The following is a 113,846-nucleotide window of genomic DNA, read 5'->3' as shown; positions in this document are numbered from 1 at the left end:
GTGACCCTCGACGCCCTCAATGCGATGGGTGAAGGCAATATGGTCGGCCTGCTGGATATTCGCTTTGAGCATATCGGCGACGATACGCTTGAAGCGTCAATGCCCGTCGACGGACGCACGAAGCAGCCGTTCGGTCTGCTGCACGGCGGCGCTTCTGTCGTGCTGGCAGAAAGCATCGGCTCGGTTGCCGGTTATCTGTGCACCCAGGGCGAGCAGAAAGTGGTGGGGCTGGAAGTTAACGCTAACCATGTTCGCTCTGCGCGGGAAGGGCGCGTGAAGGGGATCTGTAAGGCGATTCATACCGGCGCCCGTCATCAGGTCTGGCAGATTGACATCTATGATGAGCAGCAGCGACTGTGCTGTACTTCGCGGCTGACCACGGCAGTTGTGTGACGTTGTCACCAAAAAAGTGTGATCAGTATTGCTTTTGGTCATAATCTGCACAGCGAAAGGTGATATACTGTGCAGGTTTTGACCATAAGCGAGGATGATATGACTAGCCAACTAGACCCGGCCCAACTGGCAATTGAGTTTTTACGTCGTGATAAAACAGAGCTTTCTCCAGCCCAGTATCTCAAAAGACTGAAACAACTTGAGCTGGAATTTGCCGATTTACTGACGCTCTCTTCCACTGAATTAAAAGAAGAGATCTACTTTGCCTGGCGCCTTGGCGTTCATTGATTCAGCGATCGTTAACGTAAAAAGAACCCGACATGCGCGTCGGGTTTTTTTGTTCCTCACTGGCGGTATTACCACGCCATCTCGCCCGAATTCACTTTCGCGCTCAATTCCAGCGAACTTTCCTCTGCCAGTCCCGGCCACGCCGCTTTCATCGTTTTAATGACCCAGGGCGAACCTTGCTTCGCCGCCAGCGCCTGTTCGAACGATTGCAGATAATCCTGCGTGAAGCGGATGGCCCGATCGCCTTCAGGGCGCTCACCAAGGTAATGACCCGGAATAACCTGTGCAGGCTTTAGACTATCCATTTCAGTCAGAACATGACGCCATGATGCGCGTTGCGCTGGTGTCTGGGTGTCAGCGGTCCAGACGTGAATGCCTGACGCCACGCCCGTGCCGCCGAGAATGGTCCGGTTCGCTGGCACCCAAACATAGGCCGCGTAATCACTGGGATGACGCAGTTCCAGCGTTTCACCATCGATGCGAAAACGCGTTTCTGTGGTTGCCTGCGGGACGGTCAGCGCCGTTGGCGCACCCTCTTTCATCTGGGGTCCCCAGTACTGCAACTTAGCCTCTTTGGTGGCTTGAATATGCTCAACGACCCGCGGCGTGGCCAGTACCTTCGCGTCAGGAAAGGCTTTCACAATCGGCTGCAGGCCGAAATAGAAATCCGGATCGCCGGAGGTAATCACGATGGCTTTCAGCGTCTTGCCACGGGATTTAATCATCTCCACCAGCTTTTCACCGTCTTTAGTGCTGAACTGCGCATCAAACAATATCGCTTCCGTCGGACCGGATACTAACGTTGAGGAGACAGGGAAAATGGCGTTCTCCTGCGGGTTATAGACGTCAAGTTGCAGCGGCGCGGCAAACAGGGGGGAGGCGACAGCAGGCAACAGCAGGGCCAGCAGTTTACTTTTCATGAGGAATAGCCTTATGCAGATGAAATGGTCTTGTGTGTGGTCTGTATTTTAAGGGAATTGAGATCTGTTAGAATTCCCGTATCAGAACATGCTGAGTTTCATAAAACGATCGGATGGGTGGCGATGGACAGAGTGATGGCGGCGACGGTATTCAATCATATCTGCGATTTAGGCAGTCTGAGTGCGGCGGCGCGGGCACTGGGTCTCTCCAGGCCGATGGTGAGCCGCTATCTTGATGAGATGGAGAAATGGGCCGGGGCGCGGCTGATTCATCGCACCTCGCGCAGGCTGACAATTACCCCCGCCGGGGAGGAGGCGCTGGTGAAGACGCGAACGCTGGCGCAGCTCTCACAAGCGATTGGCGCGGCGTCGGCGGCAGACATTCCCAGCGGAACGCTACGCGTCGCCTGCGCGCACTTTACGGCAATGCATATTCTCGCCCCGATGCTGCCGGGATTTTTAGCGCGTTATCCCGAACTGCGCATTGAAGTTGAGATAAACAATCAGCCAGTCAGTCTGGTCGGTGAACGTATTGATGTCGCCATTCGCATTACCGATAACCCGGAGCCTGGCGCGATTGCCCGCCGGCTTGGCGATTGCGAATCGGTTCTCTGCGCATCAGAGGCGTATTTGCGTCAGCACGGCACCCCACAGACGCTGGAGGATCTCACTCAGCATAACTGTCTGTATTACAGTGGGTTTGCAGGAAAATCGTGGCACTTTCTCAACGAGCAGGGCGAGGCGGTCTCGGTGGCGATCAAGGGGAATTTGAGTGCCGGGATCTCGTCTTTACTTTGTGAATCCGCGCTGGCAGGCATGGGGATAGCGCTGGTGCCGGAAAAGGAAGCGCGTGACGGACTGGCTCAGGGACGACTGGTTCGCCTGCTACCAACCTTGCAACCCCGACGCCTTGCCGTGTACGGCCTGTATCTTTCCCGTGAACATCAGCCCGCCGGGCTTCGGTTGTTTCTGGAGGCGATCCAGACCGCCATGCCGTAAAATCCATGAATTGATCTGACGTATAAAACAGCAGATAGCAATTTGTGTTAAAAATGACCTTTGCCGATATGAGACTATTCTTATCGCCCCTTCAAGAGCTAAGCCATCATGAGTGCCGGAGATAAGCGCCGGATGGGGCCGGAACCCTTAGGGCTGTTACTGACAACCTTAAGGGTTTTGTTTTTCTGTGCTTTCACGCTTCTCACGTCATTCCTATCCCTGAAATAGTCATTTTCTATACATCTTTACTGTTTTGACCAGTCAGGTCGATGACAGACGATAAAGTCATTATTAATCAGTATCTTGAACAAATTCATCCATTCCTTTTAACCCACGTAGCAGGGTCTATGCTTAATAAAAGCGGTCAAAACAGGTGAAACACCGTAATGCCCCTGCTGTTGAGGGGTTGAAGTGAGAATCGTTATCACTAACATGGTGTTATAGCCTGATGGCTCACTATGCGAGGTAACCCTATGGAATTGCATTCAGGAACATTTAATCCGGACGATTTTGCCTGGCGCGGATTGACGCTAACCCCGGCGGCAGCGGCCCATATTCGCGAACTGGTCGCAAAGCAGCCGGGCATGCTGGGCGTGCGCCTGGGCGTTAAACAGACGGGATGCGCGGGTTTTGGCTATGTGCTGGATACCGTCAGCGATCCGGAAAAAGACGATCTGCTGTTTGAGGTTGAAGGCGCGAAGCTCTATGTCCCGTTACAGGCGATGCCGTTTATCGACGGCACGGAAGTGGATTACGTCCGTGAAGGATTAAACCAGTTATTCAAATTTCATAACCCGAAAGCCCAGAACGAATGCGGTTGTGGCGAAAGCTTTGGGGTATAGGCGGTACTATGTCTCGTAATACTGAAGCAACTGACGATGTCAAAACCTGGACCGGCGGCCCCCTGAATTATAAAGAGGGTTTCTTTACCCAACTGCAAACAGACGAGCTGGCGAAAGGGATCAACGAAGAAGTGGTGCGCGCCATTTCGGCCAAACGTAATGAACCGGAGTGGATGCTGGAGTTTCGCCTGAATGCGTACAGAGCGTGGGTCGACATGCCGGAGCCGCACTGGCTGAAGGCGCACTACGAGAAACTGAATTATCAGGATTACAGCTACTATTCCGCGCCGTCGTGCGGGAATTGCGATGAGACCTGCGCCTCTGAGCCGGGGGCGGTCCAGCAAACCGGGGCAAACGCCTTTCTCAGCAAAGAAGTTGAGGCCGCGTTTGAACAACTTGGCGTACCGGTACGCGAAGGCCGTGAAGTCGCGGTGGATGCCATTTTTGACTCCGTCTCTGTTGCCACCACTTATCGTGAAAAACTGGCGGAGCAGGGGATCATTTTCTGCTCCTTTGGTGAGGCGATACACGATCATCCCGAACTGGTGAAACAGTATCTTGGCACCGTCGTGCCCGGCAACGATAACTTCTTCGCCGCGTTGAATGCCGCAGTCGCCTCTGATGGCACTTTTATCTATGTGCCGAAAGGCGTGCGCTGCCCGATGGAGCTTTCAACCTATTTTCGCATTAACGCCGAAAAGACCGGGCAGTTTGAACGCACGATCCTGGTAGCGGATGAAGGCAGCTATGTAAGCTATATCGAAGGCTGTTCTGCACCAGTGCGCGACAGCTATCAGCTGCACGCGGCGGTCGTGGAAGTCATCATCCATAAAGACGCCGAGGTGAAATACTCCACCGTCCAGAACTGGTTCCCTGGCGATAACAACACCGGCGGCATTCTGAACTTCGTCACCAAACGCGCGTTGTGTGAGGGCGAGAACAGCAAAATGTCCTGGACCCAGTCGGAAACGGGGTCAGCCATCACCTGGAAATACCCCAGCTGTATTCTGCGCGGCGACAACTCGATCGGCGAATTTTATTCGGTGGCGTTAACCAGCGGTCATCAGCAGGCGGACACCGGTACCAAGATGATCCACATCGGCAAGAACACCCGCTCGACCATTATTTCGAAGGGGATTTCCGCCGGACACAGCCAGAACAGCTACCGCGGACTGGTCAAAATTATGCCGACCGCCACCAATGCCCGTAACTTTACCCAGTGCGACTCGATGCTGATTGGCGCCGACTGCGGAGCGCATACCTTCCCGTATGTTGAATGCCGCAACAACAGCGCGCAGCTGGAGCACGAAGCGACCACCTCACGGATTGGTGAAGATCAGCTGTTCTATTGTCTGCAGCGCGGTATCAGCGAAGAAGATGCGATCTCAATGATCGTCAACGGGTTCTGTAAAGACGTGTTCTCCGAGTTGCCGCTGGAGTTTGCCGTCGAAGCACAAAAACTTTTAGCCATTAGCCTTGAACACAGCGTCGGTTAAGGAAGAAACATGTTAACGATTAAAGATTTACAGGTCAGTGTGGAAGAAAAAGCCATCCTGCGTGGGTTGAACCTTGAGGTTCGTCCGGGGGAAGTGCATGCCATTATGGGACCGAACGGCTCCGGGAAAAGTACGCTTTCTGCGACGCTGGCAGGGCGTGAAGATTACGAGGTCACCGGCGGGTCGGTGATGTTTAAAGGGAAAGACCTGTTGGACCTGGCGCCGGAAGAAAGAGCAGGCGAAGGTATCTTTATGGCCTTCCAGTATCCGGTGGAAATCCCCGGCGTCAGCAATCAGTTTTTCCTGCAAACAGCGCTCAATGCGGTGCGTACGTATCGCGGCCAGGAATCGCTTGATCGTTTCGATTTTCAGGATCTGATGGAAGAGAAAATCGCGCTGCTGAAGATGCCGGAAGATCTGCTAACCCGCTCGGTAAACGTCGGTTTTTCCGGCGGCGAGAAGAAGCGGAATGACATTCTGCAAATGGCGGTGCTTGAGCCGGAACTGTGCATTCTCGATGAATCGGACTCCGGGCTGGATATTGATGCCCTGAAAGTGGTTGCCGATGGGGTCAACTCACTGCGTGACGGTAAGCGCTCGTTCATTATTGTCACCCACTATCAGCGCATCCTTGACTATATCAAGCCGGATTTTGTCCACGTCCTGTATCAGGGACGGATTGTGAAGTCTGGCGATTTCACGCTGGTCAAACAACTGGAGGAGCAGGGATATGGCTGGCTTACCGAACAGCAGTAATGCGCTGCAACAATGGCATCACCTGTTTGAAGCACAGGGTGAGACGCGTTCTGAACAGGCACAACAGCATCTCCAGCAGGTTCTGCGTCTGGGGCTGCCAACGCGCAAACATGAGAACTGGAAATACACACCGCTGGAAGGACTCAGCAACAGCTTGTTCGTCAGTCGTTATGCCGATGTTTCCCCGGCACAGCGCGATGCGTTAGCGCTTAACGTGGAGGCATTGCGACTGGTGTTTGTCGACGGGCAGTTCAACCCGACGCTCAGCGACAGTTGGGAGAACAGCGGTTTTGAGGTGGCGATCAACGACGAGCGCCAGACCCTGCCGGTCGCGGTACAACCGGAAGTGTTTTTGCATCTCACCGAAAGCCTGGCGCGTAGCGTGACCCATATTCGCGTTAAGCGTAACCAGCGCCCGGCAAAACCGCTGCTGTTGATGCACATCACCCAGGGCGTATCCGCAGAAGAGGTGAACACGGCGCACTATCGTCACCATCTTGAGCTGGCGGAAGGGGCGGAGGCGACGATTATCGAGCATTACGTCAGTCTGAATGATGCCCGACATTTCACCGGCGCGCGCCTGACCATGAACGTGGCGGCAAACGCGCACCTGCATCACATAAAGCTGGTATTTGAAAACCCGCTTAGCCATCACTTCGCCCATAACGACATCTTGCTGGCGGCAGACGCGTCGGCGCACAGCCACAGCTTTCTGCTCGGCGATGCGGTGTTGCGTCACAACACCAGCACACAACTGAACGGCGAGAATACGACCCTCAGGATCAACAGCCTGGCGATGCCGGTGAAAAATGAGGTCTGCGATACCCGCACATGGCTTGAGCACAACAAAGGCTATTGCAACAGTCGTCAGTTGCATAAAACCATCGTCAGCGATAAGGGGCGGGCGGTATTTAACGGGCTGATTAACGTTGCCCAACACGCAATCAAAACGGACGGGCAGATGACGAACAATAATCTGCTGCTCGGCAAGCTTGCAGAAGTGGATACCAAACCGCAACTGGAAATTTACGCCGATGACGTGAAGTGTAGTCACGGGGCGACGGTAGGGCGTATTGACGATGAGCAGATGTTCTACCTGCGCTCGCGCGGGATTGCTCAACGGGATGCGCAACAGATGATTCTTTATGCCTTTGCCGCAGAACTGACGGAAGCGCTGAGCGACGAGGCATTGAAACAACAGGTGCTGGCGCGGATCGGCCAACGTCTGCCGGGAGGCGTAGCATGACATTTCCCATCGACACAATACGTGCGGATTTTCCAGTCCTCACGCGCGAAGTGAATGGTCTGCCGCTGGCGTATCTCGACAGCGCCGCCAGCGCGCAAAAACCGGCGCAGGTGATTGACGCGGAAGCTGAGTTTTATCGTCACGGTTATGCGGCGGTGCATCGGGGGATCCACACCCTCAGCGCTCAGGCCACCGAAAAAATGGAGAATGTGCGCAAGCTGGCATCGCTGTTTATTAACGCACGCTCTGCGGAAGAGCTGGTGTTTGTGCGCGGTACAACGGAAGGCATTAACCTGGTCGCCAACAGTTGGGGGCCAGAGAACGTCCACGCGGGCGATAACATCATCATCAGTGAGATGGAGCACCATGCCAACATCGTGCCCTGGCAGATGCTGTGCGCGCGGGTGGGCGCTGAGCTGCGGGTGATCCCGCTGAACGCCGACGGCACATTGCAACAGGAGATCCTACCTACCCTGTTTGATGAGAAAACCCGGCTGCTGGCGATAACGCACGTCTCTAATGTACTGGGTACGGAAAACCCTGTCGCCGAAATGATCGCGCTGGCGCATCAGCATGGCGCAAAGGTGCTGGTGGACGGTGCGCAGGCGGTAATGCACCACCCGGTAGACGTTCAGGCGCTGGACTGCGATTTTTACGTCTTCTCGGGTCACAAGCTGTATGGCCCGACCGGTATTGGTGTGCTCTATGTCAAAGAGGCGCTGTTGCAACAGATGCCGCCCTGGGAAGGGGGCGGGTCGATGATCGCCACCGTCAGCCTGACGCAGGGGACGACCTGGACGAAAGCGCCGTGGCGCTTCGAAGCGGGGACGCCGAATACCGGCGGGATTATCGGCTTTGGCGCCGCGCTGGAGTATGTTTCAGCGCTGGGACTGGAGGCGATTAACGAATACGAACAGAACCTGATGCACTATGCGCTGGAGCAACTGAAGGCGGTGCCGGATCTCACGCTGTACGGCCCCACTGACCGTCTGGGCGTGATTGCCTTTAATCTCGGCAAACATCACGCCTATGACGTCGGCAGTTTTCTCGATAATTACGGGATCGCCGTGCGGACCGGACACCATTGCGCGATGCCGCTGATGGCTTTTTATCAGGTGCCGGCGATGTGCCGGGCGTCGCTGGCAATGTATAACACCCATGAAGAAGTGGATCGCCTGGTGACAGGCTTGCAACGAATTCATCGCTTACTGGGGTAACAGGGAGGCACTATGGCTGCGCTGCCGGATAGAGAAAAATTGTTGCGTAATTTTCAGCGTTGCGCTAATTGGGAAGAGAAGTATCTGTACATCATTGAGCTGGGACAGCGATTGCCGGAAATATCCGCAGCGGACCGTTGTCCTGAAAATACGATTCAGGGATGTCAGAGTCAGGTCTGGATAGTGATGCGCCAGAATGCGCAAGGCGTTATTGAGCTGCAGGGCGACAGTGATGCTGCCATTGTGAAAGGACTGATTGCGGTCGTCTTCATTCTGTATCACCAGATGACGGCTCAGGATATCGTGAATTTTGATGTGCGGCCGTGGTTTGAACAGATGGCGCTCGCGCAGCATCTCACACCGTCTCGGTCGCAGGGTCTGGAAGCGATGATTCGCGCGATCCGTACCAAAGCAGCAACGCTTAGCTAAACTCAATAGACAGCTTTCATCCTGTCAGGTAAGGCAGCCGGCTGTCTTACAGGATTATCAGCATTCTGGCCATGCCAGTGAATACAGGAGGTTGGGTATGAAACGCGCGTCTCTTATTACTCTAATGCTTATCGGCGCTTACAGCGCCATACAGGCTGCCTGGGCGGTGGATTACCCCTTACCGCCAGCAGGCAGTCGTCTTGTTGGGCAGAATCAAACGTATACGGTGCAGGAAGGCGATAAAAACCTGCAGGCCATTGCCCGTCGTTTTGATACTGCCGCGATGCTTATTCTGGAGGCAAATAATACCATTGCGCCTGTGCCAAAGCCGGGCACCCTGGTAACGATCCCGTCACAGCTATTGCTGCCCGATGCGCCCCGAGAAGGCATCATCGTTAATCTGGCTGAACTGCGGCTGTACTACTATCCGCCGGGCGAAAATATCGTCCAGGTCTATCCGATCGGTATTGGTTTACAGGGACTGGAAACGCCGGTGATGGAAACCCGCGTTGGGCAGAAAATCCCGAATCCGACCTGGACGCCAACGGCAGGCATCCGTAAGCGCTCTCTGGAGCGAGGCATTACGTTGCCGCCGGTGGTCCCCGCCGGGCCGAATAACCCGCTGGGGCTCTTTGCACTTCGTCTGGCGCACGGTAATGGCGAGTATCTCATTCATGGCACCAGTCAACCAGACAGCGTGGGTCTGCGCGTCAGTTCCGGCTGTATCCGGATGAATGCCCCGGACATCAAAGCGCTGTTCTCCCAGGTTCGCACGGGAACGCCGGTGAGAGTGATTAATGAACCGGTGAAATATTCTGTGGAGCCGAGCGGACTGCGCTACGTTGAGGTCCACCGACCACTGTCGAAGGAAGAAGAACAAAACGTACAGACGATGCCGTATGTGCTGCCTGCCGGGTTCAGCCAGTTTAAGGCGATGAAAGAGGTGGATGACGGACTGGTGGATAAAGCGTTGTATCGTCGCGCGGGTTATCCGGTGGCGGTCTCTGCCGGGCAAACGCCAACGGTTGAAGCTACACCTGCTGTTCAGTCAGCGCAAAATGGATCAGTACAGGAAGAGACGCAGACGCAGTAGTGAGAGTAGCGGGAAGGAAGAACGCGAGACAAAAAAATGGCGCACAATGTGCGCCATTTCTATTACACAGGTACTATTACTTACGGTATTTAGTAGCCTGGTTGTCCAGACGCTGGTTAGCGCGAGCTGCGTCGTCTTTAGCAGCCTGAACGTCGGAACGCATTGCGTTCACGTCGTTGCTCAGCTGGTCAACTTTAGCGTTCAGAGTCTGAACGTCAGAAGACAGCTGATCGATTTTAGCGTTGCTGGAGCAACCAGCCAGCAGAGTAGAACCCAGGATTACCGCGCCCAGTACCAGTTTAGTACGATTCATTATTAATACCCTCTAGATTGAGTTAATCTCCATGTAGCGTTACAAGTATTACACAAACTTTTTTATGTTGAGAATATTTTTTTGATGAGAAGACGCTTATTTTTGATCGTTCGCTCAAAGAAGCATCGAAATGCGCAAAAACGGCTAAAAAACCGTGTGAAAACAGGCTGCTTCCATCGGATTCGTCTTAGATAATCTGTAATTAGATAGCTCAATCCGATTTGCTTTTTTATTAATAGTGGCTATTGGAAAAATAAAAAAAGCGCCGTGAGGGCGCTTTTTAATCGAATTAATTCACTCGAGAATTATTACAGTACGTGAACAGATGCCGTGTTAGTCGTGCCGCTCGGTACCAGAGCACCAGAAACCATCACCACAACGTCACCTTTCTGAGCCAGACCGCTCTGCTGTGCAACCTCTTTACCCAGACGGTAGAAATCATCAGTAGACGCGATTTCTTTCACCAGATGCGCCACAACGCCTTTGCTCAGCACCAGCTGACGGGCTGTGACTTCGTTGGTGGTCAGCGCCAGAATGGTGGCGTCCGGGAAGTATTTACGCACTGCGCGAGCGGATTTACCGCCCTGAGTGGCCACCACGATCAGCGGTGCTTCCAGTTTTTCCGCGGTTTCCACCGCGCCACGGCAGACGGCTTCAGTGATGCGCAATTTGCGGCTGTCATTGTTGAAGTCCAGACGGCTGGTCATCACACGGTCGGTACGCTCACAGATGGTCGCCATGATGGTGACCGCTTCCAGCGGGTATTTACCTTTTGCGGATTCGCCTGACAGCATCACCGCATCGGTGCCGTCGAGGATGGCGTTCGCCACGTCGCCTGCTTCAGCGCGAGTCGGACGCGGGTTTTTGATCATGGAATCCAGCATCTGGGTCGCAGTGATAACCACTTTACGCGCACGGATACATTTTTCGATCATCATCTTCTGCGCGAAGATCACTTCTTCAACCGGGATTTCAACGCCCAGATCGCCACGGGCAACCATGATACCGTCAGACGCTTCGAGGATTTCGTCGAAGTTGTTCAGGCCTTCCTGGTTTTCAATTTTGGAGATGATCTGGATCTTCTCGCCGCCGTGCGCTTTCAGGTGCTCACGGATTTCAACCACGTCAGAACGCTTACGGATAAAAGAGGCCGCAACAAAGTCAACGCCTTGTTCGCAACCAAAGATCAGGTCCTGTTTGTCTTTTTCTGCCAGCGCCGGCAGGGCGATAGAAACGCCTGGCAGGTTAACGCCTTTGTTTTCGCCGAGGTCGCCGTTGTTCAGCACTTTACAGATGACTTTGTCGCCTTCGATCGCGGTGACTTCCATACCGATCAGACCATCGTCGACCAGTACGGTATTACCCACGGACAGATCGGAGGTGAAACCTTCGTAGGTCACGGCAACGATTTCGTTATTCCCCACCACGGATTTATCGGTGGTGAAGGTAAAGGTCTGGCCCGCTTTCAGGGAAACGTCGTTACCGCCTTCCAGCTTGATGGTACGGATTTCCGGACCTTTCGTGTCGAGCAGGATGGCCGCTTTCTTGCCGGTTTTGCTCATCACGTTGCGCAGGTTCTGGATACGCTGACCGTGTTCTGCATAGTCACCGTGAGAGAAGTTCAGACGCATGACGTTCATGCCCGCGTCCAGCATTTTGGTTAACATCTCTTCAGATTCGGTTTTCGGACCGATGGTGCAAACAATTTTCGTCTTTTTCATGACAGTCTTAGTCTTTAAGTTGAGAAGGATATGGAAAGCCGGCTTCCGGAACGCACTGACTGGAAGCTAAACCTGTATTACGAAAGTTGTGATGCCTCGCACTAAGGATAGGTGACATCGATAGAGCGTGCAGAGGAATGTGTGCTCGTCGTTCAGCCCGACAAAAAGCGACGTTTTGTAGTCTCTGAGTATGACAGGTCAATGTGCTGAAACCATTCAAGTGACAATTGTCACGCATTATACGCTGAAACAGACACAAAAGGAAAATGGAAACGGTGTTTCAGAATACATCCAGGCAGTTACACAACAAATTGTTATTAAACAAGTCGTGTCTGCCAATTGCGCAAACGCAAAAACCAGGCTGTGTTGCGCAACTCGACATATTCCTTCGAGTTATAACAAATGACTTTTAAATCATTTCAAATCTAAATTACCCTGATTACACTCGTTTGGACATCCATACTGCTAAATAGCCGAAAGCGCTGGCAGGATAACAATAAGCAGCCGCGGATACCCAAACGACATGATTGTCCTGAAAAATATTTCGAAAGTGTTCACGCCAGGCCGGCTATCCATTACTGCGGTTGATAATGTCAATTTGACCGTGGAGCAGGGACAGATTTACGGAATTATTGGCTACAGCGGTGCCGGGAAAAGCACCCTGATTCGTCTGCTCAACGGGCTGGAAAAACCAACCGCGGGCAGCGTGACCATCAACGGTCATGATATTACTGCCGCTCGCGGCGAATCGCTGCGCCAGGCGCGCCTGAAAATCAGCATGGTCTTCCAGCATTTTAATCTGCTGTGGTCGCGCACCGTGCGCGACAACATCGCCTTTTCAATGCAAATCGCCGGTGCGCCAAAAGCAAAAATTCAGGCTCGCGTGGCGGAACTGATTGAACTGGTAGGGTTGACGGGGCGCGAAAATGCCTTTCCGTCACAGCTGAGCGGCGGGCAAAAGCAGCGCGTGGGGATTGCACGCGCGCTGGCCAACAGCCCGGATGTATTGCTGTGCGATGAAGCCACGTCGGCGCTGGACCCGCAAACAACCGATCAAATTCTTGATCTGCTACTTGATATCAACCGCCGCTTCCAACTGACGATTGTGTTGATCACCCATGAAATGCACGTGGTGCGCAAAATCTGCGATCGTGTGGCAGTGATGGAGAACGGTCAGGTGGTGGAAGAAGGCGACGTCTTGAGCGTCTTCACGCATCCGCAACAGCCGATTACTCGTCAGTTTGTCCGCCAGGTGGGACAGTATGCTGATGAAGAAGCCTTTAACCCGCAACTGGCGAGCGAACTGGGCGGCACGGTAATTAAATTAACCTTTACCGGGCACAACACGCATCAGCCGATCGTTGGCGAACTGACCCTGCGCTACGGTCTGCCATTCAATATCCTGCACGGCAAAATGACCCAGACGGCGCATGGCGTGTTCGGCCAGCTGTGGCTGCACGTGGTGGCGTCGGAAGAGCAACTCAATAACATTCTGGACGACCTGCAAAAAAGCGGCATTGACGGTGAGGTGATTCAACATGGCTGAGAATCTGTTTCCCCATCTGAAATGGGATCAATTGTTTGCCGCTACTCAGGAGACGCTGTACATGACCGCGCTCTCCGGGATTGCGACCTTTGTTCTCGGTATCGTCCTCGGACTGGCGCTGTTTCTTACCGCACGCGGCGGGCTGTTCCAGAACCGTGCGCTGTACAGCGGCATTTCGCTGGTGGTGAATATTTTCCGCTCGATCCCGTTCATTATTTTGATCGTCTTACTGATCCCGTTTACCAAAGCGATTGTCGGCACCATTCTTGGCGCGAATGCCGCCTTACCGGCGCTGATTGTCGGTGCCGCGCCATTCTACGCGCGCCTGGTTGAGATCGCCCTGCGCGAAGTGGATAAGGGCGTCATTGAAGCCACACGTTCAATGGGCGCTCGTCTCAGCACCTTAATTTTTCGGGTTTTGTTACCTGAATCGTCACCCGCTCTGGTGTCCGGTATCACCGTGACGCTGATTGCGCTGGTCAGTTACAGCGCGATGGCTGGGGTGATCGGGGCAGGTGGTTTAGGGAATCTGGCTTATCTGGAAGGATTCCAGCGCAACCACAACGACGTCACGCTGGTGGCGACAGTGACCATTCTGGTTATCGTCTTCATTATCCAGTTCTGCGGCGATGTGATCACTTCTCTGTTAGATAAACGCTAATAAAATACGGAAACCATTATCATGAAAAAATCACTGACACTTCTCGCCGCAGCCACCTTAAGTGCCCTGAGCTTCGCCTCCTGGGCGGACACGCTGACCGTGGGCGCGTCTAACGTACCGCATGCCGAAATCCTCGAACAGGCCAAACCGATTCTGGCGAAACAGGGGATCGATCTGGAGATTAAACCGTTCCAGGACTACATCCTGCCGAACACCGCGCTGGCGGGCCGTGAGATTGATGCCAACTACTTCCAGCATATTCCCTATCTGAACAGTGTGCTGAAAGACCATGCCGGGGATAAGACCTACGATTTTGTCAGTGCGGGCGCCATCCACATTGAGCCTATCGGCATCTATTCGAAAAAAGTTAAGTCACTGAAGGATCTGCCGGAAGGCGGCAAAATCATCATGCGTGATGCGGTGTCGGAAGAGGGGCGTATTCTGTCTATCTTCGAGAAAGAGGGCGTAATCAAACTGAAGCCGGGCGTGGACAAAGTGACCGCACGCATCAGCGACATCGTGGATAACCCGAAGAAGCTGAAGTTCCTGCCTAACGTGGAAGCCGCGCTGTTGCCGCAAATGTACAACAACGATGAAGGTGATGCGGTGGTGATTAACGCCAACTACGCTATCGACGCTGGTCTGGATCCGGTACACGACCCGATCGCGGTGGAAAGCGGTGAGAACAACCCGTATGCCAACATCATTACTGTACATCGTGGCGACGAGAAGAAAAAGGATATCGTCGCACTGGTTAACGTCCTGCACTCAAAAGAGATTCAGGAGTGGATCCGCGCCAAATACAAAGGCGCGGTCATTCCGGTGAGTAACTGATCCGTTTTTGCCGGGAGACGGCTTCGCCTTACCCGGCCTACGTTGTCCTGTAGGCCGGGTAAAACGCGCGAGCATTGCCATCCGTGCAAGTGTCAGACCCGCTCAATTCTTGCTGGCAGCCCCTGACGGACCGCGGCGCCGGACACCCAGTCCAGCCAGGTGTTACTGATTTTTCGCGTCGGATCGGCAAATCCCAGGTCGTTCAGGTTAATCCCCGATTTCACTTTCGCATCAAACGGCAGCGGTTCACCGTCCAGCGTGTGTTGCGCGCCGCCCATCTCCCGATGCCCATAGCCGTGCTCGATCGCGATGACTCCAGGCATTACGCCGTGCAGCAAACTAATTTTCGCCTCAACCTGTCCACCCGGTGTGGTGATCCGCACCGTGTCGCCATGGGAAAGCCCGAAACGCTGACCGTCCTGCGGGTTCAACGCCACCAGATTGACCGGCTTAACGTGGTGCAAACGTGGGATTACCGCAGACGCACTGGCCATGGTATTGGACTTAAACGAGATAAGTTTGAGCGGCCACTGTGCCAGCGGGAACAGGTCGTCCACCGAACGTCCGTCAGAGAGTCTTGCCGGATACCACGCCGGACAGCCGCTGTAGCGCTCGCCAGTGATAGCATGACGATGAGCGGCAACCTCGGCGTTCCAGATTTGCAGCGGTTTTTCCCACGCGTTGCCGACCCGGTTTTCTGCCCGTCCGCTCTTGTCCGGTGCGAAACGCCCGCCGCGTGAGTAGATAAACGCCACCCGACGCACTTCTTCTGCCTTTAGCGTCTGCTCAATGACGGGCATAATGCGGCGGACGCCTGTGAGTTCAATATCTTCCGTTACCGCTTCGGCGACCGGGGCCTTCCCCATAAACGCGATATTGGCGGCAACGCGCAGATAGTAGTCTTCGGCACGATTGAGCGGATAATGGTTCCCTGCGCTGTCGGATATCGCATTGTCGCCAAACCCCGGCAGATGCAGTTGCTTTGCCACCGCGATGCAGAATGCCTCCATCGAAACCGGCTGACCGTCGGCGGTTGTGGCGGTGGCAGCGGTAACAATCGGCCAGCGAGCGGTGGTGGCTTTACTGGCGACGCCAGCCCACGGCGCGCTGAATCCCCAGCTTTCGAAATTATGCGTGTCCGGTACGATGTAATCCGCAAGGGCTGTTGTTTCGTTCATATACGCGTCGATGGCAATAAACAGCGGCAACCGTGCCGGATCTTTCAGCTTTTCTTCGGCCACCGCGCGCAAACCGGGTATGCCATACAAGAGATTGGTCATGTTGGAGATCCACGCTTTCAGCGGGTACGGATACCCCTCCAGCGCGGAACTCAGCAACTCAGTCAGTTGACCGGCGACAAACGGATACCACGGTGCTTTAGCCGGGAAGGGGGAACGCCCGGCGGCGACCTTGTCACGGTACTCTTCAGAAGATTCATACGCCGTTTTGCTTCGCGCGATGCTCAGCCCTTTAGGCTTCACCTTTCCTTGAAAACTCGCCATGTTGTAGCGTGGGCCGTCCGTTGCGCCGTTGAATTTTCCGCCGCCGACAAAGACGCCGCCTTGCAGACTGAGGTTGCCGATCAGCGCGTTCAGCATCATCACCGCCCACGCATTATAGAAACCATTTCCTGCCATCATGCCGCCGTGGGTGACGACCGCCGCTTTACGTCCGTGACGGGTAAAGGCATCCGCCAGCGCGATGATGTTGTCCTCAGCCACACCGCACTGTTGGCTGTACTGCGTGAGCGTCATTTTTTCCGCCGATTCTTTCAGACACTGGAAGCTGCTCTTCACCGTCACGCTACGTCCGTCGGCGAGCGTGACCTGGCGCGTGGCAAACAGCGTGGCGTGCAGACAATCACTGGCGGGGGCCAGCTCGTTGTGTTCATTAACAACCAGTGGATCATTGGCCGCGGAAGGGTCCAGATGGCGACGCGTTAAGTGCTGTCCCGCCAGTCCGGGAAGATCGTCGGCGATCACCAGATGCGTGGCGTTGGTCCAGCTCTTCTCGTCAGCGTGTTGCATGGCCTTTGCGCCGGGCAGCGCCAGATAATCGGCGTTGTAGCGTTGGTTTTCGATAATCCAGCGGATCATTGCCATCGCCAGCGCAGAGTCGCTGCCGGGGATCACGGGTAACCAGTGACCGTGATCGTCAGCTAACACGGTGGTTAACGGCAGCGCCGGGGCGACGACCACATAGCTGAAATCACCGCGCAGGCGTGCGCTGGAAAGCTGTCTGGCCTGGCGTTTAAACGGGTTGCCCGACTGTGCGGGCGAGGTGCCCATAAACAGCGCGAACTCGACGTTATCCCAGTCGGGCTTTACGTGGGTGTTTTTATCGAGATCGCCCATCAGCGCGCCGGAACCTGCGCGATAGGCCAGTCCACAATAGGAGCCATGCGCGCCAAAGTTCTTGCTACCGAAACTGTTGAGAGCAAAGCGGCGTAGAAATGTATCTCGCCCATCGTCGCTGGTATTGGTGACCAGAAGCTGGTTGGATTTAGGACCAAACCCCGGATGTTGCGGATCAATGGGGGTCGACGGGGCATAAATGGCGCGCAGGCCGTCAACGTGACCCTCGCCAAACAGGTCGCCGCCTTCCACCACTTCATTGATCAATTGTTCAAAGCTGATGCGCTGCCATTTACCTTCGCCGCGTTTACCGACGCGTTTCATCGGCTCAAGAATACGCAACGGGCTGTACAGACCTTCCAGTTGCGTCGCGCCCCTGGCGCAGGCCGTCGAGCGAGCATCAAGACCGTTCTCGCCTGCCAGTTGCGCCATCGCCGTGCTGAATGGCACTGACGCGTCAATATGATGCTCATGAGAAAGCGGATGATACGGGTTGCCGGCAATACGTAGCACCCGGTTGGTTTGTTGATCAACGCGTACCCTGACGCCGCACTGTGTCCAGCAACCGAAACATTGGGTCATGGCGATGGTTTGCTGCGTATTCTGCTGCCAGCGCGGGTGCGCGTTGGCTTCCGGGATCAGCGCGTTACCGATGATGTGGTCGCGGGTGATTTTACCCGAGGTGCCGTTGATCAAGCCGTCAATGGCGCGCTTCGCGACGTCACGATAGCTGAGGGCGAATGTCGCCATACCGCCGACGGCCAGGCCGACTTTGAGCCACTGACGACGGGTTAAATTAGCCATGTTGCAGTCTCCTTGCGAGTCCGTTCACGCTTTCGCGAATAATAATAAGCAGCGCTATCCACAGGCCGAAGGTGCCGAGGATGGCAAGCCAACCGTCGGTTCCGGCGGGCAGGGCGTATGGGTTGAACTGGGCGTTGAATTTCGGCAGCGTCTGCCCCTGAATCAGCAGCGTCCAGCGCATGAGCCAGCATAGCGCCATCGCGCTCAACGCCAGCAGGCTACGCAGAGGCAATGACAGCGGACGACGCAGGGCGATAACGCTAAACAGCAATGAGATCAGCCAGAATGCCAGCCAGCCTGAGGCGTAATGGCGTGCCGATGCGGAGATTGCCAGCCACTGGCGGATGGCCATACCGGAAAGCGTATCGCCGCAGACCCAGAAAATAATGACGGCTGCAAGGGCGAGCAGTGTCAGCAGTTGTCCGAGCGCGAGGCGCTTTTGCGTTGGAAAATCATCGCGCAGCCCGACGATTAACAACGCTAAAAAGGTTTGTAGCGCACTCAGGAACATCACCAGCACAAAGGCATAACTGAACCAGACGGGGCGAGCCTGCACCACAGAGACTTCCCGCCCGGTATAGAGCAACAATCCTATCGCGGTCAGCGCGCTGGCACACGCGAACCATTTTGTGACAGCGTAACTTTTACCAGTGAGTTGCCTGTAAACCTGCGCCAGAAACCAGAGTCCGAGGAACGCGGTAAACAGCGGCAAAAACAGGGCGCCCCACGGCATCCATGACCACGGCGTAGGGTACGCATAGAAATGCCAGACACGGGCTGTCTGGTGGAGATCGGCGGTTAGCGCCAGCGGTGCGGTGATTGCGCAGGTTAGCGTAATCAGCAGCGTCAGGTTTTCCAGGGCGGGATTATCCTTTTTCCGCCAGTGCAGGACGGCACCAGACAGCGCCCCGCAGGCGGCAATACCGATGAAAAAGAAATACTGTACTGCCCAGGGAAGCCAACTCACCGCCTGTGGACGGGTCAGCACCTCTTCAATGATTAAGGGTGACATTATCAGACCTCCTGCCAGAGTGCGGGTTGTGCGCGGCCCATCAACGGGGAGACAAACGCCTCATCCAGTCCCAGATAGAAGACATGGGGCACGGTGTTGTTTTCCGGTTTCAACACCTTGATGGTGTCATGATGGGTGCGGATTAATTGCGAAATACGGCTTTGCGGATCGCGGATATCGCCGATGATGCGCGCGCCGCCAACACAGGACTCCACGCAGGCGGGGAGAAGTCCGGCCTCTAAACGATGGACGCAAAACGTGCATTTATCGGCGGTCTGCGTTTCATGATTGATAAAACGGGCGTCATAAGGACACGCCTGCACACAGTAGGCACAACCGACGCAGCGGGTGTTATCGACCACGACGATACCGTCTTTGCGTTGAAAGGTGGCCTGCACCGGACAAACCGGTACGCAGGGCGGATTGTCGCAGTGGTTGCACAGACGCGGTAACAGCACATTGGTCACCTCATCCGCCACCTGGACCTGATACTGATTCACATGGGTACGGAACTCGCCCTGCGGCGTCTGGTTTTCAATCGCGCAACTGACGGTGCAGGCCTGACAGCCGATGCAGCGGCGCAGATCGACAAGCATCGCGTAACGCTGCTGTGTGGAACCGCCGTGGCGTTCAGGTGAAAAAGAAAATTTCGCCTGCGCCAGTGGAACCAGCGACGCGCCTGCGGTCAGGGCGCCCAGTTGCTGGAGAAACTGCCGTTTACTGCTGTCCATTTTTTCTCCCGTCTCAAGGCAACAACGAAACATTTGTCACGCCGTTGGGTTGCGTGTGATGAATAAAGAATGTCGATGATTTACAGTGTAAAAATCGTGGCGGGGGCAGCTCTATTGTGGTTAACCACATACCCGGCGGGTTGTTGATCTAAAACAACATAATCAACGGGGATAAGGGTGTGAGAGGTAAAAAGGTGATGAGGCTGACGCTGCTGGCGTCGGCCTTAATGTTCAGCGGCGCTTCGCTGGCGGGCGCATGGAATATCGGGATTCTGGCGATGCGGGGTGAGGTCTCCACCCGTAATCACTGGCAGGCGCTGGAAACGCAGCTTAATCAGCAGATTCCCGGAGAACGGTTCCACATTCTGCCGCTGGATCTGCACCAGATGCAGGCGGCGGTCAACAACGCAAGCGTACAATTTGTGGTGACCAACCCGGCACAGTTTGTGCAACTGAACAGCCATTCACCGCTGCGCTGGCTGGCGTCTCTGCGTTCTGCGCGCGGCACGGGGAACGTCATTGGCAGTGCGATCCTTGCCCGGCGCGACAGCGGTATCACCAGCGTGCACGATCTGATCGGTAAAACAGTGGGGGCCATTGATCCTCAGGCGTTCGGCGGCTACCTGCTGGGATACAAAGCGTTGAGCGACGCCGGCCTGCGCCCGGAGCGCGACCTCAACCTGCGTTTTACTGGTTTTCCAGCCGATGCGCTTCTTTATTTACTCCGTGAAAACGCGGTGCAGGCGGTGATTGTTCCGGTCTGCCTGCTGGAAAAAATGGACGAAGAGGGACTGGTTGATAAAACCGATTTTGTCGCGGTGCTCAACCGTCCCGGAAATATTGCCTGTTTAGCCAGTACGCCGCTCTATCCTGACTGGTCGTTTGCCGCGTTGCCTGCGGTCAGTGATGCGCTGGCCGATCGCGTCACCCGCGCGCTGCTGGCTGCACCTGACACCTCCGCGTTCCATTGGGGAGCGCCGGCGTCGACCAGCCAGGTGGAGGCGTTACTGCGCGACGTACAGCAGCATCCACAGCAGCGACGCTTATGGCTGGATGTGAAAAGCTGGCTGATACAACATCAGTGGCTGATGGGCGGGACTGCGCTGATCCTGCTTTTGCTGACCCTGAACTACATCTGGGTGATGCTGCTGGTTCGTCGCCGTGGTAAACAACTTGAACGCAACAGCGTCCAGTTGCGCCAGCAGGAGCAGGCGCTGGAAACGGCCAGGCAGATGAGCGTTCTCGGCGAAATGACCTCCGGATTCGCGCACGAACTGAATCAACCGCTGTCGGCTATTCGCCATTACGCGCAGGGCAGCCTGATTCGCCTGCAGTCTCAGGATCCGGCGCACGCGTTACTGCCTGCGCTCGAGCATATCGATCGGCAGGCGCAGCGCGGGGCCGAGACGCTGCGAAATTTGCGACGCTGGGTGAGTCAGGCTCAGGGAAGCCCGATCCGCACGGAAGAGTGGGAGAACATCAGCATTCGCGAGGCGGTTCAACATGTCTGGCAACTGTTACGCATGGCACAACAGTTTCCGATGTTAATTTTACACAGCAATATCGATCGCGCGTTGACGATGTTGCTGCCGCCGGTTTTGCTGGAGCAGGTGCTGGCTAATCTGATCCTCAACGCGGCGCAGGCGGGTGCCACCGCGTTGTGGATTGACGCCTCAGCGTCGACACAGGGCGTGCACATGACGTTGCAGGATAATGGCGGCGGTATCAACGATGCCTTATTGCAGCAAGCCTTTCAGCCCTTCAAAACCAGTCGGAAAGAGGGGATGGGACTGGGGCTGGTGATTTGTCAGCGGCTGGTACGTTACGGTCAGGGAGAGATTAACCTGCGAAATCAGACCGCGCCTGACGGGCTGCCTGGCGTGGCGGTTGTACTGGATTTTACTCAACAGGAGGACAGAAGCGGCAATGGCGATAATTCATTTACTGGATGATGATGTGGCGGTCACCGATGCCTGCGCCTTTCTTCTGGAGAGCCTGGGCTATCCGGTCACGTGCTGGGAAGAAGGGGCTGTTTTTCTTGCGCAGGCCGATTTGTATCAGACGGGCGTACTGTTGCTGGATATGCGGATGCCGGTCATGGACGGTAAGCATGTCCATGCGGTGTTGCGCCAGCGCGAAAGTACGCTGGCAGTGGTGTTTCTGACCGGACATGGCGACGTGCCGATGGCCGTCGAGCAGATGAAGCAGGGGGCGGTAGACTTTTTGCAAAAACCGGTCAGCGCCAAACCGCTGCAAACGGCGCTGGAGCGTGCGCTGGTGGTATCGGAACAGGCCGTAGCCCGACAACAGATCATCACCTGTTATCGCGCACTTACGGCAAAAGAACGTGAGTTAGCAGGTTTCGTCGTTAATGGACTGATGAACCGCGAGATTGCGCAGGTGATGAACATCGCGGTCCGCACGGTAGAAGTACATCGCGCCAGGGTGATGGAAAAAATGCAGGCGGCAAATCTGGCGGCACTGGTCAACAAATGGCAACAATTGAAAGAAACGCATATCGTTGAATAGTACCGTGAGTTATTTATTTGATTTTCTTTGTTTTTTGTCATCCCCTCCAGTCTGATATATGCTGTTTAACTGGACCAGCAATGAGAGACAATAATGGGAAACCTGACAAAAGACGATGAACTGTACCGTGAGATGTGCAGAGTGGTTGGCAAAGTGGTGCTGGAAATGCGCGATCTGGGACAGGAACCCAAACATATCGTGATTGCCGGGGTACTGAGAACCGCACTGGCGAACCAGCGTATTCAGCGTAGCGACCTCGAAAAACAGGCAATGGAAACGGTAATCAAAGCGCTGGCCAGCTAACCGCATTAGGGGATGAACGCATCCCTTATTTCCTGAAACGCGAATTATTCAGGGACAATATTATCGTTATTGGCTAATTCGTTATATTTGTTAATATATCACGACCGCTTTTTAATTTATAGTTGGGAACAATTTCACATTTATTTGTAATCTTGTGGAACAGTGTTTCACTGTCTTTATGATAATAAATATCACTACGCATTTAATATTTCCCTTCCCATTTTTAATTGATAATGATCAAAGTTATACCTACCAATAACTCCCATTATTTATTTCGCCTAACCCTAAAGGATTAGTTTATTTGCGTTAAGTTGCGTTATTTATGCAATCCGGTTATGGCAGAACTTCAGCTGTGGGAGGCAACATCAGAGGCTCTGTTTCAGCATAATTAGCATCAGCCTGGGACGTGTTGTCGGCACTGCGTTTGCGAAGAGGATGCAAAATAAATGAACCAGGTTGATCGTCCATTATTAGATACTGGCTTAACGCGGCTGGAATTCCTGCGTATATCAGGAAAAGGCCTGGCAGGGTTAACCATCGCGCCCGCGTTACTGTCACTTTTTGGCTGTAAGCAAGAAGATATCGATAGCGGCACCGTGGGGTTGATCTCCACGCCGAAAGGGGTGCTGGTAACCCAACGCGCCCGCTGTACCGGTTGCCATCGCTGTGAAATTTCTTGTACCAATTACAATGATGGTGCCGTCGGCACCTTCTTTTCCCGCATTAAAATTCACCGTCATTATTTCTTTGGCGACAAGGGACCAGGCTCCGGCGGCGGCCTGTATGGCGATCTGAACTACACCCCGGACACCTGTCGTCAGTGCAAAGATCCGCAGTGCATGAAGGTGTGCCCCATTGGGGCGATTACCTGGAGCCAGGAAGACGGTTGCATTGCCGTTGACCACCGACGTTGTATCGGTTGCAGCGCCTGTACTACCGCGTGTCCCTGGATGATGGCCACCGTCAATACCGAAACGAAGAAATCATCAAAATGTGTGTTATGCGGTGAGTGCGCCAGTGCCTGCCCGACCGGGGCATTAAAAATCATCGAGTGGAAAGATATTACTGTTTGAATCTTGCAAAGGAAAACATTATGGCTAACGGTTGGACAGGTAATATTTTACGGGTCAATCTTACAACAGGCGATATTACCCTTGAAGATTCCAGTAAATTTAAAAAATTTGTCGGCGGTATGGGGTTCGGCTACAAAATTATGTACGACGAAGTTCCCGCTGGCACTAAACCCTTTGATGAAGGCAATAAATTAGTTTTTGCGACGGGACCGCTTACCGGATCCGGCGCTCCATGCAGTTCTCGCGTTAATATCACGTCGCTCTCTACATTCACAAAAGGCAATCTGGTTGTCGATGCACATATGGGCGGTTTTTTTGCCGCACAAATGAAATTTGCCGGCTATGACGCCATCATCATTGAAGGCAAGGCGGCATCCCCCGTCTGGCTCAATATTAAAGACGACAAGGTCACGATTGAAAAAGCCGATTTTCTGTGGGGGAAAGGCACCCGTGCAACCACGGAAGAAATTTGCCGGATGACGTCACCAGAAACCTGCGTGGCGGCGATTGGTCAGGCGGGTGAAAACCTCGTGCCGCTCTCTTGTATGCTCAATAGCCGCAACCACAGCGGTGGCGCAGGGACCGGCGCGGTGATGGGATCGAAAAATCTGAAAGCCATCGCCGTGGAAGGGACCAAAGGCGTCAACATTGCCGATCGCAAAGAGATGAAGCGGTTGAATGATTACATGATGACGGAGCTGATTGGCGCGAATAATAACCATGTTGTGCCCAGCACACCGCAGGCATGGGCGGAATATTCCTCGCCCGCGTCACGCTGGACCGCACGCAAAGGGTTGTTCTGGGGCGCGGCGGAAGGTGGGCCGATCGAGACCGGCGAGATCCCGCCGGGTAATCAGAACACCGTCGGCTTCAGGACCTACAAATCGGTCTTCGATTTAGGTCCGGCAGCGGAAAAGTACACGGTGAAAATGAGCGGCTGCCATTCCTGTCCGATTCGCTGCATGACGCAGATGAACATTCCTCGCGTGAAGGACTTTGGCGTGCCGAGCACCGGCGGGAATACCTGCGTGGCGAACTTCGTCCATACCACCATTTTCCCGAACGGTCCGAAGGACTTTGAAGACAAAGGCGATGGCCGGGTCATCGGCAACCTGGTGGGTCTGAATCTGTTTGATGACTACGGCATCTGGTGTAACTACGGCCAGTTGCACCGCGACTTTACGTATTGCTACAGCAAAGGGGTGTTTAAACGCGTGCTGCCGGCGGAAGAATATGCCCAGATCCGCTGGGATCAACTGGAAGCGGGCGATCCGAATTTCATCAAGGATTTCTATTATCGTCTGGCGCATCGCGTGGGTGAACTTAGCCATCTGGCGGATGGGTCGTATGCCATTGCCGAGCGCTGGCAACTGGGTGATGAATACTGGGCGTATGAAAAAAATAAACTGTGGTCACCGTTTGGTTTTCCGGTTCACCACGCCAACGAAGCCTCGGCGCAGGTGGGGGCCATCACCAACTGCATGTTCAACCGCGATTGTATGACCCACACCCACATCAATTTCATCGGCTCGGGTTTGCCTTTAACACTCCAGCGGGAAGTCGCCGCGGAACTGTTTGGTTCACCAGACGCCTACGATGAAACGAAAAATTACACGCCCATCAACGCGGCAAAAATTAAATATGCCAAATGGACGTTGCTGAAAGTGTGCCTGCATAACGCCGTCACGCTGTGTAACTGGGTCTGGCCGATGACCGTGTCGCCGCTGAAAAGTCGCAACTATCGCGGGGATCTCGATCTGGAAGCCAAATTCTTTCAGGCCGTAACCGGTGATGAAACCACTCAGGCCAGTCTCGATTTAGCCGCAGAACGTATCTTCACTCTACATCGCGCCTACACGGTGAAACTGATGCAGACCAACGATATGCGCAATGCGCACGATCTGATCTGCTCGTGGGTGTTTGATAAGGATCCGAAGATTCCGGTCTTTAGCGAAGGCACCGACAAGATGGACCGCGACGATATGCGTGAATCCCTGACGCTGTTTTATAAAGAGATGGGCTGGCACCCTGAATTGGGCTGCCCGACGCGTGAGACGTTGAATCGACTCGGCCTGGAAGATGTCGCCGATGACCTGGCCGCGCAGAATCTGTTGCCGGCGTAAGGAAAAAACATGAGCCAACCAGAGGAAGTGAGCCAACTTATCGCGCCGGATGTCGATCTCGAAAAGCGGCAGTGGTTGCAGGGGCGACATGAGCCGATAGCCTGCGCGGATGAACAGGCGGTAGCAGAAAGCCCTGCTGAGATTATGGCGGATTTTATCCGCCAGCATTCGGCGAACGGCCAGCTTGTCGCGCGCGAGCTGTTCTTGCAGCCGCCGTACTCCGTAGAAGAGGCGGCGCTCACACCGCTACTGGACACGCTCAAAGAGGGGCTCGCCGGCGAGGATATCGCCTGTGTGCAGGGCTCTCAGGATGAATATTACTACTCAACCCAGACCATGACCGCCAACTATGCCGGCATGTGTGTTCAGGTGGTGGAAAAGGATATCTGTCGGGCAATCGCACTGGCGGTGCGCTTTGACTGTCAGACCTATCCGCGTCCGTACAAAATCGCCATGCTGGAACAATCGCCTTACGGTTTCGCGCCTGAGCAGATAGAAGCCGCGCTGGCCGCGATTGAAACGCACCCCGACTATGCCGATATTCGCCCGGTCTCGTCGTCGAACGACGTGCCGTATTTATTCAGCGAACGCTTTATGAGTTACGGCAAAGCATACGGCTTGTGCGAATGGCTGGAAGTTGAGCAGTTTCAGAATCCCTGAATTCATGGAAAGCGTGGACGAGCGCGACCACAGCATTAGAGGATAACAAGATGTCCTTCACTCGACGAAAATTTGTGCTTGGCATGGGAACGGTCATTTTCTTCAGCGGACCCGGCCAGACGCTGCTGGCGAAGACAACAGCCAGCGGCCCCGTTCGTTACGTCATGATCCATGATGAATCGCGATGTAATGGCTGTAACATCTGTACCCGCGCCTGTCGCAAAACGAATCATGTTCCCGCGCAGGGAAGTCGCCTGTCGATTGCGCATATTCCCGTTTCAGATAATGACAACGAGACGCTGTATCACTACTTCCGTCAGTCCTGCCAGCACTGCGATGATGCGCCCTGCATTGAGGTTTGCCCGACCGGTGCGTCGTGGCGCGATGAGAACGGGATCGTTCGTGTCGACAGTTCGCGCTGCATTGGCTGTAGTTACTGCATCGGCGCGTGCCCCTATCAGGTGCGTTACCTGAATCCGCAAACCAAAGTAGCGGACAAATGCGATTTTTGCGCCGAGTCGCGACTGGCAAAAGGCTTTCCGCCCATTTGCGTGACCGCCTGCCCGGAACATGCGCTGCTGTTTGGACGCGAAGACAGCCCGGACATCCAGCGTTGGCTACAGGAAAATAACTATTACCAGTATCAACTTCCGGGCGCGGGCAAACCCCATCTGTATCGTCGGTTCGGTCAACATTTGATTAAAAAGGATAATGTATGAACGCGTCGCAGAATGCTGAACAGTTCCAGGCCCAACTGGCAAATTATGTGCCGGTATTTTCTCCCGAGTATTGGCCCGTCTGGCTGGTGATCGCCGGACTTCTGCTGGTGGCGATGTGGCTGGTGCTGGGGTTACACGCCTGGCTTCGCTTTCGCGCGGCCAACAAGGCAGCCGCCGGGCATGGTGAGAAGGTTTACCTGTATTCTCGCGCGGTACGCTTGTGGCACTGGTCGAATGCCTTGCTGTTTTTACTCCTGCTCGGTAGCGGGCTAATCAACCATTTCTCTCTGGTCAGCGCGGCGGTAATGAAAAGCTTGCTGACGGTGCACGAAGTCTGCGGATTTTTGCTGCTGGCGTGCTGGGTCGGTTTCGTGCTGATCAATGCGTTGGGCGGGAACGGTCATCATTACATTATCCGTCCCCAGGGTTGGGTGGCGCGAGCGATGAAACAGACCCGTTTCTATCTGTTCGGCATTATGCAGGGGGAAGCGCATCCGTTCCCGGCAACACCGCGTTCGAAGTTTAATCCGTTACAGCAGGCGGCCTATGTCGGGGTGATGTACGGATTGTTGCCATTGTTGCTGCTGAGCGGATTGTTGGCGCTCTATCCGCAGGTCGTGGGCGACCTGTTCCCCGGCGTACGCTACTGGTTGTTGCAGGCGCATTTCGCGCTGGCAATCATCAGCCTGTTCTTTATTTTTGGTCACCTCTACCTGTGCACTACGGGCCGCACGCCTGGCGAAACGTTCCGCTGCATGGTCGATGGCTATCACCGGCATTAACGTATGCTGATCACGCGAGAAGATATACGCAACTGGCGGGTTGGCGCGGTGATGTACCGCTGGTTTCTGCGCCGTTTTCCTGAAGGCGGCAACTACGCTGATGTGCATCGGGCGTTGAGTCGCGAAGGTTATCTCGACTGGGCGAACAGCCTGGTGGAATACGCCTGGTCGCGCTGGCTGGATGAAGAAAATTTTGCCCGCCAGGATATCTCCGCCATGTCGCGACTGGCGCGGCCAGATATCTCAATGGGCGATCAGCAGGTGGCGAACGCGGGTGATAACGCGAATCTGGGCTGTGCGGGTGATAACATGAAGATCGCCAGCGCAGGCTATGCGTCACAAATTGCCAGTGCGGGATACTGCGTGCGCATTGGCAGCGTTGGCTACAACAGCCATATCAGCAGTTCCGGGGATCGCGCGCGGCTGGCCGCCGCAGGAAACTCCACGCGAATCAGCAGCGCCGGTAACGGAACGCGGATCGCCAGCAGCGGGATGCGTGTGCGGGTGAGTTCGCTCGGTGAAAGAAATCATGTCGCCAGTAACGGTGACCTGAGCCAGATAGTGAGCTTTGGCGCCAATGCGAAAATCGCTAACAGTGGCGATAATGTGCATATCATCTGTAACGGCGATAACGCGATCGTTGCCAGTAGCGGGGTGGTGGATTCCGTCGTGCTGGGACCGGGCGGCTGCGCGGCGCTGGCGTATCATGACGGCAAACGCATGCGTTTCGCCGTCGCGGTTGAAGGTGAAGCCGGGATCCGCGTCGGTGTGAAATACCGACTCGACGACGCGCACCAGTTTGTTGAGTGCTGATCGTTCAACGAAGCGCAAACCCTCGCCGGGTCGCTTTCTCCAGCCCGTAGCAAAGCAGATAGTAGACCAGGCCCGTAAAGATGAAGATAGCCGCCGGGTAAATCTGTTCCCGGCTGTTAACCTGTCCCGCCACCGTCGTCAGTTCCGGCACGTTGACGATAAACGCCAGCGATGTGTCCTTCAGCAGACCAATGCATATCCCGGTCAGGGAGGGAAGGATATGGCGTAACACCTGCGGTAGCAGAACCCTTCTTAATGCCTGAACAGGGCTAAAACCCTGCGCCATTGCCGCATCATATTGTCCGGCGGGTAGTGCGTTGAGTCCCGCGTACACAGAATGCATCACCGACGCAGCGGTAAACCAGGCCAGCGCCAGCGTCACCGTTGCCGCACCGGGCAGATCGCTGCCGGTAAGCATAGGGAGCAGATACCACATCCAGAAAATAACGAAGATCAGTGGTATCCCGCGTATGAGCTCTGCCCAGATGAACAATCCCTTACGGATGACGCCCGGAAAACGCCAGGCGAGAGCGGCAAGGGCAATACCGGCAGGTAAGGCCAGCACCGCCGCACCCAGCGCCATCATCAGGGTCAACAATACACCGCCAGGTTGACCGTCGGCCAGTCGTCCCCACAGGAGATAATCCAGATTGTCGGTTATCACCGCAATATTAGCGATCATGCTGGGGACTCCTGAACCGGAACCGGCGGAGTTGCGGCTTTTTTTCCAGTCGGGGGGCGGGCCCCAGATGGGTCAACAGCAGACCGAACGTCACGCCGGTGAACAGATAAAGCGCAGTGCCCACGGCAAAGGCCTCCAGCGCATGGGCGTTGTAGCTTTCAATCTGGCGAACCTGGTAGGTCAGTTCCGCAAAGCCAATCCCGCTGGCTAATGACGATAGTTTCATCAGGTTGAGATATTGCCCCACCACCGGTTGCCAGGCATTGGTTAGTCCCTGCGGCAGCAGGATATGGCGGAAGGTCTGCCATGAGGAAAATCCCTGTGAGATCGCGGCTTCGCGTTGTCCGGCGGAGACCGCCTGCAATCCGGAGGCGACTTCTTCGACCAGGAATGCCGAGGTAAAGACGCCGAGTCCCCACGCTGAGCAAAGAAACTCGGGGGTCAGCCACCAGACGTTGCCGGGCAGGATTGACCAGCCATGCTCTGCGTTGACAAAAGCAATAAAACTGCGCGGCAGCAGGTTCCAGCCGGCGAAGTACCAGAACAGCAACTGGACCAGCAGCGGGGTGTTACGAAACAGCGATACCCAACCAGCCACCAGGCGACGGCCCATGCGATGGCCGGAAAGACGAAGGGCTAACAGCAAGATGGCCAACAGCGTGGCGAGGAAAATGCCTGCGGCGCTGACCCACAGCGTGGTGAGAAATCCGGAGAGGATCCATTGCAGGGGCAGGCCGGTGAGCACTCCCTGCCAGTCCATTGACGGCATTATCGTGATAACTCCTGATGCAACGGATCCAGCACTTTTTGCAGAAAACGCTGGGTGCGCGGGTGCTGCGGCCGGGTAAAAAAGGCCTCCGGGGAGGCGATTTCGAGAATATCGCCGCCGTCGATAAACACCACCCGGTCGGCGATTTCACGGGCAAAATGCATCTCGTGGGTGACCACAATCATTGTAATACCGCTGTGCGCCAGACGTTTCATGACCTGTAACACCTCACCGATCATTTCCGGATCGAGAGCAGAGGTGGGCTCATCAAACAGGAGAATTTGCGGCGAAGAGGCCAGCGCGCGGGCAATCGCCACCCGCTGCTGTTGACCGCCGGAAAGCTGTGCCGGATAAGCACTCGCTTTCTCTTCCAGCCCGACCTGTTCCAGCAGGGCATAGGCGCGTTGTGTGGCGTCGGTTTTATTCCAGCCGTGGACGTACTCCAGCGCGAGGGTGATATTCTGCTGCGCCGTCAGATGGGCATACAGATTGAACTGCTGGAATACAAAACCAATGCGGCTACGCAGCTGTCGCAGCGCGGCCCCCTTAAGTTGACCGACCGGTTTGTCATCAATAAAGATATCGCCGCCACTCAATGATTCCAGTTGGTTAATCAGGCGGATCAGGGTCGATTTCCCCGATCCCGAGGGGCCAAGAATAGTCACAACTTCACCGGGTTCGACGGTGAGACTGACACCGTTGAGTACCCGGTGATCGCCGTACGCTTTCACCACGTCGCGTAACTCAACTCGCGCCTGGCGCAATGTGTGGAAATCCGCAGCTCCGGCTGCGGACGGGGTGAATAAACCAGCCAGCATCTTATCTGGCCTCAATTTTAAAGGCGCGCGGCTGCGGATTTTTCGTTTCCGGGCCAAACCAGACATCATAAATTTTGCCTGCCTGCCCACTGGATTCGAGTCGCAATAATTCATCGTTAACCGCTTTCAACAACGCCGGTTCGCCTTTCTTCACGCCCACGCCGATTTCCTCTTTGCTGAGTAAATCCGGCAGGATTTTAAACTGCGCTTTGTCCGGTGCGCCACTGAGCAAACCCGCCAGGATAGTGGAGTCCTGAGTGATAGCCTGCACGTTGCCGTTGCGCAGGGCAGTTAACGCCAGCGGGATATCATCATAGGCCAGCACACGGGATTGCGGGAACCGCTGATGTAGCGCCTGCTCACCGGTGGTTCCTTTCACTGCGCCAATGCGTGCGCGGCTGTACTCATCCAGCTTATCGGGTGACGAGGCAGGCACCAGGAATTGCTGACCGGTGACAAAGTAGGGCACAGAGAAGTCGATGACCTGGGCGCGCTCGGGGGTGATCGTAATATCAGCAACGATCAGATCGGCTTTCCCCGATTGCAGCAGCGGAATACGGTTAGCGGGATTGGTGGCGACCAGTTCCAGTTTCACACCCAGCGATGCTGCCAGCGCCTGAGCGAAATCAACATCGTAACCCACGATCTGATGGGTTTTCGCATCGACGGAGCCAAACGGCGGGTTAGCGTCAAACGTCGCAACCTTGACCACGCCTGCGGCCTTGATATCAGCGAGTTGATCGGCCTGCGCCTGAATGCTCAAAAAACTCGTGGCGAGCATGACGCCGAGGGCGAGAATCGTTTTTTTCGTACGTTGTGTTTTCGTTGCCATCATTTTCTTTGATATCCCTGAAATTATTGGTTTGTCCTTTTACGCTCCCACAACCCGAACCCGCAGCAAAAGAAGAAAAAAGTCTTATTTATATGCAAAAAGTTATTAGTGAACAGTGTGTTAACGAAGGGTTACTAACGAACAAAAACAGATAACGGTGCGCAGAATTCGCATTTCATTTTTTGTGCGGTTTGCGCTGCAATGAAAAGCACCTGACAAAACAGAGGAGCCGGAGATGGAGAAGGTAAACATGCAGATGGCGCGTCGTTGGATGCGAGTTGCCATCACGCCAAAGCGGACCCGACAGCCCGGTGCAGAGGTCAATCTGCAGCGCGTTGTGGAGTCCATTCTTCCTGTCGCCAGCCTGTATGGCGTGGACATTGCTAACATTGACCCGGAGTGGTTTCGTGATCAAACAACACGCTGAACACCGTCGGATGCGCGAGGTGTACTGGAATGAAATCTGCACTCACCACGGAGATGCAAAGGAAATAAAAGACGTTGAAGGAACTACCGCGCAGAACTGCGCGGTAGGCTGAAACAAATCAGATTTTGCAGGCGTCGCCGCAGTCATCATCGGCAATCACCGATTCTGCTTTTTTGTCCGCATCGTCCAGACGTTCAGCGTTACGTTCCTGCGCCTCTTCCAGTCCGTTAAAGACCAGATTATCGAGATCAATTTCCATTATTCACCTTTCTTCGCTCGTTTTTGACTTCCGACAAGTATAGAGCAAATAGGAATCTGGATGCATCCACAATGCGTGCGGCGTTAGCGATCGTAAATCGATAAACGTCTGCGCAGGCGGGAAGCCGGTTTTGATACTGCCCTGGCCATCGCGTTGCCAATTTCCTGGCAGGCGACGAGTCCCTGGATAAAGGGCCGATCGTGCATTAAATAGGGCAAGGCACCAAAGGCAATTCGTCCGCGAACGTTCTCTGGTGCCTGAAGCGTGTAATCATCGCCAACGTCCGGAATTGCATCTCCACACGACAGTAATTGCTGGCGTAATCGCGGGAACGGTAAGTCTTTGGTCTTCAGGGGTTTTTGGCCACGTGCATCGATGAATACGTCAAAGGACAGGCGATCGTTGTGCGTCGTAATCTCAGTGCGATCCGCTTTTATCTCCTTCCTGTAATCCTGTCCCAGCGTGAGAATGCGCAGAATACCGGCTGCGTGCAACGCCAGCATTCGGCGAACTGACTCTGAGGGGATCGCCGCATAATTATCAATAAATACGCGAGCGAGACCGATGTTAAATCGTTCACTATCCTGTTCATTCAGGTGCGTAACGATCTCCTGAACCTTTTCATGTAAACGCAGCAAGGTATAGCGCCAGGCAACGGTGTGTTTGTTACGCTTATTCTCGTCGACCTCTTTCAGATTTGCGGCCGCCCATTCGAACGGATCGCTGCGCGCTCTGTCGGCAAACACCGCGACGGGAAAGCTATCCGCATCCAGTGAGGAGAGCGACATTTGCCTGGCCCATTTGGGATCGGCTAAGGCGAGTTCTTGCTGCATCAGTCTAAAAACGCGATCGAGGAGTTCTGTTGAACCGGCAGCGATTTCGCGCTGAATAGCCTCATCGGTAACGTACTCCAGCGGTTCATAGGGTATAGGACAATAGAAGTCGGCTTCCGGCAAAATGCCGGAACGGGACATCAGCGTAATCTCCAGCGCTTCACTGCCTTTATTCAGTGTGAAATTGACCTGATGTTCCTCTGTTTCGTGAAAGGTTCCATGCTGTACCGCAACCGCCATTGCGGCATCCAGAGCGCTCAATGAGGTTCCAAGAATGCCCACTTTGGCGGCGGGCACGTCCGCGTCCATCAAGCCGGACCAGGGGCTGGGATAAAATGCGTGCGTGGATTCGTCATCGTCCGGCCAGACGTGTCCCGTGGCAATCACTGCTAAGTCGACATGCAGCGGCTCCGTGTGTTGATCGGTCCAGAGTTGTACGCCAGTGGACACAGCTGAGACATCCGTGACTTCACAGGATTCGTACAATCTCACCTTACATCCTCGATTTTCTGCGTGGTGGACGGCCTGCAAAAACTGCGCGCGAAAATAGTCGCCGAGCAGAATGCGTGGCAGAAACTGACGCTGGTGCAGCGTTTCTTTCTTAACGGCAAACTGTGCAAGGTACTGCGCTTCCTGGGTTTGCAACCACTCAAGCCAGGTGTCAAAAAGAGGTGGGACCTCAATACTGGCAATATTTGCCAACATCATTGGACTATTATCAGAATGGGTGTAAGGCATACCAATTCCTGCCCGGTTTCCGCGTTCAAAAACGACGATCTCCAGTGGCTGCTCCTCTTTTAGTAATGAGAAAAAGGTATAGACGCCTGTGGGGCCAGCTCCGATAATCGCGATTTTTTTCATACTCCTGTCCGTCCTGTTATTTTTATTTTGCCGCTGGGATTGCGGTTACATCATGTCAGTGTAGTTGAGGAAGGCCCGGATGTTTCGGTCTGGAATCGCTTACGTGCCTGACGAGCGGTGTCCTCTGCCATACTTAACGGTGTTTATTGTGAGGAAAGGAGTGACGATGATAACGCTGTGTAAAGCCTGTGGCACCTCATACGATAACCACCACGGCAACGTTAAACGTTGTAAAATCTGCGACGATGAGCGGCAATATATCCCTGTATCCGGGCAGGCCTGGATGGACTTTGATGAGCTCATCGCCAGCCATACCAATAAGTGGCAGCAGCATACGCCGCAACTTTTCAGTCTGAAAACGGTTCCTTCCTTTGCCATAAACCAGCGGGCGTTTCTGCTCAGGACGCCGGTGGGAAATATCCTTTGGGATTGCGTTGCGAATCTGGATCCGGCAACCCGAACGCTCATCCGCGCTATGGGGGGATTGAGCGCCATCGCGATTTCGCATCCTCATTACTACACCACCATGCAGGACTGGGCGGAGGCGTTTGACGCTCCCGTCTGGCTCCACGCGGCTGACAGGGACTGGATCATGCGCGACAGCCCCTGGATTCGGCTATGGGAAGGGGAAGAACACAACGTGCTTCCTGGCGTCAGCTTATTGCGTCTGGGCGGCCATTTTGCGGGGGGAACGGTTCTGTATCTGGAGGAGGGGGAAGGGACGATCCTCGCCGGAGATATCTTGCAGGTCACTCCCGGTGCTGACGCGGTGTCGTTTATGTGGAGCTATCCGAACATGTTGCCGCTGTCATCGAAAACCGTCGGTGGGATCATCCAGCGGTTAAACACGGTGACGTTTTCCAGTCTGTACGGGGCATTTGAAGGGCAGAATATTACCCACAATGCCAGTCAAATCGTGCAACGCTCGGGGGAAAAATATCTCTCCAGCCTGGCGTCACGTTAAATCCGCAGAGGGGGAAAATCCCCCTCTGCGGCATTATTAACCCACTCTGGCGTTGTTGATTTTGCTCAACGGAATATTCACGTCAAACACTTTCGCGATGACTTCGTCAACGCCAAGGTTTTTTAAACGCGCGGTATGTTTATCCAGATAAGCCAGCGCGGTCTCCTCGCTTTCGAAAAGATAGATCCCTCCCGCTTCCTTGTTTTGCTCACTCTCCGTCCACACCTTCCAGATAAATCCCGGCTCCTGGTTAATCGACTCCGCCAGACCACGCAGTTGCTCAGCCATTTCTGCGCCAAATGGGCCAGTAAAAGCGAAGTGAAGTTGTAACAATTTCGGCATATCCATTCTCCATTCAACGACGTAATGATCATTCACAGTGACAATGAACTGAACTCTTCTCCCTGACACTATGTCGGGGAGTGTACCAGAATCAGGGCGCGCAAACCCCATTCATGCTGCAGTGGAGGTCATGGCAAGCGAGGAGTGAAAGTAGTTAATAAGCTGCATCAATACAACACGGTTAATGGGAAGGTAAGCGAAGACTTCCCCCACACCCGCAAGTCAGGAATATGAATCAATGAATGGGTAATTTATTGATTTTTATTACGCGAAACTGAGTGATGAGAAATAATACCAGAGAAAAATAGGAGAGCAGGGAAAGAGAACAGGCACCCTATCACCAGGCGGTGAAATGGTGCGTCCGAGTGGACTCGAACCACCGACCCCCACCATGTCAAGGTGGTGCTCTAACCAACTGAGCTACGGACGCAAAATGGTGCGTTCAATTGGACTCGAACCAACGACCCCCACCATGTCAAGGTGGTGCTCTAACCAACTGAGCTATGAACGCAACGTTGTGTGTGACAACGGGGACGAATATTAGCGGCAGAGCCGGGAGGTGGCAAGAGGGAAATGGTAATTTTCTTCCGGATTTCACTCGATTGCGGAGGAAGTGCGCAAAATGTCGAGAGAATAGCCGCCAGCTGGCGGCTATCGTCGTTTTATCGCGCAGCGCGCTGCAGAATCACCGTAGAAGGCAGACGTTGCAGGAAGCGCATTCGCAGCATCATCATAACCGCCGCCGACGTCAGGCCGATGATAAAGCCCATCCAGAATCCAGCCGGCCCCATCCTGTCCACCACCAGGTCGGTCAGGGCAAGAATATAACCGCTCGGTAATCCCAACACCCAGTAGGCGGTAAAGGTGATAAAGAAAATCGAACGCGTATCTTTGTAACCACGCAGGATCCCGCTGCCGATGACCTGGATGGAGTCCGAAATCTGATAAACCGCCGCCAGCAGCATCAGTTGCGCCGCCAGCGTCACCACTTCAGGATTGTCGTTATAGAGCAGGGCGATGTGCTCACGCAGCGTCACGGTAAAGATAGCCGTCAGACACGCCATGCAGACGCCAACGCCTAAACCAGTACGCGCGGCGGTTTGCGCATCCAGCGTTGAACCTTGTCCGAGACGATAGCCCACGCGAATAGTGACCGCCGCCGCCAGTGACATCGGCAAAACAAACATCAGCGAACTGAAGTTCAGGGCGATCTGGTGACCAGCGACATCGACAATGCCCAGCGGCGAAACCAGGAGCGCCACCACGGCGAACAATGTGACTTCAAAGAACAGTGCCAGCGCAATCGGCAGACCCAGTTGCACCAGACGCTTCATCACTACGTTATCCGGCTTGCTGAAACGCTGTTCATTGCGGATATCGCGCATTGAACGCGCATGTTTCACGTACCAGAGCATGGCGCTAAACATCACCCAATAGACCGCCGCAGTCGCCACACCGCAGCCGACACCGCCGAGTTCCGGCATGCCGAAGTGACCATAGATAAAGATATAGTTCACCGGGATGTTGACCAGCAGGCCAAGAAAACCCATCACCATGCCGGGTTTGGTTTTCGCCAGACCTTCGCACTGGTTACGCGCAACCTGGAAGAACAGATAGCCCGGTGCGCCCCATAACAATGCACGAAGGTAACCGACGGCTTTATCCGCCAGGGCCGGATCGATGTTATGCATAGAGCGGATGATATAACCGGCGTTCCACAGCACAATCATAATCAGCAGTGAGACGAAACCCGCTAGCCAGAAGCCCTGACGCACCTGATGCGCAATGCGATCGCGGCGTCCGGAACCATTGAGCTGAGCAATCACCGGAGTCAGCGCCAGCAGCAACCCGTGGCCGAACAGAATGGCGGGCAGCCAGATGGAGGTGCCAATGGCGACGGCCGCCATGTCGGTGGCGCTGTAACCACCCGCCATCACGGTATCGACGAACCCCATTGCGGTTTGGGCGATTTGCGCAAGAATCACCGGTATTGCCAGAGCCAATAACTGACGCGCTTCACTGATATACTTCTGCACGTGTACACCTATCATTTTGTTTTTATTTGAGAGACTAAAAAAGCCGCCACGGGTGGCAGCAAGAAGAAGATGTAAGGGGAAATTTCAGTCTATTGTAGCGATGAATGCTAATTTCACCAGTGAAAAAAACAGGCCAAGGGGCACTTCACTGGCAACCTGATTTTCCAACTGCTATTGTGGCAGGCAGAAATGGCTTAACTGAATTCAGGAGTTGCAGGTATGTTTACAGGTATTGTGCAGGGCACCGCAAAACTGGTGTCGATCGATGAAAAACCCAATTTTCGCACCCATGTAGTGGAATTACCTGAATACATGCTGGACGCGCTGGAAACGGGCGCATCGGTGGCGCATAACGGCTGTTGCCTGACCGTCACAGAAATTAACGGCAATCGCATTAGTTTTGATTTGATGAAAGAAACGCTGCGGATCACCAATCTGGGCGATCTGAAGGTGGGCGACCTGCTTAACGTCGAGCGTGCGGCAAAATTCAGCGATGAGATTGGCGGGCATCTGATGTCCGGTCACATCATGACCACCGCGGAAGTGTCAAAGATTTTAACCTCCGAAAACAACCGTCAGATCTGGTTCAAAGTCCAGGATCCGACGCTAATGAAATACATCTTGTACAAAGGTTTTATCGGGATTGATGGGATCAGCCTGACCGTCGGAGAAGTCACCGCGACGCGTTTTTGCGTGCATCTTATTCCGGAAACCCTGGAACGCACGACGCTGGGTAAGAAAAAACTGGGCGCGCGCGTCAATATCGAAATCGATCCGCAAACGCAGGCGGTGGTGGATACGGTAGAACGCGTGTTGGCTGCGCGTGAAGCGGCGGTAACGAAAACCGCCAGCGAAGCGTAAAACCCTCCAGCCCCCGCAAGACGGCGGGGGCATAAGAAAGTTTAGCGGGCTACGCGCAGGCCGTCTTCAACGCCGCGCGAGAATACCACCTGCCAGAGCTGAATATCGCGGGCGCGAAACGCGCCGGCACAGGCGTTGAGGTAGTAGCTGAACATCCGTTTAAAACGCTCGGAATAGTTCTCGGCAATTTCAGGCCAGGCAGCGAGAAAACGCTCGTACCATGCCATCAGCGTCTTGTCGTAATCCGCGCCGAAGTTATGCCAGTCTTCCATCACAAAGTGCGATTCACTGGCGTTGGCTATCTGACGTACTGACGGGAGGCAACCATTCGGGAAGATATACTTGTTGATCCACGGGTCGACATTATTGTCGGTTTTCTTCGAACCGATGGTATGTAATAAGAACAGCCCTTCAGGTTTCAGATTGCGATCAACCACGTCAAAATAGGTCGCGTAATTTTTAGGGCCGACGTGCTCAAACATGCCTACCGAGACAATGCGGTCAAACTGATCGTGCAAATCACGATAATCCTGCAACAGAATCGACACATCCAGCCCGGCACAGCGGGCCTGAGCCATTGTCTGCTGCTCGGCTGAAATCGTCACGCCAACCACACTGACGCCGTAATGCGTCGCCATATAGTGCGATAACCCCCCCCAGCCGCAGCCAATATCCAGCACACGCATACCGGGTTGCAGTTGCAATTTCTCGCAGATTAACCGCAGTTTGGCCTGCTGCGCCGCCTCCAGAGTATCCGCGTCTTTCCAGTACGCGCAGGAATACTGCATAAAAGGGTCGAGCATACGGCTGAACAGATCGTTGCCGAGATCGTAATGTTCTCTACCGACGATCCACGCTCGTTTTTTACTTTGCAGATTGAACAGGCGAGCGGCCGCAATGCGGAGGGTATCTTTGAAATGGTGGGGAAGTTGGTTTTCCAGTCCTGCTCGCAGAACTTTGCTAAAAAACTGGTCCAGCCGATCGCATTCCCACCAGCCATCCATGTAACTCTCACCCAGACCGAGCGACCCCTCTTGTAAAACGCGTTTGAAAAAATCGGGGTTTTTAACGCGTATATCTGCTGGTGAAGAGCCGTTGATGGCAATGCCCGCGCGGCTTAATAATTCGTTAGTGATACGGTACCAGTCGTCATCCGGTACGCTGACTTCTTCTATACACGATGAACTCATAGTTTCTCCATCACTGGTCGGTGATCAGAACCTTAAAACAGCGTAGACGCTTTTTGGGCTTAGTGAGAAATCTCACGGAAACATTCCGCGAGTCTATTATCCGACGTAGAACAGAGGAAGGGAGGACCCCTTGCCGAAAAGGCCATCCATGGGGAACCGGGAACGCTCCGGTTCCCGTTAACACATAATAATTATCGTAATTTTTAACAACCGAAATTTAGTATAGGCCTCAAAAAACGATGATACAACCAAAAATTGTTAGCCGACTAATTAACGGTGATTATGAGTGATATCAATGGGATTCGCTGTGGGCAATCCCGCAATTATCATGCTGCGCACAGTCGTTAGAAGGCTGCAGTTGCATCTTATAGCCCAGTCCAGCCAGTACCACCGTAGACAACATCACGCTGGTCGTGGTCAACAGCGGTGTGCTGATAAGCCAGGAAACGACCAGGCTTGCCAGGAAGCACAGACCCAACTGCAGGGTATTTTGCAGGGCTGCGGCACGACCCGTCGCCTGCGGGAATGGACGCAGCGCCTGGGCAACCACAATCGGGTAAATAGCCCCGTTGGCAATCGCCATTATGCAGAAGGGGATCAGGATCTCTGCAAGCGTGATGTGATGGATAAAACTTGCCGCCCAGGTTGCCACCACGCTCAGCGCATAGATAACCAGCAGCCAGGGCAGGAGCTGTTGTCCCTGCCATTTTTGCAACGCGGCGCGACAGCCATAGCCGCCAATCAGAAAAGCAATGGTCTGCGGTACGTAGCTCAGCCCAATCACCGCCGGGCTGTAGCCCATTTCACTCAAAATAAACGGGGAACCGGTCAACCACGCAAAGAAGCTGGCAGAACAGGCGGCGTAAATCAGGACGTTGCCGCGGTACGCTTTCGCACGCAGCAGGGTGGTGAACGTCAGTTTGTCCTTGCTGTCATCGCGAGCCCGGGTGGTGGGCTTTAAAAACAGGGCGGGCAGCATCAGCAGCAGCGTGATGAAAAACAGCGTGGCAAAGATCGCCTGCCAGGAAAGATGGGTCAGAATCCAACTGCCTAATAACGGAGCCAGTGCAGGAGACAGCCCGACCAGCGGCATGATGGTCGCGAAAATGCGGTTAATTTTATGCGAAGGATAGTAATCGGTAACCAGCGCCTGCCAGATGACGGTCGCCGCGCAGACTCCCACGGCCTGAATAAAACGCAGTACTAACAGGCCCGTTGCGCTCTCCACCCACAGCATACCCAGGCTACCGAGGGCGAAGACAGACAGACCCAGCAGCAGGATCGGTTTACGGCCATAACGGTCAGAGAGGGGTCCCCACAGCAGTTGGGCGACGGCAAAGCCTGCTAAAAACAGACTCAGGCTGGCGCTGACGGCAGAGGCCGGTGTTTGCAGGTCAGATTGAATGGCGGCAAAAGCGGGCAAATACATGTCGGTTGCCAGAAAACCCAACACGCTGAGCCCTGCCAGCCAGACTAAAAACCCTTTTCCTGGTTGCATAGTTGTTCTCTAATTTTGATTAATCACACTGGCGCAGAGTGTAGGGAGTGAATTTGGGCTTGTGAAACGGTAATATTTGTTTATTGCATTCAAAAATTTTGTAGGCAGATTATGTGGTCAGAATATGCGCTGGAAGTGGTCGATGCCGTGGCACGCAATGGGAGCTTCAGTTCCGCGGCCCAGGAGTTGCACCGGGTGCCTTCAGCGGTCAGCTATACGGTTCGCCAACTGGAAGAGTGGCTGGCCGTCCCGCTTTTTGAACGTCGCCATCGTGATGTGGTGTTAACCCCGGCGGGCGCCTGGTTTTTGAAAGAAGGCCGCTCTGTCATCAAAAAAATGCAGATCACGCGTCAACAGTGTCAGCAGATCGCTAACGGCTGGCGTGGGCAACTCCCCATTGCGGTGGACAATATCGTGCGCCCGGAACGCACGCGGCAATTGATCGTCGATTTCTACCGCCACTTTGATGACGTGGAATTACTGGTCTTCCAGGAGGTGTTTAATGGCGTCTGGGACGCGTTGTCAGATGGTCGGGTCGAACTCGCCATCGGGGCAACCCAGGCGATCCCGGTTGGCGGACGATACACTTTCCGCGATATGGGTAAGCTGAGCTGGTGTTGTGTCGTTGCCAGTACGCATCCGCTGGCCGCCATGAGCGGGCCGTTAAGCGATGACACGTTGCGCAACTGGCCGTCGCTGGTGCTGGAAGATACCTCCCGCACGCTGCCGAAACGCGTGACCTGGCTGCTGGACAATCAGAAGCGGGTGGTGGTGCCGGACTGGGATTCTTCCGCGACTTGTATCAGCGCCGGACTCTGTGTCGGCATGGTCCCGACACATTTCGCCAAGCCGTATCTCAACAAGGGGCAGTGGGTCGCGTTAAATCTGGAGAATCCTTTCCCGGATGCGGCCTGTTGCCTGACCTGGCAGCAGAATGATATGTCACCTGCGCTGATCTGGCTGCTGGATTATCTGGGAGACAGTGAAACGCTGAACAAAGAGTGGCTGCGGGAGCCCGATGAGACTCCCGCAGAAGAGGCTTAACGACGGTAGTCGCGGAACGGGCCATCCGCCACGGAGCGGCGCTCCACCAGGCGCGGGTGGACTTCAATAGACTGCGACTCTTCGCGTTTATTGACGATACGGTCCAGTAACATATTAAAGGCCGTCTCACCCAGTGAATCTTTCGGCTGGTGGATGGTGGTCAACGCTGGTGTAAAGAAGCGGGCGTTGCGCACGTTGTCGTAGCCTATCAGCGACACGTCCTGCGGGACGCGCAGACCCATCTCATCAGCGGCGCAAAGGGCGCCCATCGCCATGACATCGCCGCCACAGAAGACCGCCGTTGGGCGATGCGCCTGCGACAGAATTTGCTGCATGGCGCGGTAGCCGGATTCCGGCTCGAAGTCGCCTTGAACAATCCAGTTTTCAGGCACTTTAATCAGCGCTTCATCCATCGCTTTCATAAATCCGGCCAAACGGCCTGCGCCGGTGTTACGCTCCATCAGTCCTGGGATCACGCCAATTTCGCGATGTCCACGCTCGACGAGGTAACGGCCTGCCATGTAGCCGCCCTCGAAGGCGTTATCAATCACCGTATCAGTGAAGTCGGCTTTGGCTTCGCCCCAGTCCATCACCACCATTGGGATATGACGATATTCTTCCAGCATCGAGAGCAGGGGATCGGGGTATTCGGAACACATTACCAACAGGCCATCAACGCGTTTTTGCGCCATCATCGACAGATAGGCACGCTGCTTTTCCAGGTTGTTCCAGACGTTGCCGAGGATCAGGGTATAGCCCTTCTGGAAGCAGTTCTTCTCAACCGCTTCAATAATTTCAGCAAAATAGGGGGCTTCGCTGCTCGTCGCCAGCAAACCGATAGATTTGGTATGGTTAACTTTCAGGCTACGGGCAACCGCGCTGGGGGAATAGTGCAATTCTTTGATTGCCGCCCACACTGCATTGCGTGTTTCTTCAGCGACGAAACGCGTTTTGTTAATTACGTGTGACACGGTTGTAGTGGAAACGTTTGCGCGCTTCGCTACATCTTTAATTGTTGCCATTAAATCTCACTCCAGACCCAACCTGAACATTAAATTACGCCAAGTAAACGTTTGCCTTTACTCATCCTGTGCCCAACGTCAGGGCTGCGGCACGCCGGGAAACGACACGGAACGTCAGGAAGGGGTCAATGGCCGGTACGCTAATCAAGTAAGCGTCGAATTTTGTCTGATCTTTACGAAAAGGGGAAGTATTAAAAGCACATATCACTCTAAATCGTGGGAGATTTTTACACTCAAGTGTGTAAAAATGCGCTATATCACTTTTTGTGTGGGTATAAAAAGGAGAAAAGTTGATGAGCACCGATTTGAAATTTTCATTAGTGACCACGTTTATTGTCCTGGCTTTAATCGTTGCGGGCGGCCTGACGGCGGCACTGCACTGATCCCCTCGGGGGAGTTCCTGCTCCCTCGAACCTCCCGCCATATTGTTATTGAATCTGCAAAAGTCTTTTGTATTTTTGTTAACTTCTCTTTTTTTGTGATTGATGTCATGCTTTTGACTCTTTGTTAAGCATCGCGCCCTGTCGCGAAGAGCCGGAGTCATCACTGCATGAAAATCAATTATCCGTTACTGGCGCTGGCCATTGGTGCGTTTGGCATCGGTACCACCGAATTCTCGCCAATGGGTCTGCTGCCCGTCATCGCGCGTGGCGTTGATGTGTCTATTCCCGCGGCAGGTATGCTGATTAGTGCCTATGCGGTTGGCGTGATGGTCGGCGCGCCGTTGATGACGCTGTTGCTGTCACATCGCGGACGCCGTAATGCGCTCATTTTTCTGATGGCTATCTTTACGCTCGGTAACGTGCTCTCGGCGATTTCACCGGATTACACCACGCTGATGTTGTCACGTATTTTAACCAGCCTTAACCACGGCGCATTCTTCGGCATGGGCTCGGTGGTGGCGGCAAGCGTGGTGCCGAAGCACAAACAGGCGAGCGCCGTTGCGACCATGTTTATGGGGCTGACCATCGCCAATATCGGCGGTGTGCCGGCGGCGACCTGGCTGGGTGAAACCATCGGCTGGCGAATGTCGTTTATGGCGACAGCGGGGCTGGGGGTTATCTCGATGTTGAGTCTCTTCTTATCATTGCCAAAAGGCGGTGCCGGGGCGCGCCCGGAAGTGAAAAAAGAGCTGGCGGTGCTGATGCGTCCTCAGGTGCTCTCCGCGCTACTGACTACCGTACTAGGAGCGGGCGCCATGTTCACGCTCTATACCTATATTTCGCCTGTTCTGCAAAGCATCACCCATGCGACACCGGCCTTTGTGACCGGGATGCTGGTTCTGATCGGTGTGGGCTTCTCCATTGGCAACTACCTAGGAGGGAAACTGGCCGATCGCTCGGTTAACGGCACGCTGAAGGGCTTTTTGCTGCTGCTGATGGTAATTATGCTGGCGATCCCTTTCCTGGCGCAGAATGAACTGGGCGCGGCGGTCAGCATGGTGGTCTGGGGGGCGGCAACCTTTGCGGTCGTCCCTCCGTTACAAATGCGCGTCATGCGTGTGGCTCATGAAGCGCCGGGTCTCTCATCTTCCGTGAACATTGGCGCGTTTAACCTTGGAAATGCGCTGGGCGCTGCGGCTGGCGGGGCCGTCATTTCAGGCGGATTAGGCTACAGCTTTGTTCCTGTGATGGGGGCGATTGTGGCGGGTATGGCGCTGTTGCTGGTGTTTGTCTCGGCGAGAAAACAACCTGAACAGGTGTGCGTCGCCAGTTAACGGCAGGACAAAAACGCAGAAGGGATTCCCTTCTGCGTTATCTTTTTTACGCGGCGAAGTTCTTCGCTACAAACTCCCAGTTTACCAGCGCCCAGAAGTGTTCAAGGTAGCCAGGACGCGCATTGCGGTAGTCAATGTAGTACGCATGTTCCCATACGTCGACGGTCATCAACGGCGTGGCGTCGGTGGTCAACGGCGTGCCAGCGTTGGAGGTGGAAACGATAGCCAGCTTGCCCTCTTTTCCTTTAACCAGCCAGGTCCAGCCAGAGCCGAAGTTTTTGATCGCCGCGTCGGTAAATTGCGCTTTGAACTCGGCAAAGCTGCCGAAAGAGGCGGTAATCGCGTCAGCCAGTTCGCCGGTTGGCTCGCCACCAGCATTCGGTGCCAGGCAGTTCCAGTAGAACGTGTGGTTCCAGACCTGAGCAGCGTTATTGAACACGCCGCCTTCCGAACTGCGTACGATCTCTTCCAGTGATTTCCCTTCAAAGGCGGTGCCTTTGATCAGGTTGTTCAGGTTGGTGACATAGGTCTGATGGTGTTTGCCATAGTGATATTCCAGCGTCTCGGCGGAAATGTGCGGCGCAAGCGCATCTTTGGCATACGGTAGTGCAGGTAATTCGAACGACATTGCTTCTCTCCTTATTATTAATAGTATTTCGCGCAATAACCTTATTGTGCGTAAGGATAGGGTAGCAAATTGAAAGGTGAGACAAAAGATGAACTTACCCTGTTGCGTTAACAACAGGGTAAAGTTTTAACGAATGGTTTTGGGTGTCATGACCCGGCGAGCGCCGACATAGTGGCGTTGCCAGTAATCTTCGCTGAGCGATGTGATCTGGATTTCCTGACCGCTGCGCGGTGACTGAATAAATTTGCCGTTGCCGACATAAACGCCGACGTGATCGGCAGTACCACGTCCCTGAGTGCGGAAGAACACCAGATCGCCATTTTTCAATTCCCCACGATCAATCGGTGCGGCATCACGCAGGTGATACATTTCATTTGCTGTGCGCGGAATACGGAATTTAACCAGATCTTTATAAGCGTAATAAACCAGACCGCTGCAATCGAAACCGGTGCGCGGAGACGTACCACCCCAGCGGTACGGCTTGCCAATCTGACTCATTAATTTGTTCATCGCCGTGCTGGTCGCTTTTTGCACTTTCACTTTATGGGCATCCGCAATCTTTCCTGACGCCGTGTTCTTCACTTTCACACACGTCGGCTTGTGTCCTTTACGCGGGGTGCACTTTTCACTCCAGCTGACAGCGGCTGTCTTTTTCGCTGCGACGGTTTTACTTTTGCGACTGGCTGTTTTGCTGGTTTTGGCAGAGGCGGTGATTTTTTTCTTAGAAGAAGAGGCGGTTTTCGTGCTGGTTTTGCTGGTCGTTTTCCTGGCGGTTTTTTGATTGGTTTTATTCGTTTTTTTTGCTGTTGCCGTACTTTTCTTTTTGTTGCTGGTTTTCTTACTATCCGTAAGACCAGCCGTATCCCTGGCTTGCTTGGACGCATGTGCCATCGGCATAAAGGGAATCGTTGTAAATAGCAAAGCACAGAGCGTGAGGGAAAGTCGGTTTATCCGCGCCACTGAGCATTCCTCTGTTAAGGCAGGTCGCAATCATACCTGCGTGTGATTTACAAAACCTGATGATTCTAATCTATAGAAACGAATAAAGTTAATAGCTTTTATTGTTAAAAATACGGTTTCGCTATTGAGTGCAAAAAAAAACAGCAGCCAAAGCTAAATCTGCTTATTTAGCGCACACTTTCGACACAGGCACTGAGGAAACTATTATTGGGAATGCAACTTATGCGTTCAGACGATAAAATAGTAAAGCGTAATGAAAATGTTATTTTCCGATGTCGCTCTGAAACGCTACAATGTCAGTCGACTGCCGTAAAAGAAGTTAAGGAAGCAAGACAATGAGCACCACTATCGAAAAAATCCAGCGCCAGATCGCTGAAAACCCGATTCTCCTGTATATGAAAGGTTCTCCAAAACTGCCAAGCTGCGGCTTCTCCGCCCAGGCTGTGCAGGCACTTTCCGCCTGTGGTGAGCGTTTTGCCTATGTGGATATTCTGCAAAACCCGGATATTCGCGCAGAACTGCCAAAATATGCAAACTGGCCGACCTTCCCACAGCTGTGGGTTGACGGTGAACTGGTTGGCGGCTGCGACATTTTGATCGAAATGTACCAGCGCGGCGAACTGCAGCAGTTGATCAAAGAGACCGCTGCAAAATACAAATCTGAAGAATCAGACGCTGAGTAATCAGTAGACGGTTAAAGGGGAGCTTTTCCTGACTCAGGTTAAGCTCCTTTTCATTTCTGCGCTTCCTATCCCCAGTCCAGCCCCTGCGGCGAACTGGAAAACCCGACTTCCCGTAGCAGGGTAAAGAGAGGGGTTTGCCGTACCGGTTTATCGTTAACTTCCGACAGTGTGAAACGCAGTCGCGGTTCACGGCGTAAGGCTCTCGCCAGCGCCCTGAAAATCTCCGGCGAAGGCATTTCCTCATTTTCTGTCCAGATCATCATCTTTTTTCCTCCCTGAGCAAGGTACAGCCGCAACTGTCCAGCGGAAATCACGACAAACGCGCCGTTACGCCGGCCGGGGACCAGAGATGACGGATGCGTCGGCCACGGTAGTAGCGTTCCCCAGGGATTAGCGGGATCGTTCGCAGATAGCGCCACCGCCGTAAACGCCTGTTGTTCAGACGTCGACGACGTCAGATCGCGAAGACGATCGACAGTGTCCCGCTCGGCAAACTGCGCGCCGCCCATTCCCTCCACGAACCGCCCACGCAGAATTCGCCCAGAATCTTCCATGCTTCGGCACAGCGTCTGCATGGCGGGAAAGCCGCCAGGCACATTCTCGGCAATCACGGCCTGGCGACCAATTACGCCGTAGCGATCGAGCATATTCTCGGCACAGGCCAGCATCCTTTCAGTATCATTCAACGTCTCTCGCGGCAGCAGCGACCAGCGACCGGCCAGCGCAGGCGTGGTGTAAGAAACCGGTACAGCGATGGACGAGAGGCGCGGCGCGGCATAAGCCGGGCGTCCACGACGCATACGCGGCGAACGTCGTGACGGCTGGCGCGATGCGGCGACAGTACGCGTCAGGCCACGCAGCGGAGCCCAGATATCGGTCGTGATATACCCTTGCCAGACCAGACCCCAAAGTGCCTCATGCAGCGTGGCTGGCGTTAACCATTCGTCACCGCCAGCGTCTGCCGCACGCGTCTGAATCAACGCGCTAAGTTGCTGCGCAAACCATGCGCCACCACCAGAAAGAACGTCCAAAATTGCGCGCTGTAAGTCTGAAAGCGCCTCGCTGTCACCGGATGGCGGGGAAAGCGTTTCTGCCAGGTAATCCCGTAAATGCAGTACCACCCGTCCATCATCGTCGCCCAGTTTCTTTTGTCCTGACCAGATGACTTCACCTGTCGCCAGCAACTCATCGAGCATATCCGGTGAATAATCACGGACACGAGCAGGGAAAATCTGGCTTTCCCACAACGAGGCAGGCAGGCCGACTCCGGCCAGTTGTTCAATAACACGCGTGACGCCGTCACTTCCTTCCAGCGTACCCGTGGAGGAGGGCGGTAGGCGCGCAGGGCTGCCGTCGGCGGATGAAATAAGTCCCTGACGCTCCAGCAACAGTCGGGTGTAGCTCGTTGCCGGAACCGGACGGGTTGCCTCTCTTGCCGCATGCAGCGAGCGGATGCGAAGACGATGAAATACGTCCTCATTCACCCACGTTGACGCTTCGTCAGGCGTGGAAGAAGTACTGGCACGCAACGGAATGAGGACACCCTCATCGCGCAATTGACGCAGTTGATCGCCGGCGACGGCTACCCCCAACCCGAACGTCTGCGCAATCTGGGTGCGAGTAAACAACGTGTGGGTACGGCTGAAGCGCAGGAAAAGATCGCGCAGCGGCGCGTTCACCGGATGCAGCCACGCCGGTGAAATCGTCGCAGGCAGGCGAATACCCAGCGCGTCACGAAGTCTGGCTGCATCGTCCGTGCAGGCCATCTGCGCCGTGTCCGCGATAACGACCGGGAAAATACGTTTTTCAGCGGACAACTCATCAAGCCATGTCCTGATGTCAGCGAGCGTTCCTTCGTGTCTGGCGGCAATTTCGTCGACGCTCATTGGTCCCAGTTCGCGCAGTAAATCGTAAACGCCTTCCATCCCCTGGGCTTTCCTGCCCGCCGCCCGCCGCTGAAGTTCATCTTCAACCTGGCGGATAATTTCCGGGTCAAGCAACTCCAGTGGATCGCCCTGGCCTAACAGGTTGCCCAGCAGCTCGCTGTCCAGCGCCAGTACCGAAGCCCGACGTTCCGCCAGCGGCGCGTCGGTGGCGTACATAAATTCCGCGACGTAGCCGAAGAGTAGATCGGTGGCGAAGGGTGAGGGGGTTGGCGTGGTCACTTCAGAAATCTGGATCTCGCCGGTGTTCAACCGGCGTATGACCTGCTCAAGTGCGTCGAGATCGTAAACGTCCTGCAGGCACTCACGAGCCGTTTCCAGAATAATGGGGAAATCAGGATAGCCCGCCGCGATTTCCAGAAGCTGACTGGCGCGCAGGCGTTGCTGCCAGAGCGGCGAACGACGCCCTGGCGTGCGGCCCGGCATCAGCAGGGCGCGGGCGGCGCATTCTCTGAAGCGGGCAGCAAACAGTGCCGTACTGCTGACGGCCTCCCGGACAATGCGCAGCAGTTTTTCCGGTTCAAACAGGAAAATAGCGGCATCGGGCAGTTTCCCGTCGCTGTCCGGTATGCGCGCGACAATCCCATCATCACTGGCAACAATCGACGCGTCAGCCCCCCACTGCGCATGGAGGCGTCCGGCAATCGCCAGCGCCCAGGGCGCGTGTACCCGACGACCATAAGGGGAATGCAGAATAACCCGCCAGTCACCCATTTCATCGCGACAGCGCTCAAGCACCAGATGACGACTCCAGGGGAGCACGCCCGTAGCATTTTTTTGATCGTCAATTAACCCTTTGATATTCGACAGAACATTGTCATCGCGCAGTCGGGGTGAGAGCCGGCGTTCTGCGTTGTCATCGGACATCGTATGGATAAAATCACCAATGCGTTCTCCCAGTTCCGCCGGGCGCCCGACGCCTTCGCCGCGCCAGAACGGCAGTCTGGCCGAGCGTCCGGGCGCGGGGACAACGATAACCTGATCGCGGGTGATTTGTTGAATTCGCCACGAGGTAGCACCCAGCGTGATGATGTCGTTGACGCGTGATTCGTACACCATTTCTTCATCCAGTTCGCCTACGCGACGCGATCCGGCTTGTTCATCCCCTTCGGGAAGCAGCACGCTGAACATGCCGCGGTCCGGAATGGTACCGCCGCTGGTTACCGCCAGAAGCTGCGCGCCAGGACGGGCCGTTAATAACCCGGTTTCGCGGTTCCAGATTATGCGCGGTCGGAAGACGGCAAAATCGCCGGAGGGATAGCGCCCTGCCAGCATATCCAGCGTGGCGTCAAATGCGCTTCTCGGCAAATCCTGCCACGGTGAAGCCCGGCGGACGAGGGCATACCAGTCATCAACATTGAGTGGATCCATTGATACGGCAGCAACGGTTTGCTGCGCCAGAATATCTAGCGGGTTGCGTGGCGGCGTCAGCGTTTCCAGTTGTCCGGCGTACATACACTCGACGATGACGGCAGAGTCAATCAGATCCCGACGGGTTCTGGGGTAGAACAGCCCCTTTGATACCCCACCGACCTGGTGACTGGCGCGCCCGATGCGCTGCAGGCCGCTGGCGACAGAAAGGGGCGTCGCCACCTGAATCACCAGATCAACCGCCCCCATGTCGATCCCCAGTTCCAGACTGGAGGTCGCCACCACGCAGCGAAGTTCGCCGGATTTCAGCGCATGTTCGGTGACGGCACGCTGTTCTTTGGACACCGAACCATGATGCGAACGGGCAATGTATTCTGCGGCGTCCTGCGCCCGGTTACTGGTGGACCCGGTTAGCGAGTCAAAGTGCACCGGCTCTGCCTGCGGTTGGGGCAACGCTTGTTGTCGCGAAAGATACAGTTCATTCAGGCGGGCCGTCAGCTTTTCCGCCAGCCCACGCGAGTTGGTGAAAACAATGGTGGAACGATGGCTAAGGATTTGATCGAGAATACCGGCTTCAATGCGCGGCCAGATGGAACCTTCTCGCCCCTTGTGAATGGCCTCGCCGCTGTCGCTATTGTCCGCTAAGACATCATCAAGATTGGCGGCTGGAGCGACGATGTGGATATCCGGGTGACGGGTAGAAGGCGGATTGATAACGGTAACCGGACGATCGCCGCCCAGAAAAGCGGCAACGGCTGTAACCGAACGCACGGTCGCCGACAAACCAATGCGCTGCGCCGACGTTGCCAGAAGCGTATCCAGACGTTCGAGACTCAGCGCAAGATGCGCGCCGCGTTTTGTGCCAGCTACCGCATGTACTTCATCGACGATCACCGTTTCAACGCCGCGCAGCGTCTCTCTGGCGCGGGAGGTGAGCATCAGATAAAGCGACTCCGGCGTGGTGATCAGAATATCGGGCGGATGACGACTCAGCTTCGCACGCTCCTGAGGCGACGTATCGCCGGTGCGGATCCCAACCCGAATAGCCACCTCTGGCGCGCCGGATTTCTTCCGTTCTTCGCTAATCCCCAGCAGGGGAATTTGCAGGTTGCGCTGGACATCCGTACCCAGGGCTTTTATCGGGGAAATATAGAGGATTCGGGTGACTTTCTTTTCTTTGTCAGAGGAGGTGGTGGCGTGCGCTGCCTCGCCTTCACGAAACAGGCTATCCAGGGCATAGAGAAACGCGGCAAGGGTTTTCCCCGAACCGGTCGGGGCGATCACCAGCGCGTGCTGATTTGCGGCGGTCACGGCCCACGTTTGCGACTGCACCGGCGTGGGATGCTGAAATGCCGAGGTAAACCAGTCGCGGGTTGCCGGTGAGAAAATATCCGGCAGCGGAGGCGGCGCATTTTTTGCTGACATGTTCCCTGTCCCTTTAGCGATGTTGGCGAATCAAGACCTTTTAACAGAATAGCGGGAAATGCGCAGGGTGTATTGATACTGGTCAAATATACAGTATAGGTGGAAGGGGGAGCGGCCTGATAAACAGCGTTATCAGGCCCTTTGAATCAGGCTTCTTCAGGTAGCGGTAACGGCCAACCGCCCAGACGCTTCCAACGGTTGACTATCTCGCAAAACAGCACGGCGGTGCGCTCGGTATCGTACAGCGCTGAGTGCGCCTGGGTACCGTCAAACTCCATGCCAGCCGCCAGACACGCTTTGGAGAGCACCGTTTGTCCCAGAGCCAGTCCGCTCAGGGCGGCAGTATCAAACGTCACGAACGGATGGAACGGGTTGCGTTTGAGCGACGCACGCTCAGCGGCAGCCATCATAAAGCTATGATCGAACGTTGCATTATGGGCGACCATAATGGCGCGACTGCAACCGCTGTCTTTAATTCCTTTGCGGACCATTTTGAAAATGGCGTGCAGGGCGTCATATTCACTCACCGCGCCACGCAGCGGGTTGGATGGATCGATACCGTTAAACGCCAGTGCTTCAGGCTGCAAATTTGCGCCTTCAAACGGTTCTACGTGGAATTGCAGCGTGCTGTCCGGCATCAGCCAGCCTTGTTCATCCATTTTCAGCGTGATGGCAGCTATTTCAAGCAGCGCATCGGTTCTGGCGTTAAATCCGGCCGTTTCAACATCAATGACGACAGGATAGAAACCACGAAAACGGTCGCACAGACCGGTAAGTTGAGCGTTATCGGACATCAGGGTCTCTTAGTACGGAAAAAATTGCAGCGCGCATTATGCCAAAAAAAGCGGAGTGATGCAGTAAAACAACGGGCGCAGAAAGCCACTGCGCCCGGCAGGAATCAGTTACCGAGACCTTTCCCGGCGTCCTTCTCTTCGATCAGCTCGATTTTGTAACCGTCCGGATCTTCAACAAAAGCGATCACGGTCGTGCCGCCTTTAACCGGACCAGCTTCACGAGTGACGTTACCGCCATTCTGACGAATGCGCTCACAGGCTTCAGCCGCGTTATCGACGCTCAGGGCGATATGACCATAAGCCGTACCCAGCTCGTATTTGTCAACGCCCCAGTTATAGGTCAGTTCAATCACCGCTTCGTCACTTTCTTCGCCGTAACCGACAAATGCCAGTGAGTATTTGTATTCAGTGTTTTCACTGGTGCGCAGCAGCTTCATGCCCAGAACTTTAGTGTAAAAATCAATAGAACGTTGCAGATCGCCAACGCGCAGCATCGTATGAAGTAAACGCATGTTTTGTCCCCTTAAAAAATGGTCAATACATTCAAAATGTTGTTTTAGTATAGCGGCGTTTTTACGCCGCTATCAATGAAGGAATGCGATGGAGGGAATCAGAGCGTCGGGTAATCGGTGTAGCCTTCCGCACCGCCGCCGTAGAAACTTTCACTGCGTTGCGGGTTGAGTTCAGCTTTACGTTGCAGACGCGCCACCAGATCCGGGTTAGCGATGTAATCACGACCAAACGCGACAGCATCGATCAGACCCTTCTCAATTAAGGTCTCTGCTTTTTCACGCGTATAGGCGCCGGCACCGATAATCGGACCGTGGAAACGAGCGCGTACTTTTTCGCGGAACGCGTCGGTATACGGCTTGCCGCCAGCCCAGTCTGGTTCAGACATGTGCAGATAGGCGATGCCGCGTTTACCGAGTTCTTCAATCAGATACAGCGCATCGGCTTCTTCGTTCGGACCATTGTCGACATTCTGGAAGGTGCCAACAGGCGAAACGCGAATCCCGATACGGTCCGCACCCCATTCTTTAATGCCCGCATCGACTACTTCCAGCACCAGGCGCGCGCGATTCTCCACGCTACCGCCGTACTGATCGGTACGATGGTTAGAAGAAGGGGAAAGGAACTGATGCAGCAGATAACCGTGCGCAGAGTGCAGTTCAACCAGATCGAAACCGGCTTCACGCGCATTGGCGATAGCCTGGCGGAAATCATTGACGATTCCCGGGATTTCATCGGTTTCCAGCGCGCGTGGCATAGAGGTATCCACTCGGATAGCCTGACCATTTTCATCACGCAGGGAAGTACGGGTCCCGGCGCTGATAGCGGATGCGGATACCGGCGGCTGTCCACCCGGTTGCAGGCTGGCGTGAGAAATACGGCCTGTGTGCCATAACTGAACGGCGATGTGGCCGTTTTCAGCATGAACACCGGCGGTGATTTTCTTCCATGCGGCGATCTGCTCATCACTGTGCAGGCCCGGCGCGCCGGCATAACCCTTCGCCTGTGCGGAAATCTGCGTCGCTTCGCTGATGATCAGACCCGCGCTGGCGCGTTGGCGATAATACTCGGCCATTAACGGAGTCGGGATGTCGCCTGGCTCAATGCTACGCAGACGCGTCAGCGGGGCCATGAAAATACGGTTTGGTGCGGTGATCGCGCCCACTTTCAGTGGGGTAAACAGTTTATCTGATGACATAATGTTTTCCGTTATGAATAGACCGGTCGTCTAGTAAGCAGTTAAATAAAACGCCTGTTAAGCACCAGGCGTTGCGATAATATTTTTCACGTGTGCCAGCGCGTTTTCCAGCGGGGTGGCACTGCGAGAAATTTTGGCCTGCAGATTCGCTCCCAGCCACAGCGCATAAAGGATTTGCGCCTGCTGCAGTGGTTCTCCTGCAAACGTCAAACAATGACTATCACGTCCTTTTTCCAGCGCCTGAGCCAGGATGACCATAATTTTCCCGGCCCCCTGGTCCATTGCGGTGCGCATATCTTCCGACAGGTCGCACACTTCGGCGGAGAGTTTAACCGTCAGGCAGCCGCTGATGATTCCTTGCTGGCAAAACTGATTCAGGGTTTCCTGATAATAAGCCAGAATGCGATCGCGGTAATTGCCTGGACCCGTGTCAAAATGCACCGTCAGCCGCTGATGATAACCGGCAAAATGCCGTTCCAGCATTGCGACGCCAAAGGCTTCTTTAGAGCGAAAGTAGTGATAAAACGATCCTTTCGGCACCCCGGCGGTTTTGAGCAACTCGCTCAGTCCCATACCGGTAAAGCCTCGCTGCATGCAAAGATGCTCACCGGTAGCCAGTAAGTGTTCGCGGGTATCGTACTCAGTTTGCTTGTTCATGGCAGGGAGTGTAATAGACCAGTCGGTCTAATGCAAGACAGGTTGCCAGAAATCGTGTTTACGTCTTCAATAGAGTGAAGACCTAATGAAGAGGAAAGGGCGTGGCAGAGCAGTTAGAGTTTTTTCCCGTTCAGAGCCCATGTCGGGGAATTTGCCAGTCAGATGAACGCGGTTTTTGCCGGGGGTGCCTGCGCAGTCGGGATGAGCGGTTCAACTGGCAAAAAATGAGCGACGCACAAAAACAAGATGTGCTGCGGTTATGCCGCCAGCGTCTGCTGCGTAAATTACGCGCAAATAAACCCGCCGCGCCAGAAGAACCTCAACAGCCTTCACTCTTTTAAGCCACTAATTGTATATACTCGCTGTAATTTACTTCACGAGGAAGCAGTTATGGTTCAGCGTATTACTCTTGCGCCACAAGGCCCGGAATTCTCCCGCTTTGTCATGGGATACTGGCGACTGATGGACTGGAATATGTCCCCCCGGGAGCTGGTGAGCTTTATTGAAGAGCACCTGGATTTAGGTGTCACGACCGTGGACCATGCGGATATTTACGGGGGTTATCTGTGCGAGGCCGCCTTTGGCGAAGCGCTGAAACTGGCTCCTCATTTGCGTGAGCGGATGCAGATCGTCACCAAATGCGGGATCGCCACCACCGCCCGTGCGGAAAACGCGCTCGGCCACTACATCACCGACCGCGATCATATTGTGAAAAGTGCGGAACAGTCGTTGATCAATCTGGCGACCGACCATCTGGATCTGCTGCTGATCCACCGCCCGGACCCGCTGATGGATGCCGATGAGGTCGCCGAAGCCTTCAAACATCTGCATCAGAGTGGAAAAGTGCGTCACTTCGGCGTCTCCAACTTCACCCCGGCGCAGTTTACGCTGCTGCAATCGCGCCTTCCGTTCACGCTGGCGACCAACCAGGTGGAGATCTCTCCGGTTCACCAACCGCTGCTGTTAGACGGCACCCTCGATCAGCTTCAGCAACTGCGTATTCGCCCAATGGCCTGGTCCTGCCTTGGTGGCGGACGTCTCTTTAATGACGATGCGTTCCAGCCGCTGCGTAACGAACTGGCGGTCATTGCGCAAGAACTGAATGCCTCTTCTATTGAGCAGGTGGTTTACGCCTGGATACTGCGTCTGCCGTCGCAGCCGCTGCCGATCATAGGCTCCGGAAAAATCGAGCGTGTACGTGCGGCAGTGAAAGCCGAGTCTCTGAAAATGAGTCGTCAGCAGTGGTTCCGTATCCGTAAAGCTGCACTGGGTTACGACGTCCCGTAAACGTAAAATCGAGGATCTCCGTTCAAAATCGCGTCACTGGTTTACACTTAACCGACATACATACAGAACGGAGGTCCTATGAAGCGATTGAGTCTGGCTGTGTTAACCCTGTTAGCCTGTGCGGGGGCGCAAGCCGCCAGTGAAACAGTGGAGATGAATCTGGTTACCCCGCAAGGTGTCGGGCAGTCCATCGGGGAAGTCACCATTGCGGAAACCGAGAACGGACTGGAGTTTACACCGGATCTGAAAGCGTTGCCGCCGGGAGAACATGGTTTTCATATCCATGCCAACGGCAGCTGTCAGCCTGCCATTAAAGACGGTAAAGCGTCTGCTGCTGAGTCTGCGGGGGGACATTTTGACCCGCACAAAACCGGTAAACACGCCGGACCGGATGGCGAAGGGCACCTGGGCGATTTGCCCGTGCTGGTGGTGAATGACGAAGGTAAAGCCATTGTTCCTGTCACGGCAACGCGCCTGAAATCTCTTAACGACATCAAAGACAAAGCGCTGATGATCCACGTCGGTGGCGATAATATGTCCGATCAGCCCAAACCCCTGGGCGGTGGTGGGGCGCGTTTCGCTTGTGGCGTGATCAAATAATCAGGACGTCAGCGACCCTTCTGGCGGCGCTTGTTCCAGTTGGGAAAGCGAACAATACAGTCGCCAGACGATCGCCGCCAGTTCTTGCGCGGCGGGTTGATGATGGTGAGAAAGCGTCTGGCAAATCCGCAGGAGTTCAGCCAGCGTCGCGGCAAGCGGTCGTTGCTGGACGCCGCGTTCGCTCATCACATCATGCAGTAAAGCAATACAGATGTCCCTGACCTGCGACAGCGGGTCAGAACGCGATTCCCAGCTGCGCAGTTGCCAGACGACGTGCGAACAGTTGAGCAACACCACGCCCCAGCGTAGCAGCCAACGCCGTGCCAGCGCATCCTGACTGTTGCTTAACTGACTGATATGGTGATAGGTCAGCGACTCGTACTCATTTTCACTGTACGTCGGATAACGGCTCAACTGATCGACAAAGCTCCGGCGCAGCGCCCGAATATGACGCCGGCTTTTGCGTGCATCCGAACCGGGACGCAAAATCGCGAACGCCAGCCATGACAACGCCACGCCGACAATCTTCGCCGTATTGTCATTCAGAAAATCGGCAAAGTCATAGACCGGCGGGTTGGTCACGGCGATAAACGAACCCATAAAGACAATCAGTTGCCCCCAAAGCCCCGCCAGTTTTGGCATCTGCAATTTCAATAATTGCATGGTGGTCAGCAAGGGGAACAAAAACAGCAGGAACTCCCACAGGTCACTAATCTGCACCATCAGCCCGAACTTGACCACGAAACTGAACAGCGAGAGCAATACCATCGTGCGCATCAGCAGTGAGAGTGATTTAAACGGTGTGGCGACGACGGAGTAAAGCACGCTGCTGATGGCCGCCAGGGTCAGCGCCGCCGATCCCGATTCCCACTGTGAAACAATGCTCCATGTGCCAATCAGCATTAGCGTGACGAAGGTGCGCAGGCCGCTCCAGAGGGCTTCTGCGTGGTCGGTATGCCGTGCCAGCGCTGGCGCGCGCGGAATGTTAACGGTAGTAAGCGGCCCGCCATTTTCAATCACGCGTAGCTGACGGCTGGTACGCAGATAGAGACGGCAGAAATAACGTAACCGCTGCCAGAAGGCGACGTGACGATAGTCGCTTACGTCGGTGGGGGCGAGTGGTGCAATAATCCGCGCGACGGCATAACTGTCAGTTTGTGAACGGGCCAGTGCTGTCAACAGTTGGTCAATAACATCACGTGTGTGGGCCGGAGGAGTCGGCCAGTTCAGTAACATTCTGCGCAGGCTCGAGATGACACTGGTCAGGCGCAGTTGATGGTGCAGCAGGACGTTCAGCAGCGCATTCTGACGCCGGAAGCGGTAATGGCTCCAGAATGCCTGAATACGCAGTAAATTCATTGTCAAAATCTGCCCGATCACCCCTTCGTGGGCCGAGCGGATGGCGTCAGTAGACTCAGGTTGCCACAGCAGGCTGGCGTGTTCCAACAGGCGCGCGTGCATGTTCTTCAGCGCGGTCAGTAGCGCGGTGCCATCGGAGGTGCTGGGCAAAATCATCATCATCGTGCCGCCGCAGAGGATCCCGACAATCACCTCGCAAACACGTGCCTGGGCGATATCCCAGAGTTGAGTGATGTCGACAATGTTCACCATCGGGAAGGCAATAATGGCGGCGGTGTATCCCGCGAGCTGGAAGGCATAAGCCACATTGTTGGTAAACTGCGCGCAGGCCCACGTACAGAAACCAATCCAGGCGGACATGCTCAACAAAAACAGCCACGGTTCGTTGAGCGTATGCCCGGCAAGAATTAACGCTGCGGTCGCCCCCAGCAGACTGCCGGCAATGCGCCCGAGACTTTTACTGATTACGCCGCCGACGGTGGGAAAACTGACCACGGCGGCGGAGGTCATCGCCCAATAGGGTTCATCCAGATTGAGATAGTAGGCAAACGTCAGCGCCAGGCACATCGCGAGGGTATTACGCAGGGCATAGCGCCACTGCCCGGCCGTCGCTTTCAGCCACGGCGTATTGCCCAGAGACACGCGCAGTCGCTTCATTTAGTTGCCGATCGCTACGCTACAGGTCGTGCCGGAAACGAGCGTTACGTCACGTGGAAGCTGGTCAAATTCGATACGCACCGGAACGCGCTGCGCCAGACGCACCCAGGGCACGTTGGGTTTAATATCCGGCACCAGACCGGAATCGCTCTCCACGCTTTGGTCGTAAATCGCGCGGCCAATGCTGGATACGTGACCCTGTAACTTAATATTGCCGCTGTAAAGTGTAATCTGGGCAGGTGCGCCTTCGCGGATATGACGCAGCTTGGTTTCTTCAAAATAACCCATCACATAGAAGGAATGGCTGTCCACCAGGGCAAACAACGGTTGACCGGAGGTGGCGAAGTCACCGGTACGCGTCGACAGATTGGTTATCCACCCGGAGACCGGGGCGTGGACATCCGTCTGCGCCAGTTGCCACTGCGCCTGTCTGAGCGTCGCCTGAGCGACGTCTACGCTTGCCTGCATCGCTTTGACGTTCAGATTGGCGGTATCCAGCTCTTCAGCGGAGATAAAATTCTGCGATAAGTGACGACGGCGAGTGGCTTCGTTATTGGCTTTCGCCAGTTCCGATTGTGCTTTAGCCAGTTGCGCCTGCGCGTTGAGCTCGGCGATATGAAAAGGGGTCTTATCGATACGAAAAAGCAGATCGCCGGCGTTGACGAACTGGTTATCTTTTATCGGGAGATCGACGATGGCGCCGGACACCTGCGGCGTAACGCTGACCTGTTCGGCTCGCACCTTTCCGTCACGCGTCCACGGCGATTGCATGTAATAATTCCACATAAACCATCCCGCCAGAACGGCGAGGGTAGCAACCACAATGGTGGAGAAATATTTCAGTGTTTTCAGCGTCATAATTACCATGCAACCAATAAAAGAAGACCCAAACAGACGCAGAGGGCAAAAATTGACAGATCCATCAATAAAGGATGCCAGATTTCACCCGAGTAAATCCGTTCGCGCAGCAGGCGATGGATGAAAAGCCAGAGGAGAAATCCCAGCGCAAAGGCCTTGAACAGCGGCGGGAAGTAAACAGATGCGCCAATCACTAAATCCTGTAAGGGCATCCCTGTTGTATTGTGTGCGGAGGTCACAAGCAATAGTCCTTTGCGTCAGGCTACGTTTATCCAGGTTTAGCAAAAACTGGTACGAAGCGTGCTTTTTTCGCGTAATGTCTGAAAAATATGTCTGTCGGTAACCAAATGCAGCAATACATTTGTTTTAGCAATACAATTGCTGCACACTATTCTAAAATCAGTATAATATCTTAGCAAGCTAATTATAAGGAGATGAAATTGGAATCGCCACTAGGTTCTGATCTGGCACGGTTGGTGCGCATTTGGCGTGCTTTGATAGACCACCGTCTTAAGCCTCTGGAATTGACGCAGACGCACTGGGTTACGCTGCATAATATTCATCAACTGCCACCGGATCAATCACAGATACAACTGGCAAAAGCGATTGGCATCGAACAGCCGTCACTGGTACGTACGCTGGATCAGCTCGAAGAGAAAGGGCTTATTTCGCGTCAGACCTGTGTCAGCGATCGCCGGGCCAAACGGATTAAACTGACAGAAAAGGCAGAGCCGCTGATTGCTGATATGGAAGCGGTTATCAACAAAACGCGTGGTGAAATTCTGGAAGGGATTTCTGCGCAGGAAATTGACCTGCTGATTAAACTGATCACCCGACTTGAACACAATATTATTGAGCTACAGTCGCACGATTAATGTCATGAAACGTGTGGTCAGGTCCTGACCACACGTTAATTCACTTAGCGCGGAGAAACGGTTACCTGACGACCGTTGCTGGCCAGTACGACACGCTGTCCGGCAGAGAAACGCGTATCACCTTGTTTCTGAACAACCATGATGGTGTTGCCATCATCCTTACGGATTTCCAGTTCAACACCCTGCGTTTTATTCATCGCACCCTGCACGCCTTGTCCGGCGACACCACCGGCGACAGCACCCGCCGCCGTTGCCAGAGAACGACCCGTACCACCACCCACAGTGTTACCCAGGAAGCCACCGAGCACAGCACCACCAATGGCGCCGATCACGTTATCATTATCACCAGCCTGAATTTTTACCGGACGCACGTTTACAATCGTCCCGTAGGTAACGTTCTGAACCTGCTTCGCTTCAGAAGCGGTATAGACATCGCCTGAAAGGCTATCCGTGTTGGCACAACCCACTAAAGATAAGCCAGCCAGTGAAACGATCAGTACACGTTTAATCATTTAAAAATCTCCTGTTCACCATGAAACGCTACCCAAGCATCCCTCATGGTCAAATTATATGGCATTTGCGCGTTTAAGGTCACATGTTCTGTCTGAATGATGCAGAAATCATAATAACAGGCAGCTTAACCAACTTTAAACGAACTATTCAGTGAATTTATTAAATCAACGCGGCGAGGGTGCTTTCGGGAAAAACGTGAATGAAGCGTAGCATTGACTGCGCGTTTATGATGGAGTGTTGGCAAAAAGTCATGCTTAAAAAGGAACATGTATGAAATCGGGCCGTTACATTGGCGTGATGTCAGGCACCAGCCTTGATGGTGTTGATGTCGTACTGGCGACGATAGATGACACGATGGTGGCCCAACAGGGGAGTCTCACCTGGCCGATGCCTGTTTCCCTTAAACAGGCGATTCTCGATATTTGCCAGGGGCAATCTCTGACGCTTTCCCAGTTGGGGCAGTTGGATGTTCGGTTGGGCAAACTGTTTGCCGAGGCGGTCAACGCGCTACTGGTGCAGGAAAAACTGCGTCCGCAAGACATTATCGCTATCGGTTGCCACGGGCAAACGGTGTGGCATGAACCCACCGGCGCGGCGCCGCATACGCTGCAGATCGGCGATAACAATCAAATTGTGGCGCATACCGGAATCACGGTAGTCGGCGATTTCCGTCGTCGTGATATCGCGCTGGGCGGACAGGGCGCGCCACTGGTACCTGCATTTCATCAGGCGCTGCTCGCGCATCCGACCGAGCGAAGAATGGTGCTCAATATTGGCGGCATTGCGAATCTGTCGCTGCTGATTCCAGGGCAGCCCGTGCGTGGATACGACACCGGACCCGGCAATATGCTGATGGATGCCTGGATCTGGCGGCAGTGCGGCAAACCCTATGATAAAGATGCGCAATGGGCCTGCGGTGGGACGGTGATTATTCCGTTGCTACAAACGATGCTCAGCGATCCCTGGTTCTCGCTACCGGCACCGAAAAGCACCGGGCGTGAATACTTCAACTACGGCTGGATTGAACGGCAACTGACGGCGTTCCCGGGGATTGCGCCGCGCGATGTTCAGGCGACGTTGACGGAGCTGACGGCGGTCACCATCTCTGAACAGGTGTTGCTGAGTGGGGGCTGTGAACGTCTGATGGTCTGCGGCGGCGGTAGTCGTAATCCTTTGTTAATGACCCGACTGGCAGGACTGCTGCCGGGAACGGAAGTGACGACCACCGATGAGGCCGGGATCAGCGGCGATGATATGGAAGCGTTGGCATTTGCCTGGCTGGCGTGGCGCACGCTGGCTGGTCTTCCGGGCAATTTGCCCTCGGTGACCGGTGCCTCTGAAGCAAGCATTCTGGGCGCGGTGTTTCCCGCCACCCCACGAACTCAGAGTTAACTGAATTTTTCTTTCGTCTTCTGCCGTTACACTGTGGAGATTAGGAGGGTGAATTCACCCTCCTGGACCAGGAAAGTCTACAGGATACGTCTATGAAAAAACTGCTACTCATCTGTTTTCCGCTTATGCTCTCTGGTTGTAGCGTCTACAACCAGTTTGTTGAACGTATGCAAACGGATACGCTGGAATACCAGTGTGATGAAAAACCGCTGACGGTAAAATTGAATAATACCCGTCAGGAGATGAATTTTGTTTATGACAACAAACTGCTTAATCTGAAGCAGGGTATTTCGGCGTCAGGCGCGCGTTATACCGACGGAATCTATGTGTTCTGGTCGAAAGGCGACGGAGCGACCGTCTACAAACGTGACCGTATCGTGCTGAATAACTGCCAGTTACAAAACCCGAAGCGTTGAGATTTCCAGCAGGGCGGCGCACAATAGCGCCACCCACTGACAATCCGTAGCGAACCCCATGTCTGATAACGACGAATTGCAGCAAATCGCGCATCTGCGCCGTGAATACACCAAAGGCGGTCTGCGCCGCCGCGATCTTCCCGCTGAGCCGTTAACGCTTTTCGAACGCTGGCTGGCTCAGGCATGTGACGCCAGACTGGCGGATCCCACCGCCATGGTTGTAGCGACCGTTGACGAAAATGGCCAACCGTATCAGCGTATTGTGTTGCTGAAACACTACGATGAAAGAGGGCTGGTGTTCTATACCAACCTCGGCAGCCGTAAAGCGCATCAAATCGAAAAAAATCCCCGCATCAGCCTGCTGTTTCCCTGGCATATGCTGGAACGTCAAGTGATGGTGACGGGTAAAGCCGAACGCTTATCGACCCTGGAAGTGGTGAAGTATTTCCACAGCCGTCCGCGTGACAGCCAGATTGGCGCCTGGGTCTCGAAACAGTCCAGCCGCATTTCCGCGCGCGGGATCCTCGAAAGTAAATTCCTCGAATTAAAACAGAAATTCCAGCAAGGCGAAGTGCCGCTGCCCAGTTTCTGGGGCGGATTCCGCGTCAGCATAGAACAGATGGAGTTCTGGCAGGGCGGTGAGCACCGACTGCATGACCGCTTTTTATACCAGCGTGAAAATGACGCATGGAAAATTGACCGTCTCGCACCATAAACCCGGAAAATTGTTGCGTTAAGCGCTAGCGCTGTGTGCGCCAGCGCTTTATTCTATAGAGCTTTCGCGTCTGGCGAAAAGTCGTGTACCGGCAAAGGTGCAGTCGTTTTATACATGGAGATTTTGATGGCAAGCAGTAACTTGATTAAACAATTGCAAGAGCGGGGGCTGGTTGCCCAGGTGACGGACGAGGAAGCGTTAGCAGAGCGACTGGCGCAAGGCCCGATCGCGCTCTATTGCGGCTTCGATCCTACCGCTGACAGCTTGCATTTGGGGCATCTGGTTCCCTTGTTATGCCTGAAACGCTTCCAGCAGGCAGGTCATAAACCTGTGGCGCTGGTCGGTGGCGCGACCGGTCTGATTGGCGACCCGAGCTTTAAAGCCGCCGAGCGTAAACTGAACACCGAAGACACCGTTCAGGAGTGGGTAGACAAAATCCGTAAACAGGTTGCTCCGTTCCTGGATTTCGACTGCGGCGACAACTCCGCTATCGCGGCGAATAACTATGACTGGTTCGGCAACATGAACGTGCTGACCTTCCTGCGCGATATCGGTAAGCATTTCTCTGTCAACCAGATGATCAACAAAGAAGCGGTGAAGCAGCGTCTGAACCGTGACGATCAAGGGATCTCCTTCACTGAGTTCTCCTACAACCTGTTACAGGGTTATGACTTTGCCTGTCTGAATAAACTGCATGGTGTGGCGCTGCAAATCGGTGGTTCCGATCAGTGGGGTAACATCACCTCCGGGATAGACCTGACGCGTCGTCTGCATCAGAATCAGGTCTTCGGTCTGACCGTTCCGCTGATCACCAAAGCGGACGGTACCAAGTTCGGCAAAACCGAAGGCGGCGCAGTATGGCTGGATCCGAAGAAAACCAGTCCGTACAAATTCTATCAGTTCTGGATCAACACGGCGGACGCCGACGTGTATCGCTTCCTGAAGTTCTTCACCTTCATGGACATTGAAGAGATCAATGCGCTGGAAGAAGAAGACAAGAACAGCGGTAAAGCGCCGCGTGCGCAGTACGTGCTGGCCGAGCAGGTCACGCGTCTGGTGCATGGCGAAGAGGGCCTTATCGCGGCGAAACGCATCACCGAGAGCCTGTTCAACGGTACGCTGAGCGATTTGAGTGAAGCGGACTTCGAACAACTGGCGCAGGACGGTGTGCCAATGGTCGAGATGGAAAAAGGCGCAGATCTGATGCAGGCGCTGGTGGATTCCGAACTGCAGCCGTCTCGTGGTCAGGCGCGTAAGACCATTGCGTCAAACGCGATCACCATTAACGGCGAGAAGCAGTCGGATCCGGAGTACACCTTCACCGAAGGCGATCGTCTGTACGGCCGCTACACGCTGCTGCGTCGCGGTAAGAAGAATTACTGTCTGGTGTGCTGGAAGTAATCGAAAGTTAGCAGGGGCGTGGGAAACCACGCCCCTTTATTTTTTCAGGGTTGTGGTAAGCAAAAAATGAAGAATATCCTCGCCATTCAGTCCCACGTTGTTTTTGGACATGCTGGCAATAGCGCCGCGGAGTTTCCGATGCGCCGCCTCGGTGCCAACGTCTGGCCCCTCAATACGGTTCAATTCTCTAATCACACGCAATACGGCAAATGGACTGGCTGCGTCATGCCGCCCTCGCATCTGACGGAGATTGTGCAGGGCATTGCCGATATCGATCAGCTGAAGCGCTGTGATGCGGTGCTGAGCGGTTATCTGGGTTCTGCCGAGCAGGGCGAGCATATTCTGGGGATTGTGCGTCAGGTGAAAGCGGCGAATCCGGCGGCGAAATATTTTTGTGACCCGGTGATGGGACATCCGGAAAAGGGGTGCATTGTCGCGCCTGGCGTCGCCGAATTTCATGTTCGCCACGCGTTACCTGCCAGCGACATCATCGCCCCGAATCTGATTGAGCTGGAAATTCTCTGTGAACACGCGGTGAACACCGTGGATGAAGCGGTTACCGCCGCCCGCGAGCTCATTGCGCAGGGGCCGGAAATTGTGCTGGTCAAACACCTGGCGCGTGCGGGTTACAGTCAGGATCGTTTTGAAATGCTGCTGGTTACTGCCGATGACGCCTGGCACATCAGTCGTCCGCTGGTGGATTTCGGTGTCCGTCAGCCGGTCGGCGTGGGCGATGTGACCAGTGGTTTACTGTTAGTGAAATTGCTGCAGGGGGCGACAATCCAGCAGGCGCTGGAACATGTGACGGCGGCGGTGTATGAGATTATGATTGCTACCAAAGCAATGCAGGAATATGAACTGCAGGTGGTGGCGGCGCAGGATCGTATCGCTCAACCAGACCACTACTTTAGCGCCACACAGCTTTGACTTGCCTGCCGGATGCGGCGTTGACCGCCGCCATCCGGCCTGATTCGCTTACTGTATTCCTTCCGCCTTCAGCGCTGCCGCAACGCCCGGACGCTCAGCCATTCGTTTCATATATGCCGCAATATTCTCTAACCCGTCCATATTGAGTTTTACCGCATACGCCCAGCGCAGTACGGTGAAAAGGTAGGCATCCGCGATAGTGAAACGCGAGCCACAAATCCATTGTCCCTCTTTGAGAGCGGCATCAACGTACTGCATTTTCTTCTCAAGAAGCGCGCGAACGGTCGGTTTATACTCTTCTGGAGTGTCAGGGCGAAACAGCGGCGTGAAGCCTTTATGCAGTTCAGTCGCAATGTAGTTAAGCCATTCCAGCGTCTTGTAGCGTGAAATGCTGCTTACGGGAGCCAGCAACTGGCGATCAGGAACGCTGTCGGCGAGATATTGCATTATCGCCACGCCTTCGGTCAGCAGCGTACCATCATCGAGCAGCAAAGCGGGAACCTGTCCTTTCGGGTTGACCGCGAAAAAATCATCGCCGTTTTCCAGACGCTTTTTCATCAAATCCACGCCATCCAGCGTGAAATCTTTCCCACTCTCGCGAAGGGTAATATGGGAGGCAAGAGAGCAGGCGCCTGGCTTGTAGAACAGTTTCATCGATAACTCCTTTCAACTGAGGTTTAACGTATCCTGGTTCGGGTTCAGGCAAAAAAAAAGCCGCTAACGCAACGTTAGCAGCTTCATTATGCGTTTCCCAGAAATTTACGCGGTAGCGGTTTTAGACGCTTTCTCGCGAGGTTCGTCGTCCTGAGTCATGCGGTTCAGTTTCGGCGCCGTCAGCAACATCAGAACAGCGATCACTGCGGTCGCCACGCCAATCTGCAGGAACACGCGACCATACACTTCCAGAGACATCAGCGGGTCTGTTACGTTTTCCGGAACCGCCATCATGCTGGCGACATAACCGCCAATGATGTTGGCGCCGGCAGTGGTGAGGAACCAGCTACCCATGATGAAGCCCATCAGACGCTGTGGAACCAGCTGTGCCACCATGGCCAGGCCCAGACCGGAAATCATCAGCTCACCGATACTTTGCAGGCCGTAGCAGATGATCAGCCAGTTAACGGAAACGATGCCCGCATCAGAGGCGAATTTGGCACCCAGCGGCAGGATCAGGAACGCGCCTGAACACAGCACCATACCAATGGCAAACTTCGTCGGCATCGGCAGAGTGTCGCCCATCTTGTTATAGATAGCCGCGAGGATAGGACTACCAATGATGATCCAGAACGGGTTCAGCGCCTGATACTGTTCAGGTTCGAACGCGATGCCAAGAATGGAGTGCTCAACGTTACGGATAGCGAAGAAGTTCAGCGATGTCGGCATCTGGCTGTACAGCACGAAGAAGATGATCGCTTCCAGCATCAGAATGAACGCCACGATCATTTTACGACGAGCCGCACCCTGCATAGAGAAGGCTTCTTTACCGAAGATAATCACGATACCAAGCGCGATCACACCCAGAACCATGCGGGCGATTTGCTGGTTATGCAGCAGCCAGGTGGCGATCGCGATGAGCGCGATAACACCGACGATGGTCAGCAGCAGGTTGCGGAAGTTAATCGGCTCAAAGTCAGGTTTAGAACCGTAGTTCTTCACCCAACGCTGGCAGAACGCGAAGTTCACCACGGTGATCAGCATACCGACAACGCTCAACGCGAACGCGGTGCTCCAGCCGTAATGCGCGGCAAGCCACGGCGTTGCCAGCATTGAGAAGAATGAACCGATATTGACGGACATGTAGTACATCGTAAATGCACCATCAAGACGCGGGTCATCTTTTGCATAGCAGGTTGAGAGCAGCGAGGACGGGTTAGCTTTAAACAGACCATTACCCACGGCAATGGCGGCCATCCCCATATAAACGATGCCAGCGTCGTGTCCGGACCATGCCACCAGGGCATAACCAATAGCCAGGACTACCGCACCAAGCATAATGACGCGCTTGGTACCCAGAATTTTATCGCCTAACCAGCCACCAATGGCGACCAGACCGTAAACCAGGGCGCTAAAAGACGAGAAAAGAGTGATTGAATCCGCTTCAGACATACCCAGTTGTTTAACCAGGTAAACGGCCATAATTCCTTGTAAGCCGTAATAACCGAAACGCTCCCAGAGCTCAATCGAGAAGATGAGATAGAACGCCTTCGGTTGTTTGAAAGCGTTAAGACTGACGCTTTCCGTTGGTTTCTTGTTTGCAGTAGACACTTTAGCCTCTTTTTTTACATCCCATATTAACGGGGGTGTTCTGTCACGTGATACCACTGGGTAGCCGTGAAATTGTTATAGTGGGAGGGGAAACGGCAAGTAATGTTCACTATCTTGCACTTTCAGACAAGTCTTTTGTAATAACCTGTTACATATATCTCATCTGGTGAATTCATCGGGGTAGATAAATGTTATCTAGCGTTAAATTTTTTTAATTGCGTAATGGCAGTTTTTTACGCTGTCAACGGGCCCTGAAAATCGCTGCATGGCGATATGTTCTGCTATGTGCCGTTTAACGTAGTGATAAAGGCCAGTATCTAAAAAATAGCCAGTGTAATGTTTTGTGTATAAAAACTGACTCCTTGTCATCTGATTGTAGAATTAACCAAATTCAACAAAATAATTTACATAGGGTTATCACTATGATCGGGATCACAGTTGGATAGAAATTTTCGTTATTAAAAAAAGGATTAACCTGAATAAGCACTAATCACCAGGATTATTCATTTGTCTAAACCTGGTGACGTGGAATCATTGACGGAATGAAGAGGAAGAAGTAGAGGATAACAAAAAGTTATGGCGGGGCGGATGGGGTTGCCCCGACGAGTCAGATATCGACCTTCTCTTTGTATTCACAAAGATCTTCGATGATGCAGGAGCCACAGCGCGGCTTGCGGGCAATACAGGTGTAACGACCGTGCAGGATCAGCCAGTGGTGGCAGTCGACCTTAAACTCTTCGGGAACCACTTTCAGCAATTTCTCTTCCACCTGCTCAACGTTCTTGCCGGGCGCAAAGTGGGTACGGTTACAGACGCGAAAGATATGCGTGTCGACGGCGATGGTGGGCCAGCCGAAGGCGGTATTCAGCACGACGTTTGCCGTCTTGCGACCCACGCCCGGCAGGGCTTCAAGCGCCGCACGGTCCTCAGGCACCTCGCCATGATGTTGCTCAAGCAGGATGCGGCAGGTCTTAATCACGTTTTCGGCTTTGCTGTTAAACAGGCCGATCGTTTTGATATAGGACTTCACGCCCTCAACGCCGAGTTCCAGCATGGCGGCGGGGGTATTGGCAACCGGGTAGAGTTTCGCCGTGGCCTTGTTCACGCTGACATCTGTCGCCTGGGCCGATAACAGCACGGCGATCAACAGTTCAAAGGGCGAGCTGAAATTCAGTTCGGTCGTCGGATGCGGATTATTCGCGCGTAATCGGGTTAAAATTTCTAACCGCTTTGCTTTATTCATGAGACATTCCCTGGTTCAGCGGAGGGCAACTCCGTTGCGACAGACGCACTGGCGCGACGTTTTTTCATCTTCTCATCAATGAGATATTTCACCGCCAGCATGAGTCCCAGGCCAATAAAGGCGCCGGGGGGCAGCATTGCCAGCAGGAAAGGAGAGTCGGTGTGGAAAATTTCCACGCGCAGTACCTTTGCCCAACTACCGAGCAGCCCATCCGCACCGTCAAACAAGGTTCCGTTGCCGATAATCTCACGTAGAGAGCCCAGCACAAACATAGCGCCGGTTGCGCCCATCCCGATGGAAAACCCGTCGAGCGCAGAGAGCGCCGGACCCTTTTTGGCGGCGAAGGCTTCAGCACGTCCCACCACAATGCAGTTGGTCACGATCAGCGGGATAAAAATCCCCAGCGACTGGTAGAGGCCAAAGGCATAGGCGTTGATCAGCATCTGTACCACACTGACGACCGACGCGATAATCATCACATAAATTGGGATACGAATTTCTGCCGGCGTCCAGCGACGTAATGTCGAGACCGCCAGATTAGTCAGGGTCAATACCAGCGTGGTGGCAAGACCCAGTCCCAACGCATTGGTCGCCGTAGAGGTTACCGCCAGCAGAGGGCACAGTCCCAACAGTTGTACCAGTGCCGAGTTGTTTTTCCACAATCCCTGAACGATGACGTCTTTAATTTCGCTCATGATTTATTCTCCGCAGGCCGGAAGTTGAGGAAGTTGTGCCGGCAGCGTCCGGGCATACAGTCCGGCACGCTTGACGGCATTGACCACCGCACGTGGCGTAATCGTCGCCCCGGTAAACTGGTCAAAATCCCCGCCGTCTTTTTTCACGGCCCAGTGGCTGTCGTTATCACTCTGGATTTTTTTTCCGCTGAAACCGGTGATCCAGTCAGACAGACGCCGTTCTATTTTATCGCCCAGACCCGGCGTTTCATGGTGTTCCGTCACGCGAGTGCCTAAAATCGTACCGCTGAAATCGGCGCCGACCAACAACTGGATGGCACCGGAATAACCATCCGGTGCCGTCGCCTCAAGTACCGCCGCCACGGGAGTCCCGTCCTGCTCAGCGATATAAACGCGATGCTCGCCTTTGCCCAGCTCAGGGGCGCTGACCACGACGCAGCGATCCTGCAAACGGTTATTATAGCGATCGGCAGGCAAGACCTGATCAAACAGCGCCTTTTGCTGAATGGCTGCCTGTTCATCAATGGTGGTTTTGGTCAACTGGTTGATGGCGGCGGTGAGTCCGGTCGAGCCAGCGGCAAACAGCGCCAGGGTGATGCCATGTTTACGAATCGTTTTCAGCATGGATTATCCTTTGCGGTGTCCGTACACGCGCGGGCGCGTGTAGTAGTCAATCAGCGGCACCGTAATATTGGCTAACAGTACGGCAAAGGCCACGCCATCCGGATAGCCGCCGAAGCTACGGATTAACCACACCAGCAGGCCCGCCAGTGCGCCAAACACCAGACGACCGCGATTGGTCGTCGAGGCCGTCACCGGGTCCGTCAGAATGAAGAATGCGCCAAGCATCGTTGCCCCACTGAGCAGATGAATTTGCGGGGAAGCCAGCGACTCGGGGACAAACAGCCAGCCCAGCGTCGCACAGACGCCCAATGAGAGCAGGAAGCTTACCGGAATATGCCAGCGAATAGCTTTTTGCTGTAGCAGAAAAACACCGCCAGCCAGCCAGGCCAGGTTGACCCACTGCCAGCCCGCACCGGCAAACATACCGTTGTAAATGGGGTACTGCATGATCTGCTCAACAGAATGACCTGCATGCAGAGAGGTTTTGAACGTATCCAGCGGCGTGGCCTGGCTTACCCCGTCAATCCCCATACGCAACGTATTCATATCACCGCCGCTGGCGGTATGCCCGGTAAAGATGACCTGCAGCGCATCGACCAGTCCCGGCGCGCTGGCGGCAATATCCTGCGGGGGCAACCAACTGGTCATCTGCACCGGGAAGGAGATTAGCAGCACCACATAACCAATCATCGCCGGGTTGAACGGGTTTTGTCCCAGACCACCATACAATTGCTTGGCAATGATCACCGCGAATACCGTACCGAGGATCACCATCCACCAGGGGGCGAGGGGAGGAATACTGACGGCCAGCAGCAGACCGGTCAGCAGCGCGGAGTTATCTTTTAAAATCGCCACTACCGGCTGTTTACGCAATCTGAGTACGGCGGCCTCCGCCAGCAGCGCACTGGCGCAGGCGAGTACGATCTGGAACAGCGTCCCCCAGCCGAAAAACCACCATTGCACGGCGATGCCTGGCACCGCAGCCAGTAAGACCAGCAGCATAATGCGCGAGGTTTGACGCTGATTATGCGTGTAGGGAGAACTTGCGATTCTGAATACCATTTATTCCTCGTTAACAACCTGCTGCTGAGCGTCTTTTTTAGCTTTTGCGCGCGCTATTGCAGCGGCGATGGCCGCCTTGCGTGGGTCGACCGGTTCCAGGGAGGGGGCAGCTGGTTCGTCGCTGGCCTGCTGTTCCTGTTTACGCGCCTTCGCACGGGCGATAGCAGCCTCAACGGCGGCTTTGCGCGGATCCACCGGTTCAGCCGGTGCGGCAGGTTCGCTGCTGGCCTGTTGTTCTTGTTTGCGTGCCTTCGCACGGGCGATAGCAGCCTCAACGGCGGCTTTGCGCGGATCCACCGGTTCAGTTGGCGCAGCAGGTTCGCCGCTGGCCTGTTGTTCTTGCTTGCGCGCTTTCGCGCGGGCAATAGCGGCCTCAACGGCGGCTTTGCGCGGATCCACCGGTTCAGCCGGTGCAGCAAGTTCGCCGCTGGTCTGCTGTTCCTGCTTGCGCGCTTTCGCGCGGGCGATCGCGGCCTCAACGGCGGCTTTGCGCGGATCCATCGGTTCAGTTGGTGCAGCAGATTCGCCGTTGGTCTGCTGTTCCTGCTTGCGCGCCTTCGCACGGGCGATAGCGGCCTCGACGGCGGCTTTACGCGGATCGGCATCCACTGCGGTGACGTTCCCGGCCTGTTTTGCTCGTGCCAGCGCTTTGCGCGCTTCGCGAGCGGCTATCACCGCACTATTGTCCGGTTTTTCACCGGCTTTGATCATCACCGGTTGAGTCGCTTGCGCCTGTTTCTCTTTGACGCGAGCCAGGGCGGCGGCAATGGCATCCTGATCTTTTGCCGCAGGCTGCACGGCGGCTTTCTTGTGACGTTCCAGACGCGCCGCTTTCTCTCGCTCCAGGCGAGCCTGACGCGCTTCAAAGCGCGCTTTAGCCTCTGCCGCGCGTTTCTCTTCCTGGCTTATTGCGTAAAGCTCGGCTTTCTCCTGACGGAAATATTGCACCAACGGAATATTGCTCGGGCAAACCCAGGCACAGGCACCGCATTCAATGCAGTCGGCAATGTTATGCGCCGTGGCTTTGTCATGCTGTTGCCCTTTACTGAACCAGTAAAGCTGCTGGGGCAGAAGATCTGCCGGGCAGGCGTCGGCGCAGGCGCTACAGCGAATGCAGCCTTTCTCTTCCTGTGGTTCACCCATCTCTGTCGCTGACGGTGCCAGCAAACAGTTGGTGATCTTTACGACCGGCACATCGAGCCACGGTAGGGTGAAGCCCATCAGCGGGCCGCCCATAATCACCATCTGATCGGCAGAAGGGCAGAAACCGGCATCATTTAACAGATGTTTCACTGGTGTACCCAGCCTCGCCCAGACGTTGCCTGGACGACTGACCGCTTCACCGGTGAGGGTCACAACCCGTTCAGTAATCGGTTCTCCATCGACGATCGCGCGTTTTACCGCATACGCCGTACCGACGTTTTGCATCAGTACGCCGATGTCGGAAGAACGACCGCCGTGCGGAACCTGCTTCCCGGTCAGGATTTGGGTCAGCTGTTTTGCGCCGCCCGACGGATATTTCGTCGGGATGACACGCAGTGAGATATCCCGCGCGTCGGCCAGCACCGCACGCAGCATTGAGATGGCCTGCGGTTTGTTATCTTCGATACCGATGAGGACTTCACTCGGTTGCAGAATATGCGCCAGGATACGGATACCCTCGACAACCTGCGCCGCACAATCCTGCATCAGCCGATCGTCGGCAGTGATATAGGGTTCACATTCCGCCGCGTTGATGATCAGCGTTTCAATTTTGTCGCCGCCACCCTTTAATTTATAGCCGGTTGGAAAGCCGGCACCGCCCAGTCCAGCGACGCCGAACTGGTGAATACGTTCGATTAGGGCTTCGCGGCTCTGCGAACGGTAATCCTGCCAACCTTCGCGTTCAATCCAGCGGTCTTCACCGTCGGCGTCGATGATCACGCTAAGTTCAGCTAATGCCGAAGGATGCGCCGTTGAGTGGGGCGCAATGGCGACCACCGTCCCGGAAGTGGGCGCATGAACCGGGAGCATTCTTCCCCATCCACGGGTCAGCGCTTGTCCGCGCAATACGTGTTGCCCTTCGGCGACGCACAGTTCACCTTCGGCACCGATATGTTGTTTGAGCGGCATAACAAAGCGCTGCGCGAGGGGAACCTGACGCAGCGGCGTGCCGTTTGACTGGGTTTTCATTTCCGGCGGATGGATACCGCCGTTGAAATCCCAGATCTTATCTTTTCTGAAAGCAGAGAATAACTTAAGCATGTTGTTCCACGGGGATATTACGCACGGGGATCGTGTTCAAATCCCACTTCCAGCTGTCAGGTGTTTCGGCGACCGGACGCAGTTCAATGCAGTGAGTCGGGCAGGGATCCACGCACAGATTGCAGCCCGTGCACAAATCACTCATCACCGTGTGCATGGCACGCGTTGCGCCAATAATGGCATCCACCGGGCAGGCCTGAATACACTTGGTGCAGCCGATACAGTTGGCTTCATCAATCATCGCCAGCATGCGGACCGGCGCCACATCCTGTTCATCGCCATCAATCGGCTGGGGATCCACGTTCAGCAGTTCAGCGATTTTTAACATCACCGCTTCGCCGCCAGGCGCACAGCGGTTAATTTTTTCACCCTGACTGCCAATCGCTTCCGCATAGGGGCGACAGCCGGGATAGCCGCATTGCCCACACTGGCTCTGCGGCAGAATCTCATCGATTTTTTCCACGACAGGATCATCCTCCACCGCGTAACGACGGGAGGCGTAACCCAGGATAGCGCCGAACACCAGGCCCAGCAGGCTCACGGCGGCAACGGCAATCCAGATAGCATTCATTACAACTTCACCAAACCACTAAAGCCCATAAAGGCCAGAGACATTAACCCGGCGGTAATCAGCGCAATGGCGTTACCGCGAAACGGTGCCGGTACATCTGCAACGGCGAGACGCTCGCGAATCGCCGCAAACAGCACCATCACCAGCGAGAAGCCGACGGCGGCGGAAAAACCGTACAGCGCCGACTGTAAAAAGTTATGGCCGAGATTGATATTCAGCAGCGCGACACCGAGAACCGCGCAGTTGGTGGTGATCAGCGGTAAGAAAATCCCCAGCAGGCGATAGAGCGCCGGGCTGGTTTTGCGCACCACCATTTCAGTAAATTGCACCACGACCGCGATAACCAGAATAAAGGCTAGCGTGCGCAGATAAATGAGATTGAGCGGGATCAGGATCCAGGTGTCAATCAGCCAGGCGCAGATTGAGGCCAGCGTCATCACAAACGTGGTCGCAAGCCCCATCCCCATCGCGGTTTCCAGCTTTTTGGAAACGCCCATAAAAGGACAAAGCCCCAGAAACTTAACCAGTACAAAGTTATTGACCAGTACAGTTCCGACAAACAGCAGCAGGTAATCAGTCATTTTTCGGCCTGAAATAAAAAAGCCGCCTATTATCTGACAATCTACAGCAGGCGACAACAGGTTAACTGTAAGGTTATTACGGGTTCACAAAGGTCGTTTTCACACGCGAGGAACGCTTGAAATAGGGCACTAACAGTGCTGCCGCCAGCAACGGGAAGAGTAACTGACGCACAGCTAAGGCGTCGGGCACCGGTGAAAAGGCAAAAGCCTTGACCGCCAGTAAGACGGAGACCAGCAGCCAGATAATATAGTGCTTCGGCACACTGCGTCTGCGCTTAAAGAACGCAATCGTCAACCACAGGGTGTAATACCACATGGCAATCGCGGTGAGAAAAGAGACGCCCCACAACAGCAGGTTGCCGGTACTTTGCTCCGCCAGCATCGCTAACGTTTTGGGCGAGGCGAGCGCCGTAGCATACAGGAACAAGGCCAGCGACGCACTCAGCAAGGCGACTAAAAGCCAGGCCAGCGGGCCCAGTAACCAACCGCCAATGCGCTGTGCCGGTGTTGTGGTCATAAAATCTCCGGAATTGCCAGACGTACCGTTGTTTTTGGGGCAATTATTATAAAGCTTTTACCGGCAAGCGCTACTTTCTTATTGCACGTAGTGCCAGACGGATTTCGGTACCTGACCAACATCAAAAAGGCGACCGCCGGAGACCAGTTCTGCGCGGCGATGATCGGCCGCGCGATACATATTGATAATGTCATGATCGTCGGTCAGGGTGTAGTGCAGGTGGTCAAACAGCTTTTCCAGGCTTTCGAGCGAGCTAATTTTGCGAAATTTTAATAAATAATCCTGAACAGTCATAAACAGGGATCCCTATATATAAAAATAAAGCCACGAGTGGTGAAGGTAAAATAAACCTGTCCCGGTGAAAGGAACCGGCAGGTAAAGGCCGAAAAAGTATTTTCTTAAATGATGTTTGCAGTGCCAGACGACACCAGAGCGAAGGGTAACGCGCTTCGCCATCACTGGCAACAAGCGCCGGCATGGGAGGCCGCACAATTCGCTTTTTCAGATAATTTTTCGGCTTTTTCTGCAAATAATTCGGGAAAACCGACTTTCCAGGCGACATACGCCGCCTGGTGCGCTATTTCTGCTGAACAGCGGCAGTCGGTTCGGGAGGCTGATAATTATCGATATGATTGGCAACGCCAAGGAGGACCACGGACACCGCAAGAACCACCCAACCTGTTAATTCAATAAGACGATTGATGACTGACGACATTTGCTTGATTTATCCTTAAATACCGGCAGCAGATGTTACTTAGCAATAATTATCCCGGCAAGTGTTTCGGGAACGATTTCAGCGACTTTATACCGACAAACTGCCCGAAAGTGACATTTATTTGACTTAAGTTAAATAACGACCTTTATAGCCTCAGGGTTATTAAACTATTGTGAGTGGTTCATGGATAGTGTGAAATAGTCACAGACTGAAACGAGAGGCATATATATGAGTGACAACATCCGTGTAGGACTGATTGGCTACGGATACGCCAGTAAAACGTTCCATGCCCCCCTGATTGACGGCACGCCGGGACTGGAACTGGCCGTCGTTTCCAGTAGCGATGCAGCGAAAGTGAAGGCGGACTGGCCTTCCGTGGCCGTTGTCTCTGAGCCGAAGCATCTGTTTAACGACCCTAATATTGATCTGATCGTCATACCCACACCAAACGATACCCATTTCCCGCTGGCCAAAGCGGCGCTGGAAGCGGGTAAACATGTGGTGGTTGATAAACCTTTCACCGTGACACTGTCACAAGCGCGCGAACTGGATGCGCTGGCACGCAGTCTGGGACGGGTGCTCTCTGTTTTCCACAACCGTCGTTGGGACAGTGACTTTTTGACCCTGAAAGCGATGCTGGCGGAAGGCGTTTTGGGTGAGGTCGCCTATTTTGAATCGCATTTCGACCGCTTTCGTCCGCAGGTACGGGATCGCTGGCGTGAGCAAGGGGGACCGGGAAGCGGTATCTGGTACGATCTGGCACCGCATCTGCTTGATCAGGCGATCAATCTGTTCGGTCTGCCTGTCAGCATGACGGTAGATTTGGCCCAGTTGCGCCCGGGGGCACAGTCAACCGACTACTTCCATGCCACGCTTTCCTACCCGCAGCGTCGGGTGATCTTACACGGTACGATGCTGGCGGCAGCGGAATCGGCGCGTTACATCGTGCATGGTTCGCGCGGCAGCTATGTGAAGTACGGTCTGGATCCGCAGGAAGAGCGTCTGAAAAATGGCGAGCGCCTGCCGCAAGAAGACTGGGGCTACGATATGCGTGATGGCATCGTCACACGCGTTGAAGGCGAAACACGGGTGGAAGAGACCTGGCTGACCGTGCCGGGGAATTATCCGGCGTACTATGCCGGGATCCGCGATGCGTTGAATGGTCACGGAGAGAACCCGGTACCGGCGAGCCAGGCTATCCAGATTATGGAACTGATTGAACTGGGAATTGAGTCGGCGAAACATCGTTCGACGTTATGCCTTGCCTGATGTCTGAAAGGCCCGATGAATCACGACGGGCCTCTTTTCGCTATGCCGCCGCCACTTTTTCTCGCAGCGCCTGTTTTTCCGCCGCGTTCAGGAAGGCGATTTCCAGTCCGTTAATCTGTGCCTGACGAATCTGCTCACGGCTCAGTCCTGCTGCCGGTGCCGCAACGGTATATTCGTGAATGATATCCACTCCCTGAACCGCCGGATCGTCAGTATTCAGGCTGGCGAGGACGCCATGCTCGAGGAACGTTTTCAGCGGATGCGTGGACAATGATGCCACGGTGCTGGTCTGAATATTCGACGTCAGACAGGATTCGATGCCAATCCGTTGTTCCGCGAGGAAATCCATCAGCGCCGGATCCTCAACCGCTTTCACGCCGTGGCCGATGCGTTCCGCACCCAGTTCGCGAATGGCCTGCCAGATGCTTTCCGGACCGGCAGCTTCTCCGGCGTGCACCGTAATGTGCCAGCCTGCGTCACGCGCGCGGTTGAAATGGGACAGGAACAGGCTGCCGGGGAAGCCCAGTTCATCACCGGCAAGGTCAAGCGCGGTGATCCGATCGCGGTGCGCCAGCAGTGCTTCCAGCTCCTGTAGACACGCGGCCTCGCCGAAGGTCCGGCTCATGATGCCGATCAGTTGCGCCTGCACGCCAAAGGTTTTACAGCCTTCATGTACGCCAGCGATGACCGCTTCCACCACGCCAGCAACCGGCAGCTGATGTGTCATTGCCATGTAGCCCGGAGAAAAACGCAGTTCTACATAGTGCAGGCCATTGCGGGCGGCGTCTTCGATATTTTCAAACGCGACGCGGCGACAGGCGTCGAGGGACGCTAAGACTTTCACGCCCCAGTCCAGTTTCGACAGAAAGCTAACCAGATCCGGTTCAGTGGCCGTGACCTGTACATGAGGGATCAGCGTTTCAAGGGTTTGCGCGGGGAGGGGCAAATTGAACTGGCGGCCAAGATCCAGAATGGTTTGTGCCCGGATGTTACCATCAAGGTGGCGATGAATGTCAGTTAACGGCAGGGAATTATCAATCATGGTCGCACTCATTATTCGTATATAAAAGTGCGCGCTATTATAAAAACAAAAGCAGGAGAAAAGCTATGTTGCGCAATGATTAATTCCATTGCGCAACCGGGGTCAGCGTACCGATCGGATCGCGTTAATTAATCCGTTCACGCCTTTTTCGAGTTTTGAACGTGGACAACCGGCATTCAGTCGTACAAAACCGCGTCCTTCATCACCGTAAGTAAAGCCGGGCATGATGGCGATTTTTTCCTGCTGAATCAGCGCATTCTGCAATGCATTATCATCAACGTTTAATGCCCGCAGATCGATCCACGCGAGATAGGTCGACTGCGGCACCGGCCAGTTAAGTTCAGGAAAAGCGTCGTTCAGCGTATCTGCAATGTAGTGTAGATTGTCCCGGAGATACGCCCGTAGCGCGTCCAGCCACGGCTCACCCTGTTCATAGGCCGCGATATGAGCAGTCAGTGCCAGCACGGCGGGAGAGGACAGACCGTCGCGACCTTTCAACGCGTTGAGATACGTATCACGACTGTCAGCGTCTTCAATCATCCCGTAAGCGCCGGTTAACGCCGGAATATTGAAGCTTTTGGAGCCAGAGGTAAACAGCGCCCAATTGTCACGCGCCACATTGCTCCAGGGGATGTGCGGCTGTTCGCCCCAGACCATATCCATATGAATTTCATCAGATATGACCCGCACGCCGTGACGCTGGCAGCGTTCCGCCATCGCTTCCAGTTCCTCGCGCGTCCAGACTTTACCGGTCGGGTTATGCGGACTGCACAGCAGCAAAATTTTACTTTCCGGACGCGCCAGCGCCGCATCCAGTTTCTCTATATCGCAATGCCAGTGGCCATTGCGCTGTTCCAGTGCCACCGGAACAACATGGCGCTGATTGCCTTCGATAGCCTTATAGAACGCGTCATAGGCTGGGGTATGGAGCACCACGCCGTCACCGACAGAAGACCACTGGCGGATGAGCTGTGACACCATATAGATCACGGAAGGGCCATACACCAGCGATCCGGTATCGACACGCGTATTGTGGCGCCGGGCAAACCAGTGGGCAAGCGCGCCGAGGATCCCGGTGTCAATTGACTGAATACCGAGGATATTCTGGATGTTGTTGGCTTTCAGGACCGCCGCATCGGTGGTCGGCAGAATACCCTTTGCTGTCAGCCAGAAGTTAACGGCGAGGTTCATTACCGCGTAACCGACAAAACCGGCAAACGCCGCCACGCCTTTGTTTTCGCGCGCCAGCCCGAGCGGAATCGCAATACAGAACATCACCGGCAGGAAACTGAAGGCAAAGGAGCCAACTTTGCTCATCCAGGTAAAGATGGCCTGTAGCACCGGATTACCCAGTGCCGGAAGCAGGGTGATCACATCGTGGCTGCTTAGCGAACTGCCAATCCCCAGCATAATCCCGCAAAACGAAAGCAGCGCCACGGGCAGCATAAACGTTTTCCCTAACTGCTGGAAAAATTCCCACAGCGTAATTTTTGGTGTTGTTTTCGCCGTCATCTAACGACTCCTTGTGCAAATCCATCGGTAATGAGAAAATTTGATCAAGAAGATAAAACGTTTTATCACTTTTTAGTGCGGTGAAAATCACATTATCAGACGATATTAACGCGTATAAATAGAGGTAATAGATAAAACGTTTTATCTGTCACATTATCAGGGAGTCTGGCGTTTTTATGGCCATAGCCAAAAAAATCACTATCCACGATGTTGCACTGGCGGCGGGCGTCTCCGTCAGCACGGTTTCACTGGTACTCAGCGGCAAAGGTCGTATTTCAACCGCCACCGGCGAACGGGTGAATGCGGCGATAGAACAACTCGGTTTTGTGCGTAACCGTCAGGCTTCGGTGTTACGGGGGGGCCAGAGCGGAGTGATTGGATTGATTGTCCGCGATCTGTCGGCTCCGTTTTATGCTGAACTGACGGCGGGATTAACGGAAGCACTGGAAGCACAGGGCCGGATGGCGTTTTTGTTGCATGGTGGTCAGGATGGTGAACAACTGGCGCAGCGTTTTGCCATGCTCTTGAATCAGGGCGTTGACGGCGTGGTGATCGCCGGGGCGGCGGGCAGCAGCGATGACCTGCGCCTGATGGCGGAAGAAAAGGGCATTCCGGTGGTTTTCGCCTCGCGAGCCAGTTATCTGGACGACGTGGATACCGTGCGTCCGGACAATATGCAGGCCGCGCAACTGTTGACGGAGCATCTGATTCGTCACGGTCATCAGCGCATTGCATGGTTGGGTGGGCAGAGTTCATCATTAACGCGTGCGGAACGCGTCGGCGGCTACTGTGCGACACTGCTGAAATACGGTTTACCGTTTCACAGCGACTGGGTCATGGAATGCGCATCCAGCCAGAAGCAGGCCGCCGAGGCCATCGGCGCGTTACTACGACGCAATCCGACCATCAGCGCCGTGGTGTGCTACAACGAAACGATTGCGATGGGCGCATGGTTTGGCCTGATGCGGGCGGGACGGCAGAGCGGTGAAGTGGGGGTTGATCGCTACTTTGAGCAGCAGGTTTCATTAGGCGCCTTTGCCGATGTGGCGGAAAACGCGCTGGACGATCTGCCAATTGTCTGGGCGACAATGCCGGCGCGGGAAATGGGCTACAGTCTGGCGGAACGCATCCTGCAACGCATTGCGCGTGAGGAAAGTCACACCCGCAGTCAGACGCTATCTGCGCGACTGGTGGTGCAAGAATAAACCCCTCCGCAGAGGGGTTCTGGTGATTACGGCTGGGGCAGCACCATGCCGAACATTCCGACAAACTCCTCCAGCGGCATCTTCTTCCCGTTTAAGGTCACCTGACCATTCGCGTACTGCAGGCTGGTGCCAATGGTGTTGTCTTCAAGGGTGGTAATGCGGAACATCTGTCCCATCGCGGCCAGGCCTTTCACCTGCTGGTTGGCAAGTTTAGCGGCTTCATCCTGCTGATAACCTTCCAGACGGGCGACCTGAGTCATAAACTCAACGGCCATATCCACCGGAATCGACAGCTTACCGTCGAGCGATTTCACCGAGCGGTCGACTTCGTCGGCCAGCGTTTGCGGTTCACCTTGCGCGGTGGCCGGATCCTTCAGGAACAGGGACAAATTCAGCGCCGTTTCGCCTTTGGCATTTTTCCAGCTCAACGGCGCAATGGTAATGACCGGTTCGCCTTTCATCAACAGCGGCAGGGCACCAAAGAAAGCTTCGGTCACTTTCTGCTGATACAGTTCCGGGTTGTCCGCCACGTCCGGCTGCGATAACAGCGCCTGGGTCTGGGCATTATACTGCTGGCTAAACTGATGCCATGCCGCGCCGTCAATCTGACCGACTTTCAGCGTCAGCTTGCCGCTTCCCAGATCCTGATTCTGAACCTTGAGGCTGTTCAGGGTGTAATCCAGTTGGCTGTTGATGGTTTTACCGTCATCCACGAGATCGGTCTTCCCACTGATCTCCATGCCTTCCAGCAGCGCCATCTCTTTGCCTTCAACGGCGAGGGTCATTTTCCCAATCGTGACTTTCTGATCGCCGACGCGCTCACCAAAGCTGGCAAGCGTGCTGGAACCTTCTGTTTTCAGGTCGTTAAAGGAGAGCTGGACCTTTTGATCGTACTCGTTCACCGCATCGACCAGACCGCTCTTCGCTTCACCGGAAAGGGAAACCACGTTGCCTTCTTTATCGGCATTGAAAATAAATTCGCCGCCGCTGAAGGCGACTTTCTCCGCCCCTTTTTCGTAGTTCAGCGGTTTCAGCGACATTGCGGAACGGGTATCGCCGCTGTAGCTGATTCGCGAATTGATCTCAAAAGGCGTTTCACCTTTCGCCATCTCAAAGAGCGGTTTGCTGACGTCATTGTTGACCAGGGTCGTCTTCACCGAGGCCATCGACGGCAGAAGATTAAAGGTTTTCAGTTGCGCGAACGGGAAGGGGCCGTGATCGACGGATTCGTCAAGCACCACGCTTTGGCCAGCTTTCAGCCAGGGATTTTCTTTTCCGGCCACCGGCTTGAGCACCAACTGTAACTGGCTGCTGAAGATGCCACGCTGATAGTTCTGATAAGCGAGTTCCACGTTTGCTTCCGGCGCGGTGAGTTTAATCTGCGCATTGGCCTGGTCGACCATCTCAGCAAGATGGGTTTCCAGCTTTTTACCTGTGTACCACGCACCGCCCGTCCAGACGACGCCGAGTGCGACAATCACACCTGCAGCTACCAGCGATTTTTTCATATTGTTTATCCATAAAATGAAACCAGGCGGTAGAGACCGCCTGGCAAAGTCATAAGCCGATTACAAGCTTAGCAAGAGTAACTACAAAATTCAGTAAGTTGCTAGAGTTTGTTGTAAACCCGCGCCACACGGCCCACGCCGCTGACGCTCACCGGCGACTCTTCGGCGCTGATAAATGCCGATTCTCCCGGTTTCAGCACCAGGCGCTGCTCGCCTTTGCGCAGGATAGCTTCGCCCTCAACGCAGAAGAGTATCGCGGCGCTTTGCTGGTCAATCGCGGTTTCTTGCGCAGACAGGTCGTGCAGGGAGAACGCGAAATCATCAACCGGGATCGGGAAATCAAGTTCCGCGCCATGTTTCACCGGCGTGGTCAACAACTGGTTCGCCGGTTTTGCTTCAAACTTCACATTGGCAACCAGTTCCGGAATGTCGATGTATTTCGGCGTCAGACCCGCGCGCAGCACGTTATCGGAGTTGGCCATCACTTCCAGCGCCACACCTTGCAGATAGGCATGCGGCGTTTCGGCGAACAGGAACATCGCTTCACCTGGATTGAGCTTCACCACGTTCAGTAGCAGAGGTGAGAAGAGGCCGCTGTCGTCCGGGTAAAACTCCGCGATAAGACGGATGGTCTGCCACGGCTCGCCTTGCTGGGTTTCCAGCGCCGCTTTCAGAATCGCCAGCGCACGGGATTTCTCCTCACCCTGCATACTTAACAGAGCGGCAAACAACTGGCTCAGCCGCTCGGCGTTGGGCTGTTCGAGAAAATGAGCGATGGCAGTGTGTGCGCCAGCCACCGGTTGCAGCAGCGAAACGATTTCAGAGAACTCGCGAAACGCGTTCATGGCAAGGAACGGGGTCAGCGCGAAGACCAGCTCCGGCTTGTGATTGGGATCTTTGTAGTTGCGCTCTGCGGCATCCATCGGGATACCGGCGGCGTTCTCTTTAGCGAAGCCAATTTCAGAATTGCGCTTGTTCGGATGCACCTGGATGGACAACGGCTGCGCGGCGCACAGCACTTTGAACAGGAACGGCAATTCGCCGAATCGCTTTGCCACGGCATCACCCAGCAGCGCGGATTGATTGCCGTCAATCACATCGCGCAGCGAGACGACCTGACCGCTGGCATCTTCAATTTTCGAACTGCTTTTCGGGTGGGCGCCCATCCACAGCTCTGCCATAGGTAACTGCTGCGGATTCGCCAGACCATAGAGTTCCGTCAGCGCCGTTTTACTTCCCCAGGCGTAGTTCTGCACGGAGTTGATGAGTTTTTGCATGTTCAATGCCCTGTTGCAAGTTGGAAATCAGTGGGAACTTAATTCGACTATTAAAGCAAGAAACCTGTGGGAAGTAACCTGTGGGCGCAAAAAGTCGTACTTGTCTCAGTTTTTGTTAAAAAATTGTGTAGGATAGTGTAACTCGCTTTTAACGAGGGCAATGGAACATCTGCCCTGAAGCCTAAGAAAATCAGACCGAGCAGTAAGTGAGAGAACAATGTCAAACAAACCCTTTCATTATCAGGATCCTTTTCCCCTTAAAAAGGATGATACCGAATACACCCTGCTGACCAGTGAATACGTCTCCGTCGCCGAATTTGAAGGACAAGAGATCCTTAAAGTCGATCCGGAAGCGTTAACACTGCTCGCGCGCCAGGCCTTCCATGACGCCTCATTTATGCTGCGCCCCGCACACCAACAACAGGTTGCTGATATTCTGCGCGACCCGGACGCCAGCGAAAACGACAAATATGTGGCGCTGCAGTTCCTGCGTAACTCTGACATCGCGGCGAAGGGTATTTTGCCAACCTGCCAGGATACCGGCACGGCGATTATTGTCGGCAAAAAAGGCCAGCGCGTCTGGACCGGTGGTGGTGATGAGGCGGCGCTGGCGCGTGGGGTATACAACACCTACATCGAAGATAACCTGCGCTACTCGCAAAACGCCGCGCTGGATATGTATAAAGAGGTGAACACCGGCACCAACCTGCCGGCGCAGATTGACCTCTACAGCGTCGATGGCGATGAATACAAATTCCTTTGCATCGCGAAGGGCGGCGGCTCCGCAAACAAGACTTATCTCTATCAGGAAACCAAAGCGCTGCTCACACCGGGCAAACTGAAAAACTACCTGGTTGAGAAGATGCGGACGCTGGGAACCGCAGCATGTCCGCCATACCACATCGCCTTTGTGATCGGTGGGACGTCGGCAGAGGCGAACCTGAAAACCGTGAAGCTGGCGTCGGCGAAATACTATGACGAACTGCCGACCGAAGGGAATGAACATGGTCAGGCGTTCCGTGACGTCGAGCTGGAAAATGAACTGCTGACGGAGGCGCAAAACCTTGGTTTAGGCGCGCAGTTTGGCGGCAAATACTTTGCCCACGATATTCGCGTGATCCGTCTGCCGCGCCACGGCGCATCCTGTCCGGTCGGGATGGGCGTCTCCTGCTCGGCAGATCGCAACATCAAAGCGAAGATCAACCGTAAAGGCATCTGGATCGAGAAGCTGGAGCACAATCCGGGTAAATACATTCCTGAAGAACTGCGTAAAGCGGGCGAAGGGGAAGCGGTTCGCGTTGACCTGAATCGTCCAATGAAAGCGATCCTCGAACAGCTGTCGCAATACCCGGTGTCGACCCGTCTTTCCCTGAACGGCACGATCATTGTTGCTCGTGATATCGCGCACGCTAAATTAAAAGAGCGGATGGATAATGGCGAAGGGCTGCCGCAGTATGTAAAAGATCACCCGATTTACTACGCCGGTCCGGCGAAGACGCCAGAAGGCTATGCCTCCGGTTCACTCGGTCCGACCACCGCCGGGCGTATGGATTCGTATGTTGATCAGCTTCAGTCGCAGGGCGGGAGTATGATCATGCTGGCGAAGGGTAACCGCAGTCAGCAGGTGACTGACGCCTGTCAAAAACACGGCGGATTCTACCTCGGCAGCATTGGTGGTCCGGCGGCCGTACTGGCGCAGGGCAGCATCAAGAGCCTGGAGTGCGTGGAGTATCCGGAACTGGGAATGGAAGCGATCTGGAAAATCGAAGTCGAAGATTTCCCGGCCTTTATTCTCGTTGACGATAAAGGAAACGACTTCTTCCAGCAGATTCAGACGTCGCAGTGCGCACGCTGCGTTAAGTAACGTCAGCCGCCCTTCGGGGCGGTTTTTTTTATCGCACAAACCACCAAACGGTGGTGCTGTCATCGTTGATACTCATAAGACCGCAAGCATGTGGGCAATGTCGAACATAACCTAATCAATTCATTATCTAAGGAGCAGGTCATGGTAACGGTACGCAGCGAGAAAGATTCGATGGGCGCGATTGATGTCCCGGCAGATAAACTGTGGGGGGCACAAACCCAACGTTCACTTGAGCATTTTCGGATCTCCACCGAGAAAATGCCCGTCTCGCTGATCCACGCGCTGGCGCTCACCAAGCGCGCAGCGGCAAAGGTTAACGACGATTTAGGGTTGCTGGCCGCCGACAAAGCTGCCGCCATTATGCAGGCCGCGGATGAGGTGCTGGCAGATAAACACGCGGAGGAATTCCCTCTGGCTATCTGGCAGACCGGGTCAGGTACGCAAAGCAACATGAATATGAACGAAGTGCTGGCAAACCGGGCCAGTGAGCTGTTGGGCGGGGTGCGCGGCATGGAGCGCAAAGTCCATCCAAATGATGACGTCAACAAGAGCCAGAGTTCGAACGACGTCTTCCCGACGGCAATGCATGTGGCTGCGCTGCTGGCGTTGCGCAATCATCTGGTTCCGCAGTTGCAGGTGTTGATGAAGACGCTGAACGAGAAATCAGACGCTTTCGCCGATATTGTCAAAATTGGCCGTACTCATCTCCAGGACGCCACGCCGCTGACGCTGGGACAGGAGATTTCTGGCTGGGTGGCGATGTTAGAACATAACCTGCGGCACATTGAAAACAGTCTGCCGCACGTGGCGGAACTGGCGTTGGGCGGAACAGCGGTCGGCACCGGGCTGAATACGCATCCGGAATATGCCCGTCGCGTCGCCGACGAACTGGCGGCCATCACCCAGGCTCCCTTTATCACCGCGCCGAACAAGTTCGAAGCGCTGGCGACCTGTGATGCGCTGGTTCATGCTCACGGCGCGCTGAAAGGGCTGGCGGCGTCGCTAATGAAAATCGCCAACGATGTGCGTTGGCTGGCGTCGGGGCCACGCTGTGGCATTGGCGAAATCGCCATCCCGGAAAATGAACCGGGCAGCTCGATCATGCCGGGCAAGGTTAACCCGACCCAGTGTGAGGCGCTGACGATGCTGTGTTGTCAGGTGATGGGGAACGATGTGGCGATTAACATCGGCGGCGCATCAGGTAACTTCGAACTGAACGTCTTCCGTCCGATGGTGATCCACAACTTCCTGCAATCGGTGCGTCTGCTGGCGGACGGTATGGAAAGTTTCAACGAGCATTGTGCGGTCGGTATCGAACCCAATCGTGAGCGGATTAATCAGTTGCTCAATGAATCACTGATGCTTGTCACCGCGTTGAATACCCATATCGGCTACGACAAAGCGGCGGAAATCGCCAAGAAAGCACATAAAGAGGGGCTGACGCTGAAAGCTGCGGCTCTGGCGCTGGGCTATCTCACCGAAGTGGAGTTTGACAACTGGGTGCGGCCAGAGCAGATGGTCGGCAGTATGAAACCAGGTCGTTAATCCGCCACATAGAGGTGCAGCCGCGGAATTATCAGACGCAGCGGCTGTGCCTGCGGTTTAAAGCGATGCTGTATGTTTTCGGCATCGTAGTTCAGTAGCTCGCCAATATCCGGCATACCTGCGCCGTTTTCCGTATTGACCAACGCGATAAGCGGCGTAGGGCAGGCATGCTGTACCTGCTTTTGCTCGCCTTTGTACCAGACCCGGGCAATGGGCTGGACTTTGACCGGACGCTTAATTTTGAGTTTTGCCTGTTGTGGCAGGGCGGCGATATCCTGATATTCACGCTCCAGTTTTGCCTGCCACTCCTCGCGGGTCCAGGGATGTACGCTGCGCGGCGTATTCAGACTCTTTTCCAGTTGCGCCAGTACCTCATCGCGTTGCAAATTCTTGATGATATGTTTATTCGCCCAGCCAAAACGCAACGTCGCCGGATCGTTTATCACCGTCAGCGTCCGATAGGCATTGAGCGTAATCAGCCCCGGCAGATGGCGATGGACCCATTCAAAGCGCGCCGCAGACGGCAAACCGGACTCCACGGTGACAATATGCTCAAAAGTGGTTTTCAACTGATTGATGCGCTGTACCAGATTTTCCAGCGCCGCCTGGCTGGCACTGCCCACCTGATAGCACAGCACGCCCGGCAAACGCACCGCCGCTTTACTGCTACGTGTTTCGGACTGCTGCTGAATAAACAGGTGGCGATAATGCGCCAGCGCCAACGCTTCGGCCTCCTTACCCAGATACTGCTTCACCGCAATGGTATCCAGCGGGGCGTGCTCGGCCTCTTTGGTCACCTCCGGCAGCGAAAAGACACGGGCAATCATCAGATGATGTTCTCCGAGCGCTTGCGTTAGTTCAGCCAGCGTCTGCTCCATCTGGCGAAATGTGGTGTTCAGTCTGTCGACAAGATCGTAACGGGCCATTGCGCACCTCATTAGTTACAACATACTCAATGTATAGCACGTTATCTCGCCTGCGACTACCGTGCGAATAGCGTCAGCCAGCGGTTAATTCCGGAAGTGTGTGCCAGATCGGCCAACAAAAGCTGAAGCGAGCGCCACCCAGTTCACTTTCCCCGCAGCTCACCGTGCCACCCATCGCCTGGGCGATGGAATAGACAATCGCCAGACCCAGACCGCACCCGCCGGTGGCGCGGTCCCGACTCGGATCCAGACGGACAAAAGGCTCAAAAACAGTCTCCCTGGCTTCCGGGGCAATGCCCGGTCCGTCATCGTCGACAGTCAGCGTGGCGAAACGATCGCTGAGCTGCAGGCTTATCTGCACCGTGGACTGGCAGTAGCGCAGCGCGTTGTTCAGCAGATTATCCAGCACGCGCTCCATCAGTCGCATATCCAGCGCACCGTAGTTGCCCCGGGCGAGATGCGGAACCTGCAATGTCCGATCAGGATTCACGCTTTGCACATCATCAATATGCGCTGTGAGCCAGGCCGGGAGATCCGGCTCGCTAAGATGCAGTTCATTCTGCGGCCTGTCGAGGCGGGCGTAAGTTAACAGCTCCTCAATTAAGGCTTCGAGCTGTCCGATATCGCGATTGAGTGCCAGAGATTCTTGTTCCGTGAGATTTTCACTCATCTCCAGTCGGTAGCGAAGGCGAACCAGCGGGGTGCGCAATTCATGGGCAATCCCGTCGATCAGCTGTTTTTTACTGGCAATCAACGCATTGATATTGTCCGCCATCTGATTAAAAGCAATGCCCAGCCGTTCAAAACTGGAGCCGCTGTCAAAATGCAGTCGTTCACTGAGATGACCTTTACCGAACCGCTGGGCGGCGGCTTCCAGTCGCAGCATTTCCTGCCAGTGTGGACGCATCCAGATAAACACCGGAAAGGCCAGTGAGATGGCGATAAACGCCATCAGCGCGATATCCAGCAGGCGCATCTGATGGAGAAAATAGAGATAGGGTACGGGACCCACGGCCAGCACGTAATGACTGCGCGGAATGCGCTGAATGAAGGTGTACTGATCGTCGAGTGCAATGATGTCGCCTTCACGCAGACGCTGCATACTCTGATCATCCAGCGTGAATTTTGTCAGTGGCTCAACGCGCAGGTCAAAAGAGAGATTGAGGTCCATCTCTTTGAGCGTTTTACCCCAGTCGCGCGGCGGGATCTCGCGTAACTCGCTGCGCATCAGATACAGCGAGCTTTTCATCAGGTCATCGAGCGACTGCCTGCCAGCCCGCTCTGCGGTGAATTTATACACCAGCCCGACCAGCAGGGTCATCACCAGAAAGCAGACAAACAGCAGGAGATAAAACTGCACGAACAGTTTCTTCATTTACATCCCCGAATGCCGTGATGGCACATCATCCCAGGCGTGCGGGGCAAACAGATAGCCTTTATTGCGTACCGTTTTAATACGATAGGGTTCAGCCGCATTATCGAGCAGTTTCTTACGCAGACGCGAAATGGCGACATCGACGCTGCGATCCATGCCGTCGTAGCTTACACCGCGCAGATTTTTCAGCAGCGCATCGCGGTCCATAATCTGACCGGCGTGCGTGGCGAGTTCCCATAGCAGCTCGAAATCCGCGGTGGAAAGTATAACCTGTTCACCACTGAGCAAAACGACACGGTTGATGGGGTCGATAGTCAGGGAACCAAAGCGCAGCGTTTTATGCGGCGTGACGGCGGCAGGCTGAATCCCTTTGCTATGGCCTGACTGATCGCTCTGTCGCAGATGCAGCCGCAGACGGGCCAGCAAGACCGCTGGTGGCGTGGTCTTCAGAATGTAATCGCAGGCGCCCATTTCCAGCGCCAGGATGTGGTTCATGTCGCTGTCCAGCGAAGTGAGGAGGACGATAGGGCCCTGCCATTGCCCTTGCAGGTCACGACAGAGGGTCATGCCGTCTTTACCGGGGAGCATAATATCCAGCAATACCAGGTCCGGCTGAACCTGGAGGATCCGCGCTTCAGCCAGATCGCCACGCGGCTCGACAATCACATCGAAATCATGTTTAGCCAGATAGGCCGCAATGAGCGCGCCGACCTCAGGATCGTCTTCAACAAATACAATCGTGTTCATCGTCTTGATTGCCGATCAAAAACGTCAACATACACCGCCGGGGCGTTACCTTCCATTAATCTTTCCTAAACGGTGATGCTTCCGTTATGCTGGTTGCTGATGTTATTGATGTGTAAAGGCAAGGTAATGGGACTCGTGATTAAAGCCGCGCTGGGTGCGCTGGTGGTGGTGTTGATTGGGTTGCTGGCAAAAACGAAGAATTACTACATTGCAGGGCTCATCCCGCTGTTCCCGACATTCGCGCTGATTGCCCATTATATCGTGGCCAGCGAGCGGGGCATTGACGCGCTAAGAACGACCATTGTCTTCAGCATGTGGTCGATTATTCCCTATTTTGTCTATCTCGTTTCGCTGTGGTATTTCACCGGTTTTCTGAAGCTGCCAGTGGCGCTGGGCGGGGCAGTGATCTGCTGGTGCCTGAGCGCCTGGCTGCTGATCTTTTGCTGGGTCAAACTGCACTAACGCAGATGACGGCCACCGTCTACGGCGAAGCTACGACCCGTCACAAAACAACTGGTTAGCAGATAATCGATTAAATCGATCACCTCCTTTTCCCCCGGAGCCGTTTTCATCAGCGATTTGTTTAGCGCCTGCTGGCGGTACTCGGCGTCATCCCCCTCGTTAAACAGGATCAGCGAAGGGGCAATGGCGTTGACCTTCACCTCTGGCGCGAGCTTGCGGGCAAATGAACGGGTCATATTATCCAGCGCCGCTTTACTGGCGGCATAAGCGATATGCTTGTCACTGCCTTTCTCCACAACGTAGTCGGTAAAGTGAATGATGTCAGCGGCGGCGTGACCATGCCCGCGTAGCATGCCTTCGAGCGCATGGTTAAGCAGATAGGGGGCATTGACGTGGATTTGCATCATACAGGCCAGGACATCAGAGAGCGGTGTTCCCGGCTTCTCTGCCATCCATGCGCTGGCATTGTGGACGATGGCGCGCAGACCGCTGGCGCGTTCTTTTACCGTATCGGCGAAGGTAAGAATGCCTTCATTGGTGGAGAAATCAGCCTGAATGCACAGGGCGCCCGCTTTGGTCAGCCCGTCAATCGCCGGATAATGCGTCCGGTAACTGACGATCACCGGCTGTTTCTGGTTGATAAAGTGCCAGGCAATGGCGAGGCCGATACGGCGGCCACCACCGGTCACTAAAATGGGCAGAGGGTGTTGGGTTCCCATCGAAAAACTCCTTATGCGCCTGCGAATCAGGCTATTAGCGTCAAACGATGGGATGCGTTTACCCCACCAGCAGCCAGGTCGCCGGTACGGCGGCAACCAGCAACAGACCAATCAGAACCATTTCCTGTCGGTTCAAAACGTTATCATGCGTATGCGTCTTACGAGCATACAGGAACACCAGCAGACCCGGAGCATAAAGCACCACGGAGAGCAGCAGGTGCATCGGCCCGGAAGCATACAATAACCATAAGCCATAAATGCATGCACCGACACCTACCGCCTGATGAAGCGGACGGGTGGCGATTTTCAGCAGGAAGGCGCCGACGAGGAAATAGGGGACCAGAATCATCTCTGAGGCGATGGTCAGCAGCGTGTTGTAATCCGAACCGGTTAGCCAGATCAGCACCAGACAGACCTGAACGCAGAGGTTGGTGAGCCACAGTGAAGCCGATGGCGCGCCTTGCGCATTTTGACGGGCGAAAATCCGCGGGAAGGCTTTATGCGTTGAGGCAAGGAACGGGACTTCCGCCGCCATAATCGTCCAGCTCAGATAGGCTCCACAAACGGAGACAATCAGACCCGCCGCAATGATAATCTCACCCCACGGCCCCATCATTTTGACCATCAGACCTGCCATTGACGGGTTACGGATCTCCGCCAGTTCCGGGCGGGCAACTACGCCAAGCGAGAGCAGAGTGACCAGCAGATAAACGGCAAGCGCAGAGAGCACCGCTAACAGCGTGGCGCGACCGACATCATGTTTGTTACGCGCCCGCGCCGAGACGACGACTGCGCCTTCCACACCGATGAATACCCACAGCGTGATGAGCATCGTGTTCTTAACCTGTTCCCAGACCGGGACACCCAGCGCGAGGCCGGTAAAGTCGAGGCTGAAAACCTCAAGCTGAAACGCCATAAAGGCCAGCAGGATAAACAGACCGAGCGGCAGCAATTTCGCCAGCGTTGCCACCAGGTTGATGCTGGCCGCCGTTTGTACGCCGCGCAGCACCAGAAAATGCACCACCCACAGCAGAATCGACGCACCGACGATCGCCTGCCAGGTATTGCCGTCGCCAAACAGACGCCACTCCGGCGTATCGGTGAAGAAACTGAGAGCAGAGAAGACAATGACCAGATAGGAGACGTTGGCAATCACCGCGCACAGCCAGTAGCCCCAGGCCGAGCAGAACCCGATCAGCTCACCGAAACCTTCGCGGGCATAGGTGAAGATGCCGCCATCCAGTTCGGGACGGATACGGGTCAGGATTAGCATGGCAAACGCCAGCAGCAATATCCCGGCCCCGGTAATCGCCCAGCCAATAAGTAACGCCGACGGGCTGGCGACAGCGGCCATATTCTGCGGCAGACTGAAAACACCTGCGCCAAGCATTGAGCTTAAAACCAGCGCGGTGAGAGCGCTCAGTCCCAGTTTCTTTTCCATGGTTATCCCGTGGTACAAACGATCGATGGAGAATAATTATTGTGGCAAAGCGCATAAAAATGGTGAAAGCCACTAAGGCGCGGGATTTTACGGAGAGAAGAGACTGCATGCAATGATCAGAGGAAAATTTGTGCCTGATAAAGCGAAAGGCGGCATAAAGCCGCCTTATTTTATGACCGGAGAGCCTTATTTATACAGATCGGCGCTGATGGTCATGTTGTTACCACGTTCCTGCCACTGGCGGGTAATGTGGTAATACTTAGCCCCTTGCTTCGCTGCACGCTTGGCAACCTGGTAAGAGACTTCAGTCATGCTGCTGTAGTTGCCGGTGAACTTGATGCTGTCGAACGGCACCATCATGGCCGCCGTGGCTTTGTTCAGCTCTTCAACTTTGGTGCCATCCGGAAGAGTGACAGTGTAACGCCCACCTTTCGTGGATTGCGTTTCGAAGAAACGTCCAACTTCAGAACTCGGCGACGCGGTAGTTGCAACGCCAGGAATTTCGACGTTTTTCGCCGCTTCGCCACCGGCAGCTAACGCTGCGCGACCGGCATCGGAATCCGCCGGGATCGCGTCAGGGCTCTGCACCACGCGTTTCTTCGCATCTTTTTTATAGATAAAAGCTGTAATGCGCTGGTTACCGCCCTGGTTCGCATCGATCTGACGCACGATGTAGAAGGCGTAAGCGTCTTTTTCTTTTGCCGCTTTGGTGATGGCATCATTCACTTCCGGCTGGCTGCGGTAGAAACCCTGTACCGTAACGGTATCATACGGTTCCAGCATGACGGCTTCTGATTTTGGCAATTCAACCACGCCATTGATCACGCGGTTCTTGCTGGCTTCCGCTTTCTCGGCGTCGGCTTTGTAGAAGTCTGCAACAACACGCCAGTTACCGCTGTTACCAAAATCAGATGTATCGACAACATAAAATGAGGCGGCGCCTTCTTTATCTGCGCGGCGGTTAACGGCCTTCACCGCATCGCCAATCGCATTAAAACGGCCTGTGACCGTGACACGGTCGTAAGGTTTCAGTGCTGCCGCTTGCTCCGGCGTCAATTCTGTTGCTGCGTTTACGGAAAAAGCCGTCGCAGAAAGAAGTGCGGACGCCAGGAGTGTGTTCTTAAGCTTCATAAAAATAATCCTTCGCCTTGCGCAAACCAGGTACTGGTATTGTTATTGACTAGAAACGTGGCTGATTATTGCATTTAAACCCGGTGACTGTCTGCGTGATTTTTCAATCGACACAGCAGATGAGGTCACAAGGTCGATAACAAATTATGATATGTCGAAAAAATGGTCATTTCACAGTAAAAACTGATGAACGTACTGAATTTTATAAGTTAATTTAATGTTAATTAGTTGATCTGCCGTGGCGCTTAATCATGTTTTGCCACATCGTATGAGCGATTTATGGGCCTTTCACCACGAATTTAAGGTCATTATCCCGGTCAGAAGGCTGAATCGTTCCTGTTTTGCTGATAACCCGACAAATACTGTTTTTTGGCGCTAGATCACAAGCGCTATTTTCAGTACGTTATAGAGAGTTTGTTACTGTTTTATTTTTCCGGGGTAACCTATACCTCCTGCGTGAAATTGCCTGCGCAATTCCACGTTAACTGACAAACCATCATCAAAAATACCGATGGAAGGGAACATTATGCGAATTGGCATACCAAAAGAACGGTTTACCAATGAAACCCGCGTAGCAGCGACGCCGAAAACGGTTGAGCAACTGCTGAAGTTGGGTTTCACCGTCGCGGTTGAGAGCGGCGCGGGTGGACTGGCGAGTTTTGACGATAAAGCTTTTGTAGAAGCGGGCGCGGAAATTGTCGATAGCAGCGCTGTCTGGCAATCAGAGATCATTCTGAAGGTTAACGCACCGGAAGATGCAGAAATTCCGTTACTCAATCCGGGCACCACGCTGGTCAGCTTTATCTGGCCTGCGCAGAATCCAGAGTTAATGCAAAAGCTCGCCGAGCGTAATGTGACGGTGATGGCAATGGATTCTGTACCGCGTATTTCACGTGCGCAGTCGCTGGATGCATTAAGCTCGATGGCAAACATTGCCGGTTATCGGGCGATTGTGGAAGCCGCACACGAGTTTGGCCGCTTCTTTACCGGGCAGATCACCGCTGCGGGTAAAGTCCCTCCAGCCAAAGTGATGGTGATCGGGGCCGGTGTTGCTGGTCTGGCCGCCATAGGCGCTGCGAACAGCCTGGGCGCGATTGTGCGTGCCTTTGACACCCGTCCGGAAGTGAAAGAACAGGTCCAGAGTATGGGCGCTGAATTCCTCGAACTGGATTTCAAAGAGGAAGCGGGAAGCGGTGACGGTTACGCCAAAGTGATGTCTGAAGCGTTTATCAAAGCGGAAATGGCGCTGTTTGCTGCGCAGGCAAAAGAGGTCGACATTATTGTCACCACTGCGCTGATTCCGGGTAAACCAGCACCGAAACTGATCACCCGCGAAATGGTTGATTCCATGAAAGCGGGCAGCGTGATTGTCGATCTGGCGGCGCAAAACGGCGGGAACTGCGAATACACCGTCGCCAATCAGGTCACAACCACGGCCAACGGCGTTAAGGTGATCGGTTATACCGACTTGCCAGGGCGTCTGCCGACACAGTCTTCACAGCTGTACGGCACCAACCTTGTTAATCTGCTTAAACTGCTGTGCAAAGAGAAAGACGGCAATATCACCGTTGATTTCGACGACGTGGTCGTGCGTGGCGTCACGGTCGTGCGTGACGGCGAAATTACCTGGCCGGCACCGCCGATTCAGGTATCTGCTCAACCGCAGGCCGCTGCGAAAGCCGCACCGGTTGCAAAAGAGCCGGAAAAACCGGCATCGCCGTGGCGTAAATACGCGCTGATGGCGCTGGTGATCATTCTGTTCGGCTGGCTGGCAGACGTCGCGCCGAAAGAGTTCCTCGGTCACTTTACGGTGTTCGCACTGTCTTGCGTGGTGGGCTACTACGTGGTCTGGAACGTCTCTCATGCTCTGCATACGCCGCTGATGTCCGTGACCAACGCCATTTCGGGGATCATCGTGGTTGGCGCGCTATTGCAGATTGGCCAGGGCGGCTGGGTTAGCTTCCTGAGCTTCATCGCGGTCCTGATTGCCAGCATCAATATTTTCGGTGGCTTCACCGTGACTCAGCGCATGCTGAAAATGTTCCGGAAAAACTAAGGGGTAACACATGTCTGGAGGATTAGTTACAGCTGCATACATTGTTGCCGCGATCCTGTTTATTTTCAGTCTGGCGGGACTTTCAAAACATGAAACGTCTCAGCAGGGTAACAACTTCGGTATCGCCGGGATGGCGATTGCGCTGATTGCCACGATTTTTGGCCCGGACACCGGCAACGTTGCCTGGATCCTGGTGGCAATGATCATCGGCGGCGCGATTGGTATTCGTCTGGCGAAGAAAGTTGAAATGACCGAAATGCCGGAACTGGTGGCGATTCTGCACAGCTTCGTCGGCCTGGCTGCGGTACTGGTCGGCTTCAACAGCTATCTGTATCACGAAGCGGGCCTTGAGCCGATTCTGGTTAATATTCACCTGACCGAAGTGTTCCTTGGCATCTTTATCGGTGCGGTGACCTTTACCGGTTCAGTGGTGGCATTTGGTAAGCTGCGCGGCAAGATCTCTTCTAAACCGCTGATGCTGCCGAACCGTCACAAAATGAACCTCGCGGCGCTGGTGGTCTCTTTCCTGCTGCTGGTGGTTTTTGTCCGTACCGAAAGCGTTGGCCTGCAGGTCCTGGCACTGCTGGTGATGACCATTATTGCGCTGGCGTTTGGCTGGCACCTGGTGGCGTCCATTGGCGGGGCGGATATGCCGGTCGTGGTCTCCATGCTGAACTCCTATTCGGGTTGGGCGGCAGCGGCGGCGGGCTTCATGCTGAGCAACGATCTGCTGATCGTGACCGGTGCGCTGGTGGGTTCTTCCGGTGCGATTCTGTCTTACATCATGTGTAAGGCGATGAACCGCTCGTTCATCAGCGTGATTGCAGGGGGCTTTGGCACCGATGGTACAGCGTCCAGTGGTGATGAAGAAGTGGGCGAACACCGTGAGATCAGCGCAGAAGAGACTGCGGATATGCTGAAGAACTCGCATACGGTGATCATCACCCCGGGCTACGGCATGGCGGTGGCGCAGGCACAGTATCCGGTCGCGGAAATTACCGAGAAGCTGCGCGCGCGCGGTATCAAGGTACGTTTCGGCATCCACCCGGTGGCAGGTCGTCTGCCTGGTCACATGAACGTACTGTTGGCGGAAGCGAAAGTGCCTTACGACATCGTGCTGGAAATGGACGAGATCAACGATGATTTCGCCGATACCGACACCGTGTTGGTTATTGGCGCGAATGATACCGTGAACCCGGCGGCGCAGGACGATCCAAACAGTCCTATCGCTGGGATGCCGGTGCTGGAAGTGTGGAAAGCGCAGAACGTAATTGTCTTCAAACGTTCGATGAATACCGGCTACGCCGGTGTGCAGAACCCGCTGTTCTTCAAAGAGAACACCCATATGCTGTTTGGCGATGCCAAAGCCAGCGTGGATGCGATTCTGAAAGCGCTGTAATCCGTTGTTCTGTTGAAACGGCCTCTGCGGAGGCCGTTTTTACGTCGGTCACTTTTTATTTGCATCGCCTAACAGAATGGCAATACTTTGCCCACCAACGGATTGTTCCAGCGCAATCTTGACGATAATGGTCAGCGGTACCGAAAGCAGCATCCCCACCGGACCCAGCAGCCAACCCCAGAAGATCAACGACAGAAACACCACCAGCGTAGAGAGCCCCAGACCGCGTCCCATGATGCGTGGTTCAAGGATATTGCCGAACACCAGGTTGATGATCAGATAGCCCGCCAGCACCACCAGCGCATCGTACAGGCCGCCAAACGCCAACACCTGAATGATGGGCGGGATCGCCGCCAGCACTGAACCAATGTTTGGGATGTAGTTGAGTGCAAAGGCCAACAGCCCCCAGATAAAGGCGAATCGAACGTCCAGTGCCGACAGCATGCCCCAGACCACCAGCCCGGTGACCAGACTGATTGCCGTTTTCAGCACCAGATAGTGCGATACGCTATCAATGGCGCGCTGAATGGCGGCCATCCCCTCGACCGGACGGACCATAATCTGCTGGAATTTAGTGGGGAGTTGCGGCACTTCCAGCAGCATAAAGACCACTGTCAGCAGGAGTAAAAATATCGATGACATGGCATTGGTTAATTGCGCCAGCAAATTGGTGATCAGGGTCATCGCCGCGTTGGGGTCAATATACTTCACCATCTCATCCACGGAGACGCCGATGCCTAAGCGGACCAGCCAGGGCTCGAGGTTTTTCAGCGGAATGACCAGTGAGGAACGATACTGGGGCAGGGTGCGCGCCAGTTCGTTGAGGGACGTTCCGAGGTAAGCCAGCAGTAACACCATCGCCATGACGATGATGATCACCAGCAAGGATATCGCCAGCACGCGCGGAACGCGCAGTTTCACCATCCGCTGTACCAGCGGGCTGAGGACGACGGCAATAAATAACGCCAGAATAAATGGCACAATAATATCCGCCGCAAAGCGGATACCGGTAAGAATGATCACCAGCATTCCCAGCATAATGACGATCTTAAGACCGTTCAGCGTGATGATTGGTTTTGCCATGGAGCGTCCTGTATTTTTCTGCTTGCCGCGTATAATAATGTGATTGTGGTCGAATCGTCCTGTGAAAAATCAAACGATTCGGGTAAAGAAGTGAAAAGGTTTTGAGTTAATTCCTGGCCTATGATACAAATCAGGCGTGTTCAACTACCGAGGACAATTATCATCCGCGATGACGAGAAGCAACACTGCGGATAATTGTAATATTATGGACAATATGTTCAGGACGTTTTTTTCTACACAAATTCTTCTTCGCACTTCCTCCTCTTTCCTGCTTGCAGGTGAGCAGCACTGGCGCAACGCGCTTTAGTCCCTTCTTCTGTTCGAGCTGACGCTACGCGTCTGGCTAACTGATTTTATTTTCTGGTTTGCAGCGTTGTGCAAGCCCACAGGATTATATTCTCAAGCAGGAGAAGCACCATGTTTTACTGGATTTTATTAGGTCTGGCGATTGCCGCTGAAATTACCGGCACATTGTCGATGAAATGGGCAAGCGTAAGCGATGACAACAGCGGGTTTATTTTAATGCTGGTGATGATCGCCGCCTCGTATATTTTCCTCTCTTTTGCCGTTAAAAAAATCGCCCTCGGTGTGGCTTACGCATTGTGGGAAGGGATCGGTATTTTATTTATTACGCTGTTTAGCGTGTTGTTATTTGATGAGCCGCTGTCGGTCATGAAAATTGCCGGTCTGGCAACGCTGGTAGTGGGGATCGTGTTGATCAAATCCGGTACCCGCAAGGTGCGTCAGTCAACGAAAGAGGTGACCCATGCAACAGTTTGAATGGGTTCACGCCGCCTGGTTAGGGATGGCGATCGTGCTGGAAATTATCGCCAACGTCTTTTTAAAATTCTCTGACGGCTTTCGTCGGAAATTGTACGGTATTCTCTCGCTGGTCGCGGTACTCGCCGCCTTCAGTGCGCTTTCACAGGCGGTAAAGGGCATTGACCTGTCCGTTGCCTACGCGCTGTGGGGGGGATTTGGTATCGCCGCGACGCTGGCTGCCGGATGGATACTGTTCGGGCAACGTCTGAATCATAAAGGCTGGATCGGCGTTGTGTTGCTGCTGGCTGGCATGGTGATGATTAAACTGGCCTGATGTATCGCTGCCCGCGATTCGCGGGCAGTACAATGCGCCTTATTGTTCCCCGGCCAGCGCATCCAGTTTTTCCCGAAATCCCGTCACCGAGATCGCCCGGTTATCTGCGCGCCAGCGATCTTTCGCCGCCGGGGCGGAACTCTGAACGCCGATTAACTGCCAGCCCGCCTCGGTTTTCAGCATCAGCGGTGAACCGCTGTCGCCCGGCAGCGTGTCGCACTGGTGAGATAACACCGAACTTTGCGCCCAGCCGGTGACGATACAATCCTGATGAGAATAGAGTGTATCCAGATGATCTTCCGGATACCCCGACTGCGTGACCTTGCGTCCGGCCTCTTTGAGTGCGGCGGTTAGTGCCGCTTTATCGCCCTCAAACAACGGTAACGGCGTGATGCCGGAAGGGGGATAGCGCAGAACGATCAGGCCAAAGTCCCAAGACGCGGCTGCCGGTGGCACAATCCAGCCGTCGCCATCGGGCTTCAGACGTTTTCCCAGACCGGGATCCACCCGGCCTTCAATACCGTGAATTTCATAACGCCAGAGACCTTTTTTCGAGACAAAACGCAGGACGACGGCTTTATCCGGTTTCCCTTTTGGCGGCGTTAACAAGCAATGTCCGGCAGTGAGCGCCAGATGTGGGGAGATGAGCGTTGCGGTGCAGAGGTTACCGCTGGCGGTTTCCAGTTGTCCGATGGCATCCCACGGCGATAGAGTCGGATCGCTTACCGGCGCGCGATCGTCCTGACCAAAAAATAACGTTTTGATTTCACTGGTCCCGGTATCCGCGTCAGGCTTATCCGCATGCGCAATACCCGATGAAAAGCACAACGAACCCAGTAATACAGTAACGGTTTTACGCATATCACACTCTGTGTGGGTAATTATGATTATTAAAAGAGAACCCTCAGTAATTACTATAGACGTAACGGCGTAAAAGTGAGAGAAAAATCAGAGTACTACGATCAGGAAAGATAAAAGCGGGCGGCTATGAGCGCACATAAAATAAGCGTGATAAGGATGAACTCAAAGCGATAACGGCGCACCATGTTACCCTCCGAAAAGGACGGCGCTAAACCGGGAAAGCGTTCAGCGCCGTTGAAGAATGGCGCAAGGGTTCGCGCCAGTTTACACAGTCAGGATTTAAGCAGCCGGTTGAGCGGCAGGTTTAGCGGCCGGTTTCTGGCTGTGTTTTTTGGTGTGCTTTTTAGCGGCTTGAGCTTTCTGTTCAGGGGCCTTTTGCTCAGTCGTGGCTTTGGCTTTTTTCACGTGTTTTTTCGCGGCCTGCGCTTTTTGTTCTGGCGCTTTCTCGGTAGTCGCTTTGTGATGTTTTTTATGATGTGTGGTTTTGGCCGGCGCCGCTTTTGCAGCAGGCGCTGCAGCCGGTGCAGTTGATGTAGTGTCAGCCGCAAACGCCGCAGAAGACAGACCCATAGCAGCGGCAACAACCAGAGCTAATACTTTTTTCATTCTCATACCCTCGATTTGGTTTTTCATTCAACCCCACTGCGGGGCCGTTGAAATCACTATATCGCTGGATGCTGTGCGCTTCCGTGAGTCATTGGTTTCGGCGTGTAACGATATGTACAACGCCGGGCGCAGCGGCCCGGCGAGGGGATTTACAGATAGCGAGATTCAAGATGGGCGCGGAAATGACGGCTGCTCAATGCTTCTCCGGTAGCCTGAGTAATCAACTGCGCCGTGGTAAAGCGACTGCCGTGCTGCCAGATGTTCTGTTGCAGCCAGTCAAACAAGGCGCTGAAATCGCCGCCTGCAATCTGCTGACTGAGATCCGGCAATGCGCGATTCGCGGCGCTGAACAACTGTGCGGCATACATCGCGCCCAGCGTGTAAGAAGGGAAGTAACCAAACCCGCCGTCCGTCCAGTGAATGTCCTGCATGCAGCCGTCGCGATAGTTCCCTTTTGTTGACAGGCCCAGCCAGGTCTGCATTTTTTCGTCCCACAGCGCCGGAATGTCGTCCACCTCAATATCGCCATTGATCAATGCGCGCTCAATCTCATAGCGCAGGATGACGTGCGCCGGGTAGCTGACTTCATCCGCATCCACGCGGATAAAACCGGGTTTCACTCGCTGGTTCCAGGCAATGAAATTTTGCTCTTCAAAGGCAGCCTGATCGCCAAAATGACGCTTCACGGCAGGTAGCAGCCGCCTTAAAAATGCATTGCTGCGTCCTACCTGCATTTCAAAAAACAGACTCTGGGATTCGTGGATCGCGGTGGAGCGGGCAAGGGCGACGGGCTGACCCAGCCAGTTACGCGGCAGGTTTTGCTCATAGCGGGCGTGGCCGGTTTCGTGGATCACGCCAAACAGGGCGCTGAGTAATTCGTTTTCGTCATAGCGCGTCGTGATGCGCACATCTTCCGGCACGCCGCCGCAGAAGGGATGTGCGCTGATGTCGAGGCGACCGGCATTAAAATCGAAACCGAGTACAGACATTGTCTCCAGTCCCAGTTCGCGCTGAACGGCAGTCGGGAAGGGGCCAACAGGGGCAATCAGCGACTGCGGCGACTGGCGGGCAACCACGCGGTTGAGCAGATCCGGCAGCCACGATTTGAGATCGGCAAACAGGCCGTCCAGCTGTGCGATGGTCATGTCCGGCTCGTAAATGTCCAGCAGCGCGTCATAGGGAGAACAACCTTTCACGTCGGCGCGCAGTCTGGCCTCTTCGCGGCTCAGTTTCACGACTTCTTTTAAATTCGCAGAGAATCCCTGCCAGTCGTTGGCAGGACGCTGACTGCGCCAGGCGTGCTCACAGCGACTGCCGGCGAGAGATTTGTCCTCCACCAACGACTCCGGTAACAACGCGGCCTGGGTATGCAGACGCGTCATTTCCCGCAGATTGGCCTGTTCCACATCATTGAGATCCTCCTGGGCGGCAGCGGCAAGCCATTGCGCCACTTTCGGTTCGGTCAGGATTTGATGTTCCAGAACGCTCAGTTCCGCCAGCGCTTCACCCCGCGCCGCACTGCCACCGGGTGGCATCATGGCGAACATATCCCAACTGGCGATGGCGGAGAGGTGCGAGAAGCGAGAGAGACGCAGGAAGGTGCGGGTAAGTTGTTGATAGTTTTTGTTGTCCATGTAACCTCTTCGACGTAACAGGCGGGTTGAGTTCCCCCACCATAATGGGTAGTTATGTTTATCGATAGCCTTTTTTATAGTAGCCAACGGGAACATCGTACCCGTTCAATAACAATAAACACACACAGCAAAATGAATCCACTCCACTGGGTTGTCTTTGCTCTTCTGGCACTGGATGCCGTCAGAGAATTGATGGGCTTTTCATCAATCTTAGGAATGTGGTAACCACTGTTGGTTGAGAGGCGAGAAGCCCGGTGAGCCCGGGCTTTTCTTTCAGACTAGACGTGAAGACGGTGATGCAGTCGTGTGCCGACCAGAATAGCCAGTACCAGCATAATCGCGATAAATCCCCCAACGCCGTTCCAGCCATAGTTATGCCAGAACACACCGCCGAGCGTACCGGCGATACTGGACCCCAGATAATAGCTGAACAGATACAGCGAAGAGGCCTGGCCTTTGGCGCGACGCGCACGCGGCCCTATCCAGCTACTGGCCACCGAATGCGCGCCAAAGAATCCGGCTGAAAAGAGCAGCATTCCGGCGAAAATCAGCCACAGCGAACTGAACAACGTCATTAACAAACCGAACAGCATCACGACGGTGGAAAAGAGCATCACCGGACCGCGCCCGTAACGTACCGTCATCGAACCGGCCTTCGGTGAACTCCAGGTTCCGGTCAGATAGGCGACGGAAAGCAAACCGACCACAGCCTGACTGAGTTCCCACGGTGAAAGCATCAGACGATAGCCGATGTAGTTAAACAGGGTGACGAACGACCCCATCAACAGAAAGCCTTCGGCAAACAGCAGCGGCAGTCCCTGGTCGCGCCAGTGGATCCGGAAATTAATAAACAGCGTTTTGGGGCGCAGCGACGTGGGCCGGAAGTGGCGTGATTCTGGCAGTATTTTCCAGAACATCAGGGCTGATGCCAGCGCAAAGCAGCCAATAGCAGCCAGCGCAATACGCCAGCTAAAGAAATCGGTAAACACGCCGCTAATCAGACGTCCGCTCATCCCGCCAATCGAGTTGCCGCTGATGTACAACCCCATTGAAAATGCGACAAAACTGGGGTGAATCTCCTCACTCAGATAGGTCATCCCGACCGCCGCCACGCCGCTGAGTGAAAGGCCGATCAGCGCGCGCATCACCAGAATGCCATGCCAGCTGGTCATCATTGTCGAGAGCAACGTACAGCAGGAGGCGAGCAGCAACGCGGTCACCATCACCGGCTTGCGCCCGATGGCATCCGAAAGCGGACCGGTAAACAGCAGGCCAACGGCTAACATTCCGGTGGAGATCGACAGTGAAATACTGCTGCTGGCGGGAGATACGCCAAACTCATGGGACAACACCGGCAGAATAGGCTGGACGCAGTACAGCAGGGCGAAAGTCGCCAGTCCGGCAGAAAAGAGCGCCAGCGTGACGCGCATAAAGGCAGAAGTACCGCGTTGAATAAACTGAACCGGCTGAGAAATGCGTTGGTCGTCAATATCGCTCGCCGTCGCGTCATTGACAGTAGTAGTACGACTCACTGGAAATCCTTGCGCAACAAACCCGTGTTTTGAGGGGACGGGCATAACCTTGTTGAGTAGAGTAGGAAAATCTCATTATTCTGTCTAATATATTAATAGTCTCAAATAATACGTTTAAAATATGAATATTGAACTGCGTCACCTTCGTTACTTTGTTGCCGTGGCGGAAGAACTGCATTTTGGGCGCGCCGCAACCCGACTGAACATTTCGCAGCCACCGCTGAGCCAGCAAATACAGATGCTTGAGCAGCAGGTCGGCGCGCGCCTGCTCGCGCGAACTAACCGTAGCGTCGCCCTGACCGCCGCTGGCAAGCAATTTCTCGCCGACAGTCGGCAGATCCTCGGGTTGGTCAATGATGCCGCCGCCCGTGCGGAGCGTCTGCATCAGGGGGAAGCCGGAGAGTTGCGCATCGGTTTTACCTCGTCGGCACCGTTTATCCGCGCGGTGTCGGATACCCTGTCGCTGTTCCGCCAGAAATACCCGGATATGCATTTGCAGACCCGCGAGATGAACACCCGCGAACAGCTGGCGCCGTTGAGCGAAGGGGCGTTGGATCTGGGGCTGATGCGCAATACCCCGTTGCCAGAGAGCTTGCATCATGAGGTGATTTTGCATGAACCGCTGATGGCGATGATCCCCAGGGTTTTCCCGCTTTCGCAAAAGCCGGTGGTGACGCTGGCCGAACTGGCGAAAGAGCCGTTTGTCTTCTTTGACCCGCACGTCGGAACGGGTCTTTATGACGATATTCTCGGCATGATGCGCCGTTACCAGTTGACGCCGGTGATTACCCAGGAGGTCGGTGAGGCGATGACGATCATTGGGCTGGTCGCTGCCGGATTAGGGGTGTCGATCCTTCCGGCCTCGTTTAAAAAAGTGCTGCTCAATGAGATGTGTTGGGTACCGATTGCGGAAGACGATGCGGTTTCGGAAATGTGGCTGGTCTGGTCGGCGCATCATGAACCAAGCCAGGCGGCGCTACGCTTTCGTCAGCAATTAATTCAGGCCGTCAGGAACGCTTAAATTCATTTAATAACGGCTGAAAATGTGCAGTTAATCACACGGCTAAGTAAAAAGTTGACGTTGTGTATTGAAGTGCTTCACCATAGCCTACAGATTATTTCGGAGCGCGAAAATAAAGGGAGTCAGAGGTGGTTGCTGATAGTCAGCCTGGGCACATCGATCAAATAAAGCAGACCAATGCGGGCGCCGTTTATCGGCTGATTGATCAGCTGGGACCGGTATCGCGTATTGATCTTTCGCGTCTTGCGCAACTGGCACCCGCCAGTATCACGAAGATTGTGCGTGAAATGCTGGAAGCGCATCTGGTCCAGGAACTGGAAATTAAAGAAGCGGGGAGTCGCGGACGCCCGGCAGTGGGGCTGGTGGTGGAAACCGAAGCCTGGCACTATCTGTCCCTTCGCATCAGTCGTGGAGAAATCTTTCTCGCCCTGCGCGATCTCAGCAGCAAGCTGGTCGTAGAAGACTGTCTTGAACTGCCGCTCAACGATGAAACGCCGTTGCTGGCGCGTATTGTCACGCTGGTCGATCAGTTTTTTATTCGTCATCAGCAGAAGCTCGAACGTCTGACTTCCATTGCCATTACCTTACCCGGCATTATCGATACCGAGAATGGGATCGTGCATCGTATGCCGTTTTATGCCGATGTGAAAGAGATGCCGCTCGGTGATACGCTGGCGCAGCACACCGGCGTGCCGGTCTACATTCAGCATGATATCAGTGCCTGGACGATGGCAGAGGCGCTGTTTGGCGCGTCCCGCGGTGCGCGCGATGTCATTCAGGTGGTCATCGATCATAACGTTGGCGCCGGGGTGATTACCGACGGTCATTTACTGCATGCGGGTAGCAGCAGCCTGGTGGAGATTGGCCACACCCAGGTCGATCCTTACGGAAAACGCTGCTACTGCGGCAACCACGGCTGTCTGGAAACCATCGCCAGCGTGGAAAGTGTGCTGGAGCTGGCGCAACTGCGACTGGCGCAATCCATGAGCTCTTCGCTTCACGGCCAGCCGTTGACGGTCGATTCGCTGTGTCAGGCGGCGTTGCAGGGCGATTTGCTGGCAAAAGACATTATCAGCGGCGTGGGGACCCACGTTGGCCGTATCCTTGCCATTATGGTCAATCTGTTCAATCCGCAAAAAATACTGATTGGATCGCCGCTCAGTAAAGCTGCAGACGTGTTGTTTCCGGCGATTGCGGACAGCATCCGCCAGCAGGCGCTACCGGCCTACAGCAAAAATATGGTCGTTGAGAGCACACAGTTCTCTAATCAGGGGACAATGGCGGGAGCCGCGCTGGTAAAAGACGCGATGTATAATGGTTCTTTGTTGATTCGTCTATTACAGGGTTAACATTTTTTAACTGTTCTACCAAAAATTGCGCTAACTCAAGCTGATTCCACCGGGCATACCTTAGACTTTCTCCACTGTATTATTTTCCTGGCTTATATTTTCGAAGCATAACGGTGGAGTTGGTGATGCTGAAGCGTTTCTTTATTACAGGTACAGACACTTCTGTTGGGAAGACGGTTGTTTCCCGCGCATTGCTACAAGCGTTAGCGTCGGGGGGGAAAAGCGTTGCAGGATATAAACCGGTTGCGAAAAGCAGCAAAGAGACGCCCGAAGGGTTGCGCAACCGGGATGCGCTGGTGCTGCAAAGCGTGTCGACGTTGGAATTACCCTATGAGGCGGTTAACCCCATCGCCCTGAGCGAAGATGAAAGTAGCGTGGCCCACAGTGGCCCAATCAATTACACCTTGCTTTCTAACGGGCTGGCTAGCCTGAGCGAAAAGGTTGATCATGTCGTGGTTGAAGGCACGGGTGGCTGGCGCAGCCTGATGAACGATCTGCGTCCACTGTCCGAATGGGTGGTGCAGGAGCAGTTACCGGTGTTGATGGTGGTCGGTATTCAGGAAGGCTGTATTAACCATGCGCTGCTGACGGCTCAGGCGATCGCCAATGACGGTTTACCGCTGATCGGTTGGGTCGCTAACCGTATTAATCCGGGTCTGGCACATTACGCAGAGATTATCGATGTACTGAGCAAAAAACTGCCAGCACCGCTGATTGGCGAACTGCCTTATTTACCGCGTGCCGAGCAGCGTGAACTCGGACAGTACATTCGCCTGTCAATGCTGGGTAGCGTGCTGTCGGTCGACAGAATCATGGCGTAACGTCCCCGACAGGACAGACGCAAACACCCAGGCCATCAATAAACCGGGGAGCAAACGATACTCCCCGGTCATTTCACAAACCCTCACTCTTCGTGAATGTTCAACGCCCGGCGGGTACGTCCGGAACTGAGATAATCGGCGATGTAATCCTGTGAGATCTCACCGTTGTAGCGTCCTTCCTCGTCAACGATCGGCATCCAACTGGTATTACTTTCATACAGTTTGGAGAGCACAATCCGCAGGTTATCTTCGGCTTTACCGGTAATACGGAAGGGATGAAGGATATCTGCGCAGGTGCCGCTGGACTGGCGCGCCTCGCGACGTTTCACAAAGCCCAGTGGTTTTCCTTCGCCATCCACCACCGTAATGGCGCGAATATCGTTGTCATCCATAATGCCAAAGGCTTCCTTCAGCGACGTGGACGGCTGAGCAGTCAGCGTCGGTTGTTGATCGGTCACATCGCCCGCCGAAACCAGCAGCAGACGCTTAAGCGTGCGGTCCTGACCGACGAATGAACCGACAAAATCGTTGGCCGGTTTGGCCAGCAGTTCATCGGGGCTGGCGCACTGGACAATCCGTCCCTGACGGAACACGGCAATGCGATCGCCAAGTTTCAGCGCCTCATCGATATCATGACTCACCAGCATCACGGTTTTTTTCAGCGCACGTTGCATCTCAAGGAACTGATTCTGGATCACTTCGCGGTTGATGGGGTCGACGGCGCCAAACGGCTCGTCCATCAGCAGGACCGGCGGATCCGCCGCCAGGGCGCGAATCACGCCAATACGCTGTTGCTGACCGCCGGACATTTCTTTCGGATAGCGATGCAGAAACTTTTTGGCATCCATCGCCACCATCTCCATTAATTCTTCGGCGCGGCTTTTACAGCGGGCTTTGTCCCAGCCCAGCATGCGGGGGACGACCGTGATGTTCTCTTCAATCGTCATATTGGGAAACAGGCCAATTTGCTGGATCACATAGCCAATATTACGGCGCAGGGTCACGGTATCCATCTCATTGGTATTTTCACCGTTTATCAGGATGTTGCCACTGCTCGGGGTAATCAGACGGTTAATCATCTTCAGGGTGGTGGTCTTACCGCAGCCCGACGGCCCCAGCAGAACACACATTTCTCCCTCCGGCACGTTCAGATTAACGTTATCGACGGCCTTCAGCGGCTGACCCTTTTTCTGTGAAAATTGTTTGGTGAGGTTTTCCAGTTTTATCATTATCGTATCCCCTTAGGTGTCAGAACGACTTGCAGGCGGTGTAACAGCCAGTCGAGCACAATCGCTAAAAAACAAATCATCAATGCACCGGCAATCAGCATGCGAATGTCGCTGCCGCCGATGCCGTTCAGTAACAGTAATCCCAGGCCGCCTGCGCCGATCACCGCGGCAATTGCCATAACGCCGATATTCATGACCACGGCGGTGCGGATACCGCCGAAAATCACCGGTAATGCCATCGGGATCTCCACCCAACGCAGGCGCTGCCAGAAGGTCATGCCGATACCGCGACCCGCTTCGCGTAAGCCCGGCGGGAGGTTGTCCAGCGCGGTATGGGTGTTACGCACGATAGGCAGCAGCGAGTAAAGAAACACGGCGGTGATGGCGGGCAGTGCGCCAATTCCGTGACCGATCAGCGAAAACAGGGGGATCATCAACCCGAACAGGGCGATAGAGGGAATTGTCAGCAGCAGCGTCGCGACGCTTAACACCGGCGTTGCCAGCCATTTGTGGCGGACAATCAGGATCCCCAGAGGCACGCCAATCACAATCGCCAACCCAACCGCCAGCGCCACTAGCCACAGATGCTGATAGGTGAGCATCGCCAGATAACCCGCGTTATCCATCATGTAGTGAATCGTATCCATATGCGCTCCTTACAGCAGGTTCTTTTGTTGCAGGAATTCACGAGCAACCTGCTGAGGTGACTGGTGATCGATATCGACCTTCGCATTCAGCGAACTGATCACGTCATTGTTCAACTGGGCCGAGAGGGTATTGAGCGCCTCAGCAAGTCCCGGATGGGCTTCCAGCGTCTCTTTACGCACCACCGGCGTGACAGCGTAACTTGGGAAGAAGCCCTTATCATCCTCCAGTACTTTGAGATCAAACCCTTTCACACGGCCGTCAGTGGTGTAGATGAGACCGGCGTCAACAAAGCCATCACGAATGGCGTTGTAAACCAGTCCGGGGTCCATCTGGCGGATTTGCGGCCGGTCGAGATCCATCTGGTAAGCCTGTTGCAACGGCTTCATTCCGTCGCTACGTCCGGCAAATTCCAGGTCGAGACCCAGCAGCCAGTTGTTATCGGGATCGGTCTGGCGAATGTGTTCAATTTTCGCCACCATCTCCGACATGGTGTTGATGTTCTCCGCTTCGGCACGTTTGCGCTGCATGGCGAAGGCGTAGGTGTTGTTCATATCTGCCGGTTTCAGCCATACCAGTCCCAGTTTGGCATCAAGGCGTTTTACCGTGTCGTATGACTCCTGCGGGCTCATTCGCTTATTGATGTGGTTGAAAATAATCAGTGAAGTGCCGGTGTATTCCCATGTCATATCAATCTGTTTATTGATCATCGCATTACGCGAAATCACTGTGGCGATATTGGTCTGCGGCTGAACCTGAAATCCCTTTTTTTGCAGATACTGAACGGTCATTGCCGAGAGAATGTGCTGCTCGGTAAAACTTTTGGTGGCGAGAATAATCGGGGCCGCCTGAGCCTGGGTGCTGATGAACAGCGCGGCGGCGAACCATCCCAGCCATTTTTTCTTGAGATTCATTTAGCGCTCCTTGTTCTTATCATTGCCATCAGGCCGTATGTGGGCTCAGGACGCGCCCAAGCCAGGCGAGCAGACTGTCGAGGATCAGGGCGAATAGCGCGGTGGCGGTGGCTCCCAGAATCAATGTCGGGAAGTCGTTAAGATAGATGCCAGGGAAAATCAGTTCGCCGTAGCTGCTGGCGCCAATCAGAAACGCCAGCGGGGCAGTACCGACGTTGATCGCCGTGGCAATGCGGATCCCGGAAAGTATTACCGGCCAGGCGTTGGGGATTTCTACCTGACGCAACCGTTGCCATTTCGTCATACCGATGCCGTTTGCCGCTTCAATCAGCGACGACGGTACAGAACTCAATCCTGCCCAGGTGTTACGCACAATCGGCAGCAACGACGCCAGAAACAGCGCAACGATGGCAGGCATGTCACCAATGCCGATAATCACCATCGCCAGCGCGAGAACGGCCAGCGGGGGCAAGGTATTGCCAATATTGAAGATCTGCATGACATATTCGGCAATACCGCGGGCGGCGGGGCGACTAAGCAAAATACCGCTTGGAATACCGACCAGCAGGGCAAAAAACATCGAGGTAAGGACTAAAATCAGGTGCTGTTGACCGAGATAAAGCAAATCAACCTGACGCGATTTGAGGGTATCGATGCCAATTCCCCATACCAGCAGCGCCAGTAGCAGAATGATGGCAATACTAAAGCCCAGCACGCGGGTTAACGTGGATGTGTGCATTGCAGTGTGTCTCCCTGTTTGCATGCGTTATGGCGGCGAAAAATCGTCGCATGTTGTTATGCCATGGTTTGGCAGGGTGTTTTGAGCTATAGCAACAGGGTGGGAAGGATTCCAGCGGGAAGGTGAATTAGATACGCAGACGATTAATCGGCAAACGCGATTTGGCCTTATGCCGTAAAGGATAAGCAGGGTATGTAAAGAATTGTCTTAAAAACGCTGATAAAAAGTGACACTGTAACAATTGCAAATAATGCAGGTATCAGAAAAGGCAGGAAAAACCTGCCTTATAAACGTTAGCGGAACAGCGTTTTTTCCGCGATCGGCATCAATAACTGAGACTGCCACTGTGCCAGAGTATGGCGGGCCAGTTCACCAAGCGCCTGATAAAAAGGATGTCCGGCGTTCTCAATGAACACGTCGAGAAAGCGGAATGACCAGGGGAACAGATGCCACGCCAGCAGTTGTTCGCATTCGCTGTGTCGGCCACTTTCCGCCAGCCATGCCGCCATCAGCAATAACGAGCCGAAATGATCTTCGGGTTCGTTCTGCTCTGTCTCGACGTGAATACCGTTGTCGCGCATCCACTGACGCAGGGCCAGCGTCGATTCGCCAAACAGGACATTTTCACGATCTAGCCAGACCGATCCCCAGGGCGGCGACGGTAACGCGTAGGGTCCCACAAACAGGCGCTGGAATGCCTCGGGAAGTGACTCATCGCTGACGCGTGTAAAGTCCGTTGCCAGCGGGGACAGGGTTTCCGCTGCCAGCGGCCATTGTGTCTGTCAGTCATCAGCGGTTAACGCAGACACCAGAGGCGCGGCTTCGGCGCTGTCGGGGGCGTAGTAAAACAGCGCCCCCAGCACGCGTGCCGTCATCGCAAAATCATCACGTTGAGTAAAATCAGTCATCTGAAACATCCTGAAAAGTGCGGGTTTCCCCGCACGGATTTGTTAACCTGCCACCGCCATACCGACGGTCATATGCAGGCCATAAAACAGGCCGCGGCCAATGATTTCGCCGCCAAGCACGAGGAGCAGCCCCAACAGCAACCCGGCGACATGCGGCTCTTTACGGCGTACCAGCGGGCAGATCCAGCAGCCCAGTCCGGCAGCGACCAGCACCACGCGCCATACCTGCAGAGAGGCGTAATCCGGCACCAGCGCGGAAGCCTGCTGAACCGAACTGTGAATGGTCGCCAGCGACATTCCCTGCAGGACGATGACCGCCACGCTGACCAGCAAGGCCAGCACGCTGATACTGGCAAACAGGGTACCATTAAAGGTGACGCGGGCCGCCCGCAGCAGCAATGCTGCGAACAGCGGGCCGCTGAGCAACGCCGTCAAGAAGAACGCCAGCGTCGTATAGCCAGTATACCAGGTCGGCACGGTATCAATCAGGTAAACGCGGGTCATCGCCCAGACGAAGACGATCCCCAGTACCATGCTGACCAACAGCCAGAATTTCCCCAGCGCGAGCGGCATTTTACCCAGAACGGCGACCAGCCACCAGATTCCACCCACGGCGAAAAAGACGGAGCCAGCGGCAATTTCATTGCTCAACCCGGATGCGCCAATGCGATTGAGGGAGTTGAATGCCCGCATCGGCGACCCCAGGTGCATGATTGACGCCAGGAATCCCAGCCCCATCACCAGCCAGAGGAAAAACATGCTGCGAACCAGACGTTGCCGGGCGGCGGCATCGTCTTTCATTGCCAACCAGCCAAGTCCACTAACAATCAGCGCGCCTACGACGCACTGGCCGAGTACGGTAAACAGCACCAGCGGCCATTCATGCCATCCACTTCCCATCTTACACCTCCTTCGGATTCGCCAGATAACCGGTGGTATCCCCGGTCGGGCGGCTGTTGGCATTCGGTTTGATCACAATACTCGGCTTCGTAAAGTGTGCGCCAGGCAGCGGAGCAACCGCCGCCAGATCGCCGTGTTTCTGACGCAGTTCGTCAACAGGACCGAAATCCAGCGCACGTAGCGGACAAGACTCGACACAGATCGGTTTCTTGCCTTCCGCCACCCGGTCATGACAGCCGTCGCATTTGGTCATGTGGCCTTTGGCGGCGTTGTACTGCGGCGCGCCGTACGGACAGGCCATATGGCAATAACGACAGCCGATGCAGACATCTTCATCCACCACCACAAAGCCGTCTTCCCGTTTGTGCATCGCCCCGCTCGGACAGACCTTGGTACAGGCCGGATCTTCACAGTGGTTACAGGCAATAGAGAGATAATAGGCAAACACGTTCTGGTGCCAGACGCCGTTGTCTTCCTGCCAGTCTCCGCCCGCATATTCATAAATGCGGCGGAAGCTGACATCCGGGGTTAA

General features: G+C 54.6%; 114 protein-coding genes, 2 tRNA genes and 3 pseudogenes (1 of these 119 running past the window's edge). 52 read left to right on the top strand and 67 right to left on the bottom strand.

The window, feature by feature from the left end:
- Together menI and OGW13_RS21230 are read left to right on the top strand one after the other, a co-directional pair.
- Positions 1-393 carry the 3' portion of a 1,4-dihydroxy-2-naphthoyl-CoA hydrolase gene (menI, locus tag OGW13_RS21235; RefSeq protein WP_043000849.1) on the top strand. Its footprint begins 18 nt before the window's first position, so only the last 393 of its 411 coding nucleotides appear in the window; the start codon falls outside the window, past its left edge; the stop codon is at positions 391-393.
- A gap of 99 nt (positions 394-492) precedes the next feature.
- Positions 493-681 (top strand): YdiH family protein, encoded by a 189-nt coding sequence (locus OGW13_RS21230; protein ID WP_042282711.1) that lies wholly within the window; start codon positions 493-495, stop codon positions 679-681.
- A gap of 68 nt (positions 682-749) precedes the next feature.
- Here the strand turns inward: OGW13_RS21230 and OGW13_RS21225 are convergent, their stop codons facing one another.
- Positions 750-1,601, bottom strand: a complete 852-nt coding sequence (locus tag OGW13_RS21225) for a Vmh family MBL fold metallo-hydrolase (RefSeq protein ID WP_043000848.1) — start codon at positions 1,599-1,601, stop codon at positions 750-752.
- 123 nt (positions 1,602-1,724) lie between these two features.
- On the opposite strand from OGW13_RS21225, the gene OGW13_RS21220 reads away from it, so the two are divergent.
- The 8 genes from OGW13_RS21220 (at position 1,725) to ldtE (ending at position 9,679) form a co-directional block, all read left to right on the top strand.
- Positions 1,725-2,600, top strand: a complete 876-nt coding sequence (locus tag OGW13_RS21220; protein WP_043000847.1) for a LysR family transcriptional regulator — start codon at positions 1,725-1,727, stop codon at positions 2,598-2,600.
- A gap of 473 nt (positions 2,601-3,073) precedes the next feature.
- Positions 3,074-3,442, top strand: coding sequence for a Fe-S cluster assembly scaffold SufA (gene sufA, locus OGW13_RS21215; RefSeq protein WP_043000846.1), 369 nt, complete (start codon positions 3,074-3,076; stop codon positions 3,440-3,442).
- An 8-nt stretch (positions 3,443-3,450) separates the two neighbouring features.
- Complete coding sequence (gene sufB, locus OGW13_RS21210; protein ID WP_044254746.1) at positions 3,451-4,938, top strand: Fe-S cluster assembly protein SufB; 1,488 nt, start codon at positions 3,451-3,453, stop codon at positions 4,936-4,938.
- Positions 4,939-4,947: 9 nt separating this feature from the next.
- Positions 4,948-5,694 carry a Fe-S cluster assembly ATPase SufC gene (sufC, locus tag OGW13_RS21205; RefSeq protein WP_043000844.1) on the top strand — a complete coding sequence of 249 codons (747 nt, stop codon included), beginning with the start codon at positions 4,948-4,950 and terminating at the stop codon, positions 5,692-5,694.
- On the top strand, positions 5,669-6,940 hold the full coding sequence (sufD, locus tag OGW13_RS21200; protein WP_099434101.1) for a Fe-S cluster assembly protein SufD: 1,272 nt from the start codon (positions 5,669-5,671) through the stop codon (positions 6,938-6,940). Before sufC ends, sufD begins: the two co-directional genes overlap by 26 nt.
- The gene (sufS, locus tag OGW13_RS21195) at positions 6,937-8,157 is read left to right on the top strand and encodes a cysteine desulfurase SufS (protein WP_044265425.1); all 1,221 of its coding nucleotides are present in this window, start codon (positions 6,937-6,939) and stop codon (positions 8,155-8,157) included. Before sufD ends, sufS begins: the two co-directional genes overlap by 4 nt.
- Positions 8,158-8,169: 12 nt before the next feature.
- Positions 8,170-8,586 (top strand): cysteine desulfuration protein SufE, encoded by a 417-nt coding sequence (gene sufE, locus OGW13_RS21190; protein ID WP_043000841.1) that lies wholly within the window; start codon positions 8,170-8,172, stop codon positions 8,584-8,586.
- Positions 8,587-8,683: 97 nt separating this feature from the next.
- A complete protein-coding gene (ldtE, locus tag OGW13_RS21185) occupies positions 8,684-9,679 on the top strand; it encodes a L,D-transpeptidase LdtE (RefSeq protein ID WP_287116449.1) in 996 nt (331 codons plus the stop codon).
- Positions 9,680-9,755: 76 nt separating this feature from the next.
- Here ldtE and lpp read toward each other — a convergent pair whose 3' ends face one another.
- The 3 genes from lpp to ynhH form a co-directional block, all read right to left on the bottom strand.
- The gene (gene lpp / locus OGW13_RS21180) at positions 9,756-9,992 is read right to left on the bottom strand and encodes a murein lipoprotein Lpp (protein ID WP_001082307.1); all 237 of its coding nucleotides are present in this window, start codon (positions 9,990-9,992) and stop codon (positions 9,756-9,758) included.
- A 308-nt stretch (positions 9,993-10,300) separates the two neighbouring features.
- Positions 10,301-11,713: a pyruvate kinase PykF gene (gene pykF, locus OGW13_RS21175; protein ID WP_287116448.1), complete on the bottom strand. Its 1,413-nt coding sequence runs from the start codon at positions 11,711-11,713 to the stop codon at positions 10,301-10,303.
- Between the two features lie 7 nt (positions 11,714-11,720).
- Entirely contained in the window at positions 11,721-11,951 is a 231-nt protein-coding gene (gene ynhH / locus OGW13_RS25905) for a protein YnhH (RefSeq protein ID WP_502874029.1), read from the bottom strand.
- Positions 11,952-12,236: 285 nt separating this feature from the next.
- On the opposite strand from ynhH, the gene OGW13_RS21170 reads away from it, so the two are divergent.
- From OGW13_RS21170 to OGW13_RS21160, 3 genes are read left to right on the top strand one after another with little or no spacing between them, the layout of a single operon-like run.
- Positions 12,237-13,259, top strand: coding sequence for a methionine ABC transporter ATP-binding protein (locus tag OGW13_RS21170; RefSeq protein ID WP_287116447.1), 1,023 nt, complete (start codon positions 12,237-12,239; stop codon positions 13,257-13,259).
- Positions 13,252-13,920 carry a methionine ABC transporter permease gene (locus tag OGW13_RS21165; RefSeq protein ID WP_054176650.1) on the top strand — a complete coding sequence of 223 codons (669 nt, stop codon included), beginning with the start codon at positions 13,252-13,254 and terminating at the stop codon, positions 13,918-13,920. Before OGW13_RS21170 ends, OGW13_RS21165 begins: the two co-directional genes overlap by 8 nt.
- A 21-nt stretch (positions 13,921-13,941) precedes the next feature.
- The gene (locus tag OGW13_RS21160; RefSeq protein WP_287116446.1) at positions 13,942-14,754 is read left to right on the top strand and encodes a MetQ/NlpA family ABC transporter substrate-binding protein; all 813 of its coding nucleotides are present in this window, start codon (positions 13,942-13,944) and stop codon (positions 14,752-14,754) included.
- A 92-nt stretch (positions 14,755-14,846) separates the two neighbouring features.
- Here the strand turns inward: OGW13_RS21160 and ttrA are convergent, their stop codons facing one another.
- From ttrA to ttrB, 3 genes are read right to left on the bottom strand one after another with little or no spacing between them, the layout of a single operon-like run.
- Positions 14,847-17,912 (bottom strand): tetrathionate reductase subunit TtrA, encoded by a 3,066-nt coding sequence (gene ttrA, locus OGW13_RS21155; RefSeq protein WP_287116445.1) that lies wholly within the window; start codon positions 17,910-17,912, stop codon positions 14,847-14,849.
- Complete coding sequence (ttrC, locus tag OGW13_RS21150; protein WP_099434105.1) at positions 17,905-18,927, bottom strand: tetrathionate reductase subunit TtrC; 1,023 nt, start codon at positions 18,925-18,927, stop codon at positions 17,905-17,907. The genes ttrA and ttrC overlap by 8 nt, the downstream gene beginning before the upstream one ends.
- Complete coding sequence (gene ttrB / locus OGW13_RS21145) at positions 18,927-19,655, bottom strand: tetrathionate reductase subunit TtrB (protein ID WP_287116444.1); 729 nt, start codon at positions 19,653-19,655, stop codon at positions 18,927-18,929. The genes ttrC and ttrB overlap by 1 nt, the downstream gene beginning before the upstream one ends.
- Positions 19,656-19,834: 179 nt before the next feature.
- On the opposite strand from ttrB, the gene ttrS reads away from it, so the two are divergent.
- The 9 genes from ttrS (at position 19,835) to ydhT (ending at position 28,657) form a co-directional block, all read left to right on the top strand.
- Positions 19,835-21,607: a tetrathionate respiration histidine kinase TtrS gene (gene ttrS, locus OGW13_RS21140; RefSeq protein WP_179192513.1), complete on the top strand. Its 1,773-nt coding sequence runs from the start codon at positions 19,835-19,837 to the stop codon at positions 21,605-21,607.
- Positions 21,582-22,184, top strand: a complete 603-nt coding sequence (ttrR, locus tag OGW13_RS21135) for a tetrathionate respiration response regulator TtrR (protein WP_054176656.1) — start codon at positions 21,582-21,584, stop codon at positions 22,182-22,184. Before ttrS ends, ttrR begins: the two co-directional genes overlap by 26 nt.
- A 93-nt stretch (positions 22,185-22,277) precedes the next feature.
- Positions 22,278-22,487, top strand: a complete 210-nt coding sequence (fumD, locus tag OGW13_RS21130; RefSeq protein WP_044254724.1) for a fumarate hydratase FumD — start codon at positions 22,278-22,280, stop codon at positions 22,485-22,487.
- Between the two features lie 446 nt (positions 22,488-22,933).
- Positions 22,934-23,560 carry a ferredoxin-like protein gene (locus OGW13_RS21125; protein ID WP_043000829.1) on the top strand — a complete coding sequence of 209 codons (627 nt, stop codon included), beginning with the start codon at positions 22,934-22,936 and terminating at the stop codon, positions 23,558-23,560.
- Between the two features lie 20 nt (positions 23,561-23,580).
- Positions 23,581-25,683 carry an aldehyde ferredoxin oxidoreductase gene (locus OGW13_RS21120; RefSeq protein WP_043000828.1) on the top strand — a complete coding sequence of 701 codons (2,103 nt, stop codon included), beginning with the start codon at positions 23,581-23,583 and terminating at the stop codon, positions 25,681-25,683.
- 9 nt (positions 25,684-25,692) lie between these two features.
- Positions 25,693-26,343, top strand: coding sequence for a YdhW family putative oxidoreductase system protein (locus OGW13_RS21115; protein ID WP_044254721.1), 651 nt, complete (start codon positions 25,693-25,695; stop codon positions 26,341-26,343).
- A gap of 50 nt (positions 26,344-26,393) precedes the next feature.
- Positions 26,394-27,062 (top strand): 4Fe-4S dicluster domain-containing protein, encoded by a 669-nt coding sequence (locus tag OGW13_RS21110; RefSeq protein WP_044326967.1) that lies wholly within the window; start codon positions 26,394-26,396, stop codon positions 27,060-27,062.
- Complete coding sequence (gene phsC, locus OGW13_RS21105) at positions 27,059-27,844, top strand: thiosulfate reductase cytochrome B subunit (protein ID WP_044254716.1); 786 nt, start codon at positions 27,059-27,061, stop codon at positions 27,842-27,844. The genes OGW13_RS21110 and phsC overlap by 4 nt, the downstream gene beginning before the upstream one ends.
- A gap of 3 nt (positions 27,845-27,847) precedes the next feature.
- The gene (gene ydhT / locus OGW13_RS21100; RefSeq protein ID WP_287116443.1) at positions 27,848-28,657 is read left to right on the top strand and encodes a protein YdhT; all 810 of its coding nucleotides are present in this window, start codon (positions 27,848-27,850) and stop codon (positions 28,655-28,657) included.
- Between the two features lie 4 nt (positions 28,658-28,661).
- Here the strand turns inward: ydhT and OGW13_RS21095 are convergent, their stop codons facing one another.
- The 4 genes from OGW13_RS21095 to OGW13_RS21080 are packed head-to-tail and all read right to left on the bottom strand — an operon-like array spanning position 28,662 to position 31,761.
- Positions 28,662-29,339, bottom strand: coding sequence for an amino acid ABC transporter permease (locus tag OGW13_RS21095; protein ID WP_222168080.1), 678 nt, complete (start codon positions 29,337-29,339; stop codon positions 28,662-28,664).
- On the bottom strand, positions 29,329-30,111 hold the full coding sequence (locus OGW13_RS21090) for an amino acid ABC transporter permease (protein ID WP_161804584.1): 783 nt from the start codon (positions 30,109-30,111) through the stop codon (positions 29,329-29,331). The genes OGW13_RS21095 and OGW13_RS21090 overlap by 11 nt, the downstream gene beginning before the upstream one ends.
- Entirely contained in the window at positions 30,108-30,926 is an 819-nt protein-coding gene (locus OGW13_RS21085) for an amino acid ABC transporter ATP-binding protein (RefSeq protein WP_090050027.1), read from the bottom strand. Before OGW13_RS21085 ends, OGW13_RS21090 begins: the two co-directional genes overlap by 4 nt.
- Position 30,927: 1 nt before the next feature.
- A complete protein-coding gene (locus tag OGW13_RS21080; RefSeq protein ID WP_043000822.1) occupies positions 30,928-31,761 on the bottom strand; it encodes an ABC transporter substrate-binding protein in 834 nt (277 codons plus the stop codon).
- Between the two features lie 232 nt (positions 31,762-31,993).
- On the opposite strand from OGW13_RS21080, the gene OGW13_RS21075 reads away from it, so the two are divergent.
- Positions 31,994-32,185 carry a hypothetical protein gene (locus OGW13_RS21075; RefSeq protein WP_044265393.1) on the top strand — a complete coding sequence of 64 codons (192 nt, stop codon included), beginning with the start codon at positions 31,994-31,996 and terminating at the stop codon, positions 32,183-32,185.
- Between the two features lie 118 nt (positions 32,186-32,303).
- Here the strand turns inward: OGW13_RS21075 and OGW13_RS21070 are convergent, their stop codons facing one another.
- Both OGW13_RS21070 and OGW13_RS21065 read right to left on the bottom strand, forming a co-directional pair.
- Complete coding sequence (locus OGW13_RS21070; RefSeq protein WP_090050030.1) at positions 32,304-32,444, bottom strand: hypothetical protein; 141 nt, start codon at positions 32,442-32,444, stop codon at positions 32,304-32,306.
- 83 nt (positions 32,445-32,527) lie between these two features.
- A complete protein-coding gene (locus OGW13_RS21065) occupies positions 32,528-34,138 on the bottom strand; it encodes an FAD-NAD(P)-binding protein (protein WP_287116442.1) in 1,611 nt (536 codons plus the stop codon).
- 166 nt (positions 34,139-34,304) lie between these two features.
- Here OGW13_RS21065 and OGW13_RS21060 point away from each other — a divergent pair, with 166 nt between their 5' ends.
- Positions 34,305-35,102: an MBL fold metallo-hydrolase gene (locus OGW13_RS21060; protein ID WP_043000819.1), complete on the top strand. Its 798-nt coding sequence runs from the start codon at positions 34,305-34,307 to the stop codon at positions 35,100-35,102.
- Positions 35,103-35,138: 36 nt separating this feature from the next.
- On the opposite strand, the gene OGW13_RS21055 is transcribed toward OGW13_RS21060, so the two are convergent.
- The 4 genes from OGW13_RS21055 to mdtK form a co-directional block, all read right to left on the bottom strand.
- On the bottom strand, positions 35,139-35,444 hold the full coding sequence (locus OGW13_RS21055; RefSeq protein WP_043000818.1) for a monooxygenase: 306 nt from the start codon (positions 35,442-35,444) through the stop codon (positions 35,139-35,141).
- 353 nt (positions 35,445-35,797) lie between these two features.
- Positions 35,798-35,874: transfer RNA gene (locus OGW13_RS21050), tRNA-Val, on the bottom strand.
- Positions 35,875-35,878: 4 nt separating this feature from the next.
- Positions 35,879-35,955: transfer RNA gene (locus OGW13_RS21045), tRNA-Val, on the bottom strand.
- Positions 35,956-36,106: 151 nt separating this feature from the next.
- Positions 36,107-37,480, bottom strand: coding sequence for a multidrug efflux MATE transporter MdtK (gene mdtK / locus OGW13_RS21040; protein ID WP_043001940.1), 1,374 nt, complete (start codon positions 37,478-37,480; stop codon positions 36,107-36,109).
- A gap of 219 nt (positions 37,481-37,699) precedes the next feature.
- Between mdtK and OGW13_RS21035 the strand changes: the two genes are divergently transcribed.
- A complete protein-coding gene (locus OGW13_RS21035; RefSeq protein ID WP_043000817.1) occupies positions 37,700-38,341 on the top strand; it encodes a riboflavin synthase in 642 nt (213 codons plus the stop codon).
- A gap of 41 nt (positions 38,342-38,382) precedes the next feature.
- Here OGW13_RS21035 and cfa read toward each other — a convergent pair whose 3' ends face one another.
- Together cfa and punC are read right to left on the bottom strand one after the other, a co-directional pair.
- Positions 38,383-39,531 (bottom strand): cyclopropane fatty acyl phospholipid synthase, encoded by a 1,149-nt coding sequence (cfa, locus tag OGW13_RS21030; RefSeq protein ID WP_287116441.1) that lies wholly within the window; start codon positions 39,529-39,531, stop codon positions 38,383-38,385.
- A 292-nt stretch (positions 39,532-39,823) separates the two neighbouring features.
- Complete coding sequence (gene punC / locus OGW13_RS21025; protein ID WP_043000815.1) at positions 39,824-41,029, bottom strand: purine nucleoside transporter PunC; 1,206 nt, start codon at positions 41,027-41,029, stop codon at positions 39,824-39,826.
- Positions 41,030-41,140: 111 nt separating this feature from the next.
- Between punC and punR the strand changes: the two genes are divergently transcribed.
- On the top strand, positions 41,141-42,073 hold the full coding sequence (punR, locus tag OGW13_RS21020; RefSeq protein WP_043000814.1) for a DNA-binding transcriptional activator PunR: 933 nt from the start codon (positions 41,141-41,143) through the stop codon (positions 42,071-42,073).
- On the opposite strand, the gene purR is transcribed toward punR, so the two are convergent.
- Positions 42,070-43,095, bottom strand: a complete 1,026-nt coding sequence (gene purR, locus OGW13_RS21015) for an HTH-type transcriptional repressor PurR (protein WP_044265381.1) — start codon at positions 43,093-43,095, stop codon at positions 42,070-42,072. The genes punR and purR overlap by 4 nt on opposite strands.
- A 293-nt stretch (positions 43,096-43,388) precedes the next feature.
- Between purR and cydH the strand changes: the two genes are divergently transcribed.
- Positions 43,389-43,478: a cytochrome bd-I oxidase subunit CydH gene (gene cydH, locus OGW13_RS21010; RefSeq protein ID WP_086512609.1), complete on the top strand. Its 90-nt coding sequence runs from the start codon at positions 43,389-43,391 to the stop codon at positions 43,476-43,478.
- A 167-nt stretch (positions 43,479-43,645) separates the two neighbouring features.
- Positions 43,646-44,812 carry an MFS transporter gene (locus tag OGW13_RS21005; RefSeq protein ID WP_287116440.1) on the top strand — a complete coding sequence of 389 codons (1,167 nt, stop codon included), beginning with the start codon at positions 43,646-43,648 and terminating at the stop codon, positions 44,810-44,812.
- Positions 44,813-44,858: 46 nt separating this feature from the next.
- Here the strand turns inward: OGW13_RS21005 and sodB are convergent, their stop codons facing one another.
- A complete protein-coding gene (gene sodB / locus OGW13_RS21000; protein WP_043000811.1) occupies positions 44,859-45,440 on the bottom strand; it encodes a superoxide dismutase [Fe] in 582 nt (193 codons plus the stop codon).
- A 126-nt stretch (positions 45,441-45,566) separates the two neighbouring features.
- Positions 45,567-46,400 carry a C40 family peptidase gene (locus OGW13_RS20995; protein WP_043000810.1) on the bottom strand — a complete coding sequence of 278 codons (834 nt, stop codon included), beginning with the start codon at positions 46,398-46,400 and terminating at the stop codon, positions 45,567-45,569.
- A 335-nt stretch (positions 46,401-46,735) separates the two neighbouring features.
- On the opposite strand from OGW13_RS20995, the gene grxD reads away from it, so the two are divergent.
- Positions 46,736-47,083, top strand: coding sequence for a monothiol glutaredoxin 4 (gene grxD / locus OGW13_RS20990; RefSeq protein WP_042319226.1), 348 nt, complete (start codon positions 46,736-46,738; stop codon positions 47,081-47,083).
- A gap of 65 nt (positions 47,084-47,148) precedes the next feature.
- Here the strand turns inward: grxD and OGW13_RS20985 are convergent, their stop codons facing one another.
- The 5 genes from OGW13_RS20985 to OGW13_RS20965 form a co-directional block, all read right to left on the bottom strand.
- On the bottom strand, positions 47,149-51,822 hold the full coding sequence (locus OGW13_RS20985) for an ATP-dependent helicase (protein WP_287116439.1): 4,674 nt from the start codon (positions 51,820-51,822) through the stop codon (positions 47,149-47,151).
- Positions 51,823-51,968: 146 nt separating this feature from the next.
- Positions 51,969-52,616, bottom strand: coding sequence for a ribonuclease T (gene rnt, locus OGW13_RS20980; RefSeq protein WP_043000808.1), 648 nt, complete (start codon positions 52,614-52,616; stop codon positions 51,969-51,971).
- 104 nt (positions 52,617-52,720) lie between these two features.
- Entirely contained in the window at positions 52,721-53,128 is a 408-nt protein-coding gene (gloA, locus tag OGW13_RS20975) for a lactoylglutathione lyase (RefSeq protein WP_043000807.1), read from the bottom strand.
- A 98-nt stretch (positions 53,129-53,226) separates the two neighbouring features.
- Positions 53,227-54,324 carry an alkene reductase gene (locus OGW13_RS20970; RefSeq protein ID WP_044265372.1) on the bottom strand — a complete coding sequence of 366 codons (1,098 nt, stop codon included), beginning with the start codon at positions 54,322-54,324 and terminating at the stop codon, positions 53,227-53,229.
- A gap of 57 nt (positions 54,325-54,381) precedes the next feature.
- Positions 54,382-54,981, bottom strand: coding sequence for a TetR/AcrR family transcriptional regulator (locus OGW13_RS20965; RefSeq protein ID WP_061070166.1), 600 nt, complete (start codon positions 54,979-54,981; stop codon positions 54,382-54,384).
- A gap of 101 nt (positions 54,982-55,082) precedes the next feature.
- Between OGW13_RS20965 and OGW13_RS20960 the strand changes: the two genes are divergently transcribed.
- The 3 genes from OGW13_RS20960 to sodC all read left to right on the top strand — a co-directional run bounded on the left by OGW13_RS20960 (position 55,083) and on the right by sodC (position 56,868).
- Complete coding sequence (locus tag OGW13_RS20960; RefSeq protein ID WP_043000804.1) at positions 55,083-55,322, top strand: DUF1289 domain-containing protein; 240 nt, start codon at positions 55,083-55,085, stop codon at positions 55,320-55,322.
- Positions 55,323-55,371: 49 nt separating this feature from the next.
- On the top strand, positions 55,372-56,268 hold the full coding sequence (locus OGW13_RS20955) for an aldo/keto reductase (protein WP_043000803.1): 897 nt from the start codon (positions 55,372-55,374) through the stop codon (positions 56,266-56,268).
- A 78-nt stretch (positions 56,269-56,346) separates the two neighbouring features.
- The gene (gene sodC, locus OGW13_RS20950) at positions 56,347-56,868 is read left to right on the top strand and encodes a superoxide dismutase [Cu-Zn] SodC (RefSeq protein WP_043000802.1); all 522 of its coding nucleotides are present in this window, start codon (positions 56,347-56,349) and stop codon (positions 56,866-56,868) included.
- Here sodC and OGW13_RS20945 read toward each other — a convergent pair.
- The 3 genes and pseudogenes from OGW13_RS20945 to OGW13_RS20935 form a co-directional block, all read right to left on the bottom strand.
- Positions 56,811-58,884: pseudogene (locus OGW13_RS20945) on the bottom strand (FUSC family protein). The gene sodC and the pseudogene OGW13_RS20945 overlap by 58 nt on opposite strands.
- Complete coding sequence (locus OGW13_RS20940) at positions 58,885-59,742, bottom strand: efflux RND transporter periplasmic adaptor subunit (RefSeq protein ID WP_043000800.1); 858 nt, start codon at positions 59,740-59,742, stop codon at positions 58,885-58,887.
- A gap of 2 nt (positions 59,743-59,744) precedes the next feature.
- A complete protein-coding gene (locus OGW13_RS20935; protein WP_043001939.1) occupies positions 59,745-59,954 on the bottom strand; it encodes a DUF1656 domain-containing protein in 210 nt (69 codons plus the stop codon).
- Between the two features lie 222 nt (positions 59,955-60,176).
- On the opposite strand from OGW13_RS20935, the gene slyA reads away from it, so the two are divergent.
- Complete coding sequence (gene slyA / locus OGW13_RS20930) at positions 60,177-60,617, top strand: transcriptional regulator SlyA (protein ID WP_080343305.1); 441 nt, start codon at positions 60,177-60,179, stop codon at positions 60,615-60,617.
- A gap of 44 nt (positions 60,618-60,661) precedes the next feature.
- Here the strand turns inward: slyA and slyB are convergent, their stop codons facing one another.
- The gene (slyB, locus tag OGW13_RS20925) at positions 60,662-61,129 is read right to left on the bottom strand and encodes an outer membrane lipoprotein SlyB (protein WP_043000799.1); all 468 of its coding nucleotides are present in this window, start codon (positions 61,127-61,129) and stop codon (positions 60,662-60,664) included.
- Between the two features lie 271 nt (positions 61,130-61,400).
- On the opposite strand from slyB, the gene anmK reads away from it, so the two are divergent.
- The 5 genes from anmK to pdxY all read left to right on the top strand — a co-directional run bounded on the left by anmK (position 61,401) and on the right by pdxY (position 65,981).
- Positions 61,401-62,522 (top strand): anhydro-N-acetylmuramic acid kinase, encoded by a 1,122-nt coding sequence (anmK, locus tag OGW13_RS20920; protein ID WP_061070163.1) that lies wholly within the window; start codon positions 61,401-61,403, stop codon positions 62,520-62,522.
- Between the two features lie 92 nt (positions 62,523-62,614).
- Entirely contained in the window at positions 62,615-62,938 is a 324-nt protein-coding gene (gene mliC, locus OGW13_RS20915) for a C-type lysozyme inhibitor (protein ID WP_043000797.1), read from the top strand.
- A 58-nt stretch (positions 62,939-62,996) separates the two neighbouring features.
- The gene (pdxH, locus tag OGW13_RS20910; protein WP_043000796.1) at positions 62,997-63,653 is read left to right on the top strand and encodes a pyridoxamine 5'-phosphate oxidase; all 657 of its coding nucleotides are present in this window, start codon (positions 62,997-62,999) and stop codon (positions 63,651-63,653) included.
- 126 nt (positions 63,654-63,779) lie between these two features.
- Positions 63,780-65,054, top strand: coding sequence for a tyrosine--tRNA ligase (gene tyrS / locus OGW13_RS20905; protein WP_043000795.1), 1,275 nt, complete (start codon positions 63,780-63,782; stop codon positions 65,052-65,054).
- A 66-nt stretch (positions 65,055-65,120) separates the two neighbouring features.
- Positions 65,121-65,981, top strand: a complete 861-nt coding sequence (pdxY, locus tag OGW13_RS20900) for a pyridoxal kinase PdxY (protein WP_043000794.1) — start codon at positions 65,121-65,123, stop codon at positions 65,979-65,981.
- A 48-nt stretch (positions 65,982-66,029) separates the two neighbouring features.
- Here the strand turns inward: pdxY and gstA are convergent, their stop codons facing one another.
- The 12 genes from gstA to blr form a co-directional block, all read right to left on the bottom strand.
- On the bottom strand, positions 66,030-66,635 hold the full coding sequence (gene gstA / locus OGW13_RS20895) for a glutathione transferase GstA (RefSeq protein WP_044254662.1): 606 nt from the start codon (positions 66,633-66,635) through the stop codon (positions 66,030-66,032).
- A gap of 105 nt (positions 66,636-66,740) precedes the next feature.
- Positions 66,741-68,246 (bottom strand): dipeptide/tripeptide permease DtpA, encoded by a 1,506-nt coding sequence (gene dtpA / locus OGW13_RS20890; RefSeq protein WP_043000792.1) that lies wholly within the window; start codon positions 68,244-68,246, stop codon positions 66,741-66,743.
- A gap of 607 nt (positions 68,247-68,853) precedes the next feature.
- Positions 68,854-69,489, bottom strand: a complete 636-nt coding sequence (gene nth, locus OGW13_RS20885) for an endonuclease III (RefSeq protein ID WP_054176670.1) — start codon at positions 69,487-69,489, stop codon at positions 68,854-68,856.
- Positions 69,486-70,184 (bottom strand): electron transport complex subunit E, encoded by a 699-nt coding sequence (locus tag OGW13_RS20880; protein ID WP_043000790.1) that lies wholly within the window; start codon positions 70,182-70,184, stop codon positions 69,486-69,488. Before OGW13_RS20880 ends, nth begins: the two co-directional genes overlap by 4 nt.
- Positions 70,185-70,187: 3 nt before the next feature.
- A complete protein-coding gene (gene rsxG / locus OGW13_RS20875) occupies positions 70,188-70,808 on the bottom strand; it encodes an electron transport complex subunit RsxG (protein WP_044254656.1) in 621 nt (206 codons plus the stop codon).
- A gap of 3 nt (positions 70,809-70,811) precedes the next feature.
- Entirely contained in the window at positions 70,812-71,870 is a 1,059-nt protein-coding gene (gene rsxD / locus OGW13_RS20870; RefSeq protein WP_044328195.1) for an electron transport complex subunit RsxD, read from the bottom strand.
- A complete protein-coding gene (rsxC, locus tag OGW13_RS20865; RefSeq protein ID WP_287116438.1) occupies positions 71,871-74,114 on the bottom strand; it encodes an electron transport complex subunit RsxC in 2,244 nt (747 codons plus the stop codon).
- Positions 74,107-74,685, bottom strand: a complete 579-nt coding sequence (gene rsxB / locus OGW13_RS20860) for an electron transport complex subunit RsxB (protein ID WP_043000785.1) — start codon at positions 74,683-74,685, stop codon at positions 74,107-74,109. The genes rsxC and rsxB overlap by 8 nt, the downstream gene beginning before the upstream one ends.
- On the bottom strand, positions 74,685-75,266 hold the full coding sequence (rsxA, locus tag OGW13_RS20855; RefSeq protein ID WP_003029144.1) for an electron transport complex subunit RsxA: 582 nt from the start codon (positions 75,264-75,266) through the stop codon (positions 74,685-74,687). The genes rsxB and rsxA overlap by 1 nt, the downstream gene beginning before the upstream one ends.
- 76 nt (positions 75,267-75,342) lie before the next feature.
- Complete coding sequence (locus OGW13_RS20850) at positions 75,343-75,783, bottom strand: DUF2569 domain-containing protein (protein WP_043000784.1); 441 nt, start codon at positions 75,781-75,783, stop codon at positions 75,343-75,345.
- 78 nt (positions 75,784-75,861) lie between these two features.
- Positions 75,862-76,077 (bottom strand): transcription modulator YdgT, encoded by a 216-nt coding sequence (gene ydgT, locus OGW13_RS20845; protein WP_043000783.1) that lies wholly within the window; start codon positions 76,075-76,077, stop codon positions 75,862-75,864.
- 283 nt (positions 76,078-76,360) lie between these two features.
- Positions 76,361-76,486 (bottom strand): division septum protein Blr, encoded by a 126-nt coding sequence (gene blr / locus OGW13_RS20840; RefSeq protein WP_043001937.1) that lies wholly within the window; start codon positions 76,484-76,486, stop codon positions 76,361-76,363.
- A 240-nt stretch (positions 76,487-76,726) separates the two neighbouring features.
- Between blr and OGW13_RS20835 the strand changes: the two genes are divergently transcribed.
- The gene (locus OGW13_RS20835; protein WP_043000782.1) at positions 76,727-77,767 is read left to right on the top strand and encodes an oxidoreductase; all 1,041 of its coding nucleotides are present in this window, start codon (positions 76,727-76,729) and stop codon (positions 77,765-77,767) included.
- 40 nt (positions 77,768-77,807) lie between these two features.
- Here the strand turns inward: OGW13_RS20835 and add are convergent, their stop codons facing one another.
- Together add and OGW13_RS20825 are read right to left on the bottom strand one after the other, a co-directional pair.
- On the bottom strand, positions 77,808-78,809 hold the full coding sequence (gene add, locus OGW13_RS20830; RefSeq protein WP_058588025.1) for an adenosine deaminase: 1,002 nt from the start codon (positions 78,807-78,809) through the stop codon (positions 77,808-77,810).
- 102 nt (positions 78,810-78,911) lie between these two features.
- Complete coding sequence (locus tag OGW13_RS20825) at positions 78,912-80,255, bottom strand: aminotransferase class I/II-fold pyridoxal phosphate-dependent enzyme (protein ID WP_287116498.1); 1,344 nt, start codon at positions 80,253-80,255, stop codon at positions 78,912-78,914.
- A 242-nt stretch (positions 80,256-80,497) separates the two neighbouring features.
- On the opposite strand from OGW13_RS20825, the gene OGW13_RS20820 reads away from it, so the two are divergent.
- Complete coding sequence (locus OGW13_RS20820) at positions 80,498-81,526, top strand: Mal regulon transcriptional regulator MalI (RefSeq protein WP_043000778.1); 1,029 nt, start codon at positions 80,498-80,500, stop codon at positions 81,524-81,526.
- Between the two features lie 26 nt (positions 81,527-81,552).
- On the opposite strand, the gene OGW13_RS20815 is transcribed toward OGW13_RS20820, so the two are convergent.
- Positions 81,553-83,034 (bottom strand): YdgA family protein, encoded by a 1,482-nt coding sequence (locus tag OGW13_RS20815; RefSeq protein WP_287116437.1) that lies wholly within the window; start codon positions 83,032-83,034, stop codon positions 81,553-81,555.
- 101 nt (positions 83,035-83,135) lie between these two features.
- The gene (gene manA / locus OGW13_RS20810; RefSeq protein WP_187251455.1) at positions 83,136-84,311 is read right to left on the bottom strand and encodes a mannose-6-phosphate isomerase; all 1,176 of its coding nucleotides are present in this window, start codon (positions 84,309-84,311) and stop codon (positions 83,136-83,138) included.
- 217 nt (positions 84,312-84,528) lie between these two features.
- Between manA and fumB the strand changes: the two genes are divergently transcribed.
- Entirely contained in the window at positions 84,529-86,175 is a 1,647-nt protein-coding gene (gene fumB, locus OGW13_RS20805; protein ID WP_044254633.1) for a class I fumarate hydratase, read from the top strand.
- Positions 86,176-86,316: 141 nt separating this feature from the next.
- Positions 86,317-87,720 (top strand): class II fumarate hydratase, encoded by a 1,404-nt coding sequence (gene fumC / locus OGW13_RS20800; protein ID WP_287116436.1) that lies wholly within the window; start codon positions 86,317-86,319, stop codon positions 87,718-87,720.
- Here the strand turns inward: fumC and tus are convergent.
- The 3 genes from tus to rstA all read right to left on the bottom strand — a co-directional run bounded on the left by tus (position 87,717) and on the right by rstA (position 90,768).
- Complete coding sequence (gene tus / locus OGW13_RS20795) at positions 87,717-88,646, bottom strand: DNA replication terminus site-binding protein (protein WP_287116435.1); 930 nt, start codon at positions 88,644-88,646, stop codon at positions 87,717-87,719. The two genes, fumC and tus, sit on opposite strands and share 4 nt — an antisense overlap.
- Before the next feature lie 73 nt (positions 88,647-88,719).
- On the bottom strand, positions 88,720-90,021 hold the full coding sequence (gene rstB, locus OGW13_RS20790; protein ID WP_044254624.1) for a two-component system sensor histidine kinase RstB: 1,302 nt from the start codon (positions 90,019-90,021) through the stop codon (positions 88,720-88,722).
- Positions 90,022-90,768 carry a two-component system response regulator RstA gene (rstA, locus tag OGW13_RS20785; RefSeq protein ID WP_043000771.1) on the bottom strand — a complete coding sequence of 249 codons (747 nt, stop codon included), beginning with the start codon at positions 90,766-90,768 and terminating at the stop codon, positions 90,022-90,024.
- A gap of 126 nt (positions 90,769-90,894) precedes the next feature.
- Between rstA and OGW13_RS20780 the strand changes: the two genes are divergently transcribed.
- Positions 90,895-91,230 carry a GlpM family protein gene (locus OGW13_RS20780; RefSeq protein WP_042319174.1) on the top strand — a complete coding sequence of 112 codons (336 nt, stop codon included), beginning with the start codon at positions 90,895-90,897 and terminating at the stop codon, positions 91,228-91,230.
- Here OGW13_RS20780 and folM read toward each other — a convergent pair.
- The 3 genes from folM to ydgH all read right to left on the bottom strand — a co-directional run bounded on the left by folM (position 91,227) and on the right by ydgH (position 94,521).
- Complete coding sequence (gene folM / locus OGW13_RS20775; RefSeq protein WP_043000770.1) at positions 91,227-91,949, bottom strand: dihydromonapterin reductase; 723 nt, start codon at positions 91,947-91,949, stop codon at positions 91,227-91,229. The two genes, OGW13_RS20780 and folM, sit on opposite strands and share 4 nt — an antisense overlap.
- Before the next feature lie 58 nt (positions 91,950-92,007).
- The gene (locus tag OGW13_RS20770; RefSeq protein ID WP_287116434.1) at positions 92,008-93,390 is read right to left on the bottom strand and encodes an amino acid permease; all 1,383 of its coding nucleotides are present in this window, start codon (positions 93,388-93,390) and stop codon (positions 92,008-92,010) included.
- Between the two features lie 186 nt (positions 93,391-93,576).
- Positions 93,577-94,521, bottom strand: a complete 945-nt coding sequence (ydgH, locus tag OGW13_RS20765) for a DUF1471 family protein YdgH (protein ID WP_043000768.1) — start codon at positions 94,519-94,521, stop codon at positions 93,577-93,579.
- A gap of 526 nt (positions 94,522-95,047) precedes the next feature.
- Between ydgH and pntA the strand changes: the two genes are divergently transcribed.
- Together pntA and pntB are read left to right on the top strand one after the other, a co-directional pair.
- Positions 95,048-96,577, top strand: coding sequence for a Re/Si-specific NAD(P)(+) transhydrogenase subunit alpha (gene pntA / locus OGW13_RS20755; RefSeq protein ID WP_090050073.1), 1,530 nt, complete (start codon positions 95,048-95,050; stop codon positions 96,575-96,577).
- Between the two features lie 10 nt (positions 96,578-96,587).
- Positions 96,588-97,976 carry a Re/Si-specific NAD(P)(+) transhydrogenase subunit beta gene (gene pntB / locus OGW13_RS20750; protein ID WP_043000766.1) on the top strand — a complete coding sequence of 463 codons (1,389 nt, stop codon included), beginning with the start codon at positions 96,588-96,590 and terminating at the stop codon, positions 97,974-97,976.
- Positions 97,977-98,024: 48 nt separating this feature from the next.
- Here the strand turns inward: pntB and OGW13_RS20745 are convergent, their stop codons facing one another.
- Positions 98,025-99,059, bottom strand: coding sequence for an AI-2E family transporter (locus tag OGW13_RS20745; RefSeq protein WP_043000765.1), 1,035 nt, complete (start codon positions 99,057-99,059; stop codon positions 98,025-98,027).
- A 136-nt stretch (positions 99,060-99,195) separates the two neighbouring features.
- On the opposite strand from OGW13_RS20745, the gene OGW13_RS25900 reads away from it, so the two are divergent.
- From OGW13_RS25900 to mdtI, 3 genes are all read left to right on the top strand, one after another.
- Complete coding sequence (locus OGW13_RS25900) at positions 99,196-99,366, top strand: protein YdgV (protein ID WP_080343303.1); 171 nt, start codon at positions 99,196-99,198, stop codon at positions 99,364-99,366.
- Positions 99,367-99,476: 110 nt separating this feature from the next.
- Positions 99,477-99,839 (top strand): multidrug/spermidine efflux SMR transporter subunit MdtJ, encoded by a 363-nt coding sequence (gene mdtJ, locus OGW13_RS20740; protein ID WP_287116433.1) that lies wholly within the window; start codon positions 99,477-99,479, stop codon positions 99,837-99,839.
- Entirely contained in the window at positions 99,826-100,155 is a 330-nt protein-coding gene (mdtI, locus tag OGW13_RS20735) for a multidrug/spermidine efflux SMR transporter subunit MdtI (RefSeq protein WP_043000763.1), read from the top strand. Before mdtJ ends, mdtI begins: the two co-directional genes overlap by 14 nt.
- A 39-nt stretch (positions 100,156-100,194) precedes the next feature.
- On the opposite strand, the gene OGW13_RS20730 is transcribed toward mdtI, so the two are convergent.
- From OGW13_RS20730 to OGW13_RS20715, 4 genes are all read right to left on the bottom strand, one after another.
- Positions 100,195-101,016, bottom strand: coding sequence for a trypsin-like serine peptidase (locus tag OGW13_RS20730; RefSeq protein WP_287116432.1), 822 nt, complete (start codon positions 101,014-101,016; stop codon positions 100,195-100,197).
- A gap of 101 nt (positions 101,017-101,117) precedes the next feature.
- Positions 101,118-101,201, bottom strand: a complete 84-nt coding sequence (ydgU, locus tag OGW13_RS20725; protein ID WP_099434124.1) for a small membrane protein YdgU — start codon at positions 101,199-101,201, stop codon at positions 101,118-101,120.
- Between the two features lie 94 nt (positions 101,202-101,295).
- Positions 101,296-101,622: an acid resistance repetitive basic protein Asr gene (asr, locus tag OGW13_RS20720; RefSeq protein ID WP_043000761.1), complete on the bottom strand. Its 327-nt coding sequence runs from the start codon at positions 101,620-101,622 to the stop codon at positions 101,296-101,298.
- 149 nt (positions 101,623-101,771) lie between these two features.
- Positions 101,772-103,256, bottom strand: a complete 1,485-nt coding sequence (locus OGW13_RS20715) for a carboxypeptidase M32 (protein ID WP_044254608.1) — start codon at positions 103,254-103,256, stop codon at positions 101,772-101,774.
- A 54-nt stretch (positions 103,257-103,310) separates the two neighbouring features.
- Here OGW13_RS20715 and OGW13_RS25775 point away from each other — a divergent pair, with 54 nt between their 5' ends.
- Positions 103,311-103,481, top strand: coding sequence for a KPN_01571 family protein (locus tag OGW13_RS25775; RefSeq protein ID WP_216081517.1), 171 nt, complete (start codon positions 103,311-103,313; stop codon positions 103,479-103,481).
- A 53-nt stretch (positions 103,482-103,534) separates the two neighbouring features.
- On the opposite strand, the gene ynfM is transcribed toward OGW13_RS25775, so the two are convergent.
- On the bottom strand, positions 103,535-104,788 hold the full coding sequence (gene ynfM / locus OGW13_RS20710) for a multidrug efflux MFS transporter YnfM/SxtP(Kp) (RefSeq protein WP_043000759.1): 1,254 nt from the start codon (positions 104,786-104,788) through the stop codon (positions 103,535-103,537).
- A gap of 121 nt (positions 104,789-104,909) precedes the next feature.
- On the opposite strand from ynfM, the gene ynfL reads away from it, so the two are divergent.
- From ynfL to bioD, 3 genes are all read left to right on the top strand, one after another.
- Positions 104,910-105,809 (top strand): multidrug efflux transcriptional activator YnfL/SxtR(Kp), encoded by a 900-nt coding sequence (gene ynfL / locus OGW13_RS20705; protein ID WP_287116431.1) that lies wholly within the window; start codon positions 104,910-104,912, stop codon positions 105,807-105,809.
- A gap of 128 nt (positions 105,810-105,937) precedes the next feature.
- Positions 105,938-107,158: a sugar metabolism global transcriptional regulator Mlc gene (gene mlc / locus OGW13_RS20700; RefSeq protein ID WP_043000757.1), complete on the top strand. Its 1,221-nt coding sequence runs from the start codon at positions 105,938-105,940 to the stop codon at positions 107,156-107,158.
- A gap of 125 nt (positions 107,159-107,283) precedes the next feature.
- Entirely contained in the window at positions 107,284-107,979 is a 696-nt protein-coding gene (gene bioD, locus OGW13_RS20695) for a dethiobiotin synthase (RefSeq protein ID WP_043000756.1), read from the top strand.
- On the opposite strand, the pseudogene OGW13_RS20690 reads toward bioD, so the two are convergent.
- From OGW13_RS20690 to OGW13_RS20655, 8 genes and pseudogenes are all read right to left on the bottom strand, one after another.
- Positions 107,935-108,060 (bottom strand): annotated as a pseudogene (locus OGW13_RS20690) (hypothetical protein); the annotation flags it as partial. The gene bioD and the pseudogene OGW13_RS20690 sit on opposite strands and share 45 nt — an antisense overlap.
- 2 nt (positions 108,061-108,062) lie before the next feature.
- Positions 108,063-109,208, bottom strand: a complete 1,146-nt coding sequence (osmV, locus tag OGW13_RS20685) for an osmoprotectant ABC transporter ATP-binding protein OsmV (RefSeq protein WP_200040808.1) — start codon at positions 109,206-109,208, stop codon at positions 108,063-108,065.
- Positions 109,208-109,855 (bottom strand): osmoprotectant ABC transporter permease OsmW, encoded by a 648-nt coding sequence (gene osmW / locus OGW13_RS20680; protein WP_043000754.1) that lies wholly within the window; start codon positions 109,853-109,855, stop codon positions 109,208-109,210. Before osmW ends, osmV begins: the two co-directional genes overlap by 1 nt.
- 9 nt (positions 109,856-109,864) lie before the next feature.
- Positions 109,865-110,767, bottom strand: coding sequence for an osmoprotectant ABC transporter substrate-binding protein OsmX (gene osmX / locus OGW13_RS20675; RefSeq protein WP_058588038.1), 903 nt, complete (start codon positions 110,765-110,767; stop codon positions 109,865-109,867).
- A gap of 28 nt (positions 110,768-110,795) precedes the next feature.
- Positions 110,796-111,506, bottom strand: coding sequence for an osmoprotectant ABC transporter permease OsmY (gene osmY, locus OGW13_RS20670; RefSeq protein ID WP_043000752.1), 711 nt, complete (start codon positions 111,504-111,506; stop codon positions 110,796-110,798).
- A gap of 293 nt (positions 111,507-111,799) precedes the next feature.
- Positions 111,800-112,414, bottom strand: a pseudogene (gene dmsD / locus OGW13_RS20665) (Tat proofreading chaperone DmsD).
- Positions 112,415-112,456: 42 nt separating this feature from the next.
- Positions 112,457-113,314: a dimethyl sulfoxide reductase anchor subunit family protein gene (locus tag OGW13_RS20660; RefSeq protein WP_287116430.1), complete on the bottom strand. Its 858-nt coding sequence runs from the start codon at positions 113,312-113,314 to the stop codon at positions 112,457-112,459.
- A 1-nt stretch (position 113,315) separates the two neighbouring features.
- Positions 113,316-113,846: DMSO/selenate family reductase complex B subunit (locus tag OGW13_RS20655; protein WP_150547221.1), on the bottom strand; the 531-nt coding region annotated here is incomplete at its 5' end.

This window comes from Citrobacter sp. Ca225 (assembly GCF_030337175.1).
GTDB classification, from domain to species: domain Bacteria; phylum Pseudomonadota; class Gammaproteobacteria; order Enterobacterales; family Enterobacteriaceae; genus Citrobacter_A; species Citrobacter_A amalonaticus.
The sequence above is the reverse complement of the archived record's forward strand: the minus strand, read 5'-3'. Positions and strand labels throughout refer to the sequence as shown.

Bases quoted from the DNA above. Each gene is read 5' to 3' on its own strand.
- OGW13_RS21060 (WP_043000819.1), top strand. From the start codon at position 34,305: ATGATAACGCTGTGTAAAGCCTGTGGCACCTCATACGATAACCACCAC.
- OGW13_RS20965 (WP_061070166.1), bottom strand. From the start codon at position 54,981: ATGAACAAGCAAACTGAGTACGATACCCGCGAACACTTACTGGCTACC.
- pdxH (WP_043000796.1), top strand. From the start codon at position 62,997: ATGTCTGATAACGACGAATTGCAGCAAATCGCGCATCTGCGCCGTGAA.
- pykF (WP_287116448.1), bottom strand. From the start codon at position 11,713: ATGAAAAAGACGAAAATTGTTTGCACCATCGGTCCGAAAACCGAATCT.
- OGW13_RS21170 (WP_287116447.1), top strand. From the start codon at position 12,237: ATGATTGTCCTGAAAAATATTTCGAAAGTGTTCACGCCAGGCCGGCTA.
- ynhH (WP_502874029.1), bottom strand. From the start codon at position 11,951: ATGCGTGACAATTGTCACTTGAATGGTTTCAGCACATTGACCTGTCAT.
- OGW13_RS21160 (WP_287116446.1), top strand. From the start codon at position 13,942: ATGAAAAAATCACTGACACTTCTCGCCGCAGCCACCTTAAGTGCCCTG.
- pntB (WP_043000766.1), top strand. From the start codon at position 96,588: ATGTCTGGAGGATTAGTTACAGCTGCATACATTGTTGCCGCGATCCTG.
- grxD (WP_042319226.1), top strand. From the start codon at position 46,736: ATGAGCACCACTATCGAAAAAATCCAGCGCCAGATCGCTGAAAACCCG.
- OGW13_RS21115 (WP_044254721.1), top strand. From the start codon at position 25,693: ATGAGCCAACCAGAGGAAGTGAGCCAACTTATCGCGCCGGATGTCGAT.
- OGW13_RS20835 (WP_043000782.1), top strand. From the start codon at position 76,727: ATGAGTGACAACATCCGTGTAGGACTGATTGGCTACGGATACGCCAGT.
- OGW13_RS20770 (WP_287116434.1), bottom strand. From the start codon at position 93,390: ATGGAAAAGAAACTGGGACTGAGCGCTCTCACCGCGCTGGTTTTAAGC.
- mliC (WP_043000797.1), top strand. From the start codon at position 62,615: ATGAAAAAACTGCTACTCATCTGTTTTCCGCTTATGCTCTCTGGTTGT.
- punR (WP_043000814.1), top strand. From the start codon at position 41,141: ATGTGGTCAGAATATGCGCTGGAAGTGGTCGATGCCGTGGCACGCAAT.
- rstA (WP_043000771.1), bottom strand. From the start codon at position 90,768: ATGAACACGATTGTATTTGTTGAAGACGATCCTGAGGTCGGCGCGCTC.
- osmY (WP_043000752.1), bottom strand. From the start codon at position 111,506: ATGCACACATCCACGTTAACCCGCGTGCTGGGCTTTAGTATTGCCATC.
- OGW13_RS20780 (WP_042319174.1), top strand. From the start codon at position 90,895: ATGGGACTCGTGATTAAAGCCGCGCTGGGTGCGCTGGTGGTGGTGTTG.
- OGW13_RS25775 (WP_216081517.1), top strand. From the start codon at position 103,311: ATGTTTATCGATAGCCTTTTTTATAGTAGCCAACGGGAACATCGTACC.
- ttrB (WP_287116444.1), bottom strand. From the start codon at position 19,655: ATGGACAGCAGTAAACGGCAGTTTCTCCAGCAACTGGGCGCCCTGACC.
- OGW13_RS21165 (WP_054176650.1), top strand. From the start codon at position 13,252: ATGGCTGAGAATCTGTTTCCCCATCTGAAATGGGATCAATTGTTTGCC.
- osmV (WP_200040808.1), bottom strand. From the start codon at position 109,208: ATGATAAAACTGGAAAACCTCACCAAACAATTTTCACAGAAAAAGGGT.
- rstB (WP_044254624.1), bottom strand. From the start codon at position 90,021: ATGAAGAAACTGTTCGTGCAGTTTTATCTCCTGCTGTTTGTCTGCTTT.
- rsxG (WP_044254656.1), bottom strand. From the start codon at position 70,808: ATGCTGAAAACGATTCGTAAACATGGCATCACCCTGGCGCTGTTTGCC.
- OGW13_RS21055 (WP_043000818.1), bottom strand. From the start codon at position 35,444: ATGCCGAAATTGTTACAACTTCACTTCGCTTTTACTGGCCCATTTGGC.
- ydhT (WP_287116443.1), top strand. From the start codon at position 27,848: ATGCTGATCACGCGAGAAGATATACGCAACTGGCGGGTTGGCGCGGTG.
- tyrS (WP_043000795.1), top strand. From the start codon at position 63,780: ATGGCAAGCAGTAACTTGATTAAACAATTGCAAGAGCGGGGGCTGGTT.
- OGW13_RS21225 (WP_043000848.1), bottom strand. From the start codon at position 1,601: ATGAAAAGTAAACTGCTGGCCCTGCTGTTGCCTGCTGTCGCCTCCCCC.
- sufC (WP_043000844.1), top strand. From the start codon at position 4,948: ATGTTAACGATTAAAGATTTACAGGTCAGTGTGGAAGAAAAAGCCATC.
- OGW13_RS21120 (WP_043000828.1), top strand. From the start codon at position 23,581: ATGGCTAACGGTTGGACAGGTAATATTTTACGGGTCAATCTTACAACA.
- rsxA (WP_003029144.1), bottom strand. From the start codon at position 75,266: ATGACTGATTACCTGCTGCTGTTTGTCGGAACTGTACTGGTCAATAAC.
- sufS (WP_044265425.1), top strand. From the start codon at position 6,937: ATGACATTTCCCATCGACACAATACGTGCGGATTTTCCAGTCCTCACG.
- folM (WP_043000770.1), bottom strand. From the start codon at position 91,949: ATGGGAACCCAACACCCTCTGCCCATTTTAGTGACCGGTGGTGGCCGC.
- OGW13_RS20820 (WP_043000778.1), top strand. From the start codon at position 80,498: ATGGCCATAGCCAAAAAAATCACTATCCACGATGTTGCACTGGCGGCG.
- ldtE (WP_287116449.1), top strand. From the start codon at position 8,684: ATGAAACGCGCGTCTCTTATTACTCTAATGCTTATCGGCGCTTACAGC.
- ttrA (WP_287116445.1), bottom strand. From the start codon at position 17,912: ATGGCTAATTTAACCCGTCGTCAGTGGCTCAAAGTCGGCCTGGCCGTC.
- OGW13_RS21075 (WP_044265393.1), top strand. From the start codon at position 31,994: ATGGAGAAGGTAAACATGCAGATGGCGCGTCGTTGGATGCGAGTTGCC.
- rsxB (WP_043000785.1), bottom strand. From the start codon at position 74,685: ATGAATGCTATCTGGATTGCCGTTGCCGCCGTGAGCCTGCTGGGCCTG.
- sodC (WP_043000802.1), top strand. From the start codon at position 56,347: ATGAAGCGATTGAGTCTGGCTGTGTTAACCCTGTTAGCCTGTGCGGGG.
- ynfL (WP_287116431.1), top strand. From the start codon at position 104,910: ATGAATATTGAACTGCGTCACCTTCGTTACTTTGTTGCCGTGGCGGAA.
- OGW13_RS21085 (WP_090050027.1), bottom strand. From the start codon at position 30,926: ATGCTGGCTGGTTTATTCACCCCGTCCGCAGCCGGAGCTGCGGATTTC.
- OGW13_RS21070 (WP_090050030.1), bottom strand. From the start codon at position 32,444: ATGGAAATTGATCTCGATAATCTGGTCTTTAACGGACTGGAAGAGGCG.
- OGW13_RS21065 (WP_287116442.1), bottom strand. From the start codon at position 34,138: ATGAAAAAAATCGCGATTATCGGAGCTGGCCCCACAGGCGTCTATACC.
- OGW13_RS21125 (WP_043000829.1), top strand. From the start codon at position 22,934: ATGAACCAGGTTGATCGTCCATTATTAGATACTGGCTTAACGCGGCTG.
- slyB (WP_043000799.1), bottom strand. From the start codon at position 61,129: ATGATTAAACGTGTACTGATCGTTTCACTGGCTGGCTTATCTTTAGTG.
- OGW13_RS20825 (WP_287116498.1), bottom strand. From the start codon at position 80,255: ATGCTGCCCGTGGCGCTGCTTTCGTTTTGCGGGATTATGCTGGGGATT.
- slyA (WP_080343305.1), top strand. From the start codon at position 60,177: ATGAAATTGGAATCGCCACTAGGTTCTGATCTGGCACGGTTGGTGCGC.
- pntA (WP_090050073.1), top strand. From the start codon at position 95,048: ATGCGAATTGGCATACCAAAAGAACGGTTTACCAATGAAACCCGCGTA.
- rnt (WP_043000808.1), bottom strand. From the start codon at position 52,616: ATGTCCGATAACGCTCAACTTACCGGTCTGTGCGACCGTTTTCGTGGT.
- sodB (WP_043000811.1), bottom strand. From the start codon at position 45,440: ATGTCGTTCGAATTACCTGCACTACCGTATGCCAAAGATGCGCTTGCG.
- OGW13_RS21095 (WP_222168080.1), bottom strand. From the start codon at position 29,339: ATGATCGCTAATATTGCGGTGATAACCGACAATCTGGATTATCTCCTG.
- asr (WP_043000761.1), bottom strand. From the start codon at position 101,622: ATGAAAAAAGTATTAGCTCTGGTTGTTGCCGCTGCTATGGGTCTGTCT.
- OGW13_RS20880 (WP_043000790.1), bottom strand. From the start codon at position 70,184: ATGAGCGAAATTAAAGACGTCATCGTTCAGGGATTGTGGAAAAACAAC.
- OGW13_RS21080 (WP_043000822.1), bottom strand. From the start codon at position 31,761: ATGATGGCAACGAAAACACAACGTACGAAAAAAACGATTCTCGCCCTC.
- sufB (WP_044254746.1), top strand. From the start codon at position 3,451: ATGTCTCGTAATACTGAAGCAACTGACGATGTCAAAACCTGGACCGGC.
- bioD (WP_043000756.1), top strand. From the start codon at position 107,284: ATGCTGAAGCGTTTCTTTATTACAGGTACAGACACTTCTGTTGGGAAG.
- fumB (WP_044254633.1), top strand. From the start codon at position 84,529: ATGTCAAACAAACCCTTTCATTATCAGGATCCTTTTCCCCTTAAAAAG.
- cydH (WP_086512609.1), top strand. From the start codon at position 43,389: ATGAGCACCGATTTGAAATTTTCATTAGTGACCACGTTTATTGTCCTG.
- lpp (WP_001082307.1), bottom strand. From the start codon at position 9,992: ATGAATCGTACTAAACTGGTACTGGGCGCGGTAATCCTGGGTTCTACT.
- cfa (WP_287116441.1), bottom strand. From the start codon at position 39,531: ATGAGTTCATCGTGTATAGAAGAAGTCAGCGTACCGGATGACGACTGG.
- OGW13_RS20955 (WP_043000803.1), top strand. From the start codon at position 55,372: ATGGTTCAGCGTATTACTCTTGCGCCACAAGGCCCGGAATTCTCCCGC.
- OGW13_RS21035 (WP_043000817.1), top strand. From the start codon at position 37,700: ATGTTTACAGGTATTGTGCAGGGCACCGCAAAACTGGTGTCGATCGAT.
- gloA (WP_043000807.1), bottom strand. From the start codon at position 53,128: ATGCGTTTACTTCATACGATGCTGCGCGTTGGCGATCTGCAACGTTCT.
- rsxD (WP_044328195.1), bottom strand. From the start codon at position 71,870: ATGGTATTCAGAATCGCAAGTTCTCCCTACACGCATAATCAGCGTCAA.
- OGW13_RS20660 (WP_287116430.1), bottom strand. From the start codon at position 113,314: ATGGGAAGTGGATGGCATGAATGGCCGCTGGTGCTGTTTACCGTACTC.
- mdtI (WP_043000763.1), top strand. From the start codon at position 99,826: ATGCAACAGTTTGAATGGGTTCACGCCGCCTGGTTAGGGATGGCGATC.
- anmK (WP_061070163.1), top strand. From the start codon at position 61,401: ATGAAATCGGGCCGTTACATTGGCGTGATGTCAGGCACCAGCCTTGAT.
- punC (WP_043000815.1), bottom strand. From the start codon at position 41,029: ATGCAACCAGGAAAAGGGTTTTTAGTCTGGCTGGCAGGGCTCAGCGTG.
- fumD (WP_044254724.1), top strand. From the start codon at position 22,278: ATGGGAAACCTGACAAAAGACGATGAACTGTACCGTGAGATGTGCAGA.
- sufD (WP_099434101.1), top strand. From the start codon at position 5,669: ATGGCTGGCTTACCGAACAGCAGTAATGCGCTGCAACAATGGCATCAC.
- OGW13_RS20815 (WP_287116437.1), bottom strand. From the start codon at position 83,034: ATGAAAAAATCGCTGGTAGCTGCAGGTGTGATTGTCGCACTCGGCGTC.
- tus (WP_287116435.1), bottom strand. From the start codon at position 88,646: ATGGCCCGTTACGATCTTGTCGACAGACTGAACACCACATTTCGCCAG.
- ydgT (WP_043000783.1), bottom strand. From the start codon at position 76,077: ATGACTGTTCAGGATTATTTATTAAAATTTCGCAAAATTAGCTCGCTC.
- rsxC (WP_287116438.1), bottom strand. From the start codon at position 74,114: ATGCTTAAGTTATTCTCTGCTTTCAGAAAAGATAAGATCTGGGATTTC.
- OGW13_RS20940 (WP_043000800.1), bottom strand. From the start codon at position 59,742: ATGACGCTGAAAACACTGAAATATTTCTCCACCATTGTGGTTGCTACC.
- gstA (WP_044254662.1), bottom strand. From the start codon at position 66,635: ATGAAACTGTTCTACAAGCCAGGCGCCTGCTCTCTTGCCTCCCATATT.
- OGW13_RS21005 (WP_287116440.1), top strand. From the start codon at position 43,646: ATGAAAATCAATTATCCGTTACTGGCGCTGGCCATTGGTGCGTTTGGC.
- ydgH (WP_043000768.1), bottom strand. From the start codon at position 94,521: ATGAAGCTTAAGAACACACTCCTGGCGTCCGCACTTCTTTCTGCGACG.
- fumC (WP_287116436.1), top strand. From the start codon at position 86,317: ATGGTAACGGTACGCAGCGAGAAAGATTCGATGGGCGCGATTGATGTC.
- sufA (WP_043000846.1), top strand. From the start codon at position 3,074: ATGGAATTGCATTCAGGAACATTTAATCCGGACGATTTTGCCTGGCGC.
- manA (WP_187251455.1), bottom strand. From the start codon at position 84,311: ATGCAAAAACTCATCAACTCCGTGCAGAACTACGCCTGGGGAAGTAAA.
- OGW13_RS20715 (WP_044254608.1), bottom strand. From the start codon at position 103,256: ATGGACAACAAAAACTATCAACAACTTACCCGCACCTTCCTGCGTCTC.
- OGW13_RS21110 (WP_044326967.1), top strand. From the start codon at position 26,394: ATGTCCTTCACTCGACGAAAATTTGTGCTTGGCATGGGAACGGTCATT.
- add (WP_058588025.1), bottom strand. From the start codon at position 78,809: ATGATTGATAATTCCCTGCCGTTAACTGACATTCATCGCCACCTTGAT.
- sufE (WP_043000841.1), top strand. From the start codon at position 8,170: ATGGCTGCGCTGCCGGATAGAGAAAAATTGTTGCGTAATTTTCAGCGT.
- phsC (WP_044254716.1), top strand. From the start codon at position 27,059: ATGAACGCGTCGCAGAATGCTGAACAGTTCCAGGCCCAACTGGCAAAT.
- mdtJ (WP_287116433.1), top strand. From the start codon at position 99,477: ATGTTTTACTGGATTTTATTAGGTCTGGCGATTGCCGCTGAAATTACC.
- OGW13_RS21220 (WP_043000847.1), top strand. From the start codon at position 1,725: ATGGACAGAGTGATGGCGGCGACGGTATTCAATCATATCTGCGATTTA.
- OGW13_RS20745 (WP_043000765.1), bottom strand. From the start codon at position 99,059: ATGGCAAAACCAATCATCACGCTGAACGGTCTTAAGATCGTCATTATG.
- ttrR (WP_054176656.1), top strand. From the start codon at position 21,582: ATGGCGATAATTCATTTACTGGATGATGATGTGGCGGTCACCGATGCC.
- OGW13_RS21230 (WP_042282711.1), top strand. From the start codon at position 493: ATGACTAGCCAACTAGACCCGGCCCAACTGGCAATTGAGTTTTTACGT.
- OGW13_RS20985 (WP_287116439.1), bottom strand. From the start codon at position 51,822: ATGTCAGCAAAAAATGCGCCGCCTCCGCTGCCGGATATTTTCTCACCG.
- OGW13_RS20730 (WP_287116432.1), bottom strand. From the start codon at position 101,016: ATGCGTAAAACCGTTACTGTATTACTGGGTTCGTTGTGCTTTTCATCG.
- purR (WP_044265381.1), bottom strand. From the start codon at position 43,095: ATGGCAACAATTAAAGATGTAGCGAAGCGCGCAAACGTTTCCACTACA.
- OGW13_RS20970 (WP_044265372.1), bottom strand. From the start codon at position 54,324: ATGTCATCAGATAAACTGTTTACCCCACTGAAAGTGGGCGCGATCACC.
- pdxY (WP_043000794.1), top strand. From the start codon at position 65,121: ATGAAGAATATCCTCGCCATTCAGTCCCACGTTGTTTTTGGACATGCT.
- nth (WP_054176670.1), bottom strand. From the start codon at position 69,489: ATGAATAAAGCAAAGCGGTTAGAAATTTTAACCCGATTACGCGCGAAT.
- osmX (WP_058588038.1), bottom strand. From the start codon at position 110,767: ATGAATCTCAAGAAAAAATGGCTGGGATGGTTCGCCGCCGCGCTGTTC.
- OGW13_RS20850 (WP_043000784.1), bottom strand. From the start codon at position 75,783: ATGACCACAACACCGGCACAGCGCATTGGCGGTTGGTTACTGGGCCCG.
- OGW13_RS20935 (WP_043001939.1), bottom strand. From the start codon at position 59,954: ATGCCCTTACAGGATTTAGTGATTGGCGCATCTGTTTACTTCCCGCCG.
- osmW (WP_043000754.1), bottom strand. From the start codon at position 109,855: ATGGATACGATTCACTACATGATGGATAACGCGGGTTATCTGGCGATG.
- ydgU (WP_099434124.1), bottom strand. From the start codon at position 101,201: ATGGTGCGCCGTTATCGCTTTGAGTTCATCCTTATCACGCTTATTTTA.